Origin of the sequence: Notoacmeibacter sp. MSK16QG-6 (assembly GCF_024158145.1) — a bacterium.
GTDB lineage: Bacteria > Pseudomonadota > Alphaproteobacteria > Rhizobiales > Rhizobiaceae > Notoacmeibacter.
In genome coordinates, this window is record NZ_JAMYXM010000008.1 from 1 (window position 1) to 100,338 (window position 100,338).

General features: G+C 60.9%; 91 protein-coding genes, 1 pseudogene and 1 riboswitch. Of the genes and pseudogenes, 42 read left to right on the top strand and 50 right to left on the bottom strand.

The window, feature by feature from the left end; all coding sequences use genetic code 11:
- The 8 genes from NIM86_RS16260 to NIM86_RS16295 form a co-directional block, all read right to left on the bottom strand.
- A partial coding sequence (locus NIM86_RS16260; protein WP_253383689.1) for a DUF4432 family protein occupies nucleotides 1–642 on the bottom strand: 642 nt, incomplete at its 3' end.
- The gene (locus NIM86_RS16265; RefSeq protein WP_253383691.1) at nucleotides 629–1,489 is read right to left on the bottom strand and encodes an inositol monophosphatase family protein; all 861 of its coding nucleotides are present in this window, start codon (nucleotides 1,487–1,489) and stop codon (nucleotides 629–631) included. The genes NIM86_RS16265 and NIM86_RS16260, both read right to left, overlap by 14 nt.
- 104 nt (nucleotides 1,490–1,593) lie before the next feature.
- A complete protein-coding gene (locus NIM86_RS16270) occupies nucleotides 1,594–2,676 on the bottom strand; it encodes an ABC transporter ATP-binding protein (RefSeq protein WP_305884470.1) in 1,083 nt (360 codons plus the stop codon).
- Complete coding sequence (locus NIM86_RS16275) at nucleotides 2,669–3,547, bottom strand: glycerophosphodiester phosphodiesterase (protein WP_253383692.1); 879 nt, start codon at nucleotides 3,545–3,547, stop codon at nucleotides 2,669–2,671. Before NIM86_RS16275 ends, NIM86_RS16270 begins: the two co-directional genes overlap by 8 nt.
- 58 nt (nucleotides 3,548–3,605) lie before the next feature.
- Nucleotides 3,606–4,427, bottom strand: coding sequence for a carbohydrate ABC transporter permease (locus tag NIM86_RS16280; protein WP_253383693.1), 822 nt, complete (start codon nucleotides 4,425–4,427; stop codon nucleotides 3,606–3,608).
- Nucleotides 4,427–5,392, bottom strand: coding sequence for a carbohydrate ABC transporter permease (locus tag NIM86_RS16285; protein ID WP_253383694.1), 966 nt, complete (start codon nucleotides 5,390–5,392; stop codon nucleotides 4,427–4,429). Before NIM86_RS16285 ends, NIM86_RS16280 begins: the two co-directional genes overlap by 1 nt.
- Nucleotides 5,389–6,651, bottom strand: a complete 1,263-nt coding sequence (locus NIM86_RS16290; RefSeq protein WP_253383695.1) for a sugar ABC transporter substrate-binding protein — start codon at nucleotides 6,649–6,651, stop codon at nucleotides 5,389–5,391. The genes NIM86_RS16285 and NIM86_RS16290 overlap by 4 nt, the downstream gene beginning before the upstream one ends.
- Before the next feature lie 59 nt (nucleotides 6,652–6,710).
- A complete protein-coding gene (locus tag NIM86_RS16295; RefSeq protein WP_253383696.1) occupies nucleotides 6,711–7,496 on the bottom strand; it encodes a DeoR/GlpR family DNA-binding transcription regulator in 786 nt (261 codons plus the stop codon).
- A 417-nt stretch (nucleotides 7,497–7,913) separates the two neighbouring features.
- Between NIM86_RS16295 and NIM86_RS16300 the strand changes: the two genes are divergently transcribed.
- Both NIM86_RS16300 and NIM86_RS16305 read left to right on the top strand, forming a co-directional pair.
- A complete protein-coding gene (locus tag NIM86_RS16300; protein WP_253383697.1) occupies nucleotides 7,914–9,557 on the top strand; it encodes a Na/Pi cotransporter family protein in 1,644 nt (547 codons plus the stop codon).
- Nucleotides 9,558–9,562: 5 nt separating this feature from the next.
- Nucleotides 9,563–10,243, top strand: a complete 681-nt coding sequence (locus tag NIM86_RS16305) for an HAD family phosphatase (protein ID WP_253383698.1) — start codon at nucleotides 9,563–9,565, stop codon at nucleotides 10,241–10,243.
- Nucleotides 10,244–10,327: 84 nt separating this feature from the next.
- Here NIM86_RS16305 and NIM86_RS16310 read toward each other — a convergent pair whose 3' ends face one another.
- Together NIM86_RS16310 and NIM86_RS16315 are read right to left on the bottom strand one after the other, a co-directional pair.
- Nucleotides 10,328–10,891: a TetR/AcrR family transcriptional regulator gene (locus NIM86_RS16310; protein ID WP_253383699.1), complete on the bottom strand. Its 564-nt coding sequence runs from the start codon at nucleotides 10,889–10,891 to the stop codon at nucleotides 10,328–10,330.
- A 500-nt stretch (nucleotides 10,892–11,391) separates the two neighbouring features.
- The gene (locus NIM86_RS16315; RefSeq protein ID WP_371872938.1) at nucleotides 11,392–12,408 is read right to left on the bottom strand and encodes an endonuclease/exonuclease/phosphatase family protein; all 1,017 of its coding nucleotides are present in this window, start codon (nucleotides 12,406–12,408) and stop codon (nucleotides 11,392–11,394) included.
- A gap of 515 nt (nucleotides 12,409–12,923) precedes the next feature.
- Between NIM86_RS16315 and NIM86_RS16320 the strand changes: the two genes are divergently transcribed.
- From NIM86_RS16320 to NIM86_RS16375, 12 genes are all read left to right on the top strand, one after another.
- On the top strand, nucleotides 12,924–13,898 hold the full coding sequence (locus NIM86_RS16320; RefSeq protein ID WP_253383703.1) for a DUF3991 and toprim domain-containing protein: 975 nt from the start codon (nucleotides 12,924–12,926) through the stop codon (nucleotides 13,896–13,898).
- Nucleotides 13,899–14,026: 128 nt separating this feature from the next.
- Nucleotides 14,027–14,623: a DUF1419 domain-containing protein gene (locus NIM86_RS16325; RefSeq protein ID WP_253383705.1), complete on the top strand. Its 597-nt coding sequence runs from the start codon at nucleotides 14,027–14,029 to the stop codon at nucleotides 14,621–14,623.
- A gap of 8 nt (nucleotides 14,624–14,631) precedes the next feature.
- Nucleotides 14,632–15,030 carry a DUF3085 domain-containing protein gene (locus NIM86_RS16330; RefSeq protein ID WP_127601110.1) on the top strand — a complete coding sequence of 133 codons (399 nt, stop codon included), beginning with the start codon at nucleotides 14,632–14,634 and terminating at the stop codon, nucleotides 15,028–15,030.
- A gap of 174 nt (nucleotides 15,031–15,204) precedes the next feature.
- On the top strand, nucleotides 15,205–20,304 hold the full coding sequence (locus NIM86_RS16335; RefSeq protein ID WP_253383707.1) for a DEAD/DEAH box helicase family protein: 5,100 nt from the start codon (nucleotides 15,205–15,207) through the stop codon (nucleotides 20,302–20,304).
- A 254-nt stretch (nucleotides 20,305–20,558) separates the two neighbouring features.
- Nucleotides 20,559–22,238 carry a ParB/RepB/Spo0J family partition protein gene (locus tag NIM86_RS16340; RefSeq protein WP_253383709.1) on the top strand — a complete coding sequence of 560 codons (1,680 nt, stop codon included), beginning with the start codon at nucleotides 20,559–20,561 and terminating at the stop codon, nucleotides 22,236–22,238.
- Between the two features lie 90 nt (nucleotides 22,239–22,328).
- Nucleotides 22,329–22,802: a hypothetical protein gene (locus tag NIM86_RS16345; RefSeq protein WP_253383710.1), complete on the top strand. Its 474-nt coding sequence runs from the start codon at nucleotides 22,329–22,331 to the stop codon at nucleotides 22,800–22,802.
- Nucleotides 22,799–23,665: a hypothetical protein gene (locus NIM86_RS16350; RefSeq protein ID WP_253383711.1), complete on the top strand. Its 867-nt coding sequence runs from the start codon at nucleotides 22,799–22,801 to the stop codon at nucleotides 23,663–23,665. The genes NIM86_RS16345 and NIM86_RS16350 overlap by 4 nt, the downstream gene beginning before the upstream one ends.
- Nucleotides 23,666–23,861: 196 nt before the next feature.
- Nucleotides 23,862–24,125 (top strand): hypothetical protein, encoded by a 264-nt coding sequence (locus NIM86_RS16355; RefSeq protein WP_253383712.1) that lies wholly within the window; start codon nucleotides 23,862–23,864, stop codon nucleotides 24,123–24,125.
- Nucleotides 24,122–24,469, top strand: a complete 348-nt coding sequence (locus NIM86_RS16360) for a hypothetical protein (protein ID WP_253383713.1) — start codon at nucleotides 24,122–24,124, stop codon at nucleotides 24,467–24,469. The genes NIM86_RS16355 and NIM86_RS16360 overlap by 4 nt, the downstream gene beginning before the upstream one ends.
- Before the next feature lie 358 nt (nucleotides 24,470–24,827).
- Nucleotides 24,828–25,415 (top strand): hypothetical protein, encoded by a 588-nt coding sequence (locus NIM86_RS16365; protein ID WP_253383714.1) that lies wholly within the window; start codon nucleotides 24,828–24,830, stop codon nucleotides 25,413–25,415.
- 108 nt (nucleotides 25,416–25,523) lie between these two features.
- Nucleotides 25,524–25,778 (top strand): type II toxin-antitoxin system prevent-host-death family antitoxin, encoded by a 255-nt coding sequence (locus NIM86_RS16370; protein WP_253383716.1) that lies wholly within the window; start codon nucleotides 25,524–25,526, stop codon nucleotides 25,776–25,778.
- The gene (locus NIM86_RS16375; RefSeq protein ID WP_253383718.1) at nucleotides 25,771–26,166 is read left to right on the top strand and encodes a hypothetical protein; all 396 of its coding nucleotides are present in this window, start codon (nucleotides 25,771–25,773) and stop codon (nucleotides 26,164–26,166) included. The genes NIM86_RS16370 and NIM86_RS16375 overlap by 8 nt, the downstream gene beginning before the upstream one ends.
- 450 nt (nucleotides 26,167–26,616) lie before the next feature.
- On the opposite strand, the gene NIM86_RS16380 is transcribed toward NIM86_RS16375, so the two are convergent.
- The 4 genes from NIM86_RS16380 to NIM86_RS17295 form a co-directional block, all read right to left on the bottom strand.
- Nucleotides 26,617–26,982 carry a response regulator gene (locus NIM86_RS16380; protein ID WP_253383720.1) on the bottom strand — a complete coding sequence of 122 codons (366 nt, stop codon included), beginning with the start codon at nucleotides 26,980–26,982 and terminating at the stop codon, nucleotides 26,617–26,619.
- A gap of 51 nt (nucleotides 26,983–27,033) precedes the next feature.
- The gene (locus NIM86_RS16385; RefSeq protein WP_253383722.1) at nucleotides 27,034–28,407 is read right to left on the bottom strand and encodes a sensor histidine kinase; all 1,374 of its coding nucleotides are present in this window, start codon (nucleotides 28,405–28,407) and stop codon (nucleotides 27,034–27,036) included.
- A gap of 284 nt (nucleotides 28,408–28,691) precedes the next feature.
- Nucleotides 28,692–29,378: a 5,6-dimethylbenzimidazole synthase gene (bluB, locus tag NIM86_RS16390; RefSeq protein ID WP_253383724.1), complete on the bottom strand. Its 687-nt coding sequence runs from the start codon at nucleotides 29,376–29,378 to the stop codon at nucleotides 28,692–28,694.
- Between the two features lie 46 nt (nucleotides 29,379–29,424).
- A riboswitch (cobalamin riboswitch) is annotated at nucleotides 29,425–29,605 on the bottom strand.
- 100 nt (nucleotides 29,606–29,705) lie between these two features.
- Nucleotides 29,706–30,113 (bottom strand): hypothetical protein, encoded by a 408-nt coding sequence (locus tag NIM86_RS17295; RefSeq protein ID WP_371872933.1) that lies wholly within the window; start codon nucleotides 30,111–30,113, stop codon nucleotides 29,706–29,708.
- Between the two features lie 279 nt (nucleotides 30,114–30,392).
- Here NIM86_RS17295 and NIM86_RS16400 point away from each other — a divergent pair, with 279 nt between their 5' ends.
- The 3 genes from NIM86_RS16400 (at nucleotide 30,393) to NIM86_RS16410 (ending at nucleotide 33,127) form a co-directional block, all read left to right on the top strand.
- Nucleotides 30,393–31,322 (top strand): ArdC family protein, encoded by a 930-nt coding sequence (locus tag NIM86_RS16400; RefSeq protein WP_253383728.1) that lies wholly within the window; start codon nucleotides 30,393–30,395, stop codon nucleotides 31,320–31,322.
- Entirely contained in the window at nucleotides 31,322–32,188 is an 867-nt protein-coding gene (locus NIM86_RS16405; RefSeq protein WP_253383730.1) for a hypothetical protein, read from the top strand. Before NIM86_RS16400 ends, NIM86_RS16405 begins: the two co-directional genes overlap by 1 nt.
- Nucleotides 32,189–32,809: 621 nt before the next feature.
- On the top strand, nucleotides 32,810–33,127 hold the full coding sequence (locus NIM86_RS16410) for a DUF736 domain-containing protein (RefSeq protein ID WP_253383731.1): 318 nt from the start codon (nucleotides 32,810–32,812) through the stop codon (nucleotides 33,125–33,127).
- 48 nt (nucleotides 33,128–33,175) lie between these two features.
- Here the strand turns inward: NIM86_RS16410 and NIM86_RS16415 are convergent, their stop codons facing one another.
- From NIM86_RS16415 to NIM86_RS16430, 4 genes are read right to left on the bottom strand one after another with little or no spacing between them, the layout of a single operon-like run.
- A complete protein-coding gene (locus tag NIM86_RS16415; protein ID WP_253383732.1) occupies nucleotides 33,176–33,493 on the bottom strand; it encodes a WGR domain-containing protein in 318 nt (105 codons plus the stop codon).
- Nucleotides 33,494–33,540: 47 nt separating this feature from the next.
- On the bottom strand, nucleotides 33,541–35,463 hold the full coding sequence (traG, locus tag NIM86_RS16420; RefSeq protein WP_253383733.1) for a Ti-type conjugative transfer system protein TraG: 1,923 nt from the start codon (nucleotides 35,461–35,463) through the stop codon (nucleotides 33,541–33,543).
- On the bottom strand, nucleotides 35,450–35,665 hold the full coding sequence (gene traD / locus NIM86_RS16425) for a type IV conjugative transfer system coupling protein TraD (protein ID WP_253383734.1): 216 nt from the start codon (nucleotides 35,663–35,665) through the stop codon (nucleotides 35,450–35,452). The genes traG and traD overlap by 14 nt, the downstream gene beginning before the upstream one ends.
- 4 nt (nucleotides 35,666–35,669) lie before the next feature.
- Nucleotides 35,670–35,933 (bottom strand): TraC family protein, encoded by a 264-nt coding sequence (locus NIM86_RS16430; RefSeq protein WP_253383735.1) that lies wholly within the window; start codon nucleotides 35,931–35,933, stop codon nucleotides 35,670–35,672.
- Between the two features lie 257 nt (nucleotides 35,934–36,190).
- Here NIM86_RS16430 and traA point away from each other — a divergent pair, with 257 nt between their 5' ends.
- Genes traA through NIM86_RS16450 form a run of 4 tightly spaced genes read left to right on the top strand, consistent with a single transcriptional unit; the run spans nucleotide 36,191 to nucleotide 41,777 of the window.
- Nucleotides 36,191–39,502 (top strand): Ti-type conjugative transfer relaxase TraA, encoded by a 3,312-nt coding sequence (traA, locus tag NIM86_RS16435; protein WP_253383736.1) that lies wholly within the window; start codon nucleotides 36,191–36,193, stop codon nucleotides 39,500–39,502.
- Entirely contained in the window at nucleotides 39,499–40,029 is a 531-nt protein-coding gene (gene traF, locus NIM86_RS16440; protein ID WP_371872934.1) for a conjugative transfer signal peptidase TraF, read from the top strand. The genes traA and traF overlap by 4 nt, the downstream gene beginning before the upstream one ends.
- A 16-nt stretch (nucleotides 40,030–40,045) precedes the next feature.
- Entirely contained in the window at nucleotides 40,046–41,182 is a 1,137-nt protein-coding gene (locus NIM86_RS16445; protein ID WP_253383738.1) for a conjugal transfer protein TraB, read from the top strand.
- Between the two features lies 1 nt (nucleotide 41,183).
- Nucleotides 41,184–41,777 carry a conjugal transfer protein TraH gene (locus NIM86_RS16450; protein WP_253383740.1) on the top strand — a complete coding sequence of 198 codons (594 nt, stop codon included), beginning with the start codon at nucleotides 41,184–41,186 and terminating at the stop codon, nucleotides 41,775–41,777.
- 75 nt (nucleotides 41,778–41,852) lie between these two features.
- Here the strand turns inward: NIM86_RS16450 and NIM86_RS16455 are convergent, their stop codons facing one another.
- Nucleotides 41,853–42,770: a LysR substrate-binding domain-containing protein gene (locus NIM86_RS16455; RefSeq protein WP_253383742.1), complete on the bottom strand. Its 918-nt coding sequence runs from the start codon at nucleotides 42,768–42,770 to the stop codon at nucleotides 41,853–41,855.
- A 210-nt stretch (nucleotides 42,771–42,980) separates the two neighbouring features.
- Between NIM86_RS16455 and NIM86_RS16460 the strand changes: the two genes are divergently transcribed.
- The 6 genes from NIM86_RS16460 to NIM86_RS16485 all read left to right on the top strand — a co-directional run bounded on the left by NIM86_RS16460 (nucleotide 42,981) and on the right by NIM86_RS16485 (nucleotide 48,531).
- Nucleotides 42,981–43,829 carry a transporter substrate-binding domain-containing protein gene (locus NIM86_RS16460; RefSeq protein WP_253383744.1) on the top strand — a complete coding sequence of 283 codons (849 nt, stop codon included), beginning with the start codon at nucleotides 42,981–42,983 and terminating at the stop codon, nucleotides 43,827–43,829.
- Between the two features lie 87 nt (nucleotides 43,830–43,916).
- Nucleotides 43,917–44,588 carry an amino acid ABC transporter permease gene (locus tag NIM86_RS16465; RefSeq protein ID WP_253383745.1) on the top strand — a complete coding sequence of 224 codons (672 nt, stop codon included), beginning with the start codon at nucleotides 43,917–43,919 and terminating at the stop codon, nucleotides 44,586–44,588.
- A gap of 11 nt (nucleotides 44,589–44,599) precedes the next feature.
- Complete coding sequence (locus NIM86_RS16470; protein ID WP_253383746.1) at nucleotides 44,600–45,334, top strand: amino acid ABC transporter permease; 735 nt, start codon at nucleotides 44,600–44,602, stop codon at nucleotides 45,332–45,334.
- A 71-nt stretch (nucleotides 45,335–45,405) separates the two neighbouring features.
- The gene (argH, locus tag NIM86_RS16475; RefSeq protein WP_253383747.1) at nucleotides 45,406–46,884 is read left to right on the top strand and encodes an argininosuccinate lyase; all 1,479 of its coding nucleotides are present in this window, start codon (nucleotides 45,406–45,408) and stop codon (nucleotides 46,882–46,884) included.
- Nucleotides 46,881–47,636: an amino acid ABC transporter ATP-binding protein gene (locus NIM86_RS16480; protein ID WP_253383748.1), complete on the top strand. Its 756-nt coding sequence runs from the start codon at nucleotides 46,881–46,883 to the stop codon at nucleotides 47,634–47,636. Before argH ends, NIM86_RS16480 begins: the two co-directional genes overlap by 4 nt.
- A gap of 127 nt (nucleotides 47,637–47,763) precedes the next feature.
- Nucleotides 47,764–48,531 carry an amino acid ABC transporter ATP-binding protein gene (locus NIM86_RS16485; protein WP_256478549.1) on the top strand — a complete coding sequence of 256 codons (768 nt, stop codon included), beginning with the start codon at nucleotides 47,764–47,766 and terminating at the stop codon, nucleotides 48,529–48,531.
- 83 nt (nucleotides 48,532–48,614) lie between these two features.
- On the opposite strand, the gene NIM86_RS16490 is transcribed toward NIM86_RS16485, so the two are convergent.
- Nucleotides 48,615–49,568 (bottom strand): LysR substrate-binding domain-containing protein, encoded by a 954-nt coding sequence (locus NIM86_RS16490; protein WP_371872936.1) that lies wholly within the window; start codon nucleotides 49,566–49,568, stop codon nucleotides 48,615–48,617.
- Between the two features lie 93 nt (nucleotides 49,569–49,661).
- Here NIM86_RS16490 and gabT point away from each other — a divergent pair, with 93 nt between their 5' ends.
- The 6 genes from gabT to NIM86_RS16520 all read left to right on the top strand — a co-directional run bounded on the left by gabT (nucleotide 49,662) and on the right by NIM86_RS16520 (nucleotide 56,197).
- Nucleotides 49,662–50,942: a 4-aminobutyrate--2-oxoglutarate transaminase gene (gene gabT / locus NIM86_RS16495; RefSeq protein WP_253383750.1), complete on the top strand. Its 1,281-nt coding sequence runs from the start codon at nucleotides 49,662–49,664 to the stop codon at nucleotides 50,940–50,942.
- 14 nt (nucleotides 50,943–50,956) lie between these two features.
- The gene (locus tag NIM86_RS16500; protein WP_253383752.1) at nucleotides 50,957–52,408 is read left to right on the top strand and encodes an NAD-dependent succinate-semialdehyde dehydrogenase; all 1,452 of its coding nucleotides are present in this window, start codon (nucleotides 50,957–50,959) and stop codon (nucleotides 52,406–52,408) included.
- A 6-nt stretch (nucleotides 52,409–52,414) separates the two neighbouring features.
- Nucleotides 52,415–53,860, top strand: coding sequence for a Glu/Leu/Phe/Val dehydrogenase (locus NIM86_RS16505; RefSeq protein ID WP_253383754.1), 1,446 nt, complete (start codon nucleotides 52,415–52,417; stop codon nucleotides 53,858–53,860).
- Nucleotides 53,861–54,076: 216 nt separating this feature from the next.
- Nucleotides 54,077–54,814, top strand: coding sequence for a LuxR family transcriptional regulator (locus tag NIM86_RS16510; protein ID WP_253383755.1), 738 nt, complete (start codon nucleotides 54,077–54,079; stop codon nucleotides 54,812–54,814).
- 86 nt (nucleotides 54,815–54,900) lie between these two features.
- Entirely contained in the window at nucleotides 54,901–55,572 is a 672-nt protein-coding gene (locus NIM86_RS16515) for an acyl-homoserine-lactone synthase (protein ID WP_253383756.1), read from the top strand.
- A 268-nt stretch (nucleotides 55,573–55,840) separates the two neighbouring features.
- Complete coding sequence (locus tag NIM86_RS16520; protein WP_253383757.1) at nucleotides 55,841–56,197, top strand: transcriptional repressor TraM; 357 nt, start codon at nucleotides 55,841–55,843, stop codon at nucleotides 56,195–56,197.
- A 172-nt stretch (nucleotides 56,198–56,369) separates the two neighbouring features.
- Here the strand turns inward: NIM86_RS16520 and NIM86_RS16525 are convergent, their stop codons facing one another.
- The 12 genes from NIM86_RS16525 to trbB form a co-directional block, all read right to left on the bottom strand.
- Nucleotides 56,370–57,053, bottom strand: a complete 684-nt coding sequence (locus NIM86_RS16525) for an autoinducer binding domain-containing protein (protein ID WP_253383758.1) — start codon at nucleotides 57,051–57,053, stop codon at nucleotides 56,370–56,372.
- A gap of 101 nt (nucleotides 57,054–57,154) precedes the next feature.
- Nucleotides 57,155–58,459 carry an IncP-type conjugal transfer protein TrbI gene (trbI, locus tag NIM86_RS16530; protein ID WP_253383759.1) on the bottom strand — a complete coding sequence of 435 codons (1,305 nt, stop codon included), beginning with the start codon at nucleotides 58,457–58,459 and terminating at the stop codon, nucleotides 57,155–57,157.
- On the bottom strand, nucleotides 58,456–58,923 hold the full coding sequence (gene trbH / locus NIM86_RS16535; RefSeq protein ID WP_253383761.1) for a conjugal transfer protein TrbH: 468 nt from the start codon (nucleotides 58,921–58,923) through the stop codon (nucleotides 58,456–58,458). Before trbH ends, trbI begins: the two co-directional genes overlap by 4 nt.
- A 4-nt stretch (nucleotides 58,924–58,927) precedes the next feature.
- Entirely contained in the window at nucleotides 58,928–59,707 is a 780-nt protein-coding gene (gene trbG / locus NIM86_RS16540) for a P-type conjugative transfer protein TrbG (RefSeq protein WP_253383819.1), read from the bottom strand.
- A 121-nt stretch (nucleotides 59,708–59,828) separates the two neighbouring features.
- Complete coding sequence (locus tag NIM86_RS16545) at nucleotides 59,829–60,491, bottom strand: conjugal transfer protein TrbF (protein ID WP_253383763.1); 663 nt, start codon at nucleotides 60,489–60,491, stop codon at nucleotides 59,829–59,831.
- An 8-nt stretch (nucleotides 60,492–60,499) separates the two neighbouring features.
- Nucleotides 60,500–61,666 (bottom strand): P-type conjugative transfer protein TrbL, encoded by a 1,167-nt coding sequence (trbL, locus tag NIM86_RS16550; protein WP_253383765.1) that lies wholly within the window; start codon nucleotides 61,664–61,666, stop codon nucleotides 60,500–60,502.
- The gene (locus NIM86_RS16555; RefSeq protein ID WP_253383767.1) at nucleotides 61,647–61,847 is read right to left on the bottom strand and encodes a hypothetical protein; all 201 of its coding nucleotides are present in this window, start codon (nucleotides 61,845–61,847) and stop codon (nucleotides 61,647–61,649) included. The genes trbL and NIM86_RS16555 overlap by 20 nt, the downstream gene beginning before the upstream one ends.
- Nucleotides 61,844–62,641, bottom strand: a complete 798-nt coding sequence (gene trbJ, locus NIM86_RS16560) for a P-type conjugative transfer protein TrbJ (RefSeq protein ID WP_253383820.1) — start codon at nucleotides 62,639–62,641, stop codon at nucleotides 61,844–61,846. Before trbJ ends, NIM86_RS16555 begins: the two co-directional genes overlap by 4 nt.
- Nucleotides 62,613–65,060, bottom strand: a complete 2,448-nt coding sequence (locus NIM86_RS16565; RefSeq protein ID WP_253383769.1) for a conjugal transfer protein TrbE — start codon at nucleotides 65,058–65,060, stop codon at nucleotides 62,613–62,615. Before NIM86_RS16565 ends, trbJ begins: the two co-directional genes overlap by 29 nt.
- Nucleotides 65,061–65,066: 6 nt before the next feature.
- Entirely contained in the window at nucleotides 65,067–65,366 is a 300-nt protein-coding gene (locus tag NIM86_RS16570; RefSeq protein WP_253383771.1) for a conjugal transfer protein TrbD, read from the bottom strand.
- Nucleotides 65,359–65,730 carry a TrbC/VirB2 family protein gene (locus NIM86_RS16575; protein WP_253383773.1) on the bottom strand — a complete coding sequence of 124 codons (372 nt, stop codon included), beginning with the start codon at nucleotides 65,728–65,730 and terminating at the stop codon, nucleotides 65,359–65,361. Before NIM86_RS16575 ends, NIM86_RS16570 begins: the two co-directional genes overlap by 8 nt.
- A complete protein-coding gene (gene trbB / locus NIM86_RS16580; RefSeq protein ID WP_253383775.1) occupies nucleotides 65,720–66,691 on the bottom strand; it encodes a P-type conjugative transfer ATPase TrbB in 972 nt (323 codons plus the stop codon). The genes NIM86_RS16575 and trbB overlap by 11 nt, the downstream gene beginning before the upstream one ends.
- Before the next feature lie 545 nt (nucleotides 66,692–67,236).
- Between trbB and repA the strand changes: the two genes are divergently transcribed.
- From repA to repC, 3 genes are all read left to right on the top strand, one after another.
- On the top strand, nucleotides 67,237–68,406 hold the full coding sequence (gene repA, locus NIM86_RS16585; RefSeq protein ID WP_253383777.1) for a plasmid partitioning protein RepA: 1,170 nt from the start codon (nucleotides 67,237–67,239) through the stop codon (nucleotides 68,404–68,406).
- A 78-nt stretch (nucleotides 68,407–68,484) separates the two neighbouring features.
- Nucleotides 68,485–69,480 (top strand): plasmid partitioning protein RepB, encoded by a 996-nt coding sequence (gene repB / locus NIM86_RS16590; RefSeq protein ID WP_253383779.1) that lies wholly within the window; start codon nucleotides 68,485–68,487, stop codon nucleotides 69,478–69,480.
- 191 nt (nucleotides 69,481–69,671) lie between these two features.
- Nucleotides 69,672–70,988: a plasmid replication protein RepC gene (gene repC, locus NIM86_RS16595; RefSeq protein WP_253383781.1), complete on the top strand. Its 1,317-nt coding sequence runs from the start codon at nucleotides 69,672–69,674 to the stop codon at nucleotides 70,986–70,988.
- Nucleotides 70,989–71,031: 43 nt separating this feature from the next.
- Here repC and NIM86_RS16600 read toward each other — a convergent pair whose 3' ends face one another.
- A complete protein-coding gene (locus NIM86_RS16600) occupies nucleotides 71,032–71,247 on the bottom strand; it encodes a hypothetical protein (protein ID WP_253383783.1) in 216 nt (71 codons plus the stop codon).
- Nucleotides 71,248–71,337: 90 nt separating this feature from the next.
- On the bottom strand, nucleotides 71,338–72,204 hold the full coding sequence (locus tag NIM86_RS16605) for a transglutaminase family protein (protein ID WP_253383784.1): 867 nt from the start codon (nucleotides 72,202–72,204) through the stop codon (nucleotides 71,338–71,340).
- 251 nt (nucleotides 72,205–72,455) lie between these two features.
- On the opposite strand from NIM86_RS16605, the pseudogene NIM86_RS16610 reads away from it, so the two are divergent.
- Together NIM86_RS16610 and NIM86_RS16615 are read left to right on the top strand one after the other, a co-directional pair.
- Nucleotides 72,456–72,716: pseudogene (locus tag NIM86_RS16610) on the top strand (transposase); the annotation flags it as partial.
- A gap of 40 nt (nucleotides 72,717–72,756) precedes the next feature.
- Entirely contained in the window at nucleotides 72,757–73,221 is a 465-nt protein-coding gene (locus tag NIM86_RS16615) for an IS5 family transposase (RefSeq protein WP_253383821.1), read from the top strand.
- A gap of 40 nt (nucleotides 73,222–73,261) precedes the next feature.
- Here the strand turns inward: NIM86_RS16615 and NIM86_RS16620 are convergent, their stop codons facing one another.
- Nucleotides 73,262–74,203 carry a recombinase family protein gene (locus NIM86_RS16620; RefSeq protein WP_253383785.1) on the bottom strand — a complete coding sequence of 314 codons (942 nt, stop codon included), beginning with the start codon at nucleotides 74,201–74,203 and terminating at the stop codon, nucleotides 73,262–73,264.
- 282 nt (nucleotides 74,204–74,485) lie between these two features.
- Here NIM86_RS16620 and NIM86_RS16625 point away from each other — a divergent pair, with 282 nt between their 5' ends.
- Nucleotides 74,486–75,592 carry an RHE_PE00001 family protein gene (locus NIM86_RS16625; protein ID WP_253383786.1) on the top strand — a complete coding sequence of 369 codons (1,107 nt, stop codon included), beginning with the start codon at nucleotides 74,486–74,488 and terminating at the stop codon, nucleotides 75,590–75,592.
- Between the two features lie 25 nt (nucleotides 75,593–75,617).
- Here NIM86_RS16625 and NIM86_RS16630 read toward each other — a convergent pair whose 3' ends face one another.
- The 8 genes from NIM86_RS16630 to NIM86_RS16665 form a co-directional block, all read right to left on the bottom strand.
- Nucleotides 75,618–77,366, bottom strand: coding sequence for a phospholipase D-like domain-containing protein (locus NIM86_RS16630; RefSeq protein ID WP_253383787.1), 1,749 nt, complete (start codon nucleotides 77,364–77,366; stop codon nucleotides 75,618–75,620).
- The gene (locus NIM86_RS16635) at nucleotides 77,363–80,926 is read right to left on the bottom strand and encodes an AAA domain-containing protein (protein ID WP_253383788.1); all 3,564 of its coding nucleotides are present in this window, start codon (nucleotides 80,924–80,926) and stop codon (nucleotides 77,363–77,365) included. Before NIM86_RS16635 ends, NIM86_RS16630 begins: the two co-directional genes overlap by 4 nt.
- A gap of 263 nt (nucleotides 80,927–81,189) precedes the next feature.
- Nucleotides 81,190–81,738 (bottom strand): hypothetical protein, encoded by a 549-nt coding sequence (locus NIM86_RS16640; RefSeq protein ID WP_253383789.1) that lies wholly within the window; start codon nucleotides 81,736–81,738, stop codon nucleotides 81,190–81,192.
- 90 nt (nucleotides 81,739–81,828) lie between these two features.
- Nucleotides 81,829–82,935 carry a nucleotidyl transferase AbiEii/AbiGii toxin family protein gene (locus NIM86_RS16645; protein ID WP_253383790.1) on the bottom strand — a complete coding sequence of 369 codons (1,107 nt, stop codon included), beginning with the start codon at nucleotides 82,933–82,935 and terminating at the stop codon, nucleotides 81,829–81,831.
- Nucleotides 82,916–83,659, bottom strand: coding sequence for a DUF6088 family protein (locus NIM86_RS16650; protein WP_253383792.1), 744 nt, complete (start codon nucleotides 83,657–83,659; stop codon nucleotides 82,916–82,918). The genes NIM86_RS16645 and NIM86_RS16650 overlap by 20 nt, the downstream gene beginning before the upstream one ends.
- A 161-nt stretch (nucleotides 83,660–83,820) precedes the next feature.
- Entirely contained in the window at nucleotides 83,821–84,954 is a 1,134-nt protein-coding gene (gene dinB / locus NIM86_RS16655; protein WP_371872939.1) for a DNA polymerase IV, read from the bottom strand.
- Between the two features lie 13 nt (nucleotides 84,955–84,967).
- Nucleotides 84,968–85,642, bottom strand: coding sequence for an SOS response-associated peptidase (locus tag NIM86_RS16660; RefSeq protein ID WP_253383794.1), 675 nt, complete (start codon nucleotides 85,640–85,642; stop codon nucleotides 84,968–84,970).
- Between the two features lie 12 nt (nucleotides 85,643–85,654).
- Nucleotides 85,655–87,724, bottom strand: a complete 2,070-nt coding sequence (locus NIM86_RS16665; protein WP_253383796.1) for an ATP-dependent helicase — start codon at nucleotides 87,722–87,724, stop codon at nucleotides 85,655–85,657.
- 183 nt (nucleotides 87,725–87,907) lie between these two features.
- Between NIM86_RS16665 and NIM86_RS16670 the strand changes: the two genes are divergently transcribed.
- From NIM86_RS16670 to NIM86_RS16680, 3 genes are read left to right on the top strand one after another with little or no spacing between them, the layout of a single operon-like run.
- The gene (locus tag NIM86_RS16670) at nucleotides 87,908–88,669 is read left to right on the top strand and encodes an ImuA family protein (protein ID WP_253383798.1); all 762 of its coding nucleotides are present in this window, start codon (nucleotides 87,908–87,910) and stop codon (nucleotides 88,667–88,669) included.
- A complete protein-coding gene (locus tag NIM86_RS16675) occupies nucleotides 88,584–90,107 on the top strand; it encodes a DNA polymerase Y family protein (RefSeq protein WP_253383800.1) in 1,524 nt (507 codons plus the stop codon). Before NIM86_RS16670 ends, NIM86_RS16675 begins: the two co-directional genes overlap by 86 nt.
- A complete protein-coding gene (locus NIM86_RS16680) occupies nucleotides 90,104–93,364 on the top strand; it encodes an error-prone DNA polymerase (RefSeq protein ID WP_253383802.1) in 3,261 nt (1,086 codons plus the stop codon). The genes NIM86_RS16675 and NIM86_RS16680 overlap by 4 nt, the downstream gene beginning before the upstream one ends.
- Nucleotides 93,365–93,369: 5 nt before the next feature.
- Here NIM86_RS16680 and NIM86_RS16685 read toward each other — a convergent pair whose 3' ends face one another.
- The 7 genes from NIM86_RS16685 to NIM86_RS16715 all read right to left on the bottom strand — a co-directional run.
- Nucleotides 93,370–94,233 (bottom strand): SMP-30/gluconolactonase/LRE family protein, encoded by an 864-nt coding sequence (locus NIM86_RS16685; RefSeq protein WP_253383804.1) that lies wholly within the window; start codon nucleotides 94,231–94,233, stop codon nucleotides 93,370–93,372.
- Nucleotides 94,230–94,847 carry a 2-dehydro-3-deoxy-6-phosphogalactonate aldolase gene (locus NIM86_RS16690; protein WP_253383823.1) on the bottom strand — a complete coding sequence of 206 codons (618 nt, stop codon included), beginning with the start codon at nucleotides 94,845–94,847 and terminating at the stop codon, nucleotides 94,230–94,232. Before NIM86_RS16690 ends, NIM86_RS16685 begins: the two co-directional genes overlap by 4 nt.
- Nucleotides 94,847–95,761 (bottom strand): 2-dehydro-3-deoxygalactonokinase, encoded by a 915-nt coding sequence (locus NIM86_RS16695; RefSeq protein ID WP_253383806.1) that lies wholly within the window; start codon nucleotides 95,759–95,761, stop codon nucleotides 94,847–94,849. The genes NIM86_RS16690 and NIM86_RS16695 overlap by 1 nt, the downstream gene beginning before the upstream one ends.
- A gap of 4 nt (nucleotides 95,762–95,765) precedes the next feature.
- A complete protein-coding gene (locus NIM86_RS16700) occupies nucleotides 95,766–96,536 on the bottom strand; it encodes an SDR family NAD(P)-dependent oxidoreductase (protein WP_253383807.1) in 771 nt (256 codons plus the stop codon).
- A complete protein-coding gene (locus tag NIM86_RS16705) occupies nucleotides 96,537–98,246 on the bottom strand; it encodes an IlvD/Edd family dehydratase (protein ID WP_253383809.1) in 1,710 nt (569 codons plus the stop codon).
- Nucleotides 98,239–99,783 carry a mannitol dehydrogenase family protein gene (locus NIM86_RS16710; protein WP_253383811.1) on the bottom strand — a complete coding sequence of 515 codons (1,545 nt, stop codon included), beginning with the start codon at nucleotides 99,781–99,783 and terminating at the stop codon, nucleotides 98,239–98,241. Before NIM86_RS16710 ends, NIM86_RS16705 begins: the two co-directional genes overlap by 8 nt.
- Nucleotides 99,780–100,338: DUF4432 family protein (locus NIM86_RS16715; protein ID WP_253383813.1), on the bottom strand; the 559-nt coding region annotated here is incomplete at its 5' end. The genes NIM86_RS16715 and NIM86_RS16710, both read right to left, overlap by 4 nt.

Below are 100,338 nucleotides of genomic sequence, written 5' to 3' on the forward strand. Positions count from 1 at the left end.
CGGATATCCGAAATTGACGTGATAGAGGATGGCGTGCGGCGTGGGACGAAACCCCTGGTTTTCGACCACGTCGTCGATCCGCACTGTCCGATCGTAGACTCCGAGCTCGATGCGGCGGCGCAGCACGAGGTTCTCCGCGAACACCGCGCTTTGCCGGACCGTGGCTTCGGCCCAGATCACCGGCTCCTTAGCGGTCCAGTCGATACCATATCCGCCAAGCGTTGCCCGCTGGCTCGAGATTCGGCCATGAAGCGGATGAACGACCTTGGTGCGATGCTTGTGTATGAAATGTTCCGCGCTAGCCTGAAGGGGCGCGCCGTAATGGTCGAGCCCGCAGGTGAAGAGGAACCCGTCAAGGTTCCGGTAAAAGCCAAGTCCGTCTTCCGCGTCGACGGGATGCGGCATTGGTAATCCGTTGGCACTGTTCCAGCCGATATTCATGCCGCGCCAGGTCAGGCTGGAAATGTCGAACCCCCGGTCGAGCGCGATTTCAAATCCAATCCCCCTGGCGTTTCTGACCATGAGCAAACGCTGGCCGCGGCCTGGGCCGTCTTCCACCTGCATGAGGCGAATATCCGCCAGTCCGCGGCCAGCGGCGGTCCGCCGCCTCAGGTCAGCTGGAGGGAGGTCAGGATGATCCATGTGCATCCTGTCCGGTCATGATGGTCGTAGCCGTTTGAGCCACGCTTTGGAGAAGGGGCTCAACCTTCGAAAGAAAGGCCTCGGTCCCGCAGGCGAAGCGCAGCTTGTCCTGCAGAGCGGTACGGTCCCAGTCGATCGTGTCCGATCCACCCAGGCTGGCAAGGATCGGCAATCCGGCCATCACGTCCCAAGTGGAATCTCCGAGGGCGACGTAGCCATCCGTTTCGCCCATGGCCACTTCGACGATCGAGACCGCGGAAGAGCCGTTGCAGCGGAAGGTGATGCGGAGCTCGTCGGAGATGAAACGGATCAGTTCCAACCGGTCTTCGGTGGCAATGGAAGGATGCACCCCGATACCCGTCGACCCTTGCGAGAGGTTGAAATTTGGCAGGGCGGGCATCGCCTTGCCATTCAGCCGCGCCGGGATCTCAACACCGCCTGCCAGCATCAGGTCGCGGGCGGGTGAGAAGATGACACCGAAGACCGGTCGGCGGGTTTCGAACAGGCCGATGGACACCGCCCAGTTCTGACCGCCGCGCACGAAATTAAACGTGCCGTCGATCGGATCGATGATCCAGGTTCGTCCGGAGGTGCCGGAAACATCGCCACCTTCTTCACCATACACCCCGTCTTCCGGAAACGCCTCCCGCAGGCGCTCGACGAGAAAGGCCTCGACCTCCCTGTCCGCTCGGGTCACCAGGTCGAGATGACCTTTTTCCTCAACCGGACTGCTGGCCGCCGACCGGAAATGGCTCAGGGCGATCTCTCCGGCTTGCCGGGCGATCGCCTCGATGCGCGCCACCATTTCGCTCTGGGGCGCCGTCGAGCCGTTCAGATCACTCGGCATCGGGGTTTCTCCTTGGATACTTGTTTCACTATGCCGGTCCGCAAGCGGACCGAGCTGATGGTCTCAACGCGACGAACTCGTCGGGGAATGTGGCGACAGGCGCCTCACGCGATGAGGTTGCCGTCTCCGTCGAAGCAAAGAACCCTGTCGGCCGGAAAACTGAGGGCCTGGTCCCCTTCAGCGGGAGGTTCCGCGCCTTCGGCGATCAGATAGGTGACCTCACCCTGGCGCGACGACATGAAACCGAAGCTCCTGTCGCCGAGGTTTTCCTGGATCACCAGGCGGGCATCGTTGAGCTTCACATGAGGTGTCGCGCTGTCCGCGCCCTTGCCAAGGGCGCAATACTCAGGCCGAACGCCGATTTGAGCAGGATCGCGCTCAAGTTTCTTCGAAAGAACGATCTTGCTGCCGCCGATCGTAAGCGTCGTCTTCCCGCCTTTGCTCTCGGCCTTTTCGACCTTGAAGAAGTTCATCTTCGGGGTGCCGATAAAGCCGGCGACGAAGATGTTGGCGGGACGGTGATAAAGGTCGTGCGGCCTTCCGGCTTGTTCGATCCGCCCGGAGCGCAGGACGACCACCGTGTCGGCCAGTGTCATCGCCTCGGTCTGGTCGTGGGTCACATAGACCGCCGTCGTCTTCAGCTTTCGTTGCATTTCCGCGATCTCGAGCCGCAACCGCACGCGCAATTCGAGATCGAGGTTCGACAGCGGTTCGTCATAGAGTAGCACTTCGGGTTTGCGGATCATCGCGCGGCCCATGGCGACACGCTGGCGCTGGCCACCCGAGAGCTGGCGGGGGTATCGGTCGAGCAGATCCGTCAGTTCAAGAAAACCGGCGACTTCGGTGACGCGGTCCGCGATCTCGCTCTTTGGCAGCTTTGCCATGTTGAGCGGATAGCTCAGATTCCCGCGAACAGTTTTGTGCGGATAGAGGGCATAGCTTTGAAACACCATGGCGCAACCGCGCTCGGCAGGGGACACGTCATTGACGACCCGATCGTCGATGCGGATTTCGCCATCGGTCACGGCTTCCAATCCGGCGATCATGCGCAGGATCGTGGACTTGCCACAGCCAGACGGACCAAGCAGGACCGTGAAGCTGCCATCCGGGATTTCCAGATCCAGTGCCGGTATGACCGTTACGGCGCCGAAGGATTTCTGAACGTGCTCGAGATGAATATCAGCCATGATCCGCTTCTCTTCTTGTCTGTTGAGGAGATGCGTCTCCTCCTCCATTGTTCTGAAACGGCCGTGAAACCGTGAGGCCGCAACTTGCGGCGAATTCGACCATCCACGCGACGTCGTCACAGACCAGCATGTCGATCAGCCCGTCGCGCAAATAGCCTTCGAGATCTTTGTGATAGTCGGCGCCGTAGTCCCGGCGGAGCGCGAAGTGTTCGGGTCGCGGCACATAGTGGCTCACGCCGACGCCGGCGCCGTGGAGGTTCTCGGCAATGTCAGGCGCGAACTGCGGATAGTCGGTGTTCATGACGTCCATTGACGCCGAACGGGCCGCTTCAGCCGGCTCCACGAGGCGGTGATAATTGATCCCCATCGTGCGAATGCCGGGCGCGACCTTCTTGATGTCACCCAGAACGACATAATCGAAGGAACTGATCAGCACGCGTTCGAACATCCCGGCTTGCCTGAGGGAGCTTGCCACCTGTTCGAGATAGGCATCGTCATGGACCTTGTCCTTGATCTCGACGATGAGCCCCAATCCGAGATCGCGACAAAAGGCGAGCACATCCTCGACGGGTTCGATCGGCTGGCCTTCGATGGATTGTCCGGTGCGGGCTTTCGTGCGCGCCTTGGCAATCTCGCCACAGTCCAGTTGCGAGATCAGCCCGGTGCCGGTCGAGGCATTGTCGAGAATGTCGTCGTGAAAGACGACCAGCCGCCCGTCCCGTGTCATGCGCAGGTCGATTTCGCACAACGAGGCGCCAAGTTCGGCGGCACGGCGAAATGCCGGTCGGGTGTTCTCGTGACCGTCAACGATGTGGCCGCGATGACCGCAGATTAGAATTTGACCGGAACGAGAGGGAAGAAGATCGAACATTGAGAACCTCGGGTGAGCGGTCACCTGAATGACCGCGCCGCCGGATGGCGGAAACGGGCTATTTCAGCCCGCTCCGCGCCAGACTGGCGATGAATTGCTTTTGGAGAACCAGGAAGATGATGATCATCGGCAGCGCCGCCATGACGCCGGCCGCCATCACAACGTTCCAGTCGGTGATGTAGGTGCCTCTGAGCAAGGCGAGGCCCGGCCCCAGGGTGAGCTTCTCGGCCGACCTGTTGACCACGATTGGCCATAACAGGTCTTTCCACTCGAACAGGACCGCCAGGATCGCGAGCGAGATCACGCCGCTTCGCGCGACCGGGATGACGATCGTCGCGAGGATGCGCGGATGCGATGCACCGTCCATGCGGGCCGCTTCGATCAGTTCGCGCGGTACACCACGGAAGAACTGGTAGAGAAGAAACACGCCAAACACGTCGAACACCGACGGCAGTACAAGCGCGGTCAACGTGTTTGTCAGGCCCATCGACGCGATGATTGCGAAGTTCGGGATGACGAACACATCGCCTGGCACCATGAGCAGAGCCAGGATGAGAACCATGATCACGCCGGTGCCCGGCACTTTGATGACCGCAAGGGCGTAGGCTGCCATCGAACAAACGACGATGGTGATGAACGACCGGCTGACCGAAACGATGATGGTGTTCAACAGCAAAGTGAAGAACGGGATCCGGTTGAAGACCTCCTGAGTTCCCTCAAGGGTCGGCGGCGACGGTATGACATTTGGCGGCACGAGGAGGGTCTGGGTTGTGGTCATCAGGCCCGTCGCGAACATCCAGGCGAACGGAAAGACGAGCACCAGCCCAACGGCAATTACGATCAGATAGGTCCACCAGCTGACGCGATATTGGAGTTCCATCAGCCGTCCTCCCCGTAGTGTACAAGCCTGCGCTGCATCCGCAGCAAGATGCCCGAGACAACCATGATGATGAGAAGCAGGAACAACGAGATCGCAGCCGCATATCCGCGCCCGCCGATCGTGACGAATCCGACATAGAAGTAATAATAGACCAGCGTGAACGCGTAATTCAGGGACACCGACTGGTCGATCGGGGGCACCAGAACATAGACGACATCGAAAAGCTTCAACGTGCCGATGGCCGTCGTGATGATCACGAAGAACAATGACGGCGAGAGCAACGGAAGCGTGATCGTGAAAAAGCGGTTGATCGGACCGGCGCCATCCAGCGTAGCTGCCTCGTAAAGGTCCGGAGAGATGTCCTGCATGCCGGCATAAAGAATGATCGTCGGCACGCTGAACGAAAGATAGATCACCAGAAGCGAGACGACCGTCGTGACGCCGGCAGAACTGCCAAGCCAACTGACCGGATCTCCGCCTATCGCCTGTATCGCGGCGTTGACGACGCCGTACTGGGTTTGAAACATCCACGCAAAAACAAGAATGAGCGCGGTCGGCAGACACACCGCGGGCAGGAAGACGATTGCCCGGAACACCGACTCGCCCCGGAAACGGTATTGCATAAGGACGGCGAGCAGCAGCGACACCACCACAACACCGGGAACCGCAATGGCGGCGAATTTCAACGTATTGCCGAGTGAAAGCCAGACCTGGCTGTCGGATATGAGCTTGCGATAATTATCCAGCCCGGTGAACTTCGGCGCGCCAAATGCGCCGGCATCCATGAAGGACAGCCAGACATTGTAGAAGAAGCCATAAAAGCGGAAGACCGCGAGCCCGCCGAGGAACGGCAGCAGCAGCAAATAACCGGCAATCGCTTCACGTTGGGCGAGGGTGCGCCGCGCGAAGACGCGGCGCACACCTGTCAGAACGCCAGCCGGGTTTTTCCGACCGACTTGGTTCATTGAGCGAGCGCCTCTGTGACCAGTTCGTCGATCCGCGCCGCGGCGTCTTCAGCCGATATGTCGCCGGCATAGAAGTCGTTCATGACCGAGCTGTTGATCTGCTGCTGGGGCGGGATCACCTTCGGATAGGCCGTCGTCGTGCGCGGGTAGGGCTGCTGTGCGGCAAGCGCGTCTTCCAGTCCGACCAGCGCGCTGTTCGCCTCCACGAATGCGGCCAAAGCCTCAGGCGCGGCGTTCGCGGGAAGGCCGGCGCCGCCTTGAGCATGAAGGACCGCACCCTCATCGGAGGTCAGGAACTTGATGAGCTCCCAGGCCTCATCCTTGTGATCGGAATTGGCATTCATCACATAGGACAGGCCATTGGTGTCCGTCATCCAGGCGCCGTTGGCAGCCGGCAGATGCAGCACGTGGAAAGTGCCTTCCGGGACATCGGCCTTGGACAGAAGGCTGAGGTTCCATGATGGAATTTCCGCGATCGCCACAGTGCCGGAAATCAGCGCGCTGACCGGATTGAGATCGGCGGAATCGGCCACCTTTGTGATCAGACCCTGATCCTGAAGGTCCCGCATCATGTTGAGGGCCTTCACGCCCTCTTCGGACGACATGTTGCCCTTGCCATCCTTGATCACCGTGCCGCCCAGCGAATGCACGAGGCTCGCAACGCCATTGTTCCAGTTGTAGTAGACGTAAAGCGGGATGTCGGCGCCATCGGTCTGCTTGGCTTTGACGTCCTCGGCGATGCGGACCATGTCGTCCCAGGTCCAGTCGGCTGTCGGCGGCGTCACACCTAGCTCTTCGAAGACATTGGCATTGTAGACCATGGTCCAGGCGTCGAAATCCTTGGGCATGCCGTACTGCTTGCCGTCGATGTTGTAGAGCCCGGCGATCGTCTGATTGTAGCCGTCAAGAGACACGCCATCGCGGGCAATATACTCGTCGAGCGGCTCCAATGCGCCGCCGGCGACGTAGAAGGAGGCTCGCGAGCTCTGCCACATCACATCGGGCCCCTCGCCAGCGCCCAGAGCCGCGTCGAGCTTGGTGTAATACTGGTCAGAGGGCACCTGCTCGAGGGTAACCTTGATATCCGGGTTGGCGGCTTCGAAGGCATCGACGGCCAGTTGCACGCCCTCTCTTTGTGCCGGATCCCATATCACGAGGTTCAGGTTCACTTCCTGTGCCAGTGCAGCGCTTGCACCAAGTCCGGCCGTCAGCGCGACAGCCGTGCCTATGAGGAATTTTCTGCGTTCAATTGTGAGCATTTCGGTTTCTCCCTGTGTTGCCCAGTTTGCTGGTGACGATTGGCGAAGGCCGTCGATCGCTAGTTTGCGATGACGAATTTCCTCCGCAGTTTTTCGGGAACCGTGTCGATGATGCTCTTGGCGCCGGCGTCGGTGACGACGACCCCCACATCCGCAAGTTTTGCGGCAACCGAAAAGCTGGATTTCGTGAACTTCGAATGGTCCGCCACGACGATGACCTGGCCGGACACCTCGATCATCGCCTGTTGCACGCTCGCGTTGACGGGCGAGCCGGTGAAGATCAGACCGCGGTCTAGGTCGATCGAGGCTGCGTTGAGAATGAGCTTGTCGACATTGAACTGTCGGATGAAATTCTCCGCCAGCGGCCCCCGGAACGACCGGTTGATCGCGGCATATTCGCCGCCCACCGAAAACACAGTGTTTGAATCTTCGCGGGTCAGCTCGGCAACGATGTCGGCACCGTTCGAAATGAAGGTGAGGCCGGTCCGACCCGACATCCGACCCGACAGTTTTTTCGCTACCTCGAGAACCGTGGTGCCGGCATCAAGAAGCACGGTGTCGCCGTCGGCGATCATCGCGGCAGCCGCTTCTGCGATTACTTTCTTCTCCGGCAGATGGGAGATAGCCCGGTCCGCATTCGCGGGATCCAGCGCAACCTGATTGACCGCGACGGCGCCACCATGGGTCCGGCGAAGGCGACCCGCATCTTCAAGGTCGCCAAGATCCCGACGGACGGTGGCAACCGATACGTCGAGCCGCTCGGTCAGCGTGCGAATGTCCACGAAGAGTTCTTCGTTCAACAACTCGACGATCTTGTCCTGACGGGATTCGGTCGTGTGAAGCAATGTCTTCCTCCCAAGCTTCAAATGACGTATATCGCTCATAGCGAGCGAAATGCATCAGAGTCAAGTGAACAATGCATGACAGTTTTATGACTGTTTTACAGCGACTTGGGGCATAGACGTCGGGATTGAGCAAATATTATGCAGGTTGCTCAATGGCTTAGTGTCTTGAATATTTGAGCGATATCGCTCAATCTATAGGCTGAAAGGCGAGTGGAGGAGAGGCGAAGAAATGAGACGTCCGGACGGCGCATCCCGCTTTGCGAGGCGAGACAGTCATGTTTGCCGCGGCCAACGGGCGCACCGGCTCAACACGCTGGCGACCACCTGGCTGCGGGACGGCGCGGCCAGGGCACCGGTGGGCGTGCGATCCTCCCCGCACGTCCACCGGTCACCTTCCAAGAGAAGGGCGGTTCTTGCATGAACTCGACCCTTCTTCTCATCGATCTACTCGGCGCGGCGGCTTTGTTGCTTTGGGGTCTGCGGCTCTTGAAGTCAGGCGTAAACGTCGCTTTTGGCGCTCAACTGCGGCACTTCCTGTCAGCGAGCACCCGCAACCGTTTCTCGGCATTCGGGGCGGGGCTGGTAACAACGCTTGCCCTGCAGAGCAGTACCGCAATGGCGGTTGTCATCAGCTCCTTCGTCGCGCAGGAGCTGGTCGCCCCGATGATGGCGCAGGCCGTCATGCTGGGTGCCAACGTCGGAACGGCGCTGGTTGCGCAGATCCTTGCCTTCGACCTTCACTGGCTCGCGCCGGTTCTCATCCTTATCGGGGTGACAGTCGGTTCGCGCAAATCGCGCCGCAGCAGGGGCTTGAGCGAAATCGCCGTTGCCATCGGGCTGATGTTGTTGTCGCTCCGGCTTATGAACGAGGCGACCGGGCCGATGCGCGACTCCACAGCTGTCGCGGCATTCTTCAGCCTGCTCGGCAATGCTCCGATCGTCGCTGTGGCCATGGCGGCCACCCTTGCCGCGCTCTCTGCATCCAGTTTGGCTGTGGTTCTGTTCATCATGTCGCTGGCGGTGGCCGGCGGCATTGACGCCCAATTGTGCCTGCTTCTCGTCGCCGGCGCCAATGTGGGGGGCGCTATGCCGCCGGTCATGGCAGCGGCGGCCGAAGGGATCGTGGCGCGCCGCGTTGCCGTCAGCAATCTGACTGTCAGGCTTTTCGGCGCCCTCGTTGTACTCCTTGCCAGTGCCCGCATCGTCGGGCTTTTCCCGACCGGCATCGATCTGGCCCAGCTGACCGTTCAGGCCCATCTCGGCTTCAATATCGGTCTAGCCATTCTCTTTCTTCCCCTCATCGGTCCGTTGACCCGAATGATGGCCCACTTCCTTCCCGGCGATACCTCAGCAGGTAAGCCTCCGGTCACACAGCATCTGGACGAGGCCGCCCTGTCCGACCCCCTTGCGGCTCTCGCGTCAGGCATGCGCGAGACGCTGCGCGTCGGCGATCTGGTTGAGCAGATGCTCGACATGACACTGATCGCGCTGAAGTCCAATGACGAGGAGTTGTGCCGGAAAGTGCTGAAGCTTGACGACGAGGTGGATGCGGCGGTGCGGGCAATCAAGCTCTATCTCGCCCGGGTGGATGCCGCCAAGCTTGATGAGGGGTCCCGGCACCAGCTCAACGCCGTGATGGACTACGCCATCAATCTCGAACATGTCGGCGACATCGTCGATAGCAGCCTGTCGCGGCTGACCATCAAGAAGATCGAGAACCAGCTGCAGTATTCGCCAGAGGGCATGCGGGAGATCGAGGAGCTTTTCAGCGATACGATCGACAATCTCCGGCTCGCCCAGAACGTTTTCATCAATCGCGACCCGCAGATCGCCCGCCGTCTTATGGAAGGTAAGGTCTCGATCCGTCGCAAGGAACGCCGGTCGGTCGAACGGCATCTGGCGCGTCTGCAAAAACGCTATCCGGACACGCTGCAAACGACCTCGCTGCATGTCGATGTCGTGCGCGATCTCAAACGTATCAATTCGCATCTCACCTCGGTGGCCGCGCCCATTCTCGAGGAGGCGGGCATGTTGCGCGAAAGCCGCCTTCGCAAGGCATGACCGTCATGACATTCACCGATACCTTTGAGAATGCGCGTGACAATGGTCGAGATCGGCCGGCGCGTGCAGTCCTATGGGACATGGACGGGACGTTGATCGATAGCGAGCCTATCGCGCTCGAGGCCCTCGCCAACGCTTTGACCCAAGTCGGTGTGGAACCTCGAAGGGATGTTCTCGATGCCGCCGTCGGCATGTCCGCCGATGCGCTCTACGCAATGGTTTGCGATGAATTCTGCATTTCCTGTTCGAATGCGGAATGGGAAGCGCTGAAGCACGAATACTACTTTAGCAATCTGCACCGTGTGCCCGTCATCTCCGAGGCAGTTGAGGTCTGGCACCTGCTGGCGGCCAAGGGTGTCCGGCAGGCCGTCGTGACCAATTCCGACAGGATCATCACGGACGCAAATCTGCGACATATCCAGATGGCGGCGCCAGGCGCGATCAGCGTCTGTAGAAATGACGTGCGACACGGCAAGCCGGAACCCGAACCTTATCTCAGAGCGGCGTGGCTGCTGGGGGTGGACCCCCATGAGGCTTTGGTCATCGAAGACAGCATCGGTGGCGCGAAATCGGGCCTTACCGCCGGCATGCAGACCCTCATCGTGCCGCAGTCGACCATCCGGCCTCCGAATGGCGCGACCAAGCTACACAGCTATCGGGAGATTTACTCCGCTATCAGTGACTGAACCAAACGGGGGGCGCAGATTGCCTTTGCCGGTGTCATGGATCCTGTCACGCGGGTGAGAATGCTAGCCGAGACGGTGTTCGCCCTAGCTGTGCCCCATCAGCGCACGAAAGGCGCAAGCCACCATTTCGTCAGCGCTCTTCGGGACTTTGCGCGACGGAAGGTACATCCGAACAGCGCCGAGTGGAAAGCCGATAAGCGCCATCTGACAGGTTTCCAAATCCTTTCCCTCCCGGTCTGCGAACGCACGAACGGCGGCAAACGCCTCCCTATTCACTTCCGCGATCTGATGAACGAGCCGGGTGGGCGTACCATCGCTCAGGAACTCGGATTGCCGGCAGGACGCGAGTATGAGTGCGCGGTCATGCTCATCTCGGCAGAAGCGCGGTGTGGCGAGGGCGGCGTTCTCACCTGCTTGTAGGGTATTGGCGCGGATCGCCTGCAAGAACCGCTCCTGGAACGCTTCCAACGAGTCAAGCCAAGCTTGAGCCAGCAACCCCTCTCGCGAACCATATCGATGATAGAGCGATCCGATAGAAATCCCGGTTGCACCGACAATCGACTGCAATGTGACATTGCCATTCCCGGCCATGGATCGGCCAAGCGCTTCGAAAACGCTCGCATCGTCGAAGGTTGACCGCCGTCCCATAACACGTCACATTTAATAGAAAAAAAATTCTAGTAAAGGCCCAGCCGATGATCTGGCTCGCTGCATTTGTCTCTGCCCTGACTTTCTGTGTTCACACATTCATTGGTGGCCGAGTGGTTGCCGCACCACTCTTGGCGGATACGAGTCTGCCGAGAGCTTCGAAGTGGCTTAACTATTTTTGCTGGCATATTGCGACCGTATTGCTGGCAGCCATGTCGCTCGCCCTGGCGTGGGTCGCCTGGGGCGCGACAGCCGAGATGACCAGGTCAGCAATGGTATTTTTTGGAGGTCTGTCGGCGGTCTTGTCGCTCTTGAGTATCGCAGTCGCGATGCGTGGCCGAATCCATCCCCTGCGGTTTCCGTCAACTTCGCTATTCGCGCTCATTTCTGCACTTTGCTGGTGCGCTCTCGGTCGACTTTAAAACGCGCTCCGGCGTGCAACAAGACAATGCCCAACCGACGAAAAGCCATCTCATCGCTCGGGCCCCAACGGTTTGTCCTTACGGACGCGTCACAAGCTCGATCATCACCGGCCAATGGTCCGAGACCCCGGTCCCGTCTTCGGGGTTGAAGCGTTTCGTTGAGACGAAACCTTCGCCGCTTGCCGCGATCTGCTCCGCGCTGACCACCACCGTCCGGAAGGATCCCAGGTTGGCGAACCAGCCGGACATGGAGCGCTGCTCGGCGAGCATGTTTTCGGAAACAAGGAAGAAGTCGAGAAACGACCAGGTGAACCAGGTTCCGAACCCGCGGTTGCGGTGCTTGTTGGTGCCCGGTTCGTCACAGCCGCTCGTCACCTCCGGTGGAACAGCCCACTTGCCGAAGCGGACCATGCGCTCAAACAGGTCCCCTCTGGTTTCGCTGCAGTTGAGATTGAAATCGCCGCCTGCAATCGCCAGCGCGTCCGGGGGGAGCGCATTGCGGGCCGAGATCAGTGTTCGCATCGCATGTTCGCGGCAGGTCAGCGGATTGCCGCCGGAGGGAAGATGCACGCCGAAGACGTGCAGCACCTTGCCGTCTGGCAGCGTCAGCGGTGCCTCGACAATGTCGCGCGTGCCCCGGCAAAGCTCGGTATCGTCACCGAAGTCGACCGCGTGCGCCATTGCCGGGGCAGCGAGCGGCAGCGTGCTGGCGATGGCGACGTCGATGCCCCGGTCGCTCGTCACCGAGGTGGAATTGAGCTGGACCAGTGTTTGATACCGCCTGTCGGCGGGCAACGCGTCGTTCATCCGCGAGACGATCGCGGGGTTTTCGGTTTCCGGCATGATCAGGATATCGGGAAATGGCGCGGCGGCCGCGATCACGCCGGCGAGGGCGCCGATCTTCCGGTCGAGAACCGTTTCGCTCCAGTCGAGAGTGATGCACTGCTCGGCATAGAAATCGATGTCGTTATTGGCTCGGCAGTTGGTTTCGTGGTCGGGATTTGCCTGCTTGACGCTCAAAGGGAGATAAGTGTCGTCGCCGGTATTGGCGGGGTCATCCTCGGTGTCGAACAGGTTCTCTACGTTGAAGGCCATCACCGTCACTCTGTGAAAATCCTGAGCGATTGCCGCGCCGGACAGAACAAGGAGTGCGGGAATCGTTGCAAGTATTGTTTTCCACATCGAAGCGCTCCTCCAAGTGTTCGACCTTTTTTCGATTGTACGGCAACTTGGGCTGCAATCATATCGGGTGTATGTCAGAAACAGAGTCGCGTGCCCGATAGGGTTGATGAGGTTGGGCGTCGCCCTGCGGGCCGGGCTGTTGGCAAAGCTGAAGCCCGCACGCGGTCTTCCCCCATCCGGGCTGTCATCCCTGACGCGGGGGCGGACGGGAGGATTGGAGAATTGCGAGAGCACCTTGGTGCCGCTTGCGCGCTGCGGCCGGCAAGGGAGGCTTCGCCGCTCCTGGCAGCGAAACATGCGACCCGGCACAAATGCCGGCTTGCCAGAAGCGCCCTTGTCCTGCCTTGCTCTTCGCGGCCTCCGGGTTTCGCCCCTACGGAATAGGGAGCGGAAACCGGAGAGAGGACCGCGCCGGACGCGGAGAGTAAATGGAAAAAGCAGACCTGGAAGAGCTGAGGGGAAAGGTCGCCTGCGGCGCGGTGCTGGAAACGGCGGGTTTTGCCGTCGACCCCAAGGAAAGCACACGCCGGGCGGTCAAGTACCGCCGCGGCGACGACATCATCATCGTCATTCACGACGGCAAAGGCTGGTTCGATCCCCTGTCGGAGGCCAAAGGCGATGTCTTCCGCCTGGTCGAGCATCTCGATGGTCTCCCGTTTGCTGCCGCGCTTTATGTCGTCGCGGATCTGGTTGGCTTCGTTCCTTCGGAACCGGAATGGAAGCGGCAATCGCGCGAGCGCGCGCCCGACCTTGCCATCCCCGAACGCTGGAACGCGCGGCGCAAGCCTTGGCGCGGATCAGCCACATGGCGCTATCTGCGCGACGAGCGTGACATTCCCGAAGCGATTCTGAGATCGGCCGTCACCCAGGATATCCTGCGCGAAGGCCCCCAGGGGAGCATGTGGGCGGCGCACCGCGATCGCACGGGCGCCGTGACCGGCTGGGAAGAGCGCGGGCCGGACTGGCGTGGTTTCGCGACCGGCGGCGCGAAAGTGCTCTTCCGGTTCGGGCCCGTCGATGGGCCGCGGCTTTGCGTCGCCGAGGCGGCGATCGACGCCATGAGCCTTGCAGCACTCGAGGAACAGCGCCCTGACACCCGCTATTTGAGCACCGGAGGCGGTTGGTCGCCGGCGAGTTCCGAGGCCTTGCTCGACCTCGCCGTTCGGGCAGACGCTCTCCTGGTCGCGGCCACCGACAACAATGCGCAAGGGGAGACCTTTGCCGAAAGGCTCGAGGCGCTCGCTGCCGATGCCGGTTGCGGGTTCGTGCGGCTGCGGCCGGAGCTGGAGGACTGGAACGAGGATCTGAAGGCAAAAAGAAGAAAGAAGGATGGAAGGGAGGAGGAGAGGGACGGCTGCCGCATGCCCGCCGTCCGCCTCAAGGGTGAAGCTCCGCCCGGCTGACGCCGGCCCTTGACCCGGCCGGACGGAGAGGCGGCCGCGGGGAGGGGTCCGGAAGGGCTGAAGAAGATGGTGATGCCGAAGAGGGTGCGCCGCGCTTCGGCCCGTGACAGGCCCCGAAGGAGCCCGCCATGACCTCTCCCATCCGCAAGATCCATTTCGGAATCGCCGACCGCCATCAGATGTTCAGATTATTCGACCGCCATGCGCAGCGACCCGATCGCTGGCAGACCGACGGAGCCAAGCTTTACGCCGGCGAGTGGTTCGAAATCGCGCAAGCCCAGCATGACTATATGCTGGAAATCCTGCCGCCGCTCTGGATGCGCGGCGAAATGTTCGCCATGCGCGAATTCCTGACCGGCAGCATCACCAGCGTCTTCTATACGCTGAGCATTAACGGTGTGACGCGGTACTTCCACGCCTATTGCGATCTGTCCAATCCGCGGTCCGTCTATGACATGCGCGACGCCATCGTCGAGCGCGAGCGGCGACCGGTCAAGGCGATGACCCGCGACGAGCGGATCGAGCACATCTGGAGCGCTACGCATGACAAGTATCGCGGCTACGCCGGTGCCGACTTCCGGCCCGAGCATCGCGGCAAACGCACCGTCATCGTTTATGGCAAGCCCGGCACGCGGTTTGAGCTGCTCGAGAGCCTGACCGATCAGCAAATCTCCGAGAAGCTGCCGGTGCATCTGCGCCACCTGCCGCTGCCCGAAGCCGCGTGAGGTCCGCCATGTTTACCTTTCCGATTCTTGCGGTGCGCAAGGTCATCGCGCGCGGCGAAGAAGATGCCGCGGCCAATGGCGGCTTCCGCAATCCCTATTACGGCACGCGGCCGGGAGAGGGCGAGAAGCCCGGCTTCTGGCTCGTCGGGGACGAGGGGGTCTACATCATTTCCAACGGCAAACTCGCCGAGGGCCAGAAACCGCTCGTCGTCTATTCGACCGAATGCCATCCGAAGGGCGATACCGACTGGTGGGATTACAAACGCCGGCACTTCGGCGGCGATGACGGCATCGAGTTCATCGATGCGGATCTGCTGGTCCCAAGCTTCAACCGGAGTTTTGGGATCACCCATCTCGGTATCCAGCTCACCGAGAACGACATCTCGTTCTCGCTGATCACGCGTTAAGAGCCCGGCTCGCAAAACCGGTCTCTTGGCTTTGTTTGGCCGGGAGATCGAACCGAAAAAGTCTGCAACTTTTTCTGATCTCCCTCCAACCCCCCTTCCAATCAGCACGTTCCGAACGCCGCCGGGTCTCCTGGCGGCGCGGCTTCGTGCGCCCGCATCACAGGAGACACCAATATGTCAGACCACGATCCCTTCACCCTCGAGATGTTCGGTAGCTCGGCCTTGTCCTCCGGGCTCGGCCTTGGCGTGACCGCCTTTGCCGAAAGTCCGGCACTCAAACCCGAGGAAGACACGCCGCCGCCAGTAGCACCGGCCAAGCCGCCCAGGAGTCGACAGCCCGCGGAGCGACAGGTCGCCGAAGCGCCCGAGCGCGGCCGCAACTTCCATCTTTCCGGAAGCCGATCGTTGGCCAAGGGCTGGAAATCCCGCGCCCGTGCCAACCTCGACGCCATCTCGCTCGCCGCGGCGATCGCGGGGGAGAACCGGCCCGCGACGTCCGAAGAGCAGGCGCGCCTCATCCGGTTCACCGGGTTCGGTGCGTCCGATCTCGCCAACACCATCTTCACCCGGCCCGGCGAGGAAGGATTCCGCAAGGGGTGGGAAGACCTTGGCGAAGAGCTGCAGGCATCAGTGAGCGAGGCCGATTACGTCTCGCTCGCCCGCTGCACGCAATATGCCCACTTCACGCCCGAGTTCATCATCCGGGCGATCTGGAAGGGTCTCGAACGGCTCGGCTGGCGCGGCGGCCGTGTTCTTGAACCGGGCATTGGGACGGGGCTGTTTCCGGCCCTGATGCCAGAGGCGTTGCGGGAAACCTCGTTCGTCACCGGCGTCGAACTCGATCCGGTCACCACGCGGATCGCCCGGCTCCTGCAGCCGGTCGCCCGCTTCATTGAGGGCGATTTCGCGCGGACCGACCTGCCGGCGCATTTCGATCTTGCCATCGGAAATCCGCCGTTTTCGGACCGGACTGTCCGCTCGGATTGCGCCTATCGTTCGATGGGTCTGCGGTTGCATGATTATTTTATCGCCCGGTCGATCGATCTTTTGAAACCCGGCGCGTTGGCCGCCTTCGTCACCTCGTCGGGGACGATGGACAAGGCGGATGCCGCGGCCCGCGCGCACATCGCCAAGTCCGCCGATCTTGTCGCCGCGATCCGCCTGCCCGAAGGCAGTTTTCGCCAGGACGCCGGCACGGATGTCGTTGTCGACATCCTGTTCTTTCGCAAGCGCAAGCCCGAAGAGCCACAGGGCGACGCGAGCTGGCTGGACCTTGCCGAGGTCATTCCCGCCAGCGAAGACAGCGAGGCCATCCGCGTCAATCGCTGGTTCGCCGACCACCCCGATCATGTGCTCGGCAGCCACGCGACCACATCCGGTCCCTTCGGCGAGACCTATACCTGCTTGCCCAATGACAGCGACCTCGCGGCCGATCTGGATGCGGCCATCCTCTCGCTTCCGGATGACCTCTATGATGGGGAGCCCGACGTGATCGATTTCGATCTCGAACTTGGGACGAGCCTGAGCGATGTCGCCAGACCCGAGGATGCACATGTCCGGGAGGGCAGTTTTGTCTTCGACGCCTCCAGGGGCCTGATGCAGGTGCTCGGCGGCACGCCCGCGCCGGTTCCCGTCCGCAAGGGCCGGTCCAGCGAAGGCTTCTCCGAAAAGCAGATCGCCATCGTGAGGAAGCTGATCCCCGTGCGGGACGCTGTGCGCGCGGTCCTCAAGGCCCAGGAGACCGATCGACCATGGCGGGATCTTCAAGTGAAGCTGCGCATCGCCTGGTCGAGCTTCGTCCGCGACTTCGGTCCGATCAATCACACGAAGGTGTCGATCACCGAGAACGAGACGACGGGGGAGACCCGGGAAACGCATCGCCGCCCCAACCTGCAACCGTTTCTCGACGATCCGGACTGCTGGCTGGTCGCCTCCATCGAGACCTACGATCTCGATACGGATACCGCGAAGCCCGGCCCGATCTTTTCCGAGCGGGTCATCGCGCCGCCGTCGCCGCCGGTGATCACCAGCGCCGCCGATGCGCTCGCCGTCGTCCTCAACGAACGCGGCCACGTCGACATCGATCATGTCGCCGAGCTGTTGCACAAGGACCGGGAGTCCGTCATCGAGGAACTCGGCAGCGCGATCTATTGTGATCCGGCGGATGGGTCATGGCAGACATCGGATGCGTACCTCTCCGGTCCCGTGCGCGACAAGCTGGCGATCGCGGAGGCTGCCGCCGAGCTCGACCCGGCCTACAGCCGCAATGTCGAGGCGCTCGAATGCGTGCAGCCTTCAGACTTGAGCCCGTCCGAGATCACCGCGCGGCTTGGTGCGCCGTGGATTCCCGCCTCGGATGTCGTCGACTTCGTGAAGGAGACAATGGGCACGGACATCACGATCCGGCACATGCCGGAACTCGCCTCCTGGACGGTCGATGCCCGCATGCTGGCCTATCGCGCCGAAGGCACCTCGGAATGGGGCACGAAGCGCCGGCACGCCGGCGAGCTGCTCGCCGATGCCCTCAACAGCCGGATCCCGCAGATCTTCGATACCGTGAAGGACGGCGATAGCGAACGGCGAGTGCTCAATGTCGTCGACACCGAGGCGGCCAAGGAGAAGCTCACCAAGATCAAGACCGCTTTCCAGACATGGGTCTGGTCCGATCCCGACCGGACCGACCGGCTGGCGCGGGTCTATAACGACACCTTCAACAATATCGCGCCCCGATCCTTCAATGGGGACCATCTCCAGCTACCGGGCGCCTCTGGCGCCTTTGTTCTTTATGGCCACCAGAAACGCGGCATCTGGCGAATTATCTCGTCGGGGGCGACCTATCTTGCTCACGCCGTCGGCGCCGGCAAGACCATGACGATGGCGGCGGCCATCATGGAGCAGCGCCGCCTCGGCCTGATCTCGAAAGCCATGCTGGTCGTGCCCGGCCATTGCCTGGCGCAGGCCGCCCGCGAATTCCTGGCGCTTTATCCGACGGCGCGGATCCTCGTTGCCGATGAGACCAACTTCACCAAAGACAAACGCCATCGCTTCCTGTCGCGCGCCGCCACGGCCAATTGGGACGCGATCATCATCACCCATTCCGCGTTCAAGTTCATCGCCGTCCCCGCCGAATTCGAGAAGCAGATGATCGAGGATGAGCTCACGCTCTACGAGGAGCTGCTCACCCGGGTCGAGAGCGACGACCGGGTGTCGCGCAAGCGGCTGGAGCGGCTGAAGGAGGGATTGCGGGATCGGCTCGAGGCGCTCGGCTCGGTCAAGGACGATCTGCTGACGATTTCCGAGATCGGCGTCGATCAGATCATCGTCGACGAGGCACAGGAGTTCAGAAAACTCTCCTTCGCCACCAACATGTCGACGCTCAAGGGCGTCGATCCGAACGGCTCGCAGCGCGCCTGGGACCTCTATGTGAAGTCGCGGTTCATCGAGACGAAGAACCCCGGCCGGGCGCTCGTGCTGGCCTCCGGCACGCCGATCACCAACACGCTCGGCGAGATGTTCTCGGTGCAGCGCTTCCTTGGGTTCGCGGCGCTGAAGGAGCGCGGCCTGCACGAGTTCGATGCGTGGGCCTCGACCTTCGGGGACGTGGCGACCGAACTCGAACTGCAGCCATCGGGCAAATACAAGCCCGTCTCGCGCTTTGCCACCTTCGTCAATGTGCCGGAACTGATCGCCATGTTCCGCTCCTTCGCCGACGTCGTGCTGCCGGAGGATCTGAAGCAATATGTGAAAATCCCCGCCGTCTCGACGGGCAAGCGCCAGATTGTCACCGCCAAGCCGACGGATGACTTCAAGCTCTATCAGCAGGTCCTCGAGGCGCGCATCAAGGCGATCGAAAAACGCGAGGGTCCGGCGCAGCCCGGCGACGACATTCTGCTTTCGGTCATCACCGACGGACGCCATGCGGCGATCGATCTGCGGCTGGTCGATCCGGACAATGACAACGAGCCCGACAACAAGCTCAACAAGCTGATCGAGACCAGCTTCCGCATCTGGCGGGAGACCGGCAACAACGAATATCTGACCCGCGACGGAAAACCCTTCGATCTGCCCGGCGCGGCGCAGATGATCTTCTCCGATCTCGGCACGATCAGCGTCGAGAAATCACGCGGCTTTTCCGCCTATCGCTGGATCCGCGACGAACTCGTCCGGCTCGGCGTTCCGGCCACCGAGATTGCCTTCATGCAGGACTACAAGAAGACCGAGGCCAAACATCGGCTCTTTGCCGACGTCAATGCTGGCAAGGTCCGTTTCCTGATCGGTTCCTCGGAGACCATGGGCACCGGCGTCAATGCCCAGCTTCGCCTCAAGGCGCTCCACCACCTCGATGTGCCGTGGCTGCCCTCCCAGATCGAACAGCGCGAGGGCCGCATCGAGCGGCAGGGCAATCAGCACGACGAGATCGATATCTTCGCCTACGCCACCGAAGGCTCGATGGACGCGCAGATGTGGCAGAACAACGAGCGCAAGGCCCGGTTCATTGCCGCGGCCCTTTCCGGCGATACCTCCGTGCGCCGGCTGGAGGACCTGGGCGAGGGCCAGGCCAACCAGTTTGCCATGGCCAAGGCCATTGCATCAGGCGATCAGCGCCTGATGCAGAAGGCTGGCCTCGAGGCCGATATCGCCCGGCTCGAGCGCTTGCGCGCGGCGCATCGCGACGATCTCTTCGCCGTCCGCCGGCAGACCCGCAATGCCGAACGCGATATCGAATACGATACGCGGCGCATCGCCGAGATCGGCAAGGACATCGAGCGCCGGTTTCCAACGTCAGGGGACGCCTTCGCCATGACAATTGCCGGGCAATCTTTCACCGAGCGCAAGCCTGCCGGCCGCGCCCTAATGAAAGAAATCATGACCCTCGTGCATCTGCGGGAGGAAGACGAAAAGTCCATCGCCAATATCGGCGGTTTCGATCTCGTCTTCTCCGGCCACCGCTTTGGCAACGACGAATTCCAGTATGACGTCGCGCTCGCACGGACCGGCGCCGAGACCGACATCGACCTCGCCCTGACGGTTACGCCGCTCGGCGCGGTCTCGCGCATCGAGCATGTGCTTTCAAGTTTCGAAGACGAGCAGTCGCAATACCGCTTCCGGCTCGACGACGCCAAGCGCCGGTTGGCGTCCTACCAGTCCCGCCAGGGCGGCGAATTCGGCTTTGAAGACGAGCTTGCCGACAAGCGCCGGCAGCTCGATGCCATCGAGGCCGATCTGGCTGACGAGGTCCTGAAGGAGGGAAAGAAGGCCATGGAGGGGGCCTGAGGAAGGAAAGAGCGGGAGGGGACCGGTCGCAGACCGGTTGGACCGGAGACGCTGGCGCTCAACCGCCGCCTGCGCCATCCCGGCCCGTCGTCCTTCGCAGGGCTTGTGAGCCCCGCTCGTCCGGCCGGGCAGGGACGCTCGGCCGCAGTTGCACCGGTCCGCCCGCTCCGCGGTCCCGGGGATGTCTTCGAGAGGAAGACGAGAAAGGGAACCGGCGCGGTGCCGGATCCACAATCCTCGAACAGGAGCTTCCCATGCATATCATCAAGATCGACCCGCACGCGCTCAAGGACAATCCCGACGACGCCCGCAAGTCCAAATCCACGCCGCAGGGCGATGCGCTGCTTGCCGCGACCATCAAGGCCGTCGGCATCATCCAGCCGCCTGTCGTCTCTCCCGAAGCCGACGGCGGCAACGGTTTCATCATCCAGGCCGGCCATCGCCGCACCAGAGGTGCGATCGCGGCCGAGCTCGAGGAGATCGAGGTCATCGTGACCGATCCTGCCGATGACGGCGGCGCCATGCGCTCCATGGTCGAGAACATCGCCCGCGAACCGCTCAACCCGGTCGATCAGTGGCGGGCCATCGAGCGGCTTGTCGCGCTCGGTTGGACCGAGGAAGGCATCGCGGCGGCGCTGTCGCTTTTGGTGCGGCAGATCAAGAAGCTCCGGCTTCTCGCCAACGTGCTACCCGCCATGCTGGACCAGATGGCCAAGGGCGACATGCCGGACGAGCGTCAGCTCCGGACCATTGCCGCCGCGTCGATCGCCGAGCAGAAGGAAGTCTGGAAGGCCCACAAGCCGAAGAAGAACGAAACCACCTCGTGGTGGTCGGTCGCCAATGGTCTCTCCAAGACCCGCATGTATGCCCGCGATGCCAGTTTCGATGACAAGCTGGCACAGGCCTACGGCATCGCCTGGGTCGAAGACCTTTTCGCCCCTGCGGACGAAGACAGCCGCTACACCACCGATGTCGAGGCTTTCCTCGGCGCCCAGCAGGAGTGGATGACCAACAATCTGCCGAAGAACGGCATGATCACCGAGTCCAACAATTGGGGTCAGCCGGAACTGCCGAAGAAGGCGGAGCGGGTCTACGGCAAGCCGAAAAAGTCCGATCATACGGCGATGTATCTCGACCGCGATGGCAAGGTGCAGTCGGTCGTCTACCGGATGCCCGAGCCCCGAAAAGCGAACGGAATGTCGGCGAAAGGCAAGGGTGGGGATCGCGGCGCCGTCGCGCCGGCGCAGCGCCCCGATATCACCCAGAAGGGGCAGGACATGATCGGCGATTTCCGCACCGACGCGCTGCACGAAGCGCTTCAACGCGCACCGATCGAGGACGACACGCTGATGGCGTTGCTCGTCATCGCCTTCGCCGGTCAGAACGTTCGCGTCGATAGCGGATCGGGCAATAGCGGTTCGTTCCGCAGCCAGATTGCGCCCCATGCCGCGATGCTCGTCGATGAAACCGGCAATCTCACTTTCGATCAGGACACGCTGCGCATCGCGGTCCGCTCGGTGCTGATCGAGGTGCTGTCGTGCCGCCGCAACATGTCGAACAGCGGCATCGTCTCGCGGATCGCCGGCGCCGTCGTCGGAGCCGACAGCTTCCTGCCCAATATGGGGACGGAGGATTTCCTCCTGTGCCTCTCGCGGAAGGCGCTCGAGGCCGCATGCGCGGACACGTCGGTGCTGCCGCGCAACAAGGTCCGCGACACCCGCGCCGCGCTTGTCGAGCACTTCCAGGAGGAGCGCTTCGTCCACGGGTCCGCGCTGTTCGCGCCCGACGCGAACGAACTTGCCGACTGGAAGGCCCACAACGAGATCGTCGAGGACGACGACGCCGGGGATGCCGACGGCTCCGTCGACGAACCGGACGAGGGCGACATCGACCCGGATGCCGTCTCAGAGGGTTTCCGCGAAGCCGCCGAATAGCGGTCTTTTTCCTTCCGAATGCACATCACGCCGCCGGCATCGTCCGGCGGCGCTTTCGTTTCCACTCTTTGAACAAGGAGGACATCACCCATGTCCGCGCAACTGATCTCCGACACCGCGCCGCTCGGTGCGATCATCCGCTACTCCGACGGCACGCCGCGCCCGCCCGAACGGCACCGCCGTAAGCTCCAGGCCTGGGAGCGCCACAACAATTCGGGCCGGCTCGTCAAGAAACAGGCCGCCACCGTCGTTGGCCAGACCACCATCCCGGCCAGCTTCACGCTTCACGAGGGGGACTTCGCCAGCAAGGCCGTCATCGTACTTCGGGTCTTCAGGACCTTCTCGGTCGATAGCGGGCTCGCGTTCTCGGTTATCGAGCGGCCGACGACCGGCGCGATCCTCGTGCTCGATCGTCCCGGTGACGCCGGCGAACTGGTCCATGTTGCCCAGAACCGGCAGGCCGCCGACGAGTGGCTGTCGCGTCACGGCTATCCCAGTGCCGTGCTGCACGAAGTGACCGCCAACGAAGCTGCCACCGATGGCGGCGAGGGGAGGGCGGCATGACCTCCGATCAAAAAGAGCCAGATTCGACGTTGGCGCCGAAGGTTCGTTTCGCCACCAGCGTCGAAGGGTTCTCGGTCGCACAGTTCGGCGACACCGCCTTTGCCATGCTACCCGGTCGCGCCGACACGCACTTTCTTGGGCATGCCTGGCGAATACGCCGCCCGCTTGAAGAGCTCGTCCGCAAGGACTTCTACGGGCATGGCGGAGTGCTCGCCGATCAAGAGGCGTTCCGCGCCAAGGTGCTCGAACAGGCCGAGCACGCCCGTGAGAAGTATGCGCTCGGACGGCGAGAAATCCGCTCCCACGCAAACACGCCGTGGGGACCCTCGCAGGGCGCGACGATGTTTGCCGAGGGTGTAGTCTGCCATTCGACCGCTGGCCATGGCGGCTTCCATCTTGCGATCGACCGCAATGCGAAGGTCGACCGGCGACTTCGCCGGCCCGGCGGCTGGTATGAGGAAGACGCGGAATGGGCGATCGTCGCGCTCACCTTTCCGCATCTCTTCACGAGCTTCGAACGGCGTTGCGCCGAGCAGACCGTGAAAGACAGCTGGCCCGATGCCTGGGAAGCAATCTTCGGAACCGTGCTCGCGCCCGGCCAGTCTCATGAAAAGGATCGGCGTGCGTTTCATGCGCGGCACGCGGGCGACTGGATCGTGATCTCCGCCATCAGGTCCGAGCATCACGACCGTCATGTGGAGGTTGTCGCGACGCTTGGCGGCCACCGGGACCGAGCGACCGAGCAACGCCGGTTCCTCGTTCCGTCCGGCGAATATGAGATCGGCCGTTTCGGTTTCGTCGTCGATCCCGACCGGCACGAAGTCTACGACGGTCCGTCGAGCTTTGTCGGATGGGGGCGGTGATGCCGGTCCCCTGGAAACTCATCGCCTCAGCCTTTGGATGGCGCGCCGGCTTCAGGCTCGAGGGCGCCCATCCCCGGCTCGTCATCCATCACAGGCGCCACAGCGTTCGGCTAGCCGGCGCCGACGCGTGGAAACGCGCCGTTCTCATCTCGATCCGCGCGCCCGAATTCGTCCATCCAGAAGTGAGACCCTCTTCATGAGCACTTTTCTCGTTGCCATCCACCTTGTCGTCGATACGAACGGCCCAAATCCGCGTGCAGAAATCATTGCCGCTCTCGAGGCACAACTCGACCGCCCCGCGACACCTGTGCCGGCTGCAAGCGGCATCCTCGACTGGGCCGTCGCCGGCGAAGACCTGGCTGCGTCCATGGCTCCGGTTACCATTCCGTCCGACTACAGGCCCGGGACCACGCAATTCCCGCAATGGCCCCGGGTCGTGCCGAAAAGGGCCGCATCATGATGGCCGCCAAGCGAGCGAACCTGCTCTCTCGAATGGAATCGGCGCACCGGCAGACGAGGGCGCACCTTGAACGGATCGAACGGCAGATTTCGGCGAGGGCGGAACGCATGACCACGACCGCCAAGGCGAAAGCCCGAAGACATCCCCGTGGGGGATCGCGATGGACCCGGGGCGATGAGGCCACATTCCGGGCCTATGTCGATGAACTCAGCTTCGAGCGGCGCGGAGAAATCGATGCCCTCAACCGAAAGCTCTCACGACAGGAGCGGGCGATCACAGCCGTCAGGGCAAAGACCGTTAGCCACGGGCCGACCACCGGAGCCGAGATGCAAGCCGCATTCTAGCGGTAGGCGCATATGCCGACCGGCCACGGTCATTTCCTTCACATTGGGTGCCGGTGCAATGCCACCCCTTCCGGCCTCCCTTCGGTTCTGGTCGCGGTCGTAAACCGGCGGCCGGGGCCTTCAAGGCCGCTGACGCGCCGCGGTGCGGCCGCACGCACCATCCTCGCCAAACCGGCCCCGCGGGGCTGCGCGAGGGCTTGATAAGCCCTGCTGGCCCGCAGAACAGGTTCGCTCGTCCCGGTCCGTGCGGACCCTGAAGCCTCCGTCTTTCCGCCGGTTTCTTTTGCCCGCGCCCGAAGGGAGGGCCGGCAGGGGCCGGCCCGAGCCTTCGGTCAAATCGTGAAGGAAAGGACCTCACATGACCAGCAACGCTCGTCCCTCCCGTCGATCCGGCAAGATCGTCCAGCTCCGCAAGGGCGCTTCCCTCGAAATGGTCCGGCTCGCCTGCCCAGACAGCGCCCAGGCCTCCCTCATCTCTGAAAGTTTCGGCCTTCCCGTCATCGACAGCGACGGCATCCGCGATCTCCACCACAAGATCATCGTCGACACGGCCGAATCCCTGAACGAAGGCCTCGGCGAAAGGGCCATGCAGATCCACCTGCAGCGTATCGTCGGTTCCTATGTCGGTTCCGCTCATGGGGCCGGCCAGTTCTACTCCCGCGCGGTCTCAGAAGCTCGGGACGCGACTGCGAAGTCTTCCAACGATGCGCGCGACGAGGATCTCGACGGACCTGTTGGGTTCGACAGCAATGCTCAACGCAAGCGCGAATTCGCGGCCGATATGGGTATCCAGGCCCATGCGCTCCGCTGCGCCGCCGAGGGTGTTGTTACCGCCTATGACGAAGTCGTCGGAGAACCCTGGAAGCCTTTCGAACGGCAGGTCGAAAATCCCGGCCAGACCGTCGACCGCAAGGCGGCCGAACTGCAGATGGCGGCTCTTGGCTAAGCCGTTCGGGCGGGGCTTCGGCTCCGCCCAATTCCATGTTGCTCGCTAGGTTCGAATTGACAAAACAACGTAAAATACCTATTTTACGTAAAACGTCGGAGTCGCCAGATGAAGCAGTATACCTTTTCTGACATGAACCGCTCCTCGGGTGAAATCCTTGAGACGGCGATGGTCGAACCGGTCGTGCTCACCAAGCACGGCAAGGAGAAGCTCTTTGTTCTCTCCGCCCGAGACTATCACCGCCTGCGCGGCGAACCGAGCCCGACCAAGGCATATTCACTGCATGATGCGCCAGACGAGGTCCGTGAGGAATTGATGTCCGGCATAGACTCCATTCTCGAACCTGCAAAAGACGATGCTTGAACAGGGTGACGTCGCCGAGTTCCACTATTTGTGGCACCGCGAAGCCGAAAAGGGTGAGGAATCCGGCCGCAAACCCCGCCCGGTCTGCATCGTCATCAAAACGCCCGGCAATCCCGATGTCGTGTTTCTATTTCCCTTCACGTCCAAGCAGCCCCTCGGCGGGCAGCTCGGCTTGAACGTCCCGGAAATCGAGTGCCGGCGCATCGGTCTGACACCGCCATGCTGGATCATTCTCGACGAGTTCAATCGCGTCGAGATGGATAAGGACTATGATCTCGTGTCCACCGTGCCCATCGGTTCCGTCAGCGCGGCATTCCTCCGCGAGATTGCCGCGACAATTAAGCAGGCCGCCCGCACGTCAGCGATCAAGGCTGTGAAACGGACCTGACGTTCGCTCCGAACCTTCCCGACTGAAGACCTTGTCTCCCGGTCGGTCGTCGGCTTTTCGGCACGTGATCATTGAGCCTTGGAAGCCCTATGAAGGGCCTGTTGCAAATACCGCCCAGGCCGTCGCGACATTCGTGGCGAAGACGGCTTGCACAATCAGATATACATCATCCAATCGGGCGTGGACGTCGCTATCCCAGCAAGGATAGCAGACGCTCCATCATCATATTGAAGTGCCAAGCCGTCATAACTGTCCGCATAGGACGAGAGCTCTGAAAGAACCTCAAACCAGGTCCGGATGTAGCGGTGCGTTTTACCACGAATGACTGCTTGGACCCCATTTTGACCGATGCTGCGTTCTGCATAGACGACGTCTTTCGGACGCTCTGCATCTTGCAATGAACGCCGATCCAGCCTTCGCCAGCGCGCCCGATGCCGAGGATTGCAGGATCTATGTGACTGCGCCCCGGCAGGCCGCCGCCACGTGAGCGTGATCGTAGGGCTTCCCGAAGAAGCCAGCGGTTGCGGCCAATTCTTCGGCGTCAGGCACGACCTGTCCCGATGTCAGGATGACCGAAACTCCAGGCCAGCGCTTGAGCACCGCAAGCGCAAGATCGCGTCCGTCCATGTCGCCTGGCATTTCGATGTCCGTGAATACGACGTCTATGCGCGCTTCGGTTTCCAAGCGCCGGATGGCATCTTTTGCATTCGCAGCTTCAAATACCAAGAATCCTTCAGCTTTGAGGTGCTCTGCTACCGCATCCCGGATCAGGAAGACGTCTTCGACCAAAAGCACAATGATGTTCTCTTCAGTCAAAAAGAATTCCGATCATTCAAACCGTCGTACCCTCGATCCGGGGCGGGCAAGTCAACTCAGGGCGCTGGTGGGCGCGGTTGCCTCACAGACAACGCCTTCGGAGCGGAATTCGATCCCAACCGTTCCGCCGATTTCGGTTGCGAGCGAGTGTTTGATGAGCTTGGAGCCGAAGCCGTCATCCGCAATTTCGCCGATCTCCGGCCCACCGGACTCTGTCCACACCCAGCGCAGTTCCGCCTGCCCATCGGTGCCGTCCTCGACGGTCCAGCGGATATCGACAGTTCCCGTTTCATTGGAAAGCGCGCCATATTTGACCGAGTTGGTCGCGAGTTCGTGGACGGCAAGCGCGAACGAAACGGTTTGGCGTGGGCCGAGCAAGACCTTGGGCCCCTCGATTCGGAAACGCTCGGCAGCTGCGTGCGGCCGAAGCGTTTTCGCAACGACATCGTCCATGGACCGTTGCTCGCCGGTTTGGGCCATGAAGACATCCTGCGCCGAAGACAGAGCCATGATGCGGCCGCTGAAAACCGATCGTGCACTCGACAGATCCTTTCCGCGAAAGGTCTGCGACGCGATGGCCGTGACCATGGCGAGGGTATTCTTGATCCGATGCGCAAGCTCATTACGCAGCATCGTCTGGCGCGTCTCTGCCTCCTTCTGATCCGTGATGTCCCGCACGGTTCCCACCAAACGACTGGAGTCCAGTCGTCGTATCAGTTGTGCGCGGAGATGTACCCATTGCACTGTGTCGTTGTCGTCGACTTCGCGACAGACCTCTGAATCGAGAAACTTGTCACCCTTGGAGGAAATCAGCCGCTGCAGTTCGGTTGAGAGTTCGTCACGATATTCTGGCGCGGCGCGGAAAAACATCTCCGGATCGTTGGCGCTCGCATGACCGAGCAGACTCGCGGCCCGCTCATCCCCCGAGAAGGCTTCTAGCCGGCCGTCTTTAACCACGGCCTCCCAGATGCCGATGTCGGCTGCTTCGAGCGCCAATTGTACCTTGAGCCGCGCGAGCTCGGCCTCGTCCTCGGCAAGTTTCTGCGCGGTGACGTCATGACCCTCTACGAAGATGCCGGACACCCGGCCAGCCGCGTCGATCATCGGCTGATAGATGAAGTTGAGAAAACCGGTCATCAACGGACCGCCTGGCTCCGATTGCAGGGCGATCTCAACCCCGTTTCCTACAAACGGCTCTCCGGTCCGGTAGACTTGGTCAAGGAGTTCGAAAAAACCCTGACCTTCGACCTCGGGCAGCGCCTCGCGCACGGTCAGTCCGATAAGATCCCTGTGGCCGACCAGTTGAAGGTAGGCATCGTTCGTCACCGCAAACTCATGCTCCGGACCGATGAGCACGGCCATGAAGCTTGGCGCATTTTTCAGCAGCCGGCGCAGGTCGGCGAAATCGGTCGTCGCTAGGTCCATTGATGTAGCCAGTTGTGCATAAGAACTCGAAAGGAATATCGATAGTTATCTGGTCGCACAATGAAATGTCATTCTGCAATACAAAGACGCCGACGAGAACATGTACGGGTGCTCACCATCCGCCCAATCCCTCGGAGTCCGCTCACCGGATCGAAACATTGCGTATCCACATCCAAGGCCCGCTCGGTCCGCAAACGTGCCGCTCGGACAGATTCGACGAAAACCCGGACTGAGCCCAAAACCGCGTGTACTGTGACTTGAAGGTATGTCGGATATGGCGATGGTCACTCCGAGGAGTTCCACGTCTCGTCCAAAACAACGTCGCGAAGGTCAGCGACGTTTGCCCACCGCCGGACGGCCAGTTCTGGTCGTTCATACATCTCGGAGATGTACCCTACACAAAGGTAAGCCACGATTGCGACATGGTCAGGCAACCCGAGAATGCGCTTCAGATCGCTTTGGTGGAAGATGCTCACCCAGCCGACCCCGATACCTTCTGCGCGGGCGGCGAGCCAGAGATTTTGGACTGAACAGACCGTTGAATAGAGGTCCATGTCCCTGTTGTGCGTTCGTCCCAAGACGACTTCGCCGCCCCGGGATCTGTTGCAGGTCACGCAGATGTTCAGTGGAGCTTTCTCGATGCCTTCGACTTTGAGAGCGCTGTAATCGGTGCGGCGCTCGGCGGGAAACATCTCGCGCGCTTCCCTGTTGGCGCGCAGAAACGCCTGTTTGATCTCGGCCCGCCGCGCCGTGTCCCTGATCAGGATAAAGTTCCAGGGTTGGGACAGTCCGACAGAGGGTGCGGCGTGAGCCGCGTTTAGAACGCGTCCAAGCGCCTCTTCGTCTATCGGTTCAGGCCTAAATTCGTTGCGGACATCGCGGCGGGCATAGATCACATCATAAAGCGCCTGTTTTTCGCTTTCGGTGAAAACACGCGCAGGAGATGGAGCATGAATGGACGGGTCGGGCACGGCGGCCTCCTTTCAGATCGAACATTGCCGCGCTGCCGTCCATGCATCGCAGGCTATGTTGTCAGGCCGGTCTTCTGGCTTGAGGTCATCCGCGTGCTGGCGCCTTCCCGGAGAGTTCCAGTGGCATAGACCAGCGCGTCACTCTTACAGCGGCGGGCCCGCGTCGGTTCTTCCCCGACTTCCCGATTATCCCTTCGGTGAAGGGCACCTGACGGGAACCGATATGCCGGAACGACTTCGACATGACAATGCGTTTCGAGCACCCACCGTCCCATCGCCCTTCGACGCTGCATTTCGAGCGACGGACCCTACCGCGCATCTAAGCGACTAAATCGTCCATGGACGTTCCTCTATTTCGGACGCAGCCCAATCCCGCTCTTTGCGGGATGGCATTCCTGGTGCGGCGCGGACTTCCACGATCAACCCGTAAAGGGTCCGCTCGCAAGCGGCGGCCGCTTGGCTTTGGCCTGCGCGGTGATCGCGTCCGCTAAGCCGCACACTGACGGAGCCATCAAGAGCGGGATTGGCCCGCTCCAACGATGGAGCCCTCAGATGCAGCACGATCTTTCCCTCGCCCAGAAACACGCCTGGAACCTCGCCCGTACCCTCATGACCCCGATCGTCCTCTTCAAGTCCGACGACGAATACGGCGTCCTCCCCGCCGACGAAGTCGAAGACGCCGAGATCGTCATTCTCTTCGAATACGACCCCTACACCGGCGGTCACTTGGTCCACTGACCATCAATCCTTTCACTCCTCGAAGGCGGCGCCTGGCGCCGCCTTACCGCTGCGCGGATGCCCCGACCGTGGTCCGTCCCGGGCAAGGTCCGGGCGGAGCCGGCAGCAGCGGCAACGGCTTCGCCGTCCTCCTCTTCGTTCCGGCCCTTCGCCACCCCGCCGCGCTGCGCGCACCGGGGCCCCGGCTCGGGTGCCGCTCCTGCCTTAAGCCCCGCCATTGGCGGACCTCGCGACGGACCGCGATCGGCGCGGTCCTGAAAATCAGGAGGTCTGAAAATGAAAAGGAAAGAGAAGAGCCCGCGTATCGATATCTATGCGCGGATCACCGAGACGATCGTCGCCGATCTGGAAAACGGCGTCCGTCCCTGGATGAAACCCTGGAGCGCGAGCGGGCTCGAAGGCCGGATCACGCGGCCCCTCCGGCATTCCGGCGAGCCCTATACCGGCATCAATGTGCTTCTTCTCTGGTCGGAGAGTATCGCCCGCGGCTTCGAAGCGCCGCTCTGGATGACCTACCGGCAGGCCGGGCAGATCGGGGCACAGGTGCGCAAGGGCGAAACCGGCGCGACCGTGGTCTATGCCAGCCGCTTCACGAAGACCGAAACGGATTCCCGTGGCGACGAAGTCGAACGGGATATCCCGTTTCTCAAGACCTACACCGTCTTCAATTGCGATCAGATCGATGGGCTACCGGATCACTATTATCACCTGTCGGACCGGATCATCGACCCCGTGTCACGGATCGACCATGCAGACCGTTTCTTTGAGAACACCGGCGCGGTGATCCGCCATGGCGGCACGAAAGCCTTCTTCGCTGCCGCGAGCGATCACATCCAGATGCCGCCATTCGAGAGCTTCCGGGATGCGGAATCGTACGTCGCCGTTCTCAGCCATGAGGCCACACACTGGACGGCGCCAGCACACCGCGTCGGACGCGATCTGTCGCGCTATCACAAGAATCGCACCGAACGCGCCCGCGAAGAACTCATTGCCGAGCTCGGAAGCTGCTTCCTGTGCGCCGATCTCGGCATCGTGCCGGAGCTCGAGCCGCGGCCCGATCACGCAAGCTACCTTCACTCGTGGTTGCGTGTGCTCAAGGACGACAAGCGGGCGATCTTTCAGGCAGCGGCGCACGCGCAACGCGCGGTGACTTATCTCCACGGTCTTCAGCCTGCCGAGGTGGTTGAAGAGCGGGAGGCGGCCTGATGCTCTCCCTTTCGAATGCAGGTGCGGAGGGCGATCTGCCCTCTGCCATTCGTCTGCGTGCGCTGTCGCTCGGCGCCGGCGTTCAGTCGACGACGCTCGCCCTCATGGCGGCGCATGGCGCGGTCGGGCCCATGCCGGACTGCGCGATCTTTGCCGATACCGGCTGGGAGCCGAGAGCTGTCTACGAGCATCTCGATTGGCTCATGTCGCCAAACGTACTGCCGTTCCCGGTCTTCGTCGTCGGGCCGGCCGACATGCGCGACAACCTGCTGGCCGCCGGTCGCGGCGAACGATGGGCCTCGATCCCGGCATTCGCCCGATCGGTCGACCGGCGCGGCAATGTCTCCATCGGCATGATCCGCCGCCAATGCACGGGCGATTACAAGATCGAGCCGATCCGCCGCAAGGTCCGCGAGCTGGTCCAGCTCACCCGCAAACGGTCACCGACCTTCGCGGTCGTGGAACAATGGATCGGGATTTCCTTTGACGAGGTTATCCGCATGAAGCCGAGCCGCGAGGCGTGGCAGCGCAACCGGTGGCCGCTGATCGAGGAGCGGATGACGCGCCGCGATTGCCTCGCCTGGCTGCGAGAGCGCGGCTATCCCGACCCGCCGAAATCGGCATGCATCGGATGTCCGCTCCACGACAATGCCCGATGGCGCGCCATGCGCGACCATGACGAAGAGGCCTGGCGCGATGCGATTGATGTCGACCGCGCGATCCGGACCGGGATCCGGGGTATTCGCGGCGAGCTCTATCTGCACCGGTCCGGTGTTCCCCTCGAAGAGGCCGACCTTTCGACGCTGGCCGACCACGGTCAACTCGATCTCTGGCCGAACGAATGCGAGGGAATGTGCGGCGTTTGATGTCAGGCCGCTTTGGCGGCGCGTTCTCGTCATCAGAGTTCGGTGCGATGGCCCAGAACGAAAGAGTACCTGCAGCGCTCGCCTAATCTCACCATACCGTGCAGGAGCAGAACCCCCGCAACAGCCGCGCGCGTTGCAAAGGGATGCCACTTTTGAACCGTTGTCTTTTCTGTCTTTTCCGGTCGCGCTTTCGGTCACCGAAGATTGGCAGATGGCTGGCCAATAGTGCCGGATTTCCCTAACCGGCAATTGGGCTGCCTTGAATCGTGACGAGATCGATCTGCCGATGGGGACCCTGTAGCGGGTGGCGGTGAGCATGTTCGCCACGTCATGGCCTATCCCTTTTTCCGTCGTCTCTCACGGAGCTCGCCCAACGCGGTCTCGATTTGGCATGTCTGACCGGCAAACGGCTTCGCCTCGCCCGGCTTGTCGCAACGGCGGACCGGAACTTTCTTCCCCTGGCGGCTGCGCCGCCATTCCTCGCGATGCAAGAAAGCCCCGGACCGCCGTCCTCCATTTCATTGCGGTCCCTTCGGGATGCGCGCCGATCGTTACCGGTCTCTTCGACAGCCATCGAGGCCGCGATGGGCGCGGCCCGAAACATCGAAAAGGAATAGGACAATGGCAAACATCGGCACTTTCACCACCACCAAGAACGGCTTCACCGGTCAGATCAACACCCTCGCACTCAACATCAAGGCCCGCTTCGAGCGCGTCGAGAACCCCTCCGACAATGGCCCGCAGTTCCGCATCTTCTCCGGCAACGTCGAACTGGGCGCCGGGTGGCAGAAGCAGGCCAAGGAAACCGAACGCGACTACCTCTCGGTCAAGCTGGACGACCCGAGCTTCGCGGCTCCGATCTACGCCACCCTGGTCGAGGTTGAAGGCCAAGACGGCATGCAGCTGATCTGGTCGCGCCCGAACAACAAGCGCGACTGATCCGCCCGGAAGACAAGGGCCTCGCCGCAAGGCGGGGCCTTTCGCATGTCAGCGCTTATCGGTCGCATTCACTGATGCGGCTTGATCCCCGAACGCATCGCGATACCCGCGGCGTCTCTTGCTTCGCTCCAGACGGTCGAACGCCAGATCGGCATCATCGGCCGTGTCGAATGTCTCCATCATTGTCTGGCCGCGCGTGCCGATCCTTCCCCAATCGCGAATGAGCGAAGCGCCGCCGAACAGGGTCGGCTGAACGCTCAGGCTATAAAAGCGCCGCATATTTTGTGTTGGGTCGATGCGGCGAAGATGGACCGGCTCTGGCTCGCGTAGGTGCATGGGAAGAGTCTCGCCGACACCGATTCCCATGTCCAATCAGTTCTGTGAATCAATCGATCGCTATCGATTCACGCCATTCATCTTCGGTCTTCCCGATGAAACCTGTTCGTCGCCACGACCGCTTTCATGTCGTCGCGCCGGAACCAAATCGCGCGCCCACATCGAAGCGGCGGATTGCCCGAAGTGAAAACGATTTGTTCGTCACCGCGCATGCGCAGCACTTCTTCGGGCAGGATCAGAGGCCGCGCCGCCAATTGCTTTGAGCGTGTTCGCGACGACCCCGACATCTGCGATGTCCGGCTCAACTGATCGACCTCGACGGTGGTATTGCCGCATCGCCGCGAGATGTATTCGGCGGTTTCCGGATCGTTGATCGCGGCGAACGAGACCCAGGACGCGCTCTCGAACCATTTCGATGTGGCGTCGCGACCGCCATAGGTCTCGCGCATCTGGCCGATCGACTGGAAAAGCAAGAGAAGGCTGATGCCATATTTGCGACCGGCGTCACGCGCCGTTTCGAGAATGCGCAGATAGCCGAGCCGCGCCACCTCATCGAGCAGGAACAACGTTCGGCCCTTCGTTTCGCCATTGCGATTGTAGATCGCGTTCAGCAATGCGCCGATGATCGTGCGCGCCAGGCCCGGATGGGCCTCGAGTGTTTTCAGGTCGAGGTTGACGAAGATGTCCGTCTTTCCGTTCGCGAGATCGTCGGTCGACAGGCTCGATCCGGACACCAGCGCCGCATAGTTCGGGTAGCTCAGCCAGTGGGTTTCCTTGATCGCGTTTGCATAAACGCCCGAAAAAGTTTCCGGCGTCATGTTCACGAAAGCGGCGACGTTCTCCCGTACGAATCCGGATTCCGAATTATCGTGAATTGACTGCAGCCGCTCGCGCAATTTCGGTTCGGGCTCGGACAGGTTCATGCGCACTTGGCGCAGCGTCTGATTTTCTTTTGCCGTATGCCCCGAGAGGCAGACATCGGCGATCAGCGCGGTGATGAGCTGCAGAGCGGAAGCGCGGAAGAAGTCGTCGCGCATGGATGTCTGCCTGCCGACATCGGTGACCACCCAACTCGCCACGGCGACGACATCCTCTTCCTTCGTGCCGCCATAGCGGCCGATCCAGTCGAGCACATTGAAGCCGACCGAGGCACCCTTTGGACTGAGCACGAAGACCTCACGCCCGGCCTTGCGCCGATGATCGATGACCATCGGTGCGACTTCGTTGGATGGGTCGAGGGCCACCAGCCCGCCGCCCCATTTGAGTGCTGTGGGGATCGTGACCGACGTCGTTTTGAACCCGCCCGACCCGGCGAAGACGAGGCCGTGTGTCGATCCGAACGAAGCGTCGAAGCAGAGGAGCGGCGACTTCCCGCCGGCCCCCCAGGACTGTTTGTCATCGGCGCGGAACGTATGGCTCGCAACGCTGTCCTTGTCGACCCGATAGGCCTCGCCCACAACGATCCCGCCATCTTCGCCAAACATCCGTTTCGCCTCGGCAAGTGACATCCAGTCCGCCGATCCGTGGATGGCGCGCTTGCCCGTCAGACGGCGTGGCTTCATGCTTGCGAAGGCGGCATCGCCGCGCAACGAAACGCGCAGGGCGAACATGCCGGCGATGAAGCAGACCATCGCGCCGATGCCGGTGGCGGGATCGGCATATTCGATCAGCCGGTGCCCATCGGGGAGCGCGTCCGCGAAACCACTGAGGCGCGAAAACTCGCGTATCCCACCGATCGCGACCACACTTATTGCCCCCACCAGCACACCGAGGCCAGCAGATTTGATTGCCATGGCGCCACGCGCTGCGAAGAGAAAGATTAGCCCGATGGCGGCGGCGGACACATAGGGCAGGGCGATGCCGATCCGCCCGAGCGTCTGTTGCGCCCCGGCCGAATTGCCGAACCGTGCCAACCAGGTTTCGGAGCCGGTGAGCCCGAGACACACAGCGATCATCAAGATGACCGGAGCGATCGCGAGGAGGGGCTTATTCAGGGTCATTGGTAAACGCCTCCGATCCGATTGCCGTCAGCCGCTCCCGCTCCCCTTCGTCCGCTGTTATCCGGCTGACGCCGTCGATCAGCAGTCCGAGCAGGAGCGCCCGCTTCTCGTAGCGAAGACCAGCTTTGACGATCAGACCGCCGAGCTGGATTTTTTCGCGCGTATCCTTCTTGCGCGCGTCGGACTGGCTTGCCTGTCGCATGCGCTCAAGCCTCGCTATTCGCGCCCGAAGACGCGCCAGCCGGGTTTTGCGTGGGCGGGGATTTCCGGGTCTCGCCGCCGCCGCCACGAAACCGTTTCGCCAAATCCGCGAAGGCTTGGACGAGCTTTGCATCGTCGATCTCGAGTTCTCCGAGACCGGCCTTGAACGCGAGCCGGCCGATGCGTTCGGCCTCGCGCGTTTCGGCGACTTTGAGCCGCTCCTGCATTCTGGCGATGTCTTCCTTGATCTTCGATGAGGACTTTTTCATTCCGTCTGCTCCCTGTTCTCGCGAATGGCTTTAAGCCATGAGCAGAATCGCCCGGGTGCGCGTTGAGCGCATCCCGGCAGAAATGCCGGGTCGAGAGACCCGTCTCTTTGAGAGATCATCCCAGCGTTCCGAAGGAATGCGTCCAAGGGCGCAGTAATACGTCGCGAACCGCGACGTGCTGCTGGCGGCACCTGATGGGGTAGGCCGCCATCCTCTCGGAACAAGGTTGGACTTGTTTCCCAGGAGCTTGATGGCCCGTGGCGATCACGCATTTCACACCCCAGCTCATTTCGCGCGGAAATGGCTGCAGCGCGGTATTGTCGGCCGCCTATCGCCATTGCGCGAAGATGAGCCACGAGGCGGAAGCGCGCACGGTCGACTATTCCAACAAGAAGAACCTCGCTCACGAGGAGTTCCTGTTGCCACCCGATGCCCCGAAATGGGCGCGGGACATGATTGCCGATCGCTCCGTTGCTGGCGCAGCGGAAGCGTTCTGGAATGCCGTCGAAGCCTTCGAGAAACGCAGCGATGCCCAGCTCGCCAAGGAATTCATCATCGCCTTGCCCGTCGAGCTCAACCGGGACCAGAACGTCGCCCTGGTTCGGCAGTTCGTCTCCGAGCAAGTTCTAGCTCGTGGTCAGGTTGCCGACTGGGTCTTCCACGACGATCCGGGCAATCCGCACATCCACCTGATGACCACCCTACGCCCCCTGACCGAAGACGGTTTCGGGTCCAAGAAGGTCGCGGTGATGGGGCCGGATGGTCGGCCGGTTCGGCTCAAAACCGGAAAAATCCAGTACAAGCTCTGGTCCGGCGAGAAGCCAGAATTCCTCGAACAACGGCAAAGATGGCTCGATCTGCAGAACCACCACCTTGCCCTTGCCGGTTTGGAAATCCGTGTCGATGGCCGCTCCTACGCCGAGCGCGGCATCGACATCGAGCCGACAACCCATATCGGTGTTGGCGCCAAGGCGCTGCAGCGCAAGGCCGAGACCAAGGCGAGCGCCATCGATCTCGAACGGCTCACCCTGCATGAGGTGCAACGGCAAAAGAACGCCGCGCGCATCGAGGCCCGTCCCGAGCTGGTGCTCGACATTCTTACCTCGGAAAAGAGCGTCTTCGATCAGCGCGACATCGCCAAGGTCCTGCACCGCTACATCGACGATCCGGAGAGCTTCCAGCGGCTTCTCGCGCGTATCACGGAAAGCCCGGATTGCCTGAAGCTCGCCGATGAGACCATCGACTTCGCGACAGGCGCCCGTGTCCTGGCGCGGCTGACCACACCGGCGATGATCCGGCTCGAGGCCGAAATGGTCAGCCGCGCGGACTGGCTCTCGGAAAAGAGCGGGTTTGCGGTCCGGGCAAAGGTTTTGGAAGCCGTCTTCGGCCGGCACGAGCGGCTGTCGGATGAGCAGCGGACGGCCATCGAGCATGTGGCGGGCGCCGAGCGCGTCGCAACGGTCGTCGGCCGGGCAGGGGCCGGCAAGACCACGATGATGAAGGCTGCCCGCGAGGCTTGGGAACTGGCCGGGTTCAAAGTCGTCGGTGGCGCGCTTGCGGGCAAGGCGGCCGAGGGTTTGGAGAAAGAGGCGGGCATTCCCTCACGTACGCTCGCCTCCTGGGAGCTGGGTTGGCAACAGGGCCGCCGGCGTCTCGATGACAAGACAGTCTTCGTTCTCGACGAGGCGGGCATGGTGTCGTCCCGCCAGATGGCGACCTTCGTAGAAGCGGTCACCAAGTCGGGCGCGAAATTGATCCTGGTCGGTGACGCCGAGCAGCTGCAGCCGATCGAGGCGGGTGCTGCGTTCCGGGCGATCGTCGAACGTACCGGCTACGCCGAGCTCGAAACTATCTATCGCCAGAATGAACCATGGATGCGGGCGGCGTCGCTCGATCTTGCCCGTGGGCGAGTGAAGGAAGCGCTCGCCACGTATCGCGCGAAGGGCAAGCTGATTTCGCAAACGCTGAAGGCCGATGCGATCGAAACCCTCATTGCCGACTGGAACCGGAACTATGATCCGGTGAAGTCGACTTTGATCCTTGCGCATCTCCGCCGTGACGTCCGCCAGCTCAATACAATGGCCCGCGAAAAACTCGTTGACCGCGGGCTCATCAAGGAGGGGCACGCCTTCAGGACCGAGGACGGCGAGCGCAAGTTTGCGGCTGGCGACCAGATCGTTTTCCTCAAGAACGAGGGGTCGCTCGGCGTCAAGAACGGCATGATCGGCAAGGTCGTCGAGGCGGCGCCCGGCAGTATCGTCGCGACGATCGGGAGCGGGGAGGGGGCCACACAGGTCACCGTCGACCAGCGCTTCTACCGAAACCTCGATCATGGCTACGCCACCACGATCCACAAGTCGCAGGGCGCGACCGTCGACCGTGTGAAGGTGCTGGCTTCGCTCTCGCTCGACCGGCACCTGACCTATGTCGCGATGACCCGGCATCGGGAAGACATGGCGCTCTATTACGGCAGCCGGTCCTTCCATCTCGCCGGCGGGCTCGAGAAGCTGCTCTCCCGCAAGAACGCCAAGGAGGTCACGCTCGATTATGCGGGCGGGCGCTTCTACGCCCATGCGCTTCGCTTCGCCAATAATCGCGGTCTGCACCTCGTGCGTGTCGCGCGAACTCTGATGCGCGACCGGGTTCAATGGACGATCCGGCAGAAACAGAAACTCGTCGATCTCGGCCTCCGGCTTCGGACCGCCGGCGCGCGCCTGGGCATGGTCGATGAACCGCTTCACCAATCCCCGCAATCAGTCAGAAAGGCCGCGCCGATGGTCAAGGGCATTTCCAGTTTCACCATGTCGGTCACCGACGCTGCGGACGAGAAGCTGCAATCCGATCCGGCTTTGCAGAAGCAATGGGACAATTTCTCCGACCGCATTCGTCTCGTCTATGCGGATCCCGAAAGCGCCTTCAAGGCCATGCGCATGGAGGCCGTTGTCGAAGACCCGAATATTGCCCGTCAGCGGCTGGGTGAGATCGAGCGGAATGCGCCCAGCTTCGGCGCGCTCAAGGGTCGGGAGGGGTTACTGGCAAGCCGCGCTGATCGGGAAGATCGGCGCGTGGCGGAAGTCAACGTCCCGGCACTGCGCAAGGACCTCGAACGCTATCTCGACATGAGGCAGAGGGCGACGGCCAAGTACAGGCTGGAAGAGGAAGGTCACCGCAAACGCACCTCGATCGATATCCCGTCCCTGTCGCCGGCGGCGGCGCGCGCCATGGAAAAGGTCCGCGACGCTATCGATCGCAACGATCTGCCGGCCGCGCTCGGATTTGCGCTGGCCGACCGCATGGTGAAGGCCGAACTCGACACCTTCAACAAGGCGGTCTCTGATCGGTTCGGGGAGCGGACGTTGCTCGGCAATGCAGCCAAAACTCCGTCGGGCTCGACTTTCGACAAGTCGGCCCAGGGCATGTCGCCCGGTGACCGGGAAAAACTCAGCAGCGCTTGGCCGACCATGCGCGCCGGCCAGCAACTGGCCGCTCACGAGCGCACCCAAGAGGCCCTGAAGCAGTCCGAGGCGATGCGGCAAACCCAGACCAAGAGCCAGGGGCTGAAACAGTGAGTCGGCGGCGCCGGATCGTCATCGTTGCCGTTCTCACTTGCATCCCTTTGGCGCTGTTCGGCTTGGGCTACGGCGCCGGGTTCCGGATCAATCTGACACCGAGCTATCCGCTCGGGCTTTGGCGGATCGAGACGCTGAACCGCGAGGTCCGGGCCGGGGATCGGGTGTTCATTTGCCCGCCACTGACCGAGACGTTTCGGCAGGCTCGGAAACGCGGCTATGTGCGGCGCGGCTTCTGCCCCGGCTGGCTCAGTCCGCTGATCAAGACCGTCGTGGCGCTGCCCGGACAGTCGGTCGAGATCGGCACATCCGTTGCGATCGATGGCCTTGCACTTCCGCAATCCGCGATTCAGCCGCGTGACGGATCGGGCCGAGAGCTCACGCCCGATCCCGGCGGAGTCGTGCCCCCCGACACGCTGTTTCTTCATTCGACATTCAGAGGTTCATATGACTCGCGCTACTTTGGGCCGATACCGGCTACCGGCGTTCTCGGATTGGCAAAACCGGTTTTCACCTTCGCGCCGTAGCATAGTCACCGCGGTCATGTTCATCGCCGCCGCCATCGTGGGCGCAATCGGATGGAGCGGCGAAGTGCTTCTGCTTCCTGTCACGTGCCTCTTTCCCGCACTCTGGGCGTTCGCCCCCACACGGCTGGTCGCAGGCCTGGTTTCGATGGCGTATTTCATGGCGGCTTCGAGAGGCTTGCCGGTCGGCGTATCGATTTTCTACGCGAGCGATATCTGGGTGGGGCTCGGTCTCTGGATCGCCGCGTCAACGATGTTCGTGTTGGTGCATACGATCCTTTGGTCGCCGAAGTCTGGATGGCATCGGCCGCTGCGATATCTGGCGGCGTGTGCGCTGATGAGCGTGCCGCCCTTCGGAATTGTCGGGTGGGCGAGCCCGATTACCGCGGCCGGCGTGCTCTTTCCCGGTTGGGGCTGGGTAGGACTGGCGGCCACGGCCGCCGGCCTCTCGGCGATGACCACACGAGTCTGGCCGCTGGCCGGTGTCGCAATGGGCGTGGCCTTTGCGCATTCCGCCTTCACATGGACCGATCCCGAGCCGCCGGAGGGATGGGTCGGAATTGACACGACTTTCGATTATCAGGTCGCCGGCGAACATGCCGACTACGCTCAACACTTGGCGACGATCACCCTCGTCAGACGCGCCGTGGAGAGTGGCGCCGGCACAGTTGTTCTGCCTGAAAGCGCGCTCGGGATCTGGACTCCGACCACCGAGCGACTGTGGTCCCGAAACCTCGCCGACCTTGATGTGGTCGTCGCCGGCGGCGCCGTTGTCATCAATGAGAGCGGCTATGACAACGTCATGATCGAGCTGACAGGCGAGGGGGCGAGGGTACTCTACCGGGAACGAATGCCGGTGCCGGTTTCGATGTGGCGGCCATGGGCACCCGGAGGCGCATCGGCGCAGTTCTTCGGTAATCCAACCGGCAGATTTGCCGGGGCGTCGATCGCGCCCCTGATCTGCTATGAGCAGCTCATCGTGTGGCCGATCCTGCAGTCCATGCTGCTTGGCCCGGATGTCATCGTGGCGACCGGCAATGGCTGGTGGACCGGCGAGACCAACATCGTTCCGATCCAGAAAGCGAGCGCCAGGGCGTGGGCGGCGCTGCTCGGGCTGCCCCTCGTCATCGCCTTCAACACCCGATGGGATCTATGAAATGATCGACGTCGACCTCATTCAGCAATGCGCCGATCCGCGCCTCGAAGTGGCGATTGTGCAGCAATTCGTGGTCGAGATGAATGCGCCGGACCATCTCACGATCCGCGTGTTCCAGGGCGAGAAGATGATCCTTGTCCCGGCTCCGAAATCGGCCGAGGAGGCGGTCGAGACCACCCGGCAATGGGTGGGCAAGGCAAATGTCAGGGTAGGGCTGACCCAATATCCGGCCGGGCTCGGAATTGCAGATGCTGCGGAGATCGGCCTCGAGCTCTTCGATACCTGCGAAAACCTTCGGCTCGGCACGGAGCTGTTCGGGAAGGTTCTTCGGATCGTCGGCGAGCGGGATGAGGAGGGCGAAGCGTCGCAATTTGAGATGGCGGTAAAGGCGTATTTCACTGGGTGGTTCGAGGGGGAGCAGGTTTTCTATGCAGATGAACCCGACAAAGCGCACTTCGCCGTTAGTCGGCCGGCTGATATGGGACTGCCGCAATCTGAGTCGATGACTGAACAGATTCCCATTGATAGCTCGGACCCCAACGCAGCAGGAATTCGCGTCGATCTGTCGATACTGAACCTCCCTCTGAAAAACTGATTCAACGGATTTCGACTCAAACCAAAAAATCTCGAACGCAATTTGGTCCAAGTTCCAGCGGCGACCTGGTAGTTCTCAACTGGACCGAATGGATCTCAGGAAGCCAAGCTCCTGCTCAAAAGCCTTCTGAAACTGTGCCTGGACAGCAGAGTTCCGTGAGGATGGCGATGTCACGGAAAGAAATGTAAAATCCAGATCCTCCTTGAGACGTTTCACTATTCCGCCGTTTTCCGCGAACCACGAAGCGGTGAACGCGTCAACGATGCCGGAACCTAGCCCGGCGCGAACGAACTCGGCGATCGACAACGCCCAGTGCGAGTCAATCCGAACATTTCGCGTTACATTGAGAGATGCAAAAAGAGAATCTGACTTCAGCCGGCTAGCGGTGCCGTCCGCAGTTGCTATCGAGTCTTCTCCCTCGAGATCCGCTACGGAGACCAGTTCGGCGCTTTCCAGGCGGTGCCCAGGAGGAAGCAGACAGAAACAGGGAACCGACATAACCGGCCCTGTTTGTACGCGCGACGTGTTGATGTGGGACTGCGGAAATCCGAGATCGCAGAGGCCCGAAGCCACCAGATCAACTATCTCGTCGGAATTGTAGACACTCACTGAAAGTTCGAGTTCCTGGCTACCGTCGTAAAGCCGTTTTGCGACCTTGGCGATAAAGCTGGATGCCATTGTGGGTTGCACCGCGACCCGAAGGCTACCCCTTAATCCAGCCTTTATCCTTCGCGCGGCACGGGTTATTGACTCTAGGCCGCTATAGCTTCTTTCGACCTCAGTGTAGAGCGCAAAAGCATCATCCGTAGGGCTGAATTTTCCTTGTCGCCTTTCGAAGAGGGAGATCTCGAGTTCTTGTTCGAGCTGGGTGATGATCTTCGATACTGCGGGTTGTGTGACCGAGAGCATGCGCGCAGCCTCTGTCATCGACTTGCTAAGCATGAGCGCGCGAAACGCCTCTATCTGTCGATGAGTTGGACGCATTTCCGCCATTTACAATCCCCGCAATATGAGCTGAAGTGATATCTTTATCACTATTTATTCTTTGACATTATTATTTGTGTCAAGAGAATGATGCAGATGGGGGCTGCTCGCCGGATTGGCATTAGACGACACTGCTCCCTGTTTAGACTGCTCGTCCACGGAGCGGACCCCGTTCTCGGCTGAAGCAATAATATTATCCAACAGGAGGTGAACAGAAAAATGGAATACAAAAGCAAAAGACGCGCGGTGCGCGGCATTCTTACTGCGGTATTATTTGCGGTTGGAGGCGCTGGCGCAGCACTGGCGCAGGATCTGCCACCCATTCCCGAAGCGATCAAAGAAGCTGGTGTCCTCAAGGTGGGAACGAAATGCGACTACCCGCCTGACGGCTATCTCGACAATTCGGGTAACCCGATCGGCATTGAAGTCGCGATGGGGCACCAGATTGCGAAATACGCATTTGGAGACGACGCCAAGGCGCAGATCATTTGTGTGACGAGTGCCAATCGTATTCCGCTCCTGGTTGGCGGACAGGTCGATCTCGTATTTGCGACCATGGGTATCACCGCCGAACGTGCCGAAGTTATCGACTTCACCCAACCATACGCGTGGTCCTCGTCCGGCATGGTCGTGCTGGCGGACAACCCCATCAACTCTTTGTCGGAACTGGACGGGAAGAAAATCGCCTTGGTCAAGGGTGCATGGCAGATCGACTACTTCAAGAAGAACTATCCGGAAATCGGACAGTTGCTGTTCGACACGGCATCGGAAAGCCTGCAGGCACTGATGACCGGCTACGTCGATGGGTACGCGCATGACACGCCGGTGCTGATGACCTTGGCGCTGAACAACTCGAAGATCCGTCTCATCGACGAGTCCTACAACATCGGCCAGCGCGGTGGAGGTGTCCGCAAGGGCGAAACCGAATGGCTGGATTTCGTGAACGCCTCCCTGACCAAGATGGCTGACGAAGGCAAGTTCAAGGATTGGCTGACCGAATTCGCCGACGACGAAAATCTCGATGTGAAACTGAACTTCTGGGACATGTCCAAGAAGCCGGCGGAGTGAAGCCAGGTATCGCCGAGCAGAACCTTGGCAACGGGGATGGGCTCTCCTCCCGAGCCCATCCCCATCTTTAAGAAGCGTGGACCTTAGATGAACTATAACTTCAGTTTTCCATATATTTGGGGTGCGACGCCCGACTTGCTCGATGGCTTATGGATGACATTGCTCATCAGTTTGCTTTCGATTGCGATATCAGTCGTGATTGGCGTCGTTGGAGCAGGCCTCCGCGTTTTCCAGGTTCCGATTCTTTCTCAACTGGTCGCCGCATACGTCAACTTCATTCGTTCCACGCCGTTGTTGGTGCAGATCTTTTTCATTTTCTTTGGTTTAGCCGAGTTTGGGATCCGCCTTGGCGGCTTTTGGTCTGGTATTTTGGCGCTGTCTTTGTGGGGTGGCGCTTACAATACGGAAAACGTTCGTGGCGGACTGTCGGCGGTCGACAAGGGTCAGCGTGAAGCGGCCTATTCGCTGGGGCTCCGCCCGCTGCACTATCTTCGCCACGTTGCGCTGCCCATCGGGTTACGAGTCAGTATTCCTGCAATGCTGAATACCGCCGTGTCAGTGCTGAAGAACTCTTCGTACCTTCAAGCGATCGGTGTCGCTGAGTTGACATTCGTCGCAATGAACCGTGTCGCTACAGATTTCCGCACACTCGAGATGTTTCTAGCGATCGGCGCAATGTACTTGGCCATCGTCTTAGTCCTCTCAGCGGCGGTTCGCCGGCTGGAAGCGGTCCTCCAAAAGCCATTTAGAACCGCGTGAGGAGGAGCCACATGCAACTGATTATCGACAGTCTGCCGCTTCTTTGGAGCGGGCTCTTAACAACCTTCAAACTGGCAATTTTGACGCTCTTGCTGACCGCGATTATTTCGCTGTTCGTGGGTATCATGTCGGTGTCACGGTATCGCTTGCTGCGCATCCTTGCGTTGATTTATGTGGAGTTCTTCCGGGACATTCCCTTGGTGGTGAACCTCCTCTTTGTTTATTTTGGCGCTCCACTGATTGGCCTCTCGCTAGACCCTTTTTCTGCGGCCTTGGTTAGTTTTACGACATGGGGCAGTGCCAACGGGTCTGAGATCATCCGTGGCGGATTCAACGCGATACCGAAGCACCAGCGGGAGAGCGCACTTGCCTTAGGGCTGCGCCCTTCGGAAACGCTGTTCATGGTGCTACTGCCGCAAATTGTTCTGCCGATCTTGCCACCGTTCACAGGGCTCTTCTCCCTGCTAATCCAGGCCACTTCGCTGGCTTCGATGGTCGGGGCAACGGAGTTTCTCCGAACGGCTAAGATCATCGTAGAGCGCACAACCCTGATGACGGGTGAAAGTCCTGCCTTCATGGTCTTCGGCTTTGTTCTGTGCGTCTATTTTTGCATTTGTTACTGCCTCAACCTCTTCACCGCCTGGCTCGAACGAAAGATCACGGTCGCACGGACCGTGCACCAAAACGATTCAGCCAGTGACGATGAACACGGCGCTGCCGCGCCTGCGTCTGCCGGGAAAGCATAATGTCAACTAGTTCTCAAACCATCGACCCGAGTCATTCGAACGGATTGGTTAGTTCAAAAGTCAGCGGCTTTTTGAGCGAGCCCTTGGCCACGGAAATCGTCGACGGCATCAATGCTCCTGCCCTCACGCGAAATTTTGCTGCTGCACTGCCTTGGTTTACGCAGATCAATCGCGCTCATCTTGTGATGCTGTCTGAACAAGGGTTGATCGAAAAAGCGGTTGCAGCGCGTCTGCTCCGACATGTCGACGCACTAGCTGCGGAAGGACCCACCAGTTTTGAACTGGACCCGCAGCGTGAAGACCCCTGGTTCAACTATGAGGCCGAGCTTATCAGCCGGGCTGGCCCAGAAGGCGGATGGGTACATCTCGCACGGTCGCGGAACGATCTCAAATCGACGCTGGATCGTTTGCGATGCAAGGAAATTGCCGAAGCTCTTCTCCAAGGGTGCCTTAGCCTCCGTAGCGCCCTGCAGGCTCGCGTTTCCGCCGAGGCATCAACGATCATGCCAGGCTATACCCATATGCAGCATGCGCAGCCAATCACCTTTGGCTGGTATCTGCTTGGGGTGGAATCCGCACTTACCCGCGACACCACACGGATCGAGGACGCTATCGTTCGTATGGACGAGTGCCCGCTTGGTGCGGGCGCCCTCGCCGGAACACGTTTCCCGTTGAACCGCGAGCGTACAGCGGAGCTACTCGGTTTCTCACGGGCGCAAGGCCATTCACTGGATGCTGTCTGCAATCGTGATGCTTTGATCGAACTTGGAAGCGCCGCGACGCAACTTGCGATGACCATCGGGCGGATATGTCAAGATTTTTACGTCTGGTCGACCTTCGAGTTCGGAATGATCGAGTTCCCGGACCGGGTCGCAATTACCTCTTCGATCATGCCGCAGAAAAAGAACCTAGCCGTTCTTGAGACACTCAAATCCCGGCCTGCCGCTCTGATCGGTGCGTTGACGACGGCGGTGGCTGCATGCCGCGCCGTCCCCTTTGGGCATAGTATGGAAGTCGGTGCCGAAACCGGGCGGTGGCTTTGGGATGCACTCGATGAACTCGCTGCGATGATGCCGGCGGCATGCGTGATTGTCGATTGCGCTAAGCCCAAAAAGGATCGCATGGAATATTTGGCCGGAGCCAATTTTGCGACTGCGACAGCGCTTGCTGATCTGTTGTGTTCCCGGCTCCAACTGCCCTTCCGTGATGCCCACCATATCACAGGTCGTTACGTGCGCCTTGTACTCAATGGCGCCACGCCCAGCGAGGCAATTTGCCAGGCCTTTGTCGAGCAGACCGGACGAGATCTCGATGACCCCGAAACCCTCTTGGGGGAAGCTCTCAATCCAGCCGGAGTGCTCGAAGCAACAACTGGCGTGGGGCCCAGCCTGGAAGAAACGACGGCGCTTCTCGAATTGGCGAACGACCGGATCAGGAAAACTAGGGACGCTGCCGAAAACCGCAGACAGAGAAGCGAAGCAGCTGCTTCGCGGCTTGCCGAAGCATGCGATGAGCTAACCGCGGGCGAGCAACAGGAGGCAAGCGTATGACGAGCCAGCCTCTAATTGAGATATCAAATGTCTCCAAGGAGTTCCGTGGCGGTATTCGTGCCTTGAACAACGTTGACCTCACAGTTGCCAAAGGAGAGGTCGTGGTTGTGCTCGGCCCCTCTGGTTCCGGCAAATCAACGCTGATCCGGTGTGTGAACGGCCTAGAAGAGGCGAGCTCGGGTTCAATTCGGATTGCCGGTGAGCCCGTTAATGGCCACTCAGAGCGTAGCTGGAGAAAGGTGCGGCTCGAAGTCGGTATGGTCTTTCAGAACTACGCCCTGTTTCCCCATCTGAACGTGCTCCGAAACATCACATTGGCCCCGATCAGGGCCGGCGTCATGCGGCGCACAGACGCGGAGGCCGAAGCCCGCCGGCTTTTGAAGATGGTTGGGCTTTCGGAGAAAGAAACAGCTCCGGTTTCCTCTCTATCAGGCGGTCAACAGCAACGAATTGCAATCTGCCGGGCGCTTGCCATGAAGCCGAAGGCTATCCTTTTCGACGAACCCACATCTGCGCTGGATCCAGAGATGGTTGGAGAGGTTTTGGCAGTCATGCGCAAGCTCGCCGAAGAGGGCATTACGATGATCTGCGTGACCCACGAGATGGGGTTTGCAAAGAGCGCGGCCGACCGGATCGTTTTCATGGACAAGGGAGAAGTTGTGGAAATTGCCAAGCCCGAGGAGTTCTTCAAATCACCGAAGGCAGAGCGAAGCCGCCAGTTTCTTGAACTGATTTCGCGGCACAACGACTAGGAGCTCGCTCGAGCTGCGAACTTGAGAAGACAATCTGGCTGCCAAAGAGTAGCGGGGACGGTCTGGACGCGACGACACGCAACGACCTGTGACGGTTCGCTACACGGCAAGAATAGGGAGACGCGCATTGAGCGAAACACAATCAACACAAACTGGCCATGCCTCCGCTATTCGCGTCGAAGGCCTCAATAAATGGTTCGGATCTTTTCAAGTCCTGTTCGACATTAATCTAACTGTCGAAAACGGCGAGCGGGTGGTGATTTGCGGGCCGTCAGGGTCGGGAAAGTCGACCTTGATCCGCTGTATCAATGCTCTCGAAGACCATCAACAAGGCGTAATCGAAGTTGAAGGCAAAGCCCTCGGTCATGATTCCACGAGCGTCTACGATGTGCGTACTGAAGTTGGAATGGTCTTCCAGCACTTCAATCTATTTCCTCATCTGACGATCCTCGAGAACTGCATCTTGGCTCCGACCGTCGTTCGAAAAACCCCTCGAAAAGAAGCCGAAGCCACGGCAATGCATTTTCTTGAGAAGGTGAAAATACCCGAACAGGCCAACAAGTATCCGATTCAACTGTCGGGCGGCCAACAACAAAGGGTGGCAATTGCTCGGTCGCTATGCATGCGACCCCGTGTGATGCTGTTCGATGAGCCGACTTCCGCGTTGGACCCCGAAATGATCAAGGAAGTCCTCGATACAATGGTGGCCCTCGCGGGCGAGGGCATGACAATGGTGTGCGTCACACATGAAATGGGCTTTGCTCGAAAAGTCGCAAATCGCGTCGTCTTCATGGACGCAGGAGCGATCGTGGAAGTGAATAGTCCAGACGCGTTCTTCACGAATCCGCAAAACGAAAGAACGCAGGCATTCTTGAACCAGGTCTTACAACACTAGCGGCTGCCGGAGCACGCCGCGAACGCGTCAGACAGACATTGCACGCGACGGAGATTCGGCCCCGTGCCGCTACCAAAATAACACTAACGGTCCTCATTCAACGCCTCGACCAACCAGCTCCGGAACCGCTCGACGTCGCTACGATTCTTGCCGTCTTCTCGGGCTTCTAAGAAATAGCCGCCAAGCCGGATGTCGGTGTCGAAGAGTTCTATCAGGTGGCCGGCGTCCATATCCTTTGCGACCATCAAGCGCGTAGTAAGGGCGATGCCTTGCCCCGCTAGGGCGGCGTCAAATCCCATGCTCGCGTCGCCCAGACGAATACCGGACAATGGCCTATTAATGGCGACGCCAGCAGCCTCCAGCCACGCTGCCCATTGTTCGTAGCTCTCTTCGTGGATGAGGTCCGACCCCAGCAGGTGCTGGAGCGTCGGTGGTACATCGTTCTTAGCAAGCCATTCGGGACTTACCACAGGGAACATGCGTGGTCGGATGAGCGGTTTGGCACCCGACGGCAAGTTAGCAACGTCCCCGAATCCGATGATCAGATCGGCATCGATGTTGGAATTGCCAGCTCCGTAGTCCAGCGCTCGCAGATTAATGTCCACATCAGGCAACGCATTGCGCATTGCTGTCAGCCGCGGGGCTAGCCATCGAGCGGCAAGTCCAGGCATACAGCAAACCCGCAAGACCCGTGCGCGGGTGTCGACCCTTAGCTGAATGGCGGTCTTGGCAATAGATTTGAATGCTTCGCATGTGGCGCGAAATAACGTCTCCCCTGCCGCCGTAAGCGTGGCGCCACGCGGGCTGGATTGAACCAATTTCTGTCCCAGCCACGATTCCAGATTACGGACATGCCGGCTGACTACGGTATGAGAGACGCCAATGTCTTCTGCCGCGCGCCGCATGCTGCCGGTCCGACCCACAGCCTCGAACGCACGAAGCATGCTGAGCGGCGGCAAGCGGCCGCGCAGACTTCCTTCCGATTCTCGATTCGACCTAGGCGGCACGGATTGATCGTCCTCATCTAGTGGAAGCATGAGGTTACCACTGGGCGTCACTCTTTGAAATACCAGTGAGCGCGTATCGGCGTGTATTTCTATGAGAAGTCAGTTTCAAACAAAGGCATTAAGATGAGTAACATCGATCTGCAGACCAGGCGCACGACCTCCGTGCCACGCGGCATTGCCACCGCCTATCCGAAATTCGTGGCGAAGGCCGCGAATTCGGAGATCTGGGATGTTGAAGGCAATCGCTTTGTGGATTTCGCTGGTGGCATTGCGGTTCTCAATACTGGGCATCGTCACCCCAAGGTGATCGAGGCGGTGAAGGCTCAGCTCGATGCTTACACGCACACCGCGTTTCAGGTTCTGCCCTATGAGCCATATGTCGAGGTCTGCGAGCGGCTTTGCGAGCTAGCGCCGATCGAAAACGCCAAGGCAATCCTATTCTCCACGGGCGCCGAAGCGGTCGAAAACGCCATCAAGATCGCGCGGGCGGCGACGGGCCGGGCCGGTGTGATTGCATTCACGGGCGGTTTCCACGGCCGCACTTCGATGACGATGGCGCTAACCGGCAAAGTCGCCCCTTACAAAGTGAAATTTGGCATTTCGCCTCCGGGTGTTTTCCACGTTCCGTTCCCCGCTGAGTCTATGGACGTGACGGTCGAGGATTCGATCAAGGCACTCGAATATCTGTTCCGTGCCGATATCGGGCCGGACAATGTCGCGGCGATCATTCTTGAGCCGGTGCAGGGTGAGGGTGGTTTCCTGCCGGCGCCGAAAGAGCTGTTTGAGACGCTGCGGGCGATCTGCGATCAGCACGGCATATTGCTGATTGCCGACGAAGTGCAGACCGGCTTTGCCCGGACAGGCAAGATGTTCGGCGTTGAGCATTCTGGCGTGCAGCCTGACCTTATGACCGTGGCGAAATCCATGGCTGGTGGCTTCCCGCTTTCCGGCGTTATTGGCCGCGCCGATGTGATGGATGCAGCAGAGCCCGGTGGCCTCGGCGGCACCTATGCCGGTAGCCCGGTGGCCTGTGCCGCGGCATTGGCCGTGATGGATGTGATTGCCGAGGAAAAGCTGATCGACCGCGCCAATGTGATTGGCGACAAGGTGAAAGCACGGCTAGAGGCCATTTCGCGATCGAATGACGCTGTGCCGATTGCCGCGATCCGTGGGCCGGGCGCCATGGTGGCGTTCGACATCGTGACCGAGCCAGGCACGCATGAGCCGGATGCGGTGGCGACCAAGCGGGTGACGGCGGCAGCGCTCGATGCGGGCCTCGTGCTGCTGTCCTGCGGTGTGTTTGGCAACACGATCCGCATTCTCAACCCGCTGACCATTTCCGACGCTGTGCTGGATGAAGGGCTCGATCTGCTTGAAGCCGCACTCAAGACCGCACGCCAGTAAGGACCAGATTCAATATGCGTGAGTTGAAGGACAAGAGCCTGTTCAAGCAGCAGGCCTATATCGATGGCGGATTTGTTGGTGGGGCCGATTTGCCGATCACCAACCCTGCCAATGGCAAGGTGCTTGGATCGGTGCCGAATTTTGGCGCGGCTGAGGCAGAACAGGCGGTTGATGCAGCAGCCGCAGCCTTCAAGGGCTGGGCGGCGAAAACCGCAAAGGAACGAAGCGCGGTGTTGCGGCGGTGGTTTGATCTCGTGATCGCCAACCGCCAAGACCTCGCAACTATATTGACCAGTGAGCAGGGCAAGCCTTTGGTCGAAGCACTGGGCGAGATCGATTACGCGGCCTCGTATATCGAGTTTTATGCTGAGGAAGCCAAGCGGGTCATGGGGGAGATGCTCCCCTCGCACCGTGCGGATGCCCGCATCACCGTACTCCGGCAGCCCATCGGAGTTGTGGCGGCGATTACGCCTTGGAACTTCCCGGCAGCGATGATCACCCGCAAGATTGCCCCGGCGCTGGCCGCCGGGTGTACCGTGGTGGTGAAGCCTGCGCCAGAGACGCCGTTGACGGCGCTGGCACTGGCAGAATTAGCTGAACGGGCCGGGTTCCCCGCAGGCGCGGTCAACGTGATCACCGGCGACGCGATTGCCATCGGCAAGGTCTTGACCACGCATAAGAAGGTGCGGCTGGTGGGTTTCACCGGATCGACGCCGGTTGGCAAAATCCTGATGCAGCAGGCCTCAAGCACCGTGAAAAAGGTGGCGCTGGAACTTGGCGGAAATGCGCCGTTCATCGTTTTTGATGATGCGGATGTGGATGCCGCGGTTGAGGGCGCAATGGTCTCGAAATACCGCAATATGGGGCAGACCTGCGTCTGCACCAATCGCTTCTATGTGCAGGCGGGCATCCACGATCTCTTTGTTGAAAAGCTGAATGCGAATATCAAGGCGCTGAATGTCGGCGATGGTTTCGGTGATGGCGTGGCGCAGGGGCCTTTGATCACCGAAAAGGCGGTCGAGAAGGTCGAGGCGCATATTGCTGATGCCGTGGCCAAGGGCGCCTTGGTTGTGACCGGTGGTGCCCGGCACGCGCTTGGGCACACCTTTTTCGAGCCGACCCTTCTAACCGGGGCCAATGCTTCCATGCAGCTGGCGCAGGAAGAGACGTTCGGGCCGCTGGCAGCGATCTTCAAGTTCGATAGTGAAGACGAGGCGGTTGCGGCGGCCAATGATACCGATAGCGGGCTGGCTGCATATTTCTACACCCGTGATGTGGGCCGGATCTTCCGCGTAATGGAAGGGCTGGAATACGGAATGGTTGGGGTAAACACCGGGCTGATTTCGACCGAACTGGCGCCGTTTGGCGGCATCAAGGAAAGCGGGAATTCCCGCGAGGGGTCTCATCACGGGATCGAAGAATTCACTGAACTGAAATATGGCTGCATTGCCGGCTTGGGAGCCTGAAGCGAGATGTTGAAACTGCCGGACGAAGTGGGCGGCGGTGCCGGGGCACCAGCGCATGGTGGCTTCCTCTCTGACGTTGACGCGATGTTCCGTCGGGCTGCTGAACTGGTGCCGATGCAGGACGGATTGGCTGACAAGATCCGGGTGTGCAACGAGACATATACTACTCGTTTCGGCGTCCGGCTCCGAGGTCGGATGTACACGTTCGAGGGGTGGCGAGCCGTTCACACCAACCATCCGGCCCCGGCCAAGGGCGGGATCCGCTACGCTGCAGACGTCGATCAGGATGAGGTCGAGGCGCTCGCCGCCCTTATGACCTACAAATGCGCGCTGATGGACCTGCCGTTCGGCGGCTCGAAGGGTGCATTGAAAATCAATGTTGGCGACTGGACGGAAGAAGAGCTCGAGAAGATCACGCGCCGCTTCACCCAGGAGTTGTCTCGGCAGAAGTTCCTGAGCCCGGCAGTCAACGTACCGGCGCCCGATGTCGGCACATCCGAGCGCACCATGGTCTGGATGGCCAACGAGTATCACCGCATGCATCCCGAGGACATCAATGCGGCCGGCTGTGTAACCGGAAAGCCGTTGGCCGCCGGAGGCATCGACGGCCGGATCGAGGCGACGGGCCGAGGGGTTCAGTTTGCGATCCGTGAGTTCTTCAACACCGAGCGCGACCGATCCAGAACCGGCTTGCCCAAATCGCTCAAGGATTGCCGGGTCATCGTACAGGGCCTCGGAAACGTCGGCTATCACGCCGCGAAGTTCCTGGCCGAGGATGGCTGCAAGATCATCGCGGTGATCGAACGCGACGGCGTTGTCCGCAATGCCGAGGGGCTCGATATCGAGCAGCTCAAGACCCATTTCGATACCCACCACGGCGTGAAGGGCTTTCCAGAAGGCCACTATGACGCGGATGGGGCGGCTGCGCTCGAGAGCGCCTGCGACATCCTTGTTCCTGCAGCCCTCGAGGGGGTGATTCATTCGGGCAACGCCTCGCGGATCAAAGCCGGGCTCATCGTCGAGGCAGCCAATGGACCCGTGACCTTCGAGGCGGACCGGATCCTCAACGCCAAGGGAACGGTGATCATCCCCGACCTCTTCGCCAATGCTGGCGGGGTGACGGTGAGCTATTTCGAGTGGGTCAAGAACATCACGCAAATGTCGTTCGGTCTGATGCAGCGCCGGCAGCGCGAGCGTGAGCAGGCGATGCTTGTCGCTGGCTTGGAAAAGGCGCTCGGGACAGAGTTCGACCCCTGCACGAAAGCGGCTCTCGCCGCAGGCGGCACAGAGCTTGATCTGGTGCGATCTGGCCTGGAGGAGAAGATGCGGGACACCTATGCGCGCATGTCCGGCCTTATGAACGAAAACTCCGCGATAAAGGACCTCCGCACGGCTGGCTACGTGCTCGCACTTATGCGGATCAAGGGGTTGTACGAGGCGATCGGAATCTAGGCGCCTTGCCGATGCATGCGGACATCAGGCTGGCTCCGTTCGGTTCCTCCCACCAGGGCACGGTTCGCAACCTTACCGCCCCTGGCAACTGGTTGGCGGCGGCGCTGTGATCGTGTGCGGCCGCCAACCGATCTTTTCGTCCGTTTGACCGCGGCAATCGTTGGAGTTCGTCCGGATCTCGCAGTGCACGCGAGACCACCCAGAAGAGGACCACACATGTCGCAAAACGATGGCTTGAGCTTCAGCACTACATTCTCGCAAATTGCGGCGGTCTCGGATCGTGAGAGCCTCGATATCGTTATGAAGGAACTTGCCGCGGGGTACGGTCTCAAATCCGCGGCCTACTTCGGTATCGGCCTGTCAGGCCGGACGAACGACGATCCGTTTCTAGCGGTGACGTACTCGTCGGATTGGGTGGAGCACTACAAGGAGCGCCGCTTCCTGGAGATCGATCCTGTGGTCCAGACCGGTTTCCGGCGCCTTCTCCCGCTCGATTGGGACGGGTTTGCCCGGACCGACGAGAAGGTCAGAACTCTGTTTGGCGAGGCCACTGAATTTGGACTTGGCAGGAAAGGCATTTCGATCCCGATCCACGGCCGCCATGGAGATCGCGGGATACTTTCGATTACCTCTGACTTTTCAGATCGCGACTGGGCACGCGAGAAGCTGCTCTATCTGCGCGACTTCCAGGTCTTGGCGACGCACATTCATGACAAGGTCCTGCGTCTGGAGGGGCAGCGGCCGATGAAGTCACATCTTTCGCCGCGTGAGCTGGAGTGCCTGCAATGGATCGCTGAGGGCAAGACGGTCTGGGAATGCGCCACGATCCTGGGGCTCTCGCAGCACACTGTCCGCTGCTATCTCGAAAGCACCCGCCACAAGCTCAACGCTACCAGCAACACCCATGCCGTCTCGATCGCCCATAGAGCTGGTCTGCTTCTACCTCCCCTGTAAACCCTGCTGATCGACCGGATATTCGAGCAGAAGTATCGCCGATAACTGGTGTTTCCGTCGTCAATAAACGAACGGAGACCACCATCATGATATCTGCCATCGAAAGCGTCGATCAGGACAAGCAACCCGAACTGATCGATGAAATGTTCCGCATGCGTGCGGAAGTCTTTTCCGGCCGCCTCGGCTGGGACGTGAGCGTCGAAAACGGCCGCGAGATCGACCGCTTCGATGCCGAAGACCCGCTCTACCTCCTGTCGCTCGATGAGGAGTCCGGGCATTTGCGCGGAGCGGTTCGCCTCCTGCCTACGACCGGTCCCAACATGCTCAGGGATGTGTTTTCTGTGCTCATGCCCGGCGGCGCTGTGGAGAGCCCGTTGATCTGGGAGAGCTCTCGCTTTGCGGTCAACCCGCGCATCTTCGAGGCGAAGGACCGGGCCGAAGCAAATCACACGGTGAACCGGACCACTGTGGAGCTCTTGTGCGGGATGGTCGAAACTGCCCAACAGGCCGGCATCGAGCACATCGTGTCCGTCTTCGACGCCAGAATGGCCCGGATATTCAGATCGATCGATTGCCGCTTTGAGCAGCTCGGAACGCCGGCGCGAATAGGCAAGACAATGACCTATGCCGGCCTGTTCGATATGAGCCACGACATGCGGTCCCGGCTGGGTGCGGCAGGCAGTTTCCGCGAACCGGTGCTCGCGAATGTTGCGCTGCCGTCGCGGTCGGCAACCGGACATATGGCAAATGCCGAATAATTCCAATGAAAACACGCAGGTTAGCGTCTGGCGTTCGTTAACCTGATCAAATATGCTCTCCCCGAGGCGTTACGCGCCGCCTCGGGGCTTAGAAACCCTCCCTAGCGGTTTGGCACCGGCCGACCCGGTGCCAAGATCCTTCGGCTTACGGCCGGGGGCCTGTGACGTATGTCCAGGCGCCTCGGTGCTAAAGGTCGCAGGGCCGTCTAGGGCGGTTTCTAACCCCCGGCTTGGGGTCGAGATCTAAATCAACGCGGGGGCGAACCGCGTGCCAAGCCGTGGGATATCGTCGCTATTGCCAGAACCGATCAGTCTCAATCTTGAACCGTCATCGCCGAAACACTCCATTGCCGCCATTCTTGCCGGGTTGAACGAGGTCGCGCTCGAGCGCCTCGCTATGGATGTCATTCGCGAGCAAAGGTGCCACCTCGAACGCGCGCAGACTTTGTACGAGAAACTGTCCGTGCTGGAAGCCGAGGCGCCGCTCGGCGACGAAACCGAAGATATCCGCCACGACTACCGACTGGCGCTTTTGATGATGCGCGCCCATCATCAGATTACGTCGGCCGTCATCGACAAGCTCGGCCGCGTGCCGCGTTTGCCGGAGGATGAAACCAGTCACTAGACCGTCGCTAGATCGACTGAGAGCGTTGATAAGATATTGAAATAACGTCGGAAAAGCGTCCTCTGGTTCCATAAGCTATGTTATGCCACACAATTTTGGCCGACCCGTAAGCGCCGTCTTCCTCGCTTCTACGACATCCTTCTCTATAGGTGAGACGGAGGTCGCCAAGCCGCTAAATCATTCCAAGACGGATCGCGATTGAAGCCGCCTGCCGGCTGTTCGCCGCGCCAAGTTTTCGTGTTGCCTCGTCGAGATAGGAGCGAACGGATCGGTAGCCGATGCCGACGGTGTCCGCGATGTCCTGCATCGACATCCCATCGGCGAACCATCTGAGGCATTCCGCTTCGCGCGGCGAAAGATGGATTTCGCAGGCGAGCGTTGCATCCCGTGTTGCAGCGCCGAGCCGCGAATGGACAAAAGCAACCGCCATCGCTGCCGTGACCGGGTCCGGATCCTCGTCTATGCACACCTGCGGCTTGTTCGAGGACAGCGTGAACACCATCCGGTCCTTGAAACCGAGCGGCGCCGAAATCGACAGTCCGGACCTGATCCCGAACCGGCTTGCGTCCTTGTAGAACTGTGTGACATCCCGCCGGCCAGCCCTTTTGGCCTCGTCAGCGGACCAGGTGAAGATGGGTGGCCCGTGCTTCGCCTTCGTGACCACCGGATCGACCAGCAGATAGTTCCTTTGAACATAGCGATCGCACCAAGGCTGCGGGTAGTTCGACACCGCAAAACTCTCCTGGCCGCGCAAGTGCAGATAGGCGAAATAATCGAAACCCGCCCCCTCGCAAAAGTCACGCAAGGCCCGGCGGGCCGCGCGTTCCTCAAGCGGAAGCGACAACGTGTCGATCAAGTGTAAAAGTAACTCATTCAATATTATTAAAGTCCGGCATATTAAGTAGCTGCGTATTCGCGAGCCATTACACTCTGAGGGGCAACTCAAAGTTCTCAACATTATTGATAAGCCTTTGGGAAAATTATGTCCTGATCGACTAAAATATTAAATCTGTAACCGGGTCGAATCTCCAGGGTCGGCTGCACATTGAGGTTCTTCGACACGGTTTGCTCGGAAATTTGGCCAAACGTCTCGGCAAACGATCGCCGCGCCGCATCGCTGGCGCTGTCCACCGTTGTCGACGTGCTGTTATCGTCGGGGAGCAGCATTTCGGTGCCGGCGCCGATGAGCGCCACCAGGATCGCCGATCCGAAGGTGCGCAGATAATGGTTATCGACCTGATCGTGGAACCCGCCGTATCCCGCGCCATCGGTTCCGGCCATGCCCCCGATCTGCAGGGTCGCCCCGTTCGGGAAGATGATGTCGGTCCAAACGACGAGCACCCGGTTCTGGCCGAACGTCACCTCTGAATCGTAGCGCCCGAACAGCTTCGCGCCCTGTGGGATCAATAGCCGCCTTCCCGTCGCGCTGTCATAGACATTCTGCGAGACCTGCGCGGTGATGCGGCCGGGAAGATCGGAGTTGATGCCGGTGATCAGCGTCGCTGGAATGACCGAGCCGCGCTTCAGCTCGAACGGCGACATTTGCGGCACGACGGAGTTCGGCAGATAGCCGAGGTCGGCGATATCCTGGTTGAAGAATTGCTGTTTGGACGCCTGCCCGTTCGGATCGGCGTTCTGCCCGATACCGGACTGGAGAGCGGCGCTATAGAGATCGAGCGCGCTTGCCGGTCGGTTCGCCGTCGTGACCCCTGTTTGCGGAGACGTCGGTGTCGTCGTGGCATTCGCGTTCTCAAGGTCTTTCAGGTTGACCGCGATCGGAGAGTCGAAGGCCGCACCTTCCGCCTGGATGCTCGCCATCTGCTGACGCTGGTATTCTCTAAGCACCTGTTCGTCCTGTTCGCGCTGCAGGCGCGCCCGCCAAACCGCTTCCGGTTCAAGCGTTGGCTGCGGAGCCGTGACGACGGTCGGTGTCGGTTCAGGTTCCCGTTGAAACGGGTTCCTTGGTTGCTCGGGCTCCGGACTTGGTGTCGGTTGGACCACGACGGGTTGCGGCTCGCCGATGATCCCGTCCGGCACACCATGCTTCAGCCGCTCGGCGTCGTTGGACGCGGGCCGCGCTGACGAGGGCTCGATCTGTGGGTCTCCGCCGAAATGCAGCCCTCTCGACGACAGGCCGTAAAAAATCACCGCCAGGAAGGTCACGACCAGCAGGATGGCGACGATGACTGGAACGCGGTTGAGGCGCCTGATTCGCGGTCCGTCCTGCGGACCGGCGCCGCCGAGTTTCAGCGACTCGGTCATGACGCGGCCTCCGGTCCACGCTGCATGACAGACAAGGGGCTGGCCGGCGTCGCGCCCGTGGCGCTGAGCGTGTACATGCGGGTCAGCTCGACCTGGAGCGTCGAGAGCCGGACCAGCACGCCACCCTCGAAGGGATCGATCGAATAGGCCAGCGGCGTGACAGCGGCCCCCTCGGTCGCCTGATCGGTGACGACGGCATAGCCCCATTCGCGAAGCGCCGCCTCGAGAGCCGGGCCAAACAGGGCGTCACTGCCGCGGAGCTCGATCGGGGTCGTGCCCGGCCCGACCTGTTCCGCCAGCCGCCCCACCATGTCGCCGGCGATGGCATTCGCCGATTCCGACGTCAGCTCCGCCGTAACTTCGCTCCGGATGAGGCCTGGTCCGCTCATCGTCTGGCACGCAGCCAGCATCGCCATGAGCACCAAGGCGGCCGAGAGACGGAGAAAGGAATTGACCGCGCGCATCGCCCTACCCTCCCCGCCGGATCGTGATTTTCTGCTGCTGACGGCCGACGCCGGAGACCAGGATCGCCCGATCGATGTTGTAGTCGACGACCATCATCGCGCCGTTCATGCGGTAATTGACGATGCGGTTTTCGCCACCGGAAACAACAAAGAGGACCGGGGCCTCCTGCCCTGACAGAGACGACGGAAACTGGATGTAGGTCTTCATCCCGTCGCTGTAGATCCGGGTCGGCCGCCAGCGCGCCGCGCCGCTGATGTGGAACGCAAAATCGAGCTGATCGGCCGGAACGCCGGCGCCGGGCACCACGCTCGCCTCGATGCGCGCATTGATCTCGGCAAACCGCGCATTGATATCTTCGGGATAGTCGAAGCCGACGCGCGCCATGTACTGGCTGTGGTGCGACTTGAGCTGAATATGATAGGTCCGCCGCGACGTGGTCACGACCATTGACGTCACGAGACCAGCTTCGGACGGTTTGACGATCAGGTGAATCGCCTGGCCGCTCGGCGCACCGGAGGTTGCGGGTTCGACTTTCCAGCGCACGGTGTCGCCAAGAAGGACGTCACGCACCACCTCCCCGGCCTGAAGTTCGATGTCGCACACCTGTAGCGGCGAGCAGACGACCGACGGTTGAACCTCCCCATAAAGGAAGATCACCTTGCCGTCGGCGCCGCGCGTGACGACGCCCTGCCGGTGCTGCCATTGGCCGGAGAGCTGCGTGCCTCGCGCTTCGTTGCTGGTGAGCTGCTGTCCCTGTGCGGGCAGCGTCGCCGCCGCGATCATCACGCCGGCGCAAAGCGCGATGCCGCGGATATTCTCTTTCTTCATTCACCTATCCTCCGGGGCACATTCAGGTGGGCCGCGTATCTTTGCCCCAGACGTGGCCGTCTGGCGCGAACGCGGCTCAGAGCTGCGCCGTCCAGTCAAAATCCTTCAAATAAAGTCCAATGGGGTTGAGGCGGATCACCGCCTCGTCCTGTGGCGGGGTCAGCGTCACCGTGGCGACACCGCGGAACCGCCTCGTTGCGAGTTCCTTGCCCTGCCGGTCACGCTCATACTCAGTCCAGTCGATCTGGTAGCTCTGGTTGGAGAGCGGGACGATATTGGTCACCTCGACAGCGACGGTCATTGACCGCGCCCGATCGAAGGGCGAATTGCTCCGGAACCAGGCATTGATCTTCTCGGTCGCCGGGTCGGACGACCTCAGCAGCGCATAGGCCCGATCGATATATTGCTTCTGGACGACCGTATCGGGCGTGACCGAGCGGAAGTTCGAGATGAAGCTTCCAAGCGTCGCGCGCACCACGCGGGGGTCGGCATATTCGATTTGTTGCGGAAACCCTGTCGTCGCCGCCGTTCCGAGCTTATCGACCTCGACGATATAGGGGACGAGCTTGACCTGAGTGCTTTGATAGAGCGCGTAGGAAAACCCGATGACCGCCATGAGCATGCCGGTGATGCCGACGATGCGCCAGGCGGCCGCCGCTTTCACATAGGAGCCATAGCGCTCGTTCCATTCCTGGCGTGCGGCGATGTAAGGCGTTTCCGGGATACTGGTTCTGGCCATGGTCTCTGTCACGCTTTCTCGTCACGGTTCGGGCGGGAAGCGGGACGGCCCTGGGATTGGTCGAGCTTCGCGTTGGCGAGGCCCAACGTGGATGCGCCCCAGGTGCCCGGAACACCGATGGCCTTGTCGCGGGCGGCCGAGGCGGCCGCACCGCCGGCGGCGCCCATGCCGCTTGCCATGCCCTTGAGAGCCGCCCCGCCAAACGAACTGCCAGCGGCGCGGGCATCGGAATAGGCCGCGGCCCCTGCCCTCGCCCCGCCGACGGCAAGCGCCGCACCGCCTGCCGCGAAGCTCGCCGCCTGCGCACCGTGCCGGATGGTTTCCATGCCGCCCGTGACGGAGACGCCCTGGACCATGCCCTGCACGATGTTGGGGACGTACATGGCGATGACGAACACGACGACGGAGATGCCGGCGATCGCCAGCGTCGCCAGAAACTCGTCGCCCGTCGTCGGTGAATTGGCGAGGTTGATCAGCACCTCAGACCCGATGCGCGCGATCATCACCAGCGCCATCAGCTTCATGCCGACGGAAAACGCATAGATCAGATAGCGGACCGAGAAATCCTTGGTGAAGCTCGAACCGCCGAGGCCGAGCATGATCATGCCGGTGAGCAGCCCGACATACATCTCGACCATGACCGAGACGAAGATCGCCGCGACCAGGCTGAAGCAGATCACGGTGATGACCATGGCGAAGACGGCGGCGATCGCCAGCGCATTGTCCTCGAACAGGCCGAACTGCGCCTTGGCGGACATGGCACTGGCGACCTCGAGACCGGCATTGAAGACGTTCGCGGGGGAAGCCGACCCGCCCCCGGCGCCGATCTGGAACAGGCTGTCGACAACCGCCTTCGCGAAGTCCGGCCCCTGTTCGAGGATGAAGACGAAGAGGCCAATGAACATGATGCGGCGGACAAGCTCGGCGAACCAGGTGTCGAGAGAAGCCGCCGAGATTGCCAGCCAGACGGCGGCGATGCCGACCTCGATGCCGGCGAGGATCCAGAAGAGCGATCTGGCGGCGTCAAGGATCGTCGTTTCCCAGCCCTGGGCGGCCGTCGCGATCTCGTTTTCGAGATTGGTCAGCAAGCTGCCTTCCTGGGCCAGTGCTGGATTGGCCCAGAGAGCGATGCCTCCGATCAGGAAGAGGGCAAGCCTAGTTTCCGGACGTGCCATCGGCCCCGCCTTCGTTCCTGCCCCATCGCGGTCGCATCTCCTGGCCGCCTTCGAGATCGTAGTGCTGCCGTTCCGGGGCGGTCGCCGCAGGTGCGTCCGGTTCGGTGGTCGTGTTCCAGACAACGATGCCGACGACGACAACGACGACCGCGCAGATCGCAATGAGGAAGAGCCTGGTCACCAGCGTGGCTCCATCGTCTGACCGCCCGATGTCGAGGGCGTGGTTGAGTTGAAGAACTCCTCGCGGCGGTTCTGCGCGAGGTCCTTTGCGGCCTGTTCGGACTGGTACCAGGTGCCCATCATCGTCACCTGCTGCGAAACGAGCCCGCGCAGCTTCTGGGCTTGGGCGACCTGCTGCGCGGCGATCTCATGACCGACCTGCAAAGCCTGCATCTGACCGACCGACGACTGCGACATCGACCGGAGCTGGCTCATCGTCGATTCCTCGGAGCTGAACTGATCGGCCGTCAGTCCCGCCGCCCTCAGTGTCGCTCCGATCGTGTCGCGGTTTGTGTCGGACCAGTCCTGATAGCTCGACGAGAAGGTCTGCCCGTTGGCGAGGCCCGATTTGAAGTCGGCAAAGCTCTCGAAGCGTTGCCGCAGCACGTCATCGGCATTGCCCATCGAGAAGGCGATCGATTGGCCTTGCTGCACGAGGCTTTGCAACTGCATCAAATCGCTTTCGACCTGGCCCCAGACATGGCTCGGCAAAGTCAGCGTGTTCTGCAGCATGTTTTCGTAGATCCTCAGCTGGTTCTGAATCTGCTCGGCCAGCTGCGTGATCTGGGTGACCTGATTCTGGATTTGCTCGGCCGACTGGCCGACGAGACCGACCAGTTCGCCATTGTTGAGGATCTGCGTGAATTCCGTCGCTCCGAAGAACCCGCCGCCGCCGGCATGGGTGCTTGTGGCCGACGAAGCTGAGAGGATTGCGGCTATCGCAATCCTAGCTGTGCGTGAGAATGCGCTTGGCATCATCCACTCCCCTTTCCTCCAGCCAGACCGCCGGCCAATCGCTGCCGTGCGTCTCGCTGAGCTGATCAATGCGTTTGAGATTGTCCTTGCCGGACGCGCCGACGAAGGCGAGCGCCACGGGCCCCAGCGACATGTCAAAGAGCCGCCGGCCTTCGGGCGAGGCGACGTAGTATTCGCGTTTGGGAATGGCCGTCGCGACGATTTCGATCTGCCGGTCGTTGAAGCCGATGCGTTCGTAGAACTCGCGCGTTCCCGATTCCCGCGCCGCGCCATTGGGCAGGCAAATCTTGGTCGGGCAGCTTTCCTTGAGCACGTCGATGATGCCGGACTGCTCCGCGTCCGAGATCGACTGGGTGGCCAGCACGACCGCGCAATTGGCCTTGCGCAGCACCTTCAGCCATTCCCTGATCTTGTCGCGGAACATCGGATGACCGAGCATCAGCCATGCTTCGTCGAGGATGATGAGGCTCGGTGCCCCGGTGAGGCGTTTTTCGATGCGGCGGAAGAGATAGAGCAGAACGGGCACGAGATTGCGCTCGCCCATATTCATCAGCTCTTCGACCTCGAAGGTCTGGAACGATCCAAGTGTCAGACCATCCTCTTCCGCATCGAGAAGCTGCCCCATCGGCCCATCGACCGTGTAGTGTTGAAGGGCGGTCTTGATTTCGCGCATCTGCACGCCGCTGACGAAATCGGACAGCGAGCGGCCGCGGGCGTCGGCAAGCAAACCGATCTGGCGAGCGATTGCGTTGCGGTGATCCGGGGTTATCGTTACGCCCTGCATGGCGACGAGTGTCTCGACCCACTCTGCCGCCCAGGCGCGGTCACCATCCGTCGATAGCTCGGCCAGCGGGCAGAAGGCGAGCGCTGTCCCCTCCCCGGCTCCGATCTCGTAGTGATCTCCGCCCGCGGCCTTGGTCAGCGGATAAAGCGACTTCCCCTTGTCGAAGGCGAAGATCTGCGCATGCTCATAGCGCCGGAACTGTGCGGCGATCAGCGCCAACAGTGTCGACTTGCCCGATCCCGTCGGGCCGAAGATCAGCGTGTGGCCGACATCGTCGACGTGAAGGTTCAACCGGAAGGGAGACGAGCCGCTGGCGACCTGCATTAGAGGCGGGGCGTTGGGCGGGTAGAACGGGCAAGGTGCCACGGCGCTGCCCGCCCAGACGGAATTGACCGGAATGAGATCGGCAAGGTTGCGGGTGTTGATCAGCGGTTCGCGGACATTGGCGTAGGTATTGCCCGGCAGGCTGCCGAGATAGGCCTCGGTGGCATTGAGGGTTTCGATGCGGGCGCCAAAACCTTCGGCCTGGATCAGCCTCCGGACGGCTTCTGCCTGATCGCGCAGGCGGGCTTCATCCGTGTCGAACATCACGATGACAGGCGTGTAATAACCGTAAGCGACGAGCTGGGATGAGGCCTCGGCGATCGCGTCTTCGGTTTCGGCGACCATCGTCATGGCGTCCTGGTCGACCGAACGGCTCTGGGTCTGGAAGAGCTGATCGAAGAACGGCCGCACCTTTTGCTGCCACTTCTTGCGGGTGCGCTCGAGTTTTTGCCGCGCCTCCTGATCGTCGAGGAAAATGAAGCGGCTCGACCAGCGATAGGTGAGTGGCATCAGGTCAAGCGAATTGAGGATGCCGGGCCAGCTCTCGGCCGGAAAACCGTCAATACCCACAACGGCGAGATAGCTCCCGTCGACCATCGGCGAGAGCCCATGATGAAACTCGGCCGTCACCAGCCAGTCGAGATACATCGGGATCGCCGGCAGTCTGACCGGATGGTTTTCCCCGAGAATGCAGAACCGTATGAACTGGAAGAGCTCGTCGTAGCGCGCCTCGTCGCCGCTCTCCGGATGAGCAACCGTCCGCGTGACCATGCGGCGGATCATCAGAACATTGCCGAGATATTGCTCGACCTCGCGGATCGAGGTCTGGAAAGAAGTGAGCACACCGTCGGCATAGGTTTGCGACCGGCTTCCTTCGTCCGAATAGACGTATCGCGCCATGGCCGAGCGCCGCGGCTCCGGCGGCCGATAGGTGAGGATCAGCGCGTGCTGGCTTTCATAGTGGCCGCGTTCGGCCATGAAATGGTCGCGACGCTGGTCGTCGATCGCGCGCGTCACCGGGTCGGGAAAATGGCAATCCTCGCGCGCGGGGTAGGCCGTCGTCGGCACGCGAACCGCCTCCACCTGAATCATCCAGCCGGACCCGAGCCGCGAGAGGACGGCATTGATCTGCCGCGAGACCTCGTTGCGCTCGATATTGGTGGAGCTTTCCGAATCCGGCCCGGCAAAATACCATCCCGCCATCAGCGAGCCGTCCTTCAGCAGGATGACCCCGTCGGCGACCAGGCCCGCATAGGGCAGCAGGTCAGAAAAGGACGGCTTTGAGTTTCTGAATTGCTTGAGGGCCACCATGGTCGGTCAGTACCTCCGCCAGGGCGATGATGTCGGCCGATAGCTCGGGCGGTACCCGATGTGGCGCAGATAGACCTGCCGCATCATCGGATCGGCTTTCGCCATGATGCGCAGCACGCCGACAACGCCGACCCAGATCGCAATACCCAGCAGCACCGAGAACCAGGTGAGCACGACGAAGATCAGGATGACGGTCGCAAGCCCGGTGACGAGCACCAGTTCGCGGTCGGCGCCCATCAGATGGTTCGGCCGCGACAGCGCGCGATGGATCCGCGCGGTTGCGAGGGGAGCAACGGTTTCAGCCATCACTCCCCTCCCCCGCCGCACTCAGGTCCGCCTGACCAGGGAGATCAATCGAGGCGCCCGATGCGCCGAACAGACCAACGATCTGCGTTGCGCCCAGCAGGATGCCTGCGACCAGCACGACATACATCAGCCGCCGCGCGAAATCGTTGAGCTCGCCGCCGAAGATCAGCATGCCGCCGGCGACCGCGACAGCAGCAAGGGCGATGAAGCCCGCGACCGGGCCCGTGATCGATTCCTGGATCGTCTGCAGGGGGCCTTCCCAGGGCAGGCTGCCGCCGGAACTGGCAAGCGCCGGTGACGCTGCGACGCAAGCGATGGCAATCAAGAGCCCCAAAGTCACGGGGTGGCGGAATTTATGCGGCATGGCTGTCCTCATCGATCTGTGCGTGATGTTCGGTTTCGTAAGTCGCGCCGTCGAAGCCTCTGAGCCGCATCACATCGCGGATACGGCGACCTGTGGCGGTGCGTTCAATGGAAACGACGAGATCGACCGCTTCCGCGATGACCTCGCGCATTGGCTGCTGGCTCGCTTCTGCGGTGAGCTGCTCGAGACGCCGGAGAGCGGAATGCGCGTTGTTGGCGTGAATTGTCGTGATCCCGCCCGGGTGACCGGTGTTCCAGGCCTTCAACAGCGTCAGTGCAGCGCCGTCCCGGACCTCGCCGACGATGATGCGGTCCGGCCGAAGACGCATGGTGCTCTTGAGCAGGCGGCCCATGTCGACCGTGTCCGTCGTGTGCAGGCAAACCGCGTTTTCCGCGGCGCACTGGATCTCGGCCGTGTCTTCGAGAATGAGCAGGCGGTGTGCGGGTGTTTCGCTGACGATCTCGGCGATCACCGCATTGGCCAGGGTCGTCTTGCCCGACCCGGTGCCACCCGAGACGACAATGTTCAGGCGGTCGTGAACTGCGTGACGGATCAGGCTGGCCTGCAGCTTGGTCATGACGCCGCTGGACACATAGTCCGACAGCGGGATCAGGCGGGACGCGCGCCGGCGGATTGTAAAGCTCGGAGCGCTGACGACCGGCGGCAACAGCCCTTCGAAGCGGTGGCCATCGATCGGTAACTCGCCGGAGATGATCGGCTGGTCCTCGTCGACCTCCGTTTGCAGGGCATGCGCGACGCTGCCGATAATGATCTCGGCCGCACCTGGCCTGAGCTCGCCGATGCGCTCGATCCCCTCCCCCAGTCGTTCGACGAAAAGACGACCGTCGGGATTGAGCATGACCTCGACAACGTCGACGTCCTCAAGCGCGGCGCAGATCGTCTCACCAAGCGCATCGCGCAGCTTGCGGATCAGCCGTGACCGGGAGGACGACGCAGTCATAGCGTCCCCCCTCTGGGGGCAGCTTGGGCGCTACTGACTCGACCGAACAAGGTTTGCATTACATCCACCGGTACTACTCATGGGTGAGTTCCGGCTTTTGCCGCACGAGGCGGATTCGGTCATCCCGGCAGTTCTGCCGGGGTCTTCGAATGATTGGTGCTGGAACCGACCCTGGCCGGGGCTTTGACGCGACTCACTTTGCTGAGTCGGGGTCGGATTTGCCGGATTTCTGCGGTTTTAGGACATGTTGGGGCCAATTGCTGGCGCCGATGCGCCCTCCCCCGGCAAAACTGCCGGGATAGGATTCGGACGTGTGCTTGCAGAACGCTTCAGGTAAGTCATAGAAAACACTGAGAGAATCGCTCCACGACCGACGACCATCGCCATTTCGGCCCGACTCGCATTAAGGTTTCATTAACCAAAAACCGCTTGCGCCAAATCCGGAATCGCCCATAGTAATAACGCTTTCCCGCGCGTTGTCTTGGAAAAAGCGTTATTACAACAGAAGAGAGAATTCGGTGGTTCCGGTCATAGAGCAAGACGAGTTGGATTTCGACGAAGAGATCATCCAACAGGGTGAGTTGATCTCAGACCGGTTGAACATGCTCCGCTTGGAGCAGTACCCACCTGACGCGCAGAAGGGATTGCGACTGTTTTCTCTTGCCGAGGTGGCTGATTTCATCGGTGTAACCCAAAACCACATCAAGAAACTCCACCTTGATGGAAAGGGCCCTGATCCCACCCTGTCGTCGTCTGGTAGGCGCTCTTACACGGCAGAGCAAATGCTCGAGCTTCGCCAGTATCTCGACAAACATGGCCGCAGCGACGTGAAGAATTACGTGCCGCGTCGACGTGACGGCGAGCACCTGCAGGTGATCTCAGTAGTCAATTTCAAGGGCGGTTCAGGCAAGACAACAACCACCGCTCATCTCGCTCAGTATCTCGCCCTTACGGGACACCGTGTTCTCGCGATCGATCTTGATCCGCAAGCGTCGCTAACGGCGCTTCACGGAGTCCAGCCAGAGCTCGACAAGAATCCTTCCCTGTTCGAGGCACTGCGCTATGATGATGAGCGGCGCTCAATCAAAGACATAATCCAGGCCACAAACTTCCCTGGATTGGATATTGTTCCCGCGAATTTGGAGCTCCAAGAGTACGAGTACGAGACCCCGCTCGCGGCAGCCAACTCGCATGAGGGCCGTCTCTTTTTTACGCGCATCTCAAAAGCCTTGAAGGAAGTCGACGACGAATACGACGTGGTCGTAATCGATTGTCCCCCGCAGCTTGGCTATTTGACACTGACCGCCCTGACCGCCTCCACCGCCGTGCTCATCACCGTTCATCCTCAAATGCTGGACATCATGAGCATGAGTCAGTTCCTGCTGATGCTCGGCGGCATCCTGCAATCCATCAAAGGCGCCGGAGCCAAGGTCAAGCTCGACTGGTTCCGTTTTCTTGCGACGAGGTATGAGGCGACGGATGGGCCGCAGGCGCAGATGGTTGGTTTTATGCAAGCCATGTTCAGCAAGAGAATGCTGAATAATCAAATGGTGAAGTCCACCGCGATATCCGACGCCGGCATCACGAAGCAGACAGTCTACGAAGTCGAGCGCGCTCAGTTCGTGCGCGCGACCTATGACCGAGCGATCGAGTCTCTGAACGCGGTCAATAGCGAAATCACGGCTCTCGTTCACAAGGCGTGGGGTCGAAAATGATCGAGATTTTGACAGCCGTGCAAATCGCCAAAAAACAAAGGCAGTTCAAGAAGATATCATCGATTTCGGGTATGACGAATGGCTAGGAAGCACCTTCTCGCAAACATTAGCGCGCAGCCAACCAAGCCGGCGGAATCCGCTGAAAAAGGCGGGTCACGTGTCGAATACGCGCGGCGCGGCGCATCGCGTTCAATGATGCAATCACTCGATGATCTAGCAGAGAACTCGATGCGTGTGCTTGAGGGCGATGTGGTCGTCGCACTGGACCCGGAAACATTGGACCCCTCCCCTTATCAGGACCGAATTGGCGAGGACTTGGCCAAGGACCAGGAACTCCTCGAAGCGATCAAGGAAGCGGGCCAACATCAGCCTGTGCTCGTTCGGCCGAATCCCAGCGACAGCAACCGTTATATCATTGTGTTCGGACATCGTAGGGTGCGCGTCGCCAAGAAGCTCGGCCAGAAGGTCAGGGCGGTTATAAAGCCTCTCGAAGAGATCGCCCACGTGGTCGCGCAGGGCCAGGAGAACTCGGCCAGAGACGATCTGAGCTTCATTGAGAAATCACTCTACGCAAGACGCTTACAAGAGTCCGGCATCGACAAAGGTACGATCAAGAGCGCGCTCACCGTCGATGACACCTTGCTGTCTAGAATGCTATCGGTAGCCGAAACGGTCCCTGCTCCCATTTTGGATGCTCTTGGCGCCGCAAAGGGCATTGGGCGTGATCGTTGGGAAGACCTCAAGAAGACAGTACAAGCGCCTGCGAAATCCGCTCAGGCTCTGGAGCTGGTTCAATCGGACGCTTTCACCGAACTCGACGATGGCGATCGGTTTGGCTTTCTGCTTGAAAAGCTGAAGGTCTCCGGCTCGAGGAAGCCGAAAAAACAGTCAGCCGCTGAAAAGGCTTGGAGTCTTTCCGACGACGCCGTGAAGGTCTCGACAAAGGACAGCGGAAAGGCTTTCACCTTGGCGTTGAAGGCCAAGGATGCCTCACAGTTTGGCGCCTATCTCTCGGGGAGACTAGAGCGCCTCTATCAGGAATTTCAGGAAAACAGAGAGGAGGGCGGCGACTGAATCAACGGCCGAAACTCTCGGTCAAAGAGAAAATTGGCAAAGAAAAAGGCCACCGAAATCGCTTCCGGAAGCCCATTCCTTGTGTAGCAGCTAGAGAATCGCACTTCCGAGAATCACAGTCAAGGCTCTTTTGAGCCATGAGCGCCTTTTCGGCGAGCAGTTTTCTATTGCCTAGCGATAGGTGAAAGAAAATGCAGACGCATATCACAACGACGCCCTTTGGGCGGCGGCCGATGACGCTTGGCCAAATGGCAAGCCAAGTCGCCGCGAAATCCATACGAGAAGGTGCAACGGTCGAGAAATGGAAGGTCTTCCACACGATCCGTGACGCCAGAGAGCCACTCGGTGCCACCGATCGCGCTTTGGCGATCCTCAACGCGCTCTTGTCCTTCCATCCGGAGAACGAGCTTGCGGCCGAAGGCGAGCTGATCGTATGGCCCTCCAACGAGCAATTGACCGCTCGCGCCAATGGCATGTCGCCGGCGACCCTGAGACGACATCTGAGCTGCCTGGTCGACTGCGGGCTGATTATCCGCCGCGACAGTCCGAATGGTAAGCGGTTCGCGCGCAAGGGAAGGGGCGGCCAAGTCGAGCAGGCCTACGGCTTCGATCTCTCGCCGATCGTCGCACGCGCCGAAGAGTTCGCCGAGCTCGCCGAAGCCGTCCAAGCAGAGAAACGCGCCTACAAGGCCGTCAGAGAGCGTCTGACGCTATTGCGCCGGGATATCGTCAAGATGATCGACGCCGGCCTAGAGGAGGGCGTGCCGGGCAATTGGGGCCTGATGACGCGCACTTATCAGGATATCATGGCCAAGCTGCCCCGAACGGCGCCCCGCCAGGTTCTGGAGACGATCTGCGAGGATCTCGAATTGCTCTGGGCGGAAGTGCATGAGGCGCTGGAATCATTCGCGAAATCAGAAAATATGAGCGCCAATGAGTCTCATTCTGAGCGCCACAAACAGAATTCAAACCCAGAATCCATATTTGAATCTGAACAGAGCTCTCGAAAAAGAGATGAAGCGAGCGGCACCGCCGAGGAAAACAGCAACCTGCGGAGCTTGCCGAAGCGGGAGTTGCCTTTGGGTATCGTGCTAGATGCGTGCAGCGATTGGCGCGATCTGGCCAAGGATCAGGAAATCCGCAACTGGCGGGACTTTCTGGCGGCCGCGGAGGTCGGCCGCGTGATGCTTGGTATCAGTCCGAGCGCGTGGCGCGAGGCCTGCGAGGTCCTCGGCGAGCAGCACGCCACGATTACGCTCGCCGCGATTTATCAGCGCAACGAGCAGATCAACAGTCCCGGCGGCTATTTGCGTAGCCTGACCGACAAGGCGCGGGAAGGGAAATTCTCGGCCTGGCCGATGATCATGGCGCTGTTGAATGCGAAGCTTGAGGCGGACAAAGCGGCGGCAAAGGCAAGCTCTCAAGCCCAGCAAGAGCCGGCGACCAGGGGAGGGGGCTTCGAAGTGTCTAGTTCGCTTCGTGAATCGATGAAAAAGTGGGATTCATGACGCGCACCGGTGCAAGAGACCCGGTCCTCAATGGGCCACAACGTCAGTCGGTATCGACAAGACAGTCGAAGGCATCAAGCAGGGTGTCGACGATCGTCTGGCCGAGGGCGTTTGCCGCATCGGCAATCTGGCTTTCGTCGCCTGTCCGGGCGGCTGTGGCGAGGCTCGAACCCTGCTCCACAATGATGCCATTGGCGCGGTCCATGGCCCATTGCGCAAAGTCATCGCGGCTGTTGATGATCAGCGTCTCTGTTTCCATGCGCGTGTGCTCCGGGCTTTACGGTTTGTTTGCCATGTTTTGGCTAGGCGGTGTTGACAAAGTCCCGGATGAGAATCGGCGTTGAGGGAATTATTCCGGCGTAACCGTGACGCAAACGTCAAGCGCCTCGAACGCCGCGACATCACCGATGAAGCTGCCCGAAACCGGCATGACTTGGCGTATGTGACGCGCGACGGCGACCGGTATGAGGTTGAAACCACCCACGCTACGATTCGTGGGGTCGAACATGATCCAGCCGGCGCCGGGCAGGTAGACCTCCGCCCAGGCATGCGTTGAGCCCGAGCCGCTCGAGCCGGTTAGGTTGCGATCTGGGTCGTACAGATAGCCGGAGACGATCCGAGCGCCGAAGCCCAGCGCGCGCACCGCATCGACGAACAGCACCGCGAAATCGCGACAAGAGCCTTTGCCGCGTGCCAACGTCTGGACGGGTGACTGCGCGGATTCGTCTTCGCGCTCTTCGTAAACGATCTGCGCGGCGACGCCCTCGCTAATGTCTTTCAGCAGCGATAGCGTGTCCGTGCCCTCCCGGGCGACAAAGCCCCACGCCCATTCGCGCAGCTCTCCGGTGGAGTCGAGATAGGCTTGCAAGCGCAGGCCGCCCAGATCGGCCATTTCGTCTTCGCTCAACAGGAAAGGATAGCTCGACGCCGAGGCGGCAATGTCGAAAACTGGCCATTTCTCGACATCGAGCGTCAGTATGGCGACGCTGTCGATGATGAGCGCGTCGGCGGGTTCGCGGAAGGTTGCCGTCGCCACGCTGTTGCCCGTCACGTCATGCGCCCAGCTGACGGCCGCGGCGGGAGAGACCTCCAGCTCATGCTTGTGAAGACGCAGCGTTCGGCTCTCCTTCGGACGCAGTATCAGCCGGTGGGGGCCGAACGCCGTCGGCTGCCGGTAGCGGTAGGTCGTGCGGTGACGCACGATGAGGCGGGTCAATGGGTCGATCTGGCCGCGGCGATAGGGCGACGCGAATGGCCCAGGCTCGGGTACGCCGAGTATTCGTAAGCCATGTCAGCCTCCACATACATGCATGGATCGATCATGATCGAAAACGGCGTCTCATTCCAGCCTTGGGCGGTGCATTTGAAGGACGTCGCATTTTTGGAGTCCTACGAGGCTGATTCCCAACGCGATCGAAGCGTGATTCAAGACTGCTTTTTGGGGAGGTGGTCTTGGTTCGCGGGTTGATGACGGACGAGGAATGGGCGTTCTTTGAGCTCTTCGTGGTGGTGACGGGTGGCAAAAGAGGCCGGCCGCCTTCAGATCATCGCCGGGTGCTGGACGGTATCTTCTGGATCGCACGCACCGGTGCGCCATGGCGTGACCTTCACGACTATTTCGGTCCATGGACGCGTGTCTACCGCCAGTTCCGCCGCTGGACACTCGCCGGCGTCTGGGAGCTGATGCTTGAGGCGCTAGCCGAGAGCGGGGCGGTACCCGACAGCCTGCAGATGGTCGATTCCACCATCGTTCGCGCGCACCATCAGGCTGCGGGCGCTAAAGGGGGACTCAAAAGCAGGGTTTTGGTCGCTCAAAAGGTGGCTTCACGACCAAATACACCTTCGCACCAACGCCGAAGGCCTGCCCATAGCCGCGGAGATCACCGGCGGAGAAGTCTCCGACTACAAGGGCTATGACGTCGTGATGAACGCCCATGCGCCGGCTCCGCGCGTTCTCCTCGCCGACAAGGGCTATGACAGCGACCATATCCGTGAATCGCTCGAGGCTGCTGGTGCGGTGCCAATAATACCGGCCCGCAGAAACCGCAAAAATCCTGTTCAGATCGACGACTTCGTCTATGCGCTGAGAAACCGTATTGAGCGATGCTTCAACAAGCTACGCTGCTCACGCCGCCTCGCGACCCGCTACGACAAGACCGCCGACAGCTACCTCGGCTTCATCCATCTCGCCTCGCTCCGCCTCTGGTTCCGGCACTTCGTCAACAGTACCTAGGCTCGAGATGCGCGATTTGTACGGCGTTCGCGCTTAATGTTCACCCCGGCATTTCTGTCTCGACAGCGTCGATCAGGCCGCTGCGTTTTGCGCGATCGAGGAGGTTTTTCACGGAAGAGGGTGCCCACTTGGTCCCGCCACGTGGCGTGCGCTCATGCAGACGTTCGAGCTGGTTGGCGATCTCGCGCAGTGTGAGCTCCGCATTGGACGAGTGGATCCCGGCCACGAGTGTCATCAATCGATGTTCTGGCGACCGTGGTGGCGACTTCCGCAAAAGTGACGCATCGGCCATGCCTTCCGAGACCATCCATTTGACCGCCCGCCGCAGACGTTCCGGCGTCCAGTCGAAACCGCGCTGTTTGAGAACCCGGGCGATGTCGTCCCATGTGTGGTCCGGACGCATCCGCTTCACGATTGGAAGCCATTGCGAGGCGGTTGCCTGGAGCCGTTCACCATAGGCAGCCTTCTGGGCCAGTTTCATCTTCGAGAGCATCTCCGGTCGTCGCTCGCGGATACCTGGATTGCCAGGCAGGCGACCCTTCGCCTTTGCCGCTGCGATCCCCGCCTTGGTGCGTTCCGAAATCAAGGCACGCTCGAGCTGAGCCACGGCACCGAGCACCTGCAGGGAGAACATGCCTTGGGGCGTGGTGGTGTCGATCGGATCTCTGAGCGACCGGAAATGCGCGCCCTTTGCCGTGAGAACCTCGATGACATCCAGAAGATGGCTCACGGACCGCGCCAAGCGATCGAGGCGTACCACAACGAGCGTGTCGCCGGCGGCAATGTCCTGAACGAGCCTCGACAAGGCAGGGCGGTGGCGCGAGGCGCCGGACCCATGTTCCTGGACGATTGTTTCGCAGCCGGCCGACCGCAGCTCCATTTCCTGCGCTTGTGTCGCCTGCTCGTCCGTAGAGACGCGCGCATAGCCGATAAGCCGTCCCTGTGGTCGACGCGACGTCCGAATTTGCGTGTAAGCGGCCATTTGCAGCGCCTGAGAGATAATTGAGGGCCCGGTTTACAAACATAGAAGATACGGATAACTGATCGTTTGTAAACGTCTCTTGAGTGACTTTCTGACAACCGAAAGCGCCAAAAACCCCGGAAAAACAGGCTCTCTCGTCGATCTGAGCGCCGATTTCCGGGTCTCTGTTCAATCCCGAAGGCCGCAGCGCTCATTATATATAGAGGGGCCTAGGAATTACCGGTGTGACGGAAGCAAAAAGCGTGATAACTTCCGTATAATAGTTGAAACACCGTGTTATCAATGACTTATGAAATCGGAGAACTGAACCACGAGACCCTCCTGGGGCCGTTGGCTGCCGCTGAGGACGCTCTTGCCCGGCTCGATGAGCGCGTCGCCCGATCCGAGGTCGGGCCAGGCTTTGCCGAACGTGCCGATTTCTTCGAGTCCGTCTCCAGTATGTGGGTCGGCGGCGAGCTCGTCCATCTCGAGGACCTGGTTCTCCACGACGCGCAGATGGACATTAGGGCGCCGAGCCATGAGCTCGTCATCGCACACCGCATCGTTCGGGCCCGGCGCCGCGTGTCACGGAACGATCCCGGCTGGGCGGTTTCACGGTCGGGGATCATGGCGCTGGCTGGCCTCGCGGAAGGGACCTCTGTCGAATCCGAACCCGTCGACGGGGGAGGGGAGGGGGTCGAACTCGAATTGGTTGGTGATGCAGCCCTGTCTCCTGAGCTGGCCGAGATCGATGAGGTCCTCGCTCGCACCCAATGGCTGGTCGATGGTAGTGCGGCTGCCGAACAAAGGAAACGAGAACCCGAGATCAGTGTTGGCGAGCTGCTCATTCGCGATCCGGATTGGGATGAAGGCGAGCGGATCGGAGAGTGGCTTGATCTGGCCAAGAGTGTCGAGCGGCTTCCGGCCACACTGGCCGCGGCGCTCCTTTGGGATGCATGGGAGCATCTCGAACCATTGCAGCGCCAGCACTGGCTTGGTCAGGTCCTCGTCTCGGACTTCCTGCGATCGCGCGGAAAGGTTCGATCTCATTTGCTGGCGTTTGCGGTCGGCCTGCGGGAGATACCACGGGAGCGGAGGCGCGCGCGCGATCGGACCACACGGCTTGTCGCATATCTCGATGCGATGAGCACGGCGGCCGGCATGGGGATCAAGGACATTGACCGGCTGACGCTCGCGAAGCGGCAGCTTGAGCGGAAGGCATCAGGCCGGCGTGCGACGAGTAGCCTTCCGGTCGCGGTCGATCTGCTGATGTCACGGCCGATCGTGTCCGCACACATGATCGCGAAGGCTGCGAAGATCACGCCGCGCGGGGCTTTGAACCTTGTCGGAGAGCTCGGCGTGCGAGAGATGACGGGGAGGGGACGCTATCGTGCGTGGGGGATCCTGTGATCGGGATTGAGAAATCACTTTCTGATCATGGAGCAACGGTGTGCTCGAACTGGCCCAAGAAGCTGTCCGCGATTTTAGGGGCGTTCACCAAAACACCGATTTCTCTGAAAGGCTTGGCTTCGGACGGATCAGCCGACAGCCAATTCAAACTCGAAACTGCTAGATTATCGTCATCCCATCCTAGCACTTTGGCGTGGATTCTCGGTTTGTGAATAGGTTTCACATGCAGTCCGGATTTGGCAAATTCTCTAACGAGGTCGGCACCAGCCCTTCCTGACAGCGGCCCGGTTGTTCGTCCATAAAAGAACGACGCTGCAATTCCGTTCTCTTTAACGGCCGCGAGTGCCGGAAGGAGTGTCAGCGACTCGGCTGAAATGCCGATACGATGGCTCAATGCAAAAATCCGACTAGTTGCCTCGTCCCGAGCCTTAAGGACTAGTCTCGCGTGGTCGGCACCATACAGAAGCCGCATTGGCACTTTTCGCCCTCGGGAGGCGGGCATCTCCATGATCCGTCTTCCCAGTACGGCGAGGTCGATCGCAAAGTCATTCCACACTCCCGGGCGGCCTTGGGAAAGCCCGGCCAGTTTCATCATAAGTTGCCCGACGAGCTTAGGTTCTCGAAGCCGGAAAGACGTTTCGAAGCTTTTATAATCGGACGCGAGCCAGTTGCAGGACCCGATGAGCGCGTTCCAACCCTTTTGAGAGTCTGCAAACACGATCTTTGCGTGAGAATTGGTCGAAAACGGATGAACCCTTATTGAGCCGGTTCTTCCAGCTGTATCGATATCCGCCTGCATCTTTGCTGCGGCGAATTGAGACGATCGCGTAGGGCTACCAAGGTCGTCCTGTCCCCAGAGAACATCGATTGTCACACCACGTTCCGCAGCGCGGAGGAGCAGGGGGAGAACAACTTTGGCTCTATCGCTGTTGATGAACGTTGAGTGGATGATGACGCGTTCCGATGCGCCTGAAACAATCCGTTCGAATGACCGCCAGTGATCATCACCATCTATGATCAGGTCAGCTGGATCGTAAGCGCCCTGGGCAGCAGCGGGTATTTCGTCCACTAGCTCCGCCTTCGCGACGATTGACACCGCTGCCTTTCCGCTCTTCGGGCTTGCCTCTAGTTTCTCGCTCGCAGCGGTCAAGATCGCGCGGCGCAGCTTTTCGGGCGCTCGTCCGGGTAGCCCCTCGATCTCACCGTCTTTGACTGCAACAACAGCATATCTTTCCGCCAGTTTTTCGGAGCCGCGATCGACCCCTATTATCATTTCGTCCTCTCCCTCGATCGTAGTGAAGACCTCGCTCATGTCCTCGAGGTCATGAACCGCCGATGCCGAGAGATGAGCCACCGGGTTCTCGCCGATTTGGGCCGGAACCTGGTTTTTGTGGCAAAGGTCCAGCTCCCGTCCGCGATAGACACTCCCCGTAAGTTGTTCGATCGCGAAACCCCTCCAACGCGGCTCACGCACTGTAGCTGAAGGAAGCTGCTCGTAGTGGACAAGGGAGGTGCCCGCCGCAGTAATTTGGAAAAGCGGGCCTTGAGATGTAGCGGTGATCTCAACCCAGCCTGCCCGCATGAGTCTGATGAAAGCTTCGACTACGACCCGCCGCGGGAGGTTGGACTGCTCAGCTAAGGCCGCGGCAGATGCCGCCCCTCGTGACACGGCATCAAGCAAGAGGTGCTCAATTACGCTCCACCTCCGGCCGCGTTCGATGATGAAGCGTCTGCTGCCCTTCAGAACAGGAAAGACGACCTGCACGACGGTCATATTTTTGCTCCCTTCAGTCTTGTCCAGGGAACAACAGCCGCGTGCCCCGCGACTCTCTCTTCTTCGAAGGCCTCTAAGAAGTCGGATAAAAATCCAATATTCTGATCTGGCAAATTGCTCGCGACGGCTACCACGTGTCTGTAGAACGCAAGGCTGCCTATGATTATCAGACGCCACTTCGCGCGGCTGAGAATCACGTTCATTCTTCTGTTATCGCGCAGGAAACCAAGGGCTCTTGTCGGCGTCGCGTGGTGGTTATTGCGTACCATTGAAACAACAACGGCGTCGGCTTCGCCTCCTTGAAAAGAGTCGACCGTGCCGCAGTAGGTGGTCGAGTGTACTGCCGGGGCGAAACCCTCCAAGTTGGACAAGGCTCCGGTCAGATTTCGATCCAGGTCTCGATTGATCCTTTTCACTTGCTGCCAGTAGGGTGAAAGAACCGCGAGGGATGGAGTTGCCGAAGAATCCGACGGAGCGAGAAGGCTCAAAGCGCGAACCACAGCGGCAGCCTCTTCTGGATTCGACCATGGCGGAGCCCTTTCTCCTCCTCGACCTCCCGGGCCTTCCGCCTGAGCATAGGGCATATCCACGAATACAATTGGCTTGTTTGGAAGCAAATCAGAGTTCGTGCTTACAACCGGTGACGGGCTGTTCGCGAATTTGGCCGCCTGTCTCGCATTTGTGTCGAGTTCGCCTTCATAGAAGCACTTTGAGACGATTCGAGCGATCGCCGGATGCATGCGGTACTGCTCGCTGAGACGACGCGCAATTCGTGGAGCTGAGTCCTGCCGCTTTTGACGTAGCAACTCCCGTTCGACGAAGGTTTCGAACAGTGTCAGCAACGACAGCGCCTCTGCACACGTGCGGCCAAAATCGTCGCCAGCTTTCGAAACCTCATCGAATGTTTCGTCGATGCTTGGATCCTTGAGGTATCTCGAGATGAGGCTGTCGACGAGATTGACGACTTCTTGCACGGCTGATGTTGACGAAAGAAGCTTGGTGAACTTTTCGATATCGAATGGAGGCAATTGCCGATGGTCGCCGATCATGAGGCGACGGTGAGACAACAGAAGCGGCGACAGCAGTTCACCACCAGTCGCTTTGCCGGCCTCTTCGACAATCGTCCAATCAAACAGTCCCTGCTCTTCGATCAATCTTTCGACGGCTGCGGAGTTTGTCGTGGCAAATACCAGATTGGCTGACCTCAAGATCATGCCCTCAAATGCTCGTAGCTCCGCCGCGACTCTTCGGCCTGTGTTGTCAGTGCGGACTCGGCTGTCATCCCGGTTGGTTCGGGCCGCGACAAGCGCCTCGACCTTTTGCGCGAGCTTAGGAGATGCTTCCTTCATCAACGCGCTGTTCGCGAGGTCTCGCAGCAATTTGTCTGCTTGAACGTCAACCTCGAGCTCTCCCGCATCATCGTCATCGGCAGCCCGGGCGCGCACCATCAGAGGGCCGCTGTCACCTTCAGTGGTGTTGAATATCTTCTGTACCTCATTCATCAGGTGGTCGATTGCTGAGTTACTCTGTGCAGATAGGAGAAGCCTGGCGGTTGGGTCTTCGAACATCCTGCGTTCTACGAGATCACCCACGAGGTAGGTTTTTCCAACACCCGGGGGCCCCTGTAAGAGAAACAGCGGAATTGTGGACAAAATCTCGCGCAAGGCGTTCTGTTTGGATTGATCAAGGCGTTTGAACGCTTCCGATGTCTCGTCCAGAGGATCCTGGCTACTCTCAATGCGAAGCCGGGGGTCGGCAAACATGCGAAGGAGCTCGCCGTGATTTTTGAGTGCAGACAACGCCTTTAGGCGGCGCTTGAACTGAGCAATACGCCCTGCCATGTCGGCGGGCATGAGAAATCCAAAGGAACGCAACGCGGGCGAAGGTTGCCCTTCAAATTTCATACAATCGATGTCATCGAGAACATCATGGTCGAGAAACCGCCATGTTGCGCCTGGAGCCGACCGATCTCCCAAGGTGCCTGGTTCAGAAAAAACCCAGCCATCTTCGGCACTGGGCGCTTCGGAGCTCAGGAGCTTCTCTAGCCTGACGGCCGGTGGTTCCAGCCCCAAAAGAGACGACAACGAGGCACGCGCGCTGTCGATCCTCGAAACAATATGAATTACATTTTGATCTGCCGTGTCCCCTTTTTCGATGGACACCAACTCTACTGGAAAAATGTCAGCGGCCGCATAGGCCATTTCCAAAATTAGCAGTAGCGCGAACGCCTGATGCATCCTGACCAGATCGGTCTTCTTCGAGTGTAGTTCGGTTGTTCGGTTGAGATAGTCCTCCCAGTGCTGAACCTTCCCTCTCCGCCGTGGAAAGGATTGCCCCGCGTCCTGATTCTTGACAACTTCCAACGCTTCGATCGGAACAAGCGTTTCGCCCACGATTTGGGAATTTGCGGGAGGATCATGCTCAACCCTGTCGCAATATGCGAATTCCCAAGTCACTGGATCGGATGAATTCGGACGTCGATACGGCAGAAGGCGGTAAGTGAGGCTTTTGCCAAGAAGCACGTAACGCGGTGTCGCGCCATCATTAACGGCAATCAGCTGCATCTGGTCGCCAAGGTCGTCACGCATGAATCGCAGCTGTTGAACGCTGTCGGTAACTTCTATCTCGCTATAGGATGCCCTCCTGATCCCTTCCGACAACGCACTTCCAGTTCCAAGTCTGACCGCCAGACACAGTGCGGCATCCTTTCCCGCGACCTCAGCTGCAATTTCGTCAATTATCGCTTGGACCCGCGATGCGATGTAGTCGCCATCGAGACGCTCAACATGTTCAAGGCCCAACATTGCCCGAAGAAGCCTCACCTCCGACGCCGGCACATGTTCGGCAACACGTGAGGCTACAATTCTGAGGTCGTTCAGCGCCCCTAAGGGGATGTCGAGTATGATGGCTGCAAGATGAGCTAGGTCCCGCCAGTCCCGTGCAAACGAGAAGGTGCGCTCCTGCCGCGGCGCTTTTAGACTTTTCTTGCCGCCTGCATCGATGGCCGCTATTCGCATCGACCATTCAAATCCGGTCAGCAGGAAATCCGGCTCGTCGCTCAGCGCGGTTACGACCGACCATGGATCGATGTTCCGGTGAATGATGCCCTGAGAATGCAAGAGCTCTACACCGCGAACCAGTCGAAGGATATTGGCCCATAGGAGGCGCCGCATACGCGGTTGGCGGGCCTGAGCTAACGATGCCGGTTTCCTGTTGGCGGTGAGTAGGACTTCGAGCGGACTTCCTTGTCCAGGGTCGAGAACCAAGTAGAATCCATCTTTGTCTCGGCCGCTCGTTACCATCGGTACAAACAACTCATCGGCACGGGGAATCGCCGACAAACGCTGGAGCTGACGGATCTCGCTCCGCCAAATCATCTCCAAGTCTTGATCGTCGGCGCCTTTTGTGCGGGGCCAGCTCTTAATTAGTACCGCGAGACCCTCGTTGGTGCTCGCAGTATCAATTCCCGCCCGTCCCTGCTTCCGGTCAGGCCTAAAAAGGTAGCGGTCATCAAGTGTATAGTCTGCTAGAAAGCCTGTCTTTGATTTCCGCCGTGCCATGCTTCCCTCAAGTTTTGTTTTCGAACAATTGCAACTCAAGTAAGGAGGAGCAAGTTAGAAATGATGATCCGGCGCCCCGTCCAGTGATTTACTTACTGCGTTTGCGCCAGCCCGATCATCCTGCGTATCTCTCGCTTCAACCGGCGGACGAGAGGTGACCCAGTTGAATGACCGATAACGCTAAGCCTGCATCAATCTGGAGAACGGAGCCAGCAGGTGATATCGAATCGCAGCGGTGCCGACACGGTGATCGGACGATTGTCTCAATTTATTCGCTGATACGAAACTCGATGGCCCTGGCCCGCCACGCGCGTTGCCGTCGCAGCCGTGAGCGGATTGCTGAGATCGCGTTCGATGAGGTCGAACCGATCGCTTCCGGTGGTCGCGAAACGTGGTCCGCCCGCCTTCTCGATAGCCGTACGCAACCGTCCGACGAAATTCTCCGGTCCCTCTGCAACCGAAAACGACACCGGGTGGGTCGGCATGCTCAGGTCATCAACCTCCACATAGGCGTGGAATGATCCTGACTTTGGAAAATCCTCCCAGCGCAGCCCCCGGACACTAGAGACCGGGTAGGTGTTGCCTCTGGGCATGGTGATCGTTCCGGCACGATAGTCCACGCGCACACGGCGTTGCGAGAATAAATTGGGCGTTTTGATCGGCCGTTCCACATAGGCAATCACTGTCCTCTTGAGCCACGCGAAACCGATCAAAACCACGGCGATGCCAATCAACCAAACCCACCAGGGCTGGCTCCAGTAGACCTCGACGATTTCATTCCAGGTTATGCTCATGGCCTGAGTGCGGGTCATCGCTGTTGGATCATATTTGTAAGTCCGCAGAATCTGCGGACTTACAAATATGAAACTGTCTCAAAAAGTCGCGTTCGCCCTTCTCGACGGTCAGTTGGCTTTGCTTTGGGTGTCATTGATGAAGCTTTCAAGTTGTTCAATGCTGATCATCACTTCTTCGAACTTTGGCGGCGTGCCGAATATCATGGCCGACATCCGCCCATAGTCGACCTCCAGTTTCTTCCGCATCTTCTCGGTCGGCATCAGGCGGTACGACCCCGGTTCTGCCCGTTCGTATCCGTGATCTGGCGCTCGGAACATGAGCTGCTTGTGCTGTCGGCATGCTTCGGCCAGATCGCGCATCGAGGCTACATTCTCGCCGTACTCTGCATGCCGCCAAATCTGGTGGACATCGTAGTAGTGCCGCGAATAGCGGTTGAGATCGGGGACCGGACGACCGGGATCGCTGTCTGCCACGCGTTTTTCCGTCATTTCCGTCATGGCGTGCAGGATCAGCACCTTTTCCCAGAAGGTGCGTTCCGGCTTGACCGTCGTCACGCCACCGAATTTGAGGACGGCGCCGTTGGGAAGTTCGTCTGCCACGTAAGTGACGATCTCACGCGCTTCGACGGGAACGGGGTCGGGACGGGCGCCGCCTTCGATCCGTACTGCGGCCTGGACATAGCCGTCGCCGGATCCGACTGCGCTGTCATAACCGACCACCAGGACATCGAGTGCATCCTTGTTCCGATATGGATCGAAACCAAACTCAACGGTGAACTGGTTACTCCTGCCTGACAGCTCCTCGACCGCAGCGATCTCTTTTAGCAACTGATCACGGAGCGTTCCCGAGATGTATTTTCGCGCCGCTTCGTCGACCTCCTCGGCGAGGGCTTTCTGCTGTTTGGTGATCGATGGCAGCGCGGCGATATCGGCCTCGAGCGGGGCATTGAGGTCGGCTTTGAATATGCCGATATCGATGTCTTCGGAGAACCGTCTGATAAGCCCATACGCCTTGCTCAGGCTGGTGCCGCCCTTGAAATAGAGATTGACCGGATCGTCCTCGCGCCGGTTGAACAGGAAATCGAGAACCCAGCAAACATAGAGGTCCTTCTCGACATTCTCGGCGCGCGTTTCCAGTTTGGCCGCGACCGCCGAATAGAGGGCCTGGCGTTCATCGGTACTCGAGCCGAGGATTTCAGCGAAGGCTTTCTGCATGTGCCCCCGCCGTATCAGATGGCCGCGATGCATCGTCCGAGCCTTCGTCGGTCGACAGTGTTCGCGTGATTTTTTCGATTACCGGATACATCCAGGCGGGAACAGCTTGGATGTTCTGATTGAGGTCTTCGACAATTGCGTCGCGCTCCGGAGCGCTTGAGAGCCGTCGGACAATCCCGTTGACGGCAGCATCCAGGCTCGCGCGATCGTCGCGAAACCATGACAGGGCCTGGACGACGCGCATGGCCGGACGGCCGGCCCAGAATGCCGTCTTGGCGGATATCCGCTTGAAGTCGAGTTTATAGACGACCGGCTCTTTGGCGTTCGGGTCGCCGGTGTTGGCGACAATCTCGATCGTCCGTGGATAGGTGTCGGCATAAATCGTGCTGCGGGCCGGAACTGCGGTCGTCAGACCCAGATCATTGGCCGCGGTCATTCCGTCAACGAGTACGCGCAGCTTGTCGCGCCGCGCGATCGCATCGACAAATGATGCGATCGGAGGAAACACCATCTTGCCGGTCAGTTTGCTCGTGGTCGGTTTGTCATAGAGACCTCGGTACGGGCGCCGGATGTCGCCACGTTTGGTGAGCCTTTGCAGGGCCTTCTCGACCCCGTTCGGGCTGGCGATATCCAGGAAATCCGCTCGTGACCACACCCCAGCGGGAGAACCCGCTGCAATACGCGCATGAATGCGATTGAGTGTGTCAGACGTGGGGTCGGGCATTGGATTCCCTCATTACGTGACCGAAGATTATATACAAATTTTGGTCAGTAGCAAGTACGGAGGCGGATAGAGACCAAAGTTTTTATACAAATTGTGGTCAGTAGAGCGAGGTTTCCACTTTAACGCTGGCCGCCTGCAGCCCAAGTTCAGACCAACAGCGGTCAACCCAAAAGCGAAAGTTGATCCTCGTCCTGCTGCGTTCGGTCGTTCAGGTTTGAGAGCGTCACACCCAGCAGGCGAATGCCTTTCTGAACGGGAAACAGCTCGGTGAGCATCGCGCCCGCAAGGTCACCGATTTCGCGTTCGCTTCGCATGGCGTGCCCGACTGTTCTGCTGCGGGTAATCTGTTGGAAGTCCGCATACTTCACCTTCAGCGTGACGGTGCGTCCGCTGATCTGCTTGTTTTCAGCGTGGCGCCAGACTTTCTCGGCAAGTGGCCCCAACTCGGCCTTTGCCATCTCAAGATCGAAGATGTCTGCGGCGAAAGTGTCTTCCGCCCCGATCGATTTCCGCTGCCGGTCTGGCTGAACGGGGCGTTCATCGATGCCGCGCGAAATCCGATAGTACCAGGTTCCGGACTTTCCGAAATTGTCGCGCAAGAAGGTCAGCGACTTCTCCCGCAGATCGGCGCCCGTGACGATGCCCAGCCGTTGCATCTTCTCGGCCGTCGCGGGTCCAACGCCGTGAAACTTCTTCACCGCGAGATCGGCGACAAAGGCTGGTCCGTTCTTCGGTGTTATGACGGCCTGGCCGTTCGGCTTGTTCAGATCGCTCGCCAGCTTCGCCAGGAATTTGCAATAGGAAATCCCGGCCGAGGCGTTCAGCCCGGTCACTTCCTTGATGCGGGCGCGAATGATCGTCGCGATCTCGGTGGCGAACTCGACATCCTGCTTGTTTTCGGTGACGTCGAGATAGGCCTCGTCGAGGGAGAGCGGTTCGATCAGGTCGGTATGCTCGGCAAATATCTCATGGATCTGAGCCGAGACCGACCTGTAGACGTCGAACCGTGGCTTCACGAAAATCAGCTCCGGGCAACGGCGCTTTGCCGTGACCGAGGGCAGGGCAGAGCGCACACCGAATGCCCGTGCCTCGTAGCTTGCGGCCGCGACGACGCCACGGGCCGCCGACCCGCCAACGGCGACCGGCTTGCCTCTCAGCTCCGGATTGTCGCGCTGCTCGACCGACGCATAGAACGCATCCATGTCGATGTGCAGGATCTTACGAACCGGGACGACAGCGCCGATCCCTTCGCTCTCCCGCTCATGCCCGCTCCTGTCCTCGTCATCAGTCAACATGTGCGGCGCGGCCTCAAAGTAGTAGATCGTCATCCTTGGGATTGGCCGGTGGCTCCACCAAAACCAGCATGTTGCCGGGCAGGGGCCGCTGCAGGTGCTTGACGTCCGCCCACTCCCCGGTCAGCCAGAGATCGACCTCTTCCGGCGTCGTCAGGATCGCCGGCATGGCCTTTTCGTGGATGGGCTTGACGATCTCGTTCGGCGTCGTCGTGAGGAACCCATAGAGCTCATACTCCTGCTCGCCGTCACGGACCTTTCGCACCCCCTTCCAGGGCGTCCAGAAGCCGGCAAAGAACATCAGTGGCCGGTCCGGGTTTTGTGCAAACCAGGCGTTCGGCACCCGCCCGCCTTCCTCCTTGCTTGCGGGATCGGGCTCCGCGAACGACGTGAACGGGACAACACACCGGCTTGTCGGTCCGAGCCAGCGACGCCAGTGCGGCGATCCGACATTGCGGATATTGGTGACCCCACGATCGGCCTTGCCTTTGACGAAGGCCGGCGGTGTCGGCATGCCCCAGGTCGCACTGACGATTTCGCGATTGCCGTCATCGCCAACACGGACGATCGGCGCCAGCGTGTTCGGATAGACGTTCAAGGAGGGCTCGTTCCAGCCGGCCTTGTCCGCCATCGCCTTGGTGAACTCGACAACCGCGTCCCGCGTCGTCGTCAGATTATAGAGATTGCACAAATCCTTCTCCCGTTAGCGCCACATCCCGCGCATCCGTGCCCCGACATCGAGACGCATCTGCCGCGGTCCGGCATTACTGGCTTGGCCCGGCGCGACCACCGGCCAGGTCCTATTCTCGAAAAACTGCAACAACATAGCGGGAATGAACCGTGTCCGCGAGGCATAGACATGCCGGTCGCCGGTCGAAGACTGTCCATGCGTGAAGAAACGCTGCGGAACGACAAGGTTGAGACTGTCTTTCGCCCGCGTTATCGCGACATAAAGCAGTCTGCGTTCTTCCTCGATCTCGTCTGTCGTGCCGACGCCGAGATCAGAGGGAATGCAGCCGTCGACGGTATTGAGGACGAAGACCGAGCGCCATTCCTGGCCCTTTGCCGAATGGATGGTGGAGAGGATCAGGTAATCCTCATCGAGCAGCGGCACGCCGGCCTGGCCGGAGGTCGCATCCGGCGGGTCGAGCGTCAGTTCGGTCAGGAACCGTTCGCGCGACGGATAGCCGGCGGCGATGTCCTCGAGCTGCAACAGATCCGCGCGGCGCATTTCGAAATCTTCGTGGATGCGCTCCAGATGCGGCTCGTACCAGGCCCTGATCCGGCCGATTTCTGCCGGCCAGCCCATGTTTGCAGTGCGGAGGTCCGCGATCAACGAGACGAGCCCCGGCCAGTCGGCCGCGGCACGCGACGGCGCGGGAAGGGCGGCGAGTGTCTCGACGGGATCGGCCGTTTCGGCAACCGCATCGAGGGCGGTTTGCGCCGAGGCCGGACCGACACCGGGTAAGAGCTGCATCAGGCGGAATCCCGCCACGCGATCCCGCATGTTCTGGGCGAACCGAAGCGCCGCCAGCATGTCCTTCACATGGGCGGAATCGAGGAATTTCAGACCGCCGAATTTGACGAAGGGAATGTTGCGGCGGGTCAGCTCCACCTCCAGCGGGCCGCTGTGATGGCTCGCCCGGAACAGGACGGCCTGGTCCTTCAGCCGCATGCCGCCCTCGCGATTGTCGAGGACCTCGTCAGCGACAAAGCGCGCCTGGTCGCCTTCATCGCGGACTGTCACCAGTCGCGGTTTTTCATTGGAGGCCCGCTCGGTCCAGAGGTCTTTCGTGTAGCGCTCCTGCGCGAGACCGATGACGCCGTTGGCGGCGGCGAGGATCGGCTGCGTCGACCGGTAATTGCGGTCGAGCGTGATCACGTCGGCCTTTGGCGAGAACTCATTCGGGAAGTCGAGGATGTTGCGCACCGTGGCGGCACGGAACGAGTAGATCGCCTGTGCGTCGTCGCCGACGACCGTCAGCCCGCGACCGCCGAGCTTGAGCGCCATCAAGATCGACGACTGCAGCCGGTTCGTGTCCTGATATTCATCGACCAGAACATGGTCCCAGCGTCCGCCGATCTCATCGGCGAGCACGGGATCGCCCATGGTCTGCGCCCAGTACAAGAGCAGGTCGTCGTAATCGAGGACGTTCTGGATCTGCTTGGCCTCAACATAGGCCGCGAACAGGTCCTTTAGCTCTTTCTCCCAGGCCACTACCCAAGGGAAATTGGCTCTGAGGATTTCATCCAGCGGCGCTTCGGCATTGACGGTGCGCGAATAGATGGAAAGGCAGGTGCCCTTGGCGGGAAACCGGTTCTCGGTCTTCGAGAGACCGAGATCATGCCGGGCGAGGTTCATCATGTCGGCGGAGTCCTCGCGGTCATGAATGGTGAACTGCGGATCGAGGCCGAGTTCGATGGCGTATTCCCTGAGCAGCCGTGCGCTGATCCCGTGAAACGTGCCCGACCAGGCCAGCCCGTCCGCCATGATCCCGGCCTTGTCGCCAAGTGCTTTCGCGCAGATGCGCTCGACCCGTTTTCCCATTTCGGCCGCCGCGCGGCGCGAAAAGGTCATCAAGAGGATGCGGCGCGGATCGGCTCCCGAAATTACGAGCTGGGCGACCCGATGGGCGAGTGTATTGGTTTTCCCGGAGCCCGCGCCGGCGATGATCAGCAATGGTCCGCCGATTCCGCCATCGGGCAGATCGATGCCGTGCAGGACCGCGGCCCGCTGATTGTCGTTCAATTTTTCCAGATGCGCTGCGCTCATCCCGTCCCGCCTCAAACCCTTGGGAATCAACGATGCGCGTCCCACGCATCGGTGTTTTCTGCCGGTCGAGGTGGCCTGAGCCCATCAAAGAGTCCGATTGACTCAAAACCGGAAAGAGAACAAATAATGAACATACCGGAGATTTTCGCCGTTGCAAAGCCTTAAAGGAGACCTTTCCGCGTCATGCCGAGCCATTCGGTCAGTCCCGCTATTGCCGAGCTTCGAGAGCGCATCGCGCATCTCGAAGGTCCGGGGGGACGTGCGCGCTCGGTTCTGCCCTTCGGCCTGAAAGACATCGACCGAAGGCTCCCGGGAGGAGGGCTGGGGCTTGGCTGTCTGCATGAGGTGGCGGGTGGCGGCAATGGCGCCGTGGATGGGGCGGCCGCCGCACTGTTTACGGCCGGGATCGCGGCGCGCACGAAGGGCAAGGTGCTGTGGGTGGTCACGCGGCCCGATCTCTTCGCGCCGGCGATTGCGCAGGCCGGCCTTGCGCCCGACCGCGTGATTCACGTCGAGGCGGGTGATGAAAAGGCGCTTCTCGCCTGTTTCGAGGAAGGCCTGCGTCATGGCGGGCTCGGCGCCGTCGTCGCCGAGACAGCACGCCTCTCGATGACCGCCTCGCGCCGCCTGCAATTGGCGGCCGAGAGCTCCAACACGATCGGCCTGGCGCTGCGCCGGTGGCGCCGGCAGACGGAAGCGGGAGATTTCGGGCAACCGACCGCCAGTATCACCCGATGGCGGGTGTCCGTCCTGCCGTCACGGCCCTTGCCGGTGCCGGGCCTTTGCCGGGCCCGCTGGCTGGTCGAACTCATCCGATGCCGCGCCGGAGAAAGTGGAGATTTTGAAGTGGAGGCGTGTGATGACACGGGTCGTCTCGCTCTTCCTTCCGAGGTGGCCGACCGATCGCCTCAGAAGGAAATCGGGCGACGCATCGCCTCCGGCTGATGCGCCGCTCGTCATGGCGGGACGGACCGGCCGCCGCCGTCTGATCACCGCGCTCGATGCCAATGCCGAACGGCTCGGCGTGCGCATCGGCATGGCCGTCACCAAGGCGCAGGCTTTGGTGCCCGGGCTGATCATTGCCGATTCCGATCCCGCCGCCGAGACCGAGGGCCTGACCAAGCTGGCGCTCTGGGCGCTGCAGCGAATTTCACCCGTGGTGATGGCCGATCCGCCGGACGGGCTGGTCATCGACACGACCGGCGCCGATCATCTGCATGGCGGCGAAGCGGCCATGCTTGCCGACATGATCAAGCGCTTTGCCGCCTCCGGCGTTGAAGCCCGCGCCGCGGTTGCCGACACCTGGGGCGCGGCCCATGCCGCCGCCCGGTTTATCGCCCGCCCGGCCATCATCATTCCGCCCGGCGAGAGCGAAGCCATGCTTCGGACGCTGCCGCTGCAGGCGCTCCGGCTCGATCCCGAAACGGTGTCCGGCCTGATCACCCTCGGGTTCGAGACGGTGGGCGAGCTCCTCGAGCAGCCGCGCGCGCCACTGGCGTTGCGTTTCGGCCCGGAGATCGGCCGCCGGCTGGACCAGGCACTCGGCCGGATCGCCGAGCCGGTCGATCCCGTCCGGTCGCCCGAGCTGATCGAAGCGCGCAAGGTTTTCGGGGAGCCCATAGGGGCCGCCGAAACCATTGCCCGCTATATCGCCAAACTGGTCGATGCGCTCTGTTTGGAGCTCGAAAAGCACGGGCTCGGCGCGCGCCGACTCGATCTGCTGTTCCATCGGGTCGACAACACCATGCAATATGTGCGGATCGGCATGGCCCAGCCGGTGCGGGATCCGAAGCGCCTGACCCGGCTCTTCCGCGACAAGCTGGAAACCGTCGATCCGGGGTTCGGGATCGAAATCATGGTGCTGGTCGCCATTGAGACCGAGCCGGTTCGTGAGAAGCAGACGATCTCCTCCCTGGTCGAAGAACCTGAACCGGACGTTTCCGACCTCGTCGATGTGCTCGCCAACCGGGTCGGCGACCGGATGCTTTGCCGGTTCACGCCGGTGCAAAGCGATGTACCGGAACGGTCCGTGGCGCGCATCCCGCCACTGGCGCCGGAAACCGGCCTGACCTGGGAGGGCGACTGGCCGCGCCCGCCGCGACTCCTGCCCCGTCCCGAGCCGGTCGAGACCATGGCACTTTTGCCCGACCATCCGCCCGTATGGTTCACCTGGCGTGGCGTGCGCCGCCGCGTCCGCCGCGCCGACGGTCCGGAACGGATCCGCGGCGAATGGTGGAAGCGCGATGCCGAGCTGACAACGGTCCGGGATTATTTCCGGGTCGAGGACGAGACCGGCGAGCGCTACTGGCTCTTTCGCTCCGGCGACGGCGAGCATGAGGACAGCGGCTCGCAACGCTGGTTCCTGCACGGGATCTTCGGATGAGCGGGCCGCGTTATGCCGAGCTGCAGGTGACCACCCATTTCTCGTTTTTGCGCGGGGCAAGCAGTTGCGACGAGCTCTTCGCGCGCGCCGCCGAACTCGGCATCGCGGCGCTCGGCATCGTCGACCGCAATTCGCTGGCCGGTGTCGTCCGAGCGCTCGAAGCGTCCCGGCAGACCGGCGTCCGGCTGGTCGTCGGCTGCCGCCTTGACCTCGCCGACGCCCTGCCGGTCCTGGTCTATCCGACCGACCGGGCGGCCTATGCGCGCCTTTGCCGTTTGCTGTCGCTCGGCAAGGGCCGCGCGGGGAAGGGCAAGTGTCATCTCGAATGGGATGATCTCGTGGCTTACGGGGAGGGGCTGATCGCGGTCCTCGTGCCGGACCGCGCCGATGATGACTGCGCGCTGCATCTGAGACGGCTGCGGGAGTCCTTCTGCGACCGCGCCTATCTGGCGCTGACACTGCGCCGGCGTCCCAACGATCAGCTCCGCCTCTGGCAGCTCTCGAACCTGGCCGCGGCGGCGCGGGTCCCGACCGTCGTCACCAATGACGTGCTGTTCCACGAGGTAGGCCGGCAGCTCATGCAGGATGTGGTGACGGCCATCCGGCACAATGTCACCATCGACGAGCTCGGCCATCGCCGCGAGCGCTTCGCTGACCGCTATTTGAAACCGCCCGCGGAAATGCACCGGCTGTTCGAGCGGCATCCCGAAGCGCTCGCCCGCACGATCGAGATCATGGATCGCTGCAGGTTTTCGCTCGAGGAGCTGGCCTATCAATATCCGGACGAGAAGCTCTATCCCGACCTGACCCCACAGCAAGCGCTTGAAAAACTCACCAGGGAAGGGGCCATCGAGCGCTACCCCGAAGGCTTACCCGACAAGGTGCGGGCCAATCTCAATCACGAGCTGGCGCTGATCGAGAAGCTCGAATACGCGCCGTATTTCCTCACGGTGAATGCCATTGTCCGCTTCGCTCGCTCGAAAGACATTCTCTGTCAGGGCAGGGGATCGGCCGCCAACTCGGCCGTCTGCTATGTCCTCGGCGTCACCTCGGTCGATCCGGACCGCAACGACCTTCTGTTCGAGCGCTTCGTGTCGGAGGAACGGCGCGAGCCGCCCGACATCGACGTCGATTTCGAGCACGAGCGCCGCGAGGAGGTCATCCAATGGGTCTATCAGACCTATGGTCGCGAACGGGCGGCGCTCTGTTCCACCGTCATCCGCTACCGCTCCAAAGGCGCGCTGCGCGATGTCGGCAAGGCGCTCGGTCTGACCGAGGATCTCACCAAGACGCTGTCGTCGCAGGTCTGGGGCTGGTCGGAAGGCGTCGAACAGAAACACGCCAAGGAGCTCAATCTCAATATGGGCGACCGGCGGCTGCGCCTTGCCATGGAACTCGCGCATCAGCTCGTCGGCACGCCGCGCCATCTCTCCCAACATCCGGGCGGCTTTGTACTGACCCATGACAGATTGGATGAACTTGTGCCGATCGAACCGGCGGCCATGGAAGACCGGCAGGTCATCGAATGGGACAAGGACGACATCGATGTGCTCAAATTCATGAAGGTCGACGTGCTGGCGCTCGGCATGCTCTCCTGCATGCGCCGCGCCTTCGACCTTCTGGCCGCGCACAAGGACATCCGTTTGGACCTCGCGACGATCCCGGCCGAGGATCCGCGCACCTATGCGATGATCCGCAAGGCCGACACGCTCGGCACCTTCCAGATCGAGAGCCGCGCCCAGATGGCGATGCTGCCGCGCATCAAGCCGCGCACCTTCTATGATCTCGTCATCGAGGTGGCCATCGTCCGGCCCGGACCGATCCAGGGGGACATGGTCCATCCCTATCTGCGCCGGCGGGAAGGTAAGGAAGAGGTGACTTTTCCCAAGCCCGAGCTTGAAGCCGTTCTTGGCAAAACGCTCGGTGTGCCGCTGTTTCAGGAGCAGGCGATGCGGGTTGCCATCGAATGCGCCGGATTCAGCGCCGGCGAGGCCGACCAGCTCCGCCGCGCCATGGCGACCTTCAAGCACACGGGCGGGGTCTCGAAATTCGGCGCCAAGCTGATCGAGGGCATGGTGGGCAACGGTTATGACCGTGAATTCGCCGAACGCACCTTCAGTCAGCTCGAGGGCTTCGGCTCCTATGGTTTTCCGGAAAGCCATGCGGCGAGTTTCGCGCTGATCGCCTATGCCTCGTCCTGGATGAAATGTTGGCACCCGGATGCCTTTTGCTGCGGGCTTTTGAACGCCCAGCCAATGGGATTTTACGCGCCGGCACAGATCGTGCGCGACGCCCGCGATCATGGTGTCGAGGTCCGTCCCGTCTGCATCAATGCCAGCCGCTGGGACTGCACTTTGGAGCCTATCGAGGGTGACGACAGCCGCTTTGCCGTGCGGCTTGGTCTGCGTCTGGTGAAAGGTCTCGGCAACGCCGAAGCGGCCCGCCTCGTCACCTGTCGCGAGAATAGCCCCTTTGTCTCGGTCGACGATCTCTGGCGGCGCGCCGGCATTCCGGCCGCAGCCCTGGTCGAACTCGCCGAAGCCGATGCGTTCAGACCGTCACTTGGCCTTGCCCGCCGCGAGGCGCTCTGGGCGATCAAGGCGCTGCGCGACGAGCCGCTGCCGCTCTTCGCCGCCGCCGCCAATCGCGAGGCCGGCATCGTTCCAGAGCAGTCCGAGCCTTCAGTCTCTCTGAAACCCATGGAGGCCGGGCGGGAAGTGGTGGAGGATTATGGGCATGTGGGTTTGAGCCTTCGCCGGCACCCGGTTGCCTTCCTTCGTTCGGACCTGACCCGGAGGCGTTTCGTGACCTGTGCGGAAGCTGTCGCCTTGCGCGACGGCCGCTGGGTCAATGTCGCCGGCCTCGTCCTGGTGCGCCAGCGGCCGGGTTCGGCCAAGGGCGTCATGTTCATCACCCTTGAGGACGAAACCACGGTCGCCAATCTCGTCGTCTGGACGAAGGTCTTCGAGAAATACCGGCGTACCGTGCTCGGCTCGGGCATGCTCGGCGTCAAAGGCCGGGTCCAGCGTGAAGGGGAGGTGGTCCATATCGTCGCCCGCGAGCTGATCGACCTGTCTTCAGAGCTGGCGAGTGTTGGAAGCCGAACCGAGGCCTTTCCGCTGCCGCACGGGCGTGGCGACGAGTTTCACCGCGGACCGCCGGCGCCCGATCCTCGCGGGATGCCGAAGCCACGGGACATGTTCGACCCCTATGGCCACATCGATGAGATCAAGGTGAAGACGCGGGATTTTCGGTGAGATGATCAGATCTTCACGCGCGGCTCGGCGCATCCGCGTATCCCAGTTGCGACTGACAGGGTTTCGCCATCTTGAACCTCACCCGGCTGGCGATCAGCCTCGCGAGTTGCATGGGCTGTCGTCACGAACAACGTACCGAAGGCCGCGCCCCCGAAGGCAGGGCAGGACGGATTGACGACCGGCAGCTCGATGGCACGATCAGGCGTGCCGTCCGGCAGATAGCGCGCGATACGCGAAGCACCCCATTGCGCGTTCCATATCGCTCCATCGGAATCGACGACAGATCCGTCGGGCTTCAGCCCTTCGCGGGAGAGGTCAACGAAGATCTCCGGCTCCCCCTTTGGCCAACCTTTGCGATCGAGCGTCAGGGCCATGATTTTGCCGGTCGGCGTGTCCGCAAAATAGGCGCGACGACCGTCAGGCGAGAAACAGATCGAATTCGGTATAGAAAGACCTTGTGATAGGCGGGTTAGCTCGCCGTCGAGGATCCTGTAGATCGCACCGGCGGCTGCCTCGGCCCGCTTGCCCATGGTGCCGATCCAGAAACCACCATGCGGATCGGCACGCCCGTCATTGCTGCGGTTTGCAGGTATGTCGCCTTCAAGATCGACGAGCCGCTCTTTCGTTCCGGTCACGATGTCGAACCGCCAAAGCCCGGTTTCAGAAGCGAGAAGCAAGGTCTCCCGGTCGATCCACCCGGCGGTAGAGAAACATTCATCGAATTGCCACTCGAGAGGTTGATCCCCGAACCGACTGAGCAGCTTTTTTCCCTCGATGTCGAACCAGAACAATTGCTCCCGTTCGGGATGCCAGAGAGGTCCTTCACCAAGAAGGCAGGTGCGATCATCGAAGACCTCGACAGCGCTCATCGATCACCGCTTCGAAGGCAACGGTCATAGGCTGCAACGATGGCGCGGGCTCTTTCCCGCACCTCTGCTGGACTGCGACCTGGTTTGTAAAGTGCGCTGCCAATGCCGAAACCGTGGACGCCGGCGGCGATCCACTCGGCCATGGTGTCGGCGTCCGCACCGCCAACCGCGAAGACCTTCGTTTCCCTGGCCAGTACGGCCCGGATGGCCTTGATCCCATCCGGGCCGATCAGCGATGCCGGAAAGATCTTCAACCCGTCAGCGCCGGCGCGAAGGGCGGTGAAACACTCGGTTGGCGTCATCACGCCTGGAAAGGACATAAGACCAACCTCTTTGGTCGCCGAGATCACAACCGGATTGCAGTCGGGAGAAACGATCAGGCGTCCCCCGGCGCCCGCGACAGCATCGACCTCGTCAGCACTTAACACCGTACCCGCCCCGATCAGTGCCTGGCCGGAAAACGTCGCGCTCAGCACTTCAATGCTCTTCAGCGGGTCCGGCGAGTTCATCGGCACTTCGATCTGCGCGATTCCCTCTTCGATCAGGGCCTTACCGATCGCTTCGACCTCATCCGGTGCAATCCCACGAAGAATGGCGATCAGCGGGCGGGTCATCATACGGCGGTTCCTTGGAGCTGACGATAGGCAGCGCGAAGGCCGGCGAGCGTTGTCGCTTCTGGATCGAGGACCTCGGTCTTGACGCCCTGGCCCGACATCGCCGCGGAGTACGCCCAAGAGATGCGCTCGGCGCCGACGATCGTCACCGGCCCACTCTCCCAGAATGCACGAGCCCCTGCGAGTTCGAGCCCGATCACAAGACCCGACAGCCGCGCGCTGCGGGCAGAAGCGGACGAATCCGCCAGAAAGTCGCCGGCGCGCAACGCAAACAGCTCACGCCCGAAACCAGCGGGATCCTCGACGCTATCCTGAACGCCCTCGGTGAAGCCCCCATTGAACCAATCATCCTGATTGACACTGTGGCGCAGGATCGACTGGGTACACAGCAAAGAGAAAAGCTCACCCGTCAAATAGGTCTGGAATCGAATGACCTTTCCGGCTCTGATCTGGCACCATTTGCTGTGCGTACCCGGAAGACAGACGACACCCTCAAACTCAGGGTTCTCATGCAGCAAGCCGGCGATCTGAGTTTCCTCGCCGCGCATCACATCGGGCGGCCGTTTCTGCGAAAGCCCGGGCACGATGAAGACATCGATCCTTGGGTCGCAATCCTCGGGTTCCTTGAACGAACCTCCGAGCGGCGGGCAGGGGACGGTACGATAGGGCGCTTCGACCCAGCCTTGCCGGGCGCCAACCATGCCGCAACAAAGCACGGGGATTCTCCCGCCTTCGGGAAGATGCGGATCGATCAGCCGGATAACCGCCGCATTAAAGGCACCGGGATTAAGCCGTCCCATGCCCTCCTCGGATTTGAGGCTCGCAATAGGCTCTTCGCGTGAACCGAAGACCCAGGCGCGCAGATGCGTGGTGCCCCAGTCGACAGCGATCCACTTTGTGTCATTGGCCGCCATGAGACTATCCCGTCACCACAACGCCGCCATCGATCACGAGGGCCTGACCGGTCATCATCCGGCTGGCCGAGGATGAGAGGAACAGGAGAGGATCGACGATATCGGCAGGCGCAAGATGTTCCTTGAGGCATTGGCGGTCGAGATGGTCGGCGAGCGCCTCGGGCGAGGCCCAGCTTTCCATCTGCTTATCGGTCAAAACCCAGCCCGGCGCGAGGGCGTTCACCCGGATCCCGTCCGGGCCGAACTCGCGTGCGAGCGCCCGGGTCATGCCGTTGATCCCCGAATTGGCGGTGGCGTAGCTCGGATAGCCGGCATTGCCCATCATGTAGCTGATCGAGGTGAAGCTCACGATGGCCCCGCCGCCGGCGTCGCGCATGCCGGCGACGACCGCCTGGCAGGCGAAGAAATAGGCCTTGAGATTGATCGCCTGCGACCAGTCCCAGTAGTCTTCGGTAACGTCCTCGGTCTTGTGCCGCTGGTCGTTAGCCGCGTTGTTGACCAGCACCGTGACCGGCCCATGCGCTGCGCTCGCTTGCGTGATCGCTTCCTTCAGCCTGGCGACATCGGCAACATCGCAGGGAAGGAACAGCGGCCGTTGCCCGAATCGTTTCTCCATCTCGTCGCAGAAGGGCGTGGCGTCGGAACGTTGGATGAAAGCGACCTTCGCACCCTGGCTCAAAAAGCCTGCCGTCAGCTCGGCGCCGATGCCCGAACCACCACCCGTGATGAAGACACTTTTGTCCTTGAGATCGGGATAGTTTGCGACCGGCGCCATTCAATGGCTCTCCCGCGTGACAGGCCGCGTGTCCTTGCCGACCAGAAAATCGAGGTCGGCGCCGCGGTCGGCCTGAAGAACGTGGTCGGTATAGAGTTTGGCGTAACCTCTGGTGTAGTGCGGCTCGTCAGGCTGGAAGGTCTCGCGCCGGCGCGCGAGTTCGTCCGGCGACACCAGCAGTTCCAGTTGGCCTTTAGCAGCCGACAGGCGGATGCGGTCGCCCGTCTTGACCAGGGCGAGGGGACCGCCAGCCTGGGCTTCGGGCGCGATGTGCAGAACGACGGTTCCGAAGGCCGTGCCCGACATGCGGGCGTCGGACAGCCGTACCATGTCGCGGACCCCTTCACGGACGAGACGGGCGGGAATGGGCATGTTCCCCACTTCCGGCATGCCGGGATAACCCTTGGGACCGCAGCCCTTTAGGACGAGAATTGTGTCGGGTGTGACTGGCAGGTCATCACGGTCGATATTGGCCTTCATGTCCTCGATGTTATCGAAGACGAACGCCTCGGCCTCATGTTCGAGCAGCTGATCGCTCGCCGCCGATGGCTTTATGATGGCGCCGTCGGGGGCAAGGTTACCCCGCAAGACCCTGAGGCCGGCAGCTGGCTTCAGCGGATTGTCGATCGCCCGGATGACATTCCGGTTCCAGCACTTTGCGCCTTCGACATATTCCGAAATGTCTGCACCCATGACTGTGCGGGCTTTGCGCAGCTGAGGAGCCAGTTCGGACAGGACGACCGGAACGCCCCCCGCATAGCAGAAATCCTCCATCAGATATTTTCCGGAAGGCATGCAGTTCACCAAAAGCGGAATCTCGCAGCCGAGCTCGAAATCCTCGAGCCTCAGATCGACGCCCACCCGCCCGGCAAGCGCCAGCAGATGCACGACGGCATTGGTGGACCCGCCCACGGCCGCATTGACCAGGATCGCATTCTCGAAACTTGCCCGCGTCAAAACATCGGAAAGCTTGAGGTCCTCGCGCACCATGTCCACGATCCGGTTGCCGGTCAGATGTGCAAGCGCCATGCGTCGGGCGTCGACAGCTGGCAGAGCAGCATTCATCGGCAGGCTGAGACCCATTGCTTCGACCAGCGAGGCCATGGTCGAGGCGGTGCCCATCGTCATGCACACGCCCTTGGACCGGCTCATGCCACTTTCGGCCGCCAAGAAATCCTGCAGGCTCATATCGCCGGCGCGGACGGCTTCTGAGAACTTCCACACATCGGTGCCAGAACCGATATCGGCGCCCTGCCATTTGCCGTTCAGCATCGGGCCGGAGCTGACGACAATGGTCGGCAGATCGACTGAGGCCGCGCCCATCAGCTGCCCTGGAGTTGTCTTGTCGCAGCCGCCAAGCAACACGACGCCGTCCATGCCGTAGGCGCGGATCGATTCCTCGACATCCATGGCCAAGAGGTTGCGGAACAGCATGGCGGTCGGCTTCATCTGGGTTTCGCCCAGACTCATGACCGGGAACTCGACCGGAAAACCCCCTGCCTCCCACACGCCGCGCTTCACGCCTTCTGCCAACTCGCGGAGCCCGGAATTGCATGGGGTCAGTTCAGACCAGGTGTTGCAGATACCGATGATCGGCCGCCCGTCGAAGACGTGATCGGGAAAGCCTTGGTTCTTCATCCAGGAGCGGTGAATGAAGCCGTCTCGATCGAGCTTGCCGTACCAATCCCTGTTGCGGCGCTCTTTACTCATCGCGCGCCGCCTTCATGGCGTCAGGGCGCTTAGGACCGGCCGGGGCCTTATCCCGTCCCGACTGCGCATATTCCCTGAGCGCGCATCGCGTGCCTTTCGAGTTCAGGGTTGCAAGCCAGTATGCGAAAGGCTCGGAGAAATCCTCGAGATCACCAAGATCGCCAAATATGCCGTGTATCGAAAGCCAGGCCATCGGATCGGTCTTCGCGGCGATTGCCGGTGCGCTCAGCGCTGCGGCATCGCCGGGGTCCAGCTGGATTGTCTGCCCGTCGTCGGTCTCGCCGGCGCAATATCGACACCACAGCGCAATCTCCAGAGCGAGCCCACTGACGGTGCCACCGGTTTTCAACCGCGCATCGACGATCGGCAGAATGAACTTGGGCTGCCGGTTGGCGCCGTCCATGCAAAGGCGGGGAATTGTGTCGCCAAGCTCGGGATTGGCGAAACGGCGCACGATCGTCCAAAAGTATTTTTCCGGGTCAATTCCGGGCGCGAGACGTACCGTCGGCATGATCTCGCGATGCTGCAGGGCGCCAAACCAATCCGAAATATCGGGGTCCGCTATTGCCTCGTCGACATAAGTGTATCCGAGCAACGCAGCCGGATAGGCGATGGCGGCGTGCCCGCCATTGAGAATGCGCAGCTTCATCAATTCATACGCCGCGACATCGTCGACAAACTGAACACCGACATCTTCGAATGCCGGACGGCCGCTTGGAAATTTGTCTTCAAGGACCCATTGACGGAATGGTTCACAGACAACCGCCGCTTCGTCGATAATCCCGAACCGGTCACGCACAAGCGCCAACTCGCGAGGGCCGGTCGCGGGCGTTATGCAGTCCACCATGCTGTTCGGGAACGCCACGTTCGCAGCGATCCAGTCTGCTAGATCCGGATCGGCCAGCCGGGCAAGGCCAACGACTGTCTGGTGCGCTACATGTCCGTTTTCGGGAAGATTATCGCAACTCATCACGGTGAACGGTGCCACACCCATCTTGCGGCGGCGGCTAAGTCCTTCGATCAGGATGCCAAATACGGTCGAAGGAGATGACAGGTTGCTCGCGTCGCGAACAATCTCCGGGTGTTTAGTATCGAACCCGCCAGTCGAGGCATCTACATAGTATCCGCCTTCCGTTACCGTCAGCGATACCACGCGGATCCTCGGGTCCGATATCGCATCGACAACCGATTGCGGCTCGTTTTTGCAAAAATCGATCATCGAACCAATCACGGTCGCCGTCAGACCCTTCGGATCGAGCTCGACAATCGTTGACAAAAAGTCTTGGGCCACGAGCTTGTCCCGCATTTGCCGGTCAAAGGGCCGAGTTCCGGCGCCAATGATTGCCCAGTCGCGGTCCTTCCCCTGTTCAAAAAGCCGGTGAAGAAAGGTTGCCTGATGCGCCCGGTGGAAATTTCCCACGCCGATATGGACAATCCCGGGCGACAGCGCGCTACGGTCGTAGCTGGGCCTGCCGACGGTTGACAGCAAATGTGAGAGATTCTCGCTGGACAATTTCGCGGGCCCGTTGACGGTCATGTCGCACATGCTCCCGCCAATACGCGCCCCGTCGAAGCACTCGGTCCGCTGCCATCGCATTCCCCGATCTCAACCGAGACCCGGTACGTCGCTGTCTCGTTCGGCAATAGAAACCTTGCGATCTCCGAAGGGCCGGCTGGATCAGTTGGGCGGGCGGGTTCGAGCGCTAGCGCGTAGACTCCAGACTGGAAGGCCCGCCAAACACCGAACAATGGCAACGACACGCGGGAGTAGTTCAGCTTGACGCAGAGGCCGCCAGAAAGGCCCCGGTTCATAATCATTATTGTTGCGGCATCGTCCTTGGAGGCGGTCGGGACATCCTCGTAGTAGTCGGCAAAGTCGTCCATTGGCCGCTTGTCCTCGGCGTTGAACGCTGCAACGAAGCTTTCGTCCAGATCGCCGCCAAGCTCAATTGCCTCGTCGAGGAACGGATATCCGAAATTGACGTGATAGAGGATGGCGTGCGGCGTGGGACGAAACCCCTGGTTTTCGACCACGTCGTCGATCCGCACTGTCCGATCGTAGACTCCGAGCTCGATGCGGCGGCGCAGCACG

What these genes read in the sequence shown, in the direction of transcription:
- NIM86_RS16545 (WP_253383763.1), bottom strand. Translation starts at nt 60,491, where the DNA reads ATGGCCAGAACCAGTATCCCGGAAACGCCTTACATCGCCGCACGCCAG.
- NIM86_RS16375 (WP_253383718.1), top strand. Translation starts at nt 25,771, where the DNA reads ATGCTTGAACAGGGTGACGTCGCCGAGTTCCACTATTTGTGGCACCGC.
- NIM86_RS16460 (WP_253383744.1), top strand. Translation starts at nt 42,981, where the DNA reads ATGGAATACAAAAGCAAAAGACGCGCGGTGCGCGGCATTCTTACTGCG.
- NIM86_RS16675 (WP_253383800.1), top strand. Translation starts at nt 88,584, where the DNA reads ATGACACGGGTCGTCTCGCTCTTCCTTCCGAGGTGGCCGACCGATCGC.
- NIM86_RS16300 (WP_253383697.1), top strand. Translation starts at nt 7,914, where the DNA reads ATGAACTCGACCCTTCTTCTCATCGATCTACTCGGCGCGGCGGCTTTG.
- NIM86_RS16670 (WP_253383798.1), top strand. Translation starts at nt 87,908, where the DNA reads ATGCCGAGCCATTCGGTCAGTCCCGCTATTGCCGAGCTTCGAGAGCGC.
- NIM86_RS16570 (WP_253383771.1), bottom strand. Translation starts at nt 65,366, where the DNA reads ATGGCTGAAACCGTTGCTCCCCTCGCAACCGCGCGGATCCATCGCGCG.
- gabT (WP_253383750.1), top strand. Translation starts at nt 49,662, where the DNA reads ATGAGTAACATCGATCTGCAGACCAGGCGCACGACCTCCGTGCCACGC.
- repC (WP_253383781.1), top strand. Translation starts at nt 69,672, where the DNA reads ATGCAGACGCATATCACAACGACGCCCTTTGGGCGGCGGCCGATGACG.
- NIM86_RS16360 (WP_253383713.1), top strand. Translation starts at nt 24,122, where the DNA reads ATGATGGCCGCCAAGCGAGCGAACCTGCTCTCTCGAATGGAATCGGCG.
- NIM86_RS16565 (WP_253383769.1), bottom strand. Translation starts at nt 65,060, where the DNA reads ATGGTGGCCCTCAAGCAATTCAGAAACTCAAAGCCGTCCTTTTCTGAC.
- NIM86_RS16640 (WP_253383789.1), bottom strand. Translation starts at nt 81,738, where the DNA reads ATGACCCGCACTCAGGCCATGAGCATAACCTGGAATGAAATCGTCGAG.
- NIM86_RS16705 (WP_253383809.1), bottom strand. Translation starts at nt 98,246, where the DNA reads ATGAGTAAAGAGCGCCGCAACAGGGATTGGTACGGCAAGCTCGATCGA.
- traG (WP_253383733.1), bottom strand. Translation starts at nt 35,463, where the DNA reads ATGACCCTGAATAAGCCCCTCCTCGCGATCGCTCCGGTCATCTTGATG.
- NIM86_RS16575 (WP_253383773.1), bottom strand. Translation starts at nt 65,730, where the DNA reads ATGCCGCATAAATTCCGCCACCCCGTGACTTTGGGGCTCTTGATTGCC.
- NIM86_RS16355 (WP_253383712.1), top strand. Translation starts at nt 23,862, where the DNA reads ATGAGCACTTTTCTCGTTGCCATCCACCTTGTCGTCGATACGAACGGC.
- NIM86_RS16290 (WP_253383695.1), bottom strand. Translation starts at nt 6,651, where the DNA reads ATGCTCACAATTGAACGCAGAAAATTCCTCATAGGCACGGCTGTCGCG.
- NIM86_RS16325 (WP_253383705.1), top strand. Translation starts at nt 14,027, where the DNA reads ATGACCTCTCCCATCCGCAAGATCCATTTCGGAATCGCCGACCGCCAT.
- NIM86_RS16455 (WP_253383742.1), bottom strand. Translation starts at nt 42,770, where the DNA reads ATGGCGGAAATGCGTCCAACTCATCGACAGATAGAGGCGTTTCGCGCG.
- NIM86_RS16365 (WP_253383714.1), top strand. Translation starts at nt 24,828, where the DNA reads ATGACCAGCAACGCTCGTCCCTCCCGTCGATCCGGCAAGATCGTCCAG.
- NIM86_RS16470 (WP_253383746.1), top strand. Translation starts at nt 44,600, where the DNA reads ATGCAACTGATTATCGACAGTCTGCCGCTTCTTTGGAGCGGGCTCTTA.
- NIM86_RS16270 (WP_305884470.1), bottom strand. Translation starts at nt 2,676, where the DNA reads ATGGCTGATATTCATCTCGAGCACGTTCAGAAATCCTTCGGCGCCGTA.
- trbB (WP_253383775.1), bottom strand. Translation starts at nt 66,691, where the DNA reads ATGACTGCGTCGTCCTCCCGGTCACGGCTGATCCGCAAGCTGCGCGAT.
- NIM86_RS16650 (WP_253383792.1), bottom strand. Translation starts at nt 83,659, where the DNA reads ATGCCCGACCCCACGTCTGACACACTCAATCGCATTCATGCGCGTATT.
- NIM86_RS16335 (WP_253383707.1), top strand. Translation starts at nt 15,205, where the DNA reads ATGTCAGACCACGATCCCTTCACCCTCGAGATGTTCGGTAGCTCGGCC.
- NIM86_RS16690 (WP_253383823.1), bottom strand. Translation starts at nt 94,847, where the DNA reads ATGACCCGCCCGCTGATCGCCATTCTTCGTGGGATTGCACCGGATGAG.
- trbG (WP_253383819.1), bottom strand. Translation starts at nt 59,707, where the DNA reads ATGATCGCGGCGGCGACGCTGCCCGCACAGGGACAGCAGCTCACCAGC.
- NIM86_RS16310 (WP_253383699.1), bottom strand. Translation starts at nt 10,891, where the DNA reads ATGGGACGGCGGTCAACCTTCGACGATGCGAGCGTTTTCGAAGCGCTT.
- NIM86_RS16700 (WP_253383807.1), bottom strand. Translation starts at nt 96,536, where the DNA reads ATGGCGCCGGTCGCAAACTATCCCGATCTCAAGGACAAAAGTGTCTTC.
- NIM86_RS16620 (WP_253383785.1), bottom strand. Translation starts at nt 74,203, where the DNA reads ATGGCCGCTTACACGCAAATTCGGACGTCGCGTCGACCACAGGGACGG.
- NIM86_RS16340 (WP_253383709.1), top strand. Translation starts at nt 20,559, where the DNA reads ATGCATATCATCAAGATCGACCCGCACGCGCTCAAGGACAATCCCGAC.
- NIM86_RS16515 (WP_253383756.1), top strand. Translation starts at nt 54,901, where the DNA reads ATGATATCTGCCATCGAAAGCGTCGATCAGGACAAGCAACCCGAACTG.
- NIM86_RS16430 (WP_253383735.1), bottom strand. Translation starts at nt 35,933, where the DNA reads ATGAAAAAGTCCTCATCGAAGATCAAGGAAGACATCGCCAGAATGCAG.
- NIM86_RS16450 (WP_253383740.1), top strand. Translation starts at nt 41,184, where the DNA reads ATGATCGACGTCGACCTCATTCAGCAATGCGCCGATCCGCGCCTCGAA.
- NIM86_RS16710 (WP_253383811.1), bottom strand. Translation starts at nt 99,783, where the DNA reads ATGACCGTCAACGGGCCCGCGAAATTGTCCAGCGAGAATCTCTCACAT.
- NIM86_RS16405 (WP_253383730.1), top strand. Translation starts at nt 31,322, where the DNA reads ATGCTCTCCCTTTCGAATGCAGGTGCGGAGGGCGATCTGCCCTCTGCC.
- NIM86_RS16505 (WP_253383754.1), top strand. Translation starts at nt 52,415, where the DNA reads ATGTTGAAACTGCCGGACGAAGTGGGCGGCGGTGCCGGGGCACCAGCG.
- NIM86_RS16465 (WP_253383745.1), top strand. Translation starts at nt 43,917, where the DNA reads ATGAACTATAACTTCAGTTTTCCATATATTTGGGGTGCGACGCCCGAC.
- NIM86_RS16350 (WP_253383711.1), top strand. Translation starts at nt 22,799, where the DNA reads ATGACCTCCGATCAAAAAGAGCCAGATTCGACGTTGGCGCCGAAGGTT.
- NIM86_RS16280 (WP_253383693.1), bottom strand. Translation starts at nt 4,427, where the DNA reads ATGGAACTCCAATATCGCGTCAGCTGGTGGACCTATCTGATCGTAATT.
- NIM86_RS16500 (WP_253383752.1), top strand. Translation starts at nt 50,957, where the DNA reads ATGCGTGAGTTGAAGGACAAGAGCCTGTTCAAGCAGCAGGCCTATATC.
- NIM86_RS16445 (WP_253383738.1), top strand. Translation starts at nt 40,046, where the DNA reads ATGTTCATCGCCGCCGCCATCGTGGGCGCAATCGGATGGAGCGGCGAA.
- repB (WP_253383779.1), top strand. Translation starts at nt 68,485, where the DNA reads ATGGCTAGGAAGCACCTTCTCGCAAACATTAGCGCGCAGCCAACCAAG.
- NIM86_RS16400 (WP_253383728.1), top strand. Translation starts at nt 30,393, where the DNA reads ATGAAAAGGAAAGAGAAGAGCCCGCGTATCGATATCTATGCGCGGATC.
- NIM86_RS16635 (WP_253383788.1), bottom strand. Translation starts at nt 80,926, where the DNA reads ATGGCACGGCGGAAATCAAAGACAGGCTTTCTAGCAGACTATACACTT.
- NIM86_RS16330 (WP_127601110.1), top strand. Translation starts at nt 14,632, where the DNA reads ATGTTTACCTTTCCGATTCTTGCGGTGCGCAAGGTCATCGCGCGCGGC.
- NIM86_RS16630 (WP_253383787.1), bottom strand. Translation starts at nt 77,366, where the DNA reads ATGACCGTCGTGCAGGTCGTCTTTCCTGTTCTGAAGGGCAGCAGACGC.
- NIM86_RS16415 (WP_253383732.1), bottom strand. Translation starts at nt 33,493, where the DNA reads ATGGGAATCGGTGTCGGCGAGACTCTTCCCATGCACCTACGCGAGCCA.
- NIM86_RS16490 (WP_371872936.1), bottom strand. Translation starts at nt 49,568, where the DNA reads ATGCTTCCACTAGATGAGGACGATCAATCCGTGCCGCCTAGGTCGAAT.
- NIM86_RS16265 (WP_253383691.1), bottom strand. Translation starts at nt 1,489, where the DNA reads ATGCCGAGTGATCTGAACGGCTCGACGGCGCCCCAGAGCGAAATGGTG.
- dinB (WP_371872939.1), bottom strand. Translation starts at nt 84,954, where the DNA reads ATGTTGACTGATGACGAGGACAGGAGCGGGCATGAGCGGGAGAGCGAA.
- trbL (WP_253383765.1), bottom strand. Translation starts at nt 61,666, where the DNA reads ATGGCACGTCCGGAAACTAGGCTTGCCCTCTTCCTGATCGGAGGCATC.
- NIM86_RS16680 (WP_253383802.1), top strand. Translation starts at nt 90,104, where the DNA reads ATGAGCGGGCCGCGTTATGCCGAGCTGCAGGTGACCACCCATTTCTCG.
- NIM86_RS16285 (WP_253383694.1), bottom strand. Translation starts at nt 5,392, where the DNA reads ATGAACCAAGTCGGTCGGAAAAACCCGGCTGGCGTTCTGACAGGTGTG.
- NIM86_RS16510 (WP_253383755.1), top strand. Translation starts at nt 54,077, where the DNA reads ATGTCGCAAAACGATGGCTTGAGCTTCAGCACTACATTCTCGCAAATT.
- trbH (WP_253383761.1), bottom strand. Translation starts at nt 58,923, where the DNA reads ATGCGCGCGGTCAATTCCTTTCTCCGTCTCTCGGCCGCCTTGGTGCTC.
- NIM86_RS16645 (WP_253383790.1), bottom strand. Translation starts at nt 82,935, where the DNA reads ATGCAGAAAGCCTTCGCTGAAATCCTCGGCTCGAGTACCGATGAACGC.
- NIM86_RS16695 (WP_253383806.1), bottom strand. Translation starts at nt 95,761, where the DNA reads ATGGCGGCCAATGACACAAAGTGGATCGCTGTCGACTGGGGCACCACG.
- NIM86_RS16625 (WP_253383786.1), top strand. Translation starts at nt 74,486, where the DNA reads ATGACTTATGAAATCGGAGAACTGAACCACGAGACCCTCCTGGGGCCG.
- NIM86_RS16665 (WP_253383796.1), bottom strand. Translation starts at nt 87,724, where the DNA reads ATGAGCGCAGCGCATCTGGAAAAATTGAACGACAATCAGCGGGCCGCG.
- trbI (WP_253383759.1), bottom strand. Translation starts at nt 58,459, where the DNA reads ATGACCGAGTCGCTGAAACTCGGCGGCGCCGGTCCGCAGGACGGACCG.
- NIM86_RS16320 (WP_253383703.1), top strand. Translation starts at nt 12,924, where the DNA reads ATGGAAAAAGCAGACCTGGAAGAGCTGAGGGGAAAGGTCGCCTGCGGC.
- NIM86_RS16305 (WP_253383698.1), top strand. Translation starts at nt 9,563, where the DNA reads ATGACATTCACCGATACCTTTGAGAATGCGCGTGACAATGGTCGAGAT.
- NIM86_RS16410 (WP_253383731.1), top strand. Translation starts at nt 32,810, where the DNA reads ATGGCAAACATCGGCACTTTCACCACCACCAAGAACGGCTTCACCGGT.
- NIM86_RS16275 (WP_253383692.1), bottom strand. Translation starts at nt 3,547, where the DNA reads ATGTTCGATCTTCTTCCCTCTCGTTCCGGTCAAATTCTAATCTGCGGT.
- trbJ (WP_253383820.1), bottom strand. Translation starts at nt 62,641, where the DNA reads ATGCCAAGCGCATTCTCACGCACAGCTAGGATTGCGATAGCCGCAATC.
- NIM86_RS16480 (WP_253383748.1), top strand. Translation starts at nt 46,881, where the DNA reads ATGACGAGCCAGCCTCTAATTGAGATATCAAATGTCTCCAAGGAGTTC.
- NIM86_RS16685 (WP_253383804.1), bottom strand. Translation starts at nt 94,233, where the DNA reads ATGAGCGCTGTCGAGGTCTTCGATGATCGCACCTGCCTTCTTGGTGAA.
- NIM86_RS16385 (WP_253383722.1), bottom strand. Translation starts at nt 28,407, where the DNA reads ATGGACCTAGCGACGACCGATTTCGCCGACCTGCGCCGGCTGCTGAAA.
- NIM86_RS16370 (WP_253383716.1), top strand. Translation starts at nt 25,524, where the DNA reads ATGAAGCAGTATACCTTTTCTGACATGAACCGCTCCTCGGGTGAAATC.
- traD (WP_253383734.1), bottom strand. Translation starts at nt 35,665, where the DNA reads ATGCGACAGGCAAGCCAGTCCGACGCGCGCAAGAAGGATACGCGCGAA.
- NIM86_RS16315 (WP_371872938.1), bottom strand. Translation starts at nt 12,408, where the DNA reads ATGGCCTTCAACGTAGAGAACCTGTTCGACACCGAGGATGACCCCGCC.
- NIM86_RS16345 (WP_253383710.1), top strand. Translation starts at nt 22,329, where the DNA reads ATGTCCGCGCAACTGATCTCCGACACCGCGCCGCTCGGTGCGATCATC.
- NIM86_RS16600 (WP_253383783.1), bottom strand. Translation starts at nt 71,247, where the DNA reads ATGGAAACAGAGACGCTGATCATCAACAGCCGCGATGACTTTGCGCAA.